Below are 84,344 nucleotides of genomic sequence, written 5' to 3'. Positions count from 1 at the left end.
AGCCGACTTCTCTACCGGCAACTACACCCCCTACGACGAGGAGAAGTGCCAACCCCCCGTGGTGTGCACCGACGGAGTTGGTGAGTGGCAGAACGCAGTGTGGCACACCTGGACTGGTGGACCTATCACTTCAGACGACGGACCGTCCCCTGACGCCGATGGTTGGAACGCCACCAGCGGTGACCCGCAGTCCGCAAACCACGCACTTATCTACCACATGCCCGGCGTGCCCTACTTCGTGAGCAAAGGTAACTCTGGCAACGGTGACTGGTTCCTCTGGACCGCTGATCAGCCGTCCGACGAATGCCCTCCGCCTCCGGTCGACCTCTGCGCCAACATCGACGGCGTCCAGACCGTAATTCCTGAGGGCCGGATCCAGGATGGGGTCGACTGCAAGATTCCTCAAGAGCCGAAGCTTGGCGGGTCGTTCCTCCAGCCAGTGTGCGACGGCGATGCCCCATGGGTGAACTACAAGATCGTGCTGACTGACCCCGACGGCCAAGCCACACAGCATGAGGTTGCGCATGTCACGTTCATCGATCCTGAGGACGAGACTCGGACCACCGAACCCATCGAGATCGCGCTCAACACCGTGTTCGACGATGCGACCGGCACCTACACCTCCGAGGGACGCTTCCTGTGGCCCGGCGCGTCTGTTGCAGCGGACGGCATCACTCCCACGGGTTGGCCTGGCTGGGGTCAGGATGCGGCCGGCAACTGGGAATCGTTAGGCGACGGTAACTTCGGATGGACGCGTGGAGGAGTCACGATCCTGATGAAGGTCAATCCGGAACTCACCCAAGAGGGCGTTAACTACCCTCCCGCGACTCCGGACTGCGCTACCGCGCCTCCCGTGGATGTCTGCCAGTGGGACCCAGAAACGGGAACCGCGAACATGGTGACCATCACGAACCGCGAGAACCTCAAGGACTCGGACATTCTCTGGGTCGATGGTTCCGAGTGCACCCCTCCGCAGTACGAAGTCTGCCAAAGCGACGAATCCGGCACAGTGTGGTCATCGCTGATGGTTTACGAATACCAGTTGACGGAGGATTCCAAGTTCTGGGACTCCGATCCGGAGGTGGAGAACGGAGGCTGCGCAGAGCCGGCAACCCTCGGCGGAACGCTCATTTCCCCGGTGTGCGACGGGGATGTCCCGTGGCTCAACTACAAGGTGGTGTTCACTGACCCGGACAATCAGTCCACTAACACCACCGGAATGGCCACTATTACATTCCACAGTCCCTACGCGAGTACCCCAGACGCGAATGGCGTGATCTGGGACGACGAAGTCGTCGAGGTACCCATCGGAGAAGGTCGGATTCTCTGGCCCGGAGCTTCGACCGACGCTGACGGCAATCCCACTGGATGGCCCGGCTGGGGGCTCGACGCCAACGGTGAGTGGATCGCCATCGGCAATGAGAACTTCGGATGGACGCGTCAGCCGAAGGGAATCAAGGTAACCATCAAGGTGAACCCTGAAGCCAACGCGACCGTGAGTTACCCGCCAGCGACCCCATCGTGCGCAACCACGCCACCGACCGAGGTCGACCAGGTACTCGGAGCAGCACCGCTTCCGGAGGCCACCTCCGCTGTCGCGGTCGTCGCCGAGGTCACGTTCGCCGGATAGCCCTCCCGCACTAGCGAACATCGCAAACGCCCGTCTCGAACGAGACGGGCGTTTGTGTGTGTGTTGCCGTGCCGCGCGCAGGCACGGCAAAACTGAGTGCTCTCTCGAGTTGACCGTTGAGAGGAGTCTTAATCGTTGATGAAGACCGGAGTGCCTAGCGGCAGGCCAATTTTTGTCGCGATCTCCGTGACCGAGTCATTGGGCATACGTATACACCCATGCGAGACCATGGTGCCAATGGACGACGGATCGTCAGTCCCGTGAATACCAATCACGGCGTCGCCGCCATTGAACGAGTCCAGGACTGGGGAGTAGCCCGAAAGCCCATAGGCGTACGGCCCGTAGACCCCATCGGGGTTGGGCGGCTGCAGGAGCTCTCGTAGATAATAGGTGCCCCCGGGGGTGGGTAGTTCATCCTGCCCCACGCCGATGGGCGTCTGGAACACCATGTCCTCGTCGTCGTAAACCTTCAGATTGAATTCTTTGAGGTCAACGTCAATCCAGAACCGAGTGTCCGCGAGGGACACATCGTCGGTCTCAATCCAACCGGTTGACCCGTTAGGACGGGTAGGCAACCACACTTCGAGCCAACCGTCGGTGACGGTCTTAACTAGAAATACGAACGGAGTCTGATCGGGCGCAGTGAGGACGTCGCCTGCTTGCAGGGTCGTGAAATCAGATTTATTTGGGTTGGCGTAGACATCAATCGTGTTGCTCTTGGACGTCGCAATCTGCGAGAGCGTGTCACGAGTAGGCACCGCCACAGTCGTAGGGGCACTTGTGCTACCGCCGCTGGTAATTGCAGGAACGGAGGTCGCCGACGTTGCCGAGGGAGTAGCCACGGGATCGCTCGACGAGCACCCGCTCACCGCCAGCGCGAGGACGGTCAACGGCACGGCAACTCGCACAACGATTCTCAAGAGCACCCCCTCAGCGACTTGGACGTTTACGCCCACACTACGCCTCAAAATGGTTCCGCGAAAGGGTTCACGGACGGCCCCGGATCACCCTCAAGAACCTGGCGCGCATCCCCACCTTCGCAGGACTACGATTAGCGCATCGTCCCGGGTAGAGGAGTGTCACGCATGAATGAGACAAAGGTCGACACACCCGCCAAGAAGAGCTTCGTGACCAACATCGAGTACGCGGCGCAGGCAGTAGGAAACCCGGCATCAATGCGCGGCCTCTTCGCCGTCATCGGCGGACTGTTGGTTCTCCTCCTGCCCCAAGTGTCCAGCGCACTTCTGCAGCTCATCCTGATCGTCGGCCTTACCCTGTCCGCGGGGTCGGACGTCGTATACGCCATCATTGGCCGTCGTCGCTTTGGCAAGCGAGGCAACCGCTTCCTGGCATTCCTGCGTGCGCTCGCCACCGTCGTCTTCCTACTCCTACTGCTAGCCGCCCCGTACATCTCCAACGAGGGCGGAGAGATACGCCTTTCAATGGTCGTCGCGATAGTGGGCCTCTACGTCATGGTGCGCGGACTCATCATCGTGATTCATGCGCTGGGCCACAAGGAGGCCACTCACCGCGGCATCCGTATCACGGGCGGAATCGCAGCGATCTGCATTGGTGGTCTTGCAAATGCCGCCCCTGAGCCCACCACGAACACGCTCATTGCGGGTGGTGCAGCATGCGCCATCGTGGGCGGACTCGTCCTGGTGGCATGGGGCTTCAGGCTGGTCGAGACGGGCAACACCAAAATCGACCCCCGTACCGCCTCGCTTCCCGAGGTTCTCTGGGACTGGATCCGCGGCTCCAACGTGGGCAACAAACGACGCGAAGAACTCGCGGACACGCTCTACTTCGAGAACCCCGGCAAATTCGACAAGATGTCCTCGTGGTGGATCATGCTTGTACTTTCCGTCGCGATTGCCACCTTCGCAGTACTGGCCGACTCGACCGCCGTGGTCATTGGCGCCATGCTTGTCGCGCCGCTCATGGTGCCCATCCTTGGTCTAGCTGGGGCACTAGTCAACGGCTGGTCGCGCCGCGCCTTGCAGTCGGCACTGTTCGTGGCTTCCGGCGTAGTTGTATCAATCCTGCTGTCTTACGCGTTCGCAGCGTGGGTACCTGTGGCTACAGCGCTCGACACCAACTCTCAGATCACGTCCCGCGTCACCCCAACATTGCTCGACATGCTGATCGCGGTGGCTGCCGGTGCCGCGGGCGCCTTCGCCACCGTGAACAGTCGTGTCTCCGCGAGCATCGCGGGAGTCGCCATCGCCGTCGCGCTGGTGCCGCCGCTTGCTGTCGTCGGCGTCACACTGCGGGCGGGCAACACGGACGATGCCGCGGGTGCGTTCCTGCTCTTCCTCACCAACTTCGTAGCGATCGTGATCGTTGCAGCAGTGGTGTTCGTCCTTTCTGGTTTCGCGAGACCACGCGCGCTCCGAGAGAACCCGACCAAGATGATCATCACCGTGGTGCCGTTCATCGCCCTCGCCGCCGTCATTCTGCTCCCGCTTATGCTCACATCCGAGGGAATCGTCTCGTCGGCGACCAAACAGCGCGACGCACAAGCAGTCGTCACGGACTGGGTAGGCGACACCGAGGATCTGCTCGTTCAGGATGTGACCATCAGCGATGAAGAGGTCACGGTGTCGCTGATCGGCTCGGGCGACACACCTGCAGTCGACCAACTTCAGCAGGCTCTTTTTGAAAAGCTCGGCAATGAGGTCTCCGTCACGGTAATTCTGACTCCCGTCACGACGACGCACTTGCCGATCCCCACGGGGTGACACCTCCGCCAATGCAGAAAGGCCCGGTCACATGACCGGGCCTTTCTTGCTGGAGCCGCCTGTGGGAATCGAACCCACGACCTTTTCATTACGAGTGAAACGCTCTGCCGACTGAGCTAAGGCGGCGAGCCCGAATATTCCCGGGCCGAGCAGATAGTCTAGCGGGTCAACACTGCTTTCCCGAACTCGGCATCGTACCGTCGACCATGTATCCGTCCACGGCGTCGATCACACACTGGTTGGAACGTCCGTAGGCAGTGTGCCCCTCGCCGTCCCACTCGAGCAGAGACGCATTGCCAAGACGGTCAGTGAGGGATCGTGCCCACTTGATAGGAGTGGCTGGATCGTTCGTGGTGCCCACCACCAGGATCGGCCCCGTCGCGCTCGTCGCGTCAAGGTTTTCGATGTACTCGTTGGCCTCCCACTGCCAGCCGTCGCACCCGGTTCCCGCCGCGTACGCAAAGCCGAGCGTGGGCGCTGCGGCGATCACGGAATCGGCGAAGTCGTTGTACTCCTCGATCGTGTACGGGTCTTCGAGGGGGGCATCCATGCAGCCGATCGCCGTGAACGCCTCAGTTGAGTTTGAACTGTAATTGCCGCTGGACGGGTCGCGGTCCAGGTAGAAATTCGCCAACTGGAAGATGACTGACGCCGTCCTGTCCCTGAGCACCTCATTGAGGCCGTTCATGAGATATGGCCATGAGGTCTGGTCGTACAGCGTCACCGCAATGCCATAAAACATAAGAGTGCCGTTGACATCCATGTCATTCCCCGAGGGATACCCGACGTCCTGGGCGGTGACGGTCATATCGTGGATCTGCTGCTTTGCGGTGGCGGTGTCGCTGTCCAGGAGGCACTCCTCCTGCGTGTGGCACCACTCAATGAAGTTGCTGAGCGCGAGTTCAAACCCGCTGGCCTGGTCAACTGAGAGCTGGGTGTCGTCCAAGAGGAAGTCCACTGCGCCGTCGAGCGTCATCCGGCCCACGTTTGTCGGGTAGAGCTCGGCGTACGTCGCCCCTAGCTCCGTGCCATACGAATACCCGAGGAAGTTCAGCTGCTCATCCCCGAGCACAGAGCGAATCACGTCCATGTCTCGTGCGGCGCTGACGGTATCCACGTTCTCCCACACGGGCCCAGTGAGTTCGCGGCAGTTGTTCGTAAAGTCAATGAAGTTCTCACGGGCGGCATCAACGTCGGCCTGGGTGTTGAGCACCACGTCCGGCAAGTAGTACGCGTCGAGCGCGGCCCCGTCGCCACAGTTCACACCCGAGGACTGGCCCACGCCGCGCGGATCAAAGCCGATGACGTCATAGGCATCCAGGAGGTCGTCCCCCGCGATCGACACGAAGTACTCCGCGAAGCTCAGTCCCTCGCCGCCGGGTCCGCCGGGGTTGATCAGCATCGATCCAAGTCGCTCGTCAGAGTCGAGCGCGACGTGACGGTTGATCGCAACGCCAAAGGTGGGACCGTCCGGATTTGACCAGTCAACCGGCACCTGCACGGTCGAGCACTCGAGCTCATCGCACGGCGACCAGGCAAGTTGCTGGTCGTAGACGCGGGAGTCGCCGGGATTGGCAGGGCTTGCTGTCCCACCTGGGGTAACGGCCGATGCACTGGGATCGGTCGTAGAGGCAGTGCTGGGGGTATCGCTGGGTGAGACCTGGTCCCGCTCGGGCACGCACCCCGTCAGGACTAGGCCGAGTGCCGCAATGGCTGCCACTGTTCCGAGAAGGGTGCGCTTGTTCATGCTCTCAAGTTTATGGGGTCGCATTGAAACACCCCTACGTGGCCGGTCGCAGTGCGAGTGCCATAGCCTCGAGCGCGAGCAGCGGAGACACGTTTCCCGCGAGTCGCTTGCGAGCTGTCGACAATGCATCCAGGCACCGCATCGTGTCAGCGAGCGTGGTCCGTGCCGCCAGTTGCTCGATGTGGCTGCGATGCGCCTCGTTGATCAGTTCCACCTGGGCGCCCAGTTGGGTGGCGGCAACGTCGCGGTACAGCGACTGCAAGTCGGTGATGGCGCGATCAAGGACGTCGCGCTTGAGACGAGTGGCCCGCCGCTTCTGGTTGTCCTCTAGCTGCTTGACCTGAGCACGTAGCGCGGGCGGGAGTCGGCCGCCATCATCTGCTCCCAGCGTCCGCAGTAGCGCGTTACGCTCATCCGCATCACGCTCCTCGGAGGAGGCCTTGGCGTCCTGCTCGGAAACAGCCACCAGATCTGCGGCGGCCAGCACTGCGTCACCAACCCCGCGAATCTCGGTGGCGAGGGCCACGATCTGGTCGCGCCGTGCCCGCGCTCCCGGGTCGCGCGCCAGCCTTCTGGCGACCCCGATGTGGCTCTGTGCTGCAAGCGCCACCTCGCGCGCCAGCACGGGATCCACCCCATCACGGGTTATCAGTAGCTGCGCCACTGCATCCGGATCCGGCATGCGCAGGCTCACCACCCTGGAGCGGGAACGAATGGTCACGGCCACGTCTTGTGCAGCGGGCGCGCAGAGCAGCCACACAGTCCGGGGCGGCGGCTCCTCGATGGACTTCAGCAGCACGTTTGAGGTTCGCTCGGTCATGCGGTCCGCATCCTCGACCACAATGACGCGCCACTTTCCCTGACTTGGAGCGCTCTGCGCGACGGAGATCAGATCTCGCACCTCGTCGATGCTGATCGTCACCTTCTCGGTGGCGAGTAGGGTCACGTCGGCATGCGCGCCGGACAGTGCGGTCTGACACTCGCGACACGTACCGCACCCGCCGCTGTCGCACTGTAGTGCTGCGGCGAAGGCGCGGGCTGCATGCGAGCGCCCCGAGCCGGGCGGCCCAGTGATCAGCCATGCGTGTGTCATCGAGTTCGTCGAGCCAACCGCAGCGCGCAACGGCGCGATCTGCTCCTCCTGGCCGACGACGTCGTCCCAGACGCTCACCGGTCATCCCCCTCGGCTACGCGCGCCATGGCGCTGGCCACCACCGCCGCCACGTCAGCAAACACCTCGTCGATGCTATGCGCCGCGTCGATCACCGCGTAGCGCTCCGGCGCACGCGCCGCCAGCTTGAGGAAGCCCTGCCGCATCTGCGAGGCATGAGAGGCGGTCTCGCGCTCCACTCGGTCAAGCTCGCGCTCAAGTCGCCCGGACGCAGGCTCCATGTCCAACACCACGGTGAGGTCCGGCAACAGCCCCTTGGTCGCCCACAGGGAAATTCGCTCCACCTCGTCGCCTAGGCCGCGGGCACCGCCCTGATACACAATCGACGAGTCGAAGTACCGGTCCTGCACCACCACCGCCCCTGCCTCGAGCGCGGGGAGCACCAAGGACTCCACGTGGTGGGCGCGGTCAGCGGCGTACAGCAACGCCTCCGCGCGTGGCGCGACGTGTCCGCCATGCATGATGACCTGGCGCAGTTCGCGACCTAGGTCCGTGCCACCAGGCTCGCGCGTGGTCACCACATCGTGGGATCCGCCCGCCTCCGAGCGCAGCCACTCAGTGAGGCGCTCGATCTGCGTGGTCTTACCCACGCCATCGCCGCCCTCGAACACCACAAAGAATCCGCGCGAGGCCATGTGGCTACGCTACCGGGCGCCACCCACACGGGACGACCGCTGGAGGCAACCCTGGGCGCCCAAGCCACCGTCGCATCGGCGGTAGATACCAAACCGGGCCTAGGGCCGGTGCGAATACCTTGCAGAGGGCGCACCGTGCACCCTGGGGAGACATAGGAAGAGGCACATGATGACCACCCGTTGGGCTCTTGCCACCGCGGCCGCAGTGACGCTCGTAGCCGCCGCCTGCGCTGGGCCCGTCGCTCAGGAGACCCCGTCCACCCCGCCATCGGCCGATGCACCAGTCGCCTTGTTCCTTGGCGACTCCTACGCGCAGGGAACGGGGCTCTCCGAGTCGGAGTTGCCGACCCGGTGGACCACCGTTCTCTCTGGCCGGGCCGGGTGGTCCGAGATCAACGCCGGCTGCAATGGCTCCGGATACACACGCCGCGGCGGCGTATGCGCCACCAACTACGTGGAACGGGTACCTGCACTGGCCAATGCTGACCCAGACATCGTCATCGTATCTGGAGGGGTCAACGACCTCAGTGCCTCGCGCGAGCTCATAGACATGCGAGTGCCCGAGACTTTCACAGCACTGCGCGAGGCCTTTCCTGAGGCTCAGATCTACGCCGTCAACGGCATTTACTACACGGGTCTGGTTACCCCAGCGCTGCTCGCCTACCTCAATGAGGCAGTCGAGCACGCTGTCACCGAGGTGGGTGGGTCCTATGTAGACATTGGCGAGCCACTGCTCGGGCACCCCGAACTTATGGGGCCGGATACGCTGCACCCCAATAGCGCCGGGCACGCGCTCATCACTGACCTGACTCTGCAAGAACTGAGTCGAGTTGGAGGACCGGTTCCGTCACCAAGCGACACCTAGTCAGTCAAACTGCTACTCGCCAGGGTAAATAACACCTACCTGTGCACGTATCTCGTCAAGAATGCGCATGAGCTCAAGCGACTGATCGAGCGTGTGGATCTCGCTCTCGGTGTCGCCGGCTGCCACGCGGCGAGCACACTCCGCCGCCTCGTACTGGAAGCCGTTCTCCACCGTTCCGTCGAAAGTCCAGGGCGTGCCGTCGAGCGGCGTCACCGTCATGACGGTAGGCGCGTAGAACATATCCGCGAGTTCGATGCGGCCCTTAGCTCCGGCCACGTGGGCGACGACAGGCGTGCGCGCCTCCATGGTGGTGGTGAGAGAGGCCTGCGCGTTCTTGCCCGGGTATTCGAAGACCATGGAGACCTGGCCGTCGACGCCGGTCTCCCGGAGGCGACCCTTGGCAGTGATGTGCTCGGGGACACCAAGGATGTCGTGTGCGAAGGCGACCGGATAAATACCGAGGTCCAGGAGGGCACCGCCGGCGAGTTCTGGACGCACCATTCGCTCAACGTGGGTGAGCATCTGGCCGTGATCCGCCGCCACGGAAACGACTTCACCGATATCCCCGCGAGCGATCACCTCGCGGACCGCGTACATGTGCGGCAGGTGACGGGCCCACATGGCCTCCATGACGAACACGCCCTTGTCTCGCGCGGCATCGACAATCAGCTGGGCCTGCGCGGAGTTCTGCGTGAACGACTTTTCGACGAGCACGTGCTTGCCTGCGTTGATGGCGAGCAGTGCGGGCTCGTGGTGGTTGTTGTGCGTGGTCGCGACATAGACGATGTCAACGTCGGGGTCCGCGACGAGCTCCTCGTAGGTGCCGTAGGCGGTGGGGACGTCCATCTCGTCGGCAAAGGCCTGTGCACGCTCCTGGCTCGAGGCCGCGGCTACAGCCACGACCGATGACGCGGTGTGGTTGGTGACGGCATCGGCGAGCTTGCGGGCGATCCCGCCCGCTCCAAGAATGCCCCAGCGGTACGCGGGTGCGTCCATGGGGTCAGGGGCGGGTGCGGTGAACGGGACAGGAGTGGCTTCGCTGGCAGTCATAACGTCACCTTAGCAATGAGTGTGGGCTGCGGCACCCCCCAAGGCCGCGATTCGTTGTTTCCTAGCGCAAATCTCATCGACGTGCCCCTGCGGTTTCGCTCAGGGCACTCAGCGGAGTCTCGTCAGTGGCGCCATCGTGCGCACAAACGAAGTCGCCGCTGACAACAGGAAAGTGAGCTAACAGTCCGGTACTCTAACATGAGCCTTGAACCCACACACCGTCGCAACAAAGCGCGCGGGGAGGTAGGAGTCGTAAGTGATGTCGAGAAACTACAACCTTCCATTCTCACGCTTGGTAGCCGGAGTCGGCCTGACGACTATCGCCTTGTTCGCGCTGGCCGGCACGACCGCAAGCGCGGCCGACTCGTATGAGGAGGAGGGGCTCTCGGTAAGTCTCGAGTACCGCTCGTACACGGACTCCAACGGGAACGGCGTGCAGGATTCTCAAGACGATTTCATCTACGCAATCTCCACCGCAGTCTCGGGAAGCACTACCCGGGCCGAAATTTTCTCTTACACCACGAACAGCATCGAGAACAGGTTCGGAGTCATAGCCGACGGCACCGTAGCCGTCCCAGGCCTCACGGGCGAGCAATTGATCCGCGCATCACTTTCACCGAGCTCCGACCCAAGCGCGTTCGTGCTCTATTTCCTTAGCCTCGGCTACGACATCACACGCGACGGCGAGACGATCGTCGTCGAAACGTCAAGACTGTCCTCCCCGCCGATCGACGTTCGGGGTGCAGCACTAACAGCGACCATCAACGCTTCCCTCGCAGAGACACACGGTGACATCACCGACGGGCTCGCAGACGTGGGCGACGTGGTCACTTACAACGCCACGATCACCAACACTGGAGACGGCGCTTTTGACACCATCTCCGCTCTGGGGAAGTCGGTGACTGGACCCGCTGAGCGAGGCGCCAGTATCGACTTCCCTGCCACGGCAACCCATTCGGTCACCATCGAGGACGTGTTTGCGGGGGCGGTGCCGTCACGGAACGTCGTGTTCACCGGGGACTCCGCGCTCTCGGGTATCGCCGACGTCGTCGAGGATGCCTCCACCCCCGCCGTCCCTACCATTGACGCCAACCTGGGGCTCAGCGTCCAGCTCGATACCGCGTTTCGGGATGCCGCCACTGGCGAACCTGTCACGTGGCCCGAGGTGGGGGATGAGTTGTCGGTGACCGGCGCTCATGTCACCAATACGTCGAACGTAGCGATCGACGGCTACGACCTGATGTCGAGCACTTGTGCATCGACCACTACACCCATCGCACCAGGGGGCACCGACCTCTCGACGTGCCTTCCCTCAAGTCTGATGCTTGACCAGGGTCACCTCGAAGCCGGGGCGGCCTCCATCGCCGTCACCCCCACTAGGGTTTTGGTGGGTGGAACGTGGTACATCGTTGACGTCGGCGATCAATCAATACCGCTCGATGACGGGCTACCCGAATTCACATTCGCCGCCGCGGGGGTACTTGACGATGTCAACGGCGACGGGCTTGCCAACGAGGGCGAGACCATTGATTTCACTCTGACGACCACAAACACCGGACCCTACTCGCTGGACGACCTTCTCTTGCGTCTGACCGACGAGGGAGATCTTTCCCTTGCAGAGGCGTTCACCGCCGGCACGGCCCTCGCACCACGCGACACGGAAACGTTCACGCACAACTACACCGTGACGAAGGCCGATGAAAACCGCGGTTCAATCACTTATACCCCCACGATGTCCCCCTCCCTCAATTCCATCGCGCTCACGCCGATCGCCGCAGGCTCGGTGACCATCGAGGCAGCGGATGGCGCCTACGCTGACGCGTCGGGCCTCGCCGAGGACAACAGGGGGACGGTCACAGTTCCAAGTCCACTCACCCCAGGTGCGACCTTCTCTGCCCTTGTGGGAGGTGCGACTCCTGGAACTGTCGTCGACGTTTACGCCTTCTCGACTGCAGTGCCACTGGGACAACATGCCATCGGGATCGATGGTGGCATCACCCTCACTCTCCCTGAGGAAATCACTGACGGGGACCACCGCATCGGCGTCTACCTGACTACCGGTGACGTGATCGGTTGGGCACCTTTCACCGTAGAGTCACCTGCCGCCGATGCCTCGCCAGCCATGGTGACGCCAACCACATCGGTGAAGGCCGTCGTGCAGAGCGCTGGCGATGCACCGCCAGAGCCGCCGGCGCTGGCGAGTACCGGCCCTGAGAGCGCCGCGGGGATGACTCAATTGGCTCTCGTGCTTGCAGGGATTGGGGTCGTTCTGTTGGCGGCGGCCCGCCACTCTCATGCGGGGATACCGCGCGCCTAACTTAGGCTGGGCATCTTAGCCACTCGTCGGGCGAGTCTCCCCGGTTCTCGCCGAACTGAGATTCACGACCCAACCAGTACGATCTGGCGTGCGAACCAGTCACATGCAAGCCACTAACAGCCACCGTCGCGCGCCCCTAAGCACCAGCACCCTTGGCGCCATCGCGATCACGGGCGCCGCCGTGTGGATCGCAACCGTCGCGGCGTTCCACCTCATCCGCCCCGACCTGTCGCCCGGCAACGCGTACATCTCAAACTACGCACGCGGCGACTGGGCCTGGGTCATGCGTCTGGCGTTCCTGATCAACGCCGCAGGGTGGGCCGCAGCGGGCTTTGGCCTGCGTCGATCGCTCACCGGGATCCGTGGCGCCACAGTGCTCGCCACCCTCGCGGGCATTGCTGCACTCGGGATGCTTACCGCGGGCCTCTTCCGCGCGGATCCGCTCGGTACCGAGTCGCACAGCATCGAGGGCATCGTCCACTCGCGGGCTGCTGGGGCTGCGTTCATCGCGTTGATTCTGCTCGGTTTTGTGGGGTGGGCCGCCTTCCGTACGGCCGATGCGTGGGCCGGTTGGGCGATCCCATCTCTCGTCTTTGGTTCGTTGGCGATGGCGCTGTTCGCGACCTTCACCGCGTGGCCAATGCTGGTGGGCGACGGGTTTGGCTGGTGGCAACGCACACTTGCGGCGGTGCTAATCCCCGGGTGGCTCTGGGCGCTTGGAACACGACTCCGCCGGCCAGCCGGGAGCCACGCACCTATGCGGCGTGTCCAGGCTGGCGAGCTAGCGCCTACTCCTTCTTTGGCGCAGCCTTCTTCGCGGGAGCCTTCTTCGCAGCGGGCTTCTTAGCCGCAGCCTTCTTGGCCGGCGCCTTCTTCTTGGCAGGTGCACGCTTCTTCTTCGCGGGACCCTTGGCACGCTTGTCCGCGAGCAACTCAACAGCGCGCTCGTGGTTCATCTCATCCACGGTCTCGCCGCGCGGGATGGTCACGTTGGTCTCGCCGTCGGTGATGTACTCGCCAAAGCGGCCGGCCTTGATGACGATCGCCTTCTCACTCACGGGGTCGGTGCCCAGCTCCTTGAGGGGCGGCGCCGCGGTACGGCCACGTCCACGCTTAGGCTGCGCATAGATTGCTAGCGCCTCGTCGAGCGTGATGTCGAGCAACTGATCCTCGGAGTCAATGGTGCGCGAGTCCGTGCCCTTCTTCAGGTACGGGCCGTAGCGGCCATTCTGCGCTGTGATCTCCGCGTTGTCCTCGGGGTCGATGCCCACCACGCGCGGCAGGCTCATGAGCACCACCGCGTCGTCCAGACCAATAGTCTCGAGCTGCATCGACTTGAACAGCGACGCCGTCTTGGGACGTTCCTTGGAGTCCTCCGGCAGTACCTCGGTTACGTACGGGCCAAAGCGGCCGGCCTTCGCGACGATGGTGCGGCCGGTTTCCGGGTGAGTGCCCAACTCGCGCTCGTCGCCGCCCTGGGTCTCGAACAGCTCCTCGGCCTTGGCGACCGTAAGCTCGTCGGGGGCCAAATCCTCGGGGATCGAGGCGCGCTGCTGCTCACCGTCGACTTCCCGCTCCACGTACGGGCCATAGCGGCCGTTGCGGGCCGCGATGCCGTCGCCGATCATGAACGTGTTGATGGCGCGGGCGTCAATCTCGCCCATGTTCTCGAGGAGCTCGCGCAATCCTTGCTGCTCGACGTTGGGGCTGCCGAAGTAGAACTCCTGCAGCCAGTCCTTCATGGCGCGGTCGCCGGCCGCGATGCGGTCCAGCCCAGCCTCCATATCGGCAGTGAAGCCGTAGTCAACCAGCGACGGGAAGTGCTCCTCAAGCAGACCGACGATGGAGAACGCGAGCCACGTGGGGACCAAGTTGCGGCGCACAATACTTACGTAACCACGCGAGATGATCGTGTCGACCGTGGACGCGTACGTCGACGGGCGACCCAGCTTGCGGTCCTCGAGTTCCTTGATCATCGCACCCTGCGTGAAGCGGGGCGGCGGGTTGGTGGCGTGGGTAAGCGGCTCGAGGTCGCTGGCGTCGACGCCGTCACCCTCGGCCACCTGCGGCAGACGCGAGTCGCCGTCGGACGGCTGCTTGCCGTCCTCGTCCTCGTAACGCTTGGCCTCAGTGGTCTCGATGTAGAGCGCGCGGAAGCCGGGCGAGGTGAGGATGGTGCCGGACTTAGTGAACTCGACCGCGTGACCGGCGGAGGACTTCGCCCCAATCGTGATGGTCGAGGTAGTTCCCACGGCATCGGCCATCTGGGAGGCGAGCGTGCGCTTCCAGATCATCTCGTACATGCGGAACTCGTCGCCGCGAAGCTGCGTGCGCAGCGACTCGGGCGTGCGGAACTTGTCACCCGACGGGCGGATGGCCTCGTGCGCCTCCTGAGCATTCGAGTCCGCAGAGGCGTAAATGCGCGGCGAGGTCGGCACCGCATCCGAGCCAAACAACTCGATGGCCTGTGACCGAGCAGCCTTGATGGCCTCGCTCGATAGCGTGGGCGAGTCCGAACGCATATAGGTGATGTAACCCTGCTGGTATAGGGCCTGCGCGACGCCCATCGCCTGACGGGCACCGAGGCTCAGTTTGCGGCTTGCCTCCTGGATCAGCGACGACGTGATGAACGGCGCGACCGGACGCTTCTTGTACGGCTTCGAGGCCACATTGATCACAGAGAAGTCGGCGTTGGCCAAGCCGGCCGCCAGCGCACCGGCGGCGCCGGCGGTCAGGTGGTGAGCCTTGTCTGACGTCAGCACACCGCGGTCGTCAAAGTCCTTACCGCTCGCAACGCGAGCGCCATCCACCTTGGCGAGCTTAGACACAAACTTCGTCCCGGCATCGGGCCCTTCCTTCGCGGCGAACGTCGCGGTGAGGTCCCAGTACTCGGCGCTCTGGAACGCCATGCGCTCCTTCTCGCGGTCCACCACGAGTCGCAGCGCGACGGACTGCACGCGGCCGGCGCTCGAGCCCTGGCCCACCTTGCGGCGCATCACGTCGGACATGTCCCAGCCGTACAGGCGGTCCAGGATGCGGCGCGTCTCTTGCGCCTCCACCATCTCCATGTCAATGTCACGCGGCGCCGCCATGGCGCGCTCGATTCCCTCGCGGGTAATCTCATGGAAGGCCAGACGCTTCACGGGCACCTTGGGCTTGAGCACCTCGAGCAGGTGCCAAGCGATGGCCTCTCCCTCGCGGTCCTCATCAGTTGCGAGATAGAGCTCGTCGGCGTCCTTGAGGCGGCGCTTGATGTCCGCCACGGTCTTCTTGGCGCGCACCGACACTTGGTAATAGGGCTCGAAGCCGTTCTCGACGTCGACGCCGTACTTACCGAACGGGCCCTTCTTCACCTCCGCAGGCATCTCCCGGGGCTCCGGGATGTCGCGAATGTGACCCACGCTCGACACGACGTCGTAGTCGTCGCCAAGGTAACCGCCAATGGTTCCGGCCTTGGTGGGAGACTCGACAATCACGAGTTTGCGGGTCATGGGACCTACTTTCTAGTCAGATGGCGTGAGCCCACAATATAAGGGGCGCGTCGGTCACAGAATACATACCGAAACCGATGCCGCCACCCGGGGGCCTTTTGAGGTGTTTACCAATCCGTTGCTTTGGGGTGTCACCATGGGCCTATGGACATCACTCACGTAGCCCTGGCAATGACCGATGCAGCCGATGCCGAAATTCGCCCCCGCTTCCGCGCCCTGGCCGAGGGCGACATCGCTCTCAAGGGCCCCAATGACTACGTCACGGAGGCGGACAAGAACGCCGAGATCTTCCTCACCAAGCGCCTGCGCGAGATTGTTGATGTCCCCGTCGTGGGCGAGGAGGCGACCGCCGAGAACCCGGCGCTCCCCGACCTTCTAGCCGATGCATCGGCCGCCTGGGTTGTCGACCCGGTCGACGGCACGTATCACTTTGTGCACGGTTCCGAGACTTACGCGGTCATGGTGGCGTACATGGAAGCGGGGGTCGCGACCGCGGGTTGGATCCTGCACCCCGAGACTGGTGACCTATATATAGGAGTACGCGGCAAGGGCGCGACCCTCAACGGCAAGCCGATTCCCGTCCGGGTCGTCGGGGACGAGGCGTCCAGCGGGCGGACGCTCGGCACCCTGCGCGGCGTGGCATCGGCCCGCTACATTGACCCAGACGCCAGGTACGCGCTCCTGGAGGCCCAGGCGAGCATCGGCGAGATTGCCGAGCCGCGCATGTGTGCCGGCTGGGACTACGCGGACCTGCTGCAGGGCACCACCGACTACGTGTTGTTCTCGCGCACTCACGCCTGGGATCACGCCCCCGCAGCAGCGATTGTCCGCGAAGCGGGCTTCACCATTCGGCGACTCGACGGCAGCGACTACCTTCCTGGAGTCCAGGGCGCGCCCCTGTTGACGGCGCCCAACGAAATCTGGCCGGACGTGGCGGACGCGCTCGCGAGCAGGGTGAGCGTTACTCCCCGGGCATAATGCGCGTGGAGGCGCCCTTGATTTTGTCGAGCATTCCGTCGCCTTGGTCGACCTTAGGGGCGACCACATCTGACTGGCGCCGCACGACCAATACGGTGGCGAGCGTCCCCAATAGCACTGCAGCGCCCAGTGCGACCACCACGAACATCGTCTGAGTGTCGGCGAAGGGCGACTCAGTCTGGTGTGGCACCAGTGCGGCAGTGGGTGCGTCCACAGTGAGACCGCTCTGCCCGGTGAAGGGGTTGGCCGGGCCGCGCTCGCCGCTGCCTGGCACCATCACGAGGGCGTCATAGGGCTGAAGGTTGCCCCAACCCACCACATCGCTCCGGACGTCGGGGTTACCGCGAGTGGCGCTCGCCATCAGGCGATACTGCCACTGGGCGGGAGTCTCGTCTCTGTGCAAACCCGCAACTAAAGCCGCCGCTCCACTCGCGTAGGCGGTGGCGTAGCTAGACGACGGCTTGTCGTTCGCGTACATGCAGTCGCCACCGGTAGACATTGAGGTGAGGACGTCCTGCCCCGGTGCTGCGAGTTCGACGTGTGGGCCGTGGATCGAATCGGGCGTCCCGTTGCCCGCCGCGTCCACCGCCGTCACCGCGAGGGCAGCGGGGTATGCGGCCGGATAGCGCGGGCCGTCGAGTTCGCTGGTCGCGGTTTGGCGGTTACCAGCGCTGGCGACCACGAGGGCGCCGCGCGCGTCGGCGAAGGTTACGGCCTCGCGCACCCCGGTGTCGTCTCCGGTGTCGCTGAGGGATACGTTGATGATGTCAGCACCCTGGTCGACGGCCCAGCGAATGCCCTCCGCCATCCGCGCGGGCGTGGCGTCGTACCCCGCCGCGATGGAGTCGTCGTCGGTGCCGCGGAACACGCGGACGGAGAGTAACTTCACGTCGGGAGCCACCCCCACGACTCCGGATCCCGCCACTGAATTCGCGGCGATGATCCCCGCCACCTGAGTGCCATGACCAAACACGTCGGTCATGCCGCGCGCGTCCTCGCCGTCGCCCACCAGATTGATACCACCAACCACCACGCCGCGAAGGTGCTTGTTGTCGGCGTCGATTCCGGAATCGACCACGGCAACGGTGACACCTTCGCCGGTGGCGAGGGTATTCGCCTCGGTGGCCTGCAACATGCTCAGCGCCGGCGGACGTTCAGTGACGAACTGCTCGACTCCGTCTTCGCAAGCCTGCACCGTTGAATCGGCGACAAACGAGTGACCCCTCGCCAGGGAGGGCAGTACGGCGGCCGATGCCGTGGTCGCAGACGCGGCCGCGTCCGCTTCCCCTGCGGACGGTTGGGTAGACGAGTCGGGAGACGGTTGATCCGTCACGGCCGGCACGCCTTGAGGCGTCCGGCGCGCGGCCTCGATCGTGAGATCGGGCCCGGCGGCGAAGAATTGCATCCAGGCCGAGGTGGCCTGCCCTGCATCGTCTTTCGTGTATCCGAGGCGCAATAGCACGTCGTCAATGCCCGGCGCGTCCTCGCCTGCGGGCGACGGAATTGCGTAGGCAGTGCCGAGTTCGTCGACGAGTACGTAGCCACTCACCGAATCGATGCCTTCACCTCCCGCCAACACCAGCGCACCCCCGCGCGCGGGAACCGAGACCGCGGCGGCATCGGGCAACGTTGAGACCGAGGCGAGAGCCGAACCCGACTCTCCGCCTCCCTGTGCGTCGAGCAACGCGCACGGGAACTCATCAGTTGGCAACTCCGTGAGAACCTCGGCGGGCCAGTCAGCACCGTATTCGGATTCAGGATCGGTTTCGACTCCGATGGTGTCGGACGAGGAGACCTCGACAGACTCGCCAAGCGACGCGCCAGTCCCAATCAGGTAGAGCCGGTACGCAAGGGGAGACAGCGGGGCGAGCGTGCCCTCCGGGGTGACCAAATAGCGAGCCTCTGTCGCGTCCTGACTGATGACTTGACCGACTAACAGGTCAGTCCCCGGCGCTGCATTACCCGCGCCCGCGATAGTCAATGGCTCGAGGTCGCCGCCCGCCGTGAACAGATTGAGCCAGCGGCTGTCGACCTCCAGTGGCACCTGGTCCGCAAGGCCTACCGCGCGCAGCACGGAGGAGACGTTGTCCGGCGCGTCGGGCGACACGGCATAGCGGTGAGAGCCAGCGATGACGTACGTCACGTCGTCGCTGGTCACTACCGTGCCAGCGCCCTCGGGTGCGGCGTCGGCGTTGCCTGCGAGGTCCACCGCGGTGCCGTTGCCCACGGGACACGCCACCCAGCCGCTGTTGATGAGGTTCTCCGCGCCGGGAACATCGTCAGGCGCACCCACAATGCCGACCGTCGGGCCGATGGGGATCCCGTCGAGCGACCCACTGTCCGTGCCCAAGACGTTGAGTTCGCCCCCGGGCGCCAACAGGCGCGCGCTCGTAGAGTTGATGACCGGATACAACGTGCCGTTACTGGAAAAGTAACGCGCGCCGGAGTCGCTCACCAGAATCAGCGCGTTGGTCTCCCAACTCGGCGGCAAGCCTGGCTTGAGCAGCCCGTAAAAGACGCCTGCCACCAGCACCAGCGCGGCGAGTGAAATGCCCGCAACGACGGCCCGCATCGGCTTAGCTGGCTCGAGTTCCTTGCCTCCCGGTGCGCCGGCGGTGAAGGCGGTGAGCAGGCGGCGACGACTGAAGCTTTGGGCATCAATCAGGTCCTTCTTCGATGCCATCGACTATGCCCAGCCAGCCGCGAGAATGCCTAGCGGAAGCATCGCCACCAGGAGAAGCACTTCGACCGTGTCCGCCGCGCGTGCCAGCTTCAACCTCGCGCCAGGACTGAGCAGAGTCAGCCCAATGAGCACCGCCGTGGCCACCAGCAACACCACGAGCAGAGGCGTGCGTAGGTGGGGCTGCTCGAAGAGCACGGTGAGGGCGGTGGCGGCGAGGCCAAGCGCACCTAAGGTCATCACGATGAGCACCGAAGCCCTCGCGTAGACCTGGCGGGATTGGAACATCATTCCCACAAACACGAAGGCAGTGAGCAACGCACCAGCGGCATTGGCTCCGGCCACCAGCGGGGTCGCGACCAGCACCGCGAGGCCCACCGCAATGCGTAGCGAATTGAGGACCCGCGCACCCGCCGCGGCGCGAGCCTTCACCGCATTGGCATCGATCTCACCGGGCACCGCGAAGATCTCCTGGTCACTTTGGGGAGAGATCACCCGAATGCGCGTAGAGCTGAGAGCGAGCCACGGCAACAGGTTGCCCAGGGCGCCCGCGAGCGCGACCATCACGGCATATGCGGGGAGGACGGCATCGGGAACGAGGCCCGTGATGAGCGCCGGAATCCCGACGATCAGCCCCCACGCAATAGGAATGAACTGCGTTTCGGGTCTGCGCGGGGTGAACGCGAAGGCGATCCCTCCGGCGAGCATGACCGCGCCCGATGCTGCAGCCAGCGGCCACCCCCACACCGTGCTATCGGTGACGGCGAGGAAACCTGCGATGCCCGCGTAGACGGCGGCGGCCAGTCCGAAGGCCTGCCCCGACTCTGTCTGGCCGAGGCGTCCCAACACAGCCGATGCTGCAAGGAGGACGACGGCGCCACCACCGGCGATGAGGGGGCCGAGGGGCAGTGAGGCGCCCGCGCTTAGCAGCAGAACGGCGCAGAGCAACAGAAAGGTAAGACTCACGGCGAGCGCGGTGCGCGAGTTGTCCCGGGGAGTCCACTCCCCGTGGTGTTCGGTCGCCGCGTCGATCACGGCCTCGGTCACGTCGTCGTAGACCCGGGGCTCCTTGAAGGCGGTACCGCGAAGCAGCGTCAGGAGGTCTCCGTCGTGAATTCCCTGTGCGGTGGCGCTGAGGCTGGCATCGAGGGTCGTGCCGTCGGCTCGCTGCAGTGCGTAGCCTCCGTGAACAAGGGCAGGGTCAAGCACACCGAGGCTACGAGCGAAACCTGGCATGACCTCGATTAGCGGGACGCTGGCGGCTATACCAACATCCAGTTGGCGCTCGTCAATCAACACGGACACCCTCACGAGCGCACTCGGAGCACCTACGGATTGCGACACGTGGACTTCCTCCCTGGGACGGCATCGATGACCTCGGGCCAAGCATGAAAACTGACTCGACACAGTCTATTGCCGTATCCGCGCTCGACAATGGCCCGTGGGGGTCACTACGCATACCTGTGTGACGAATTCTACAAAGATTAATTGGGTCTCATGTTGCCCTTGTGTCCGCTTCGTCGGTATTCTGCGGGTGGTCGTGTCGTGCGGCTAGTGTCCAACACACGCGTGTTTCACAACAAGTTAGGGGAGGTGCGAGATGGCTGATGTCATTTCCGCAGAAGAGGGCGCACTCCGCAAGGGTGCGGAAGCGGTCGGTACAACGAAGGCGAATATTGAGAAGCAGATCAAGACCGTCCGTGGCGAGATTGAGCAGTTGCGCTCGTTCTGGACCGGTGGTGCTGCCAACTCGTTCACTCAGCTAATGAACCGTTGGGACGAAGAGTCAAGGAAGCTCAACGACGTGTTGATCACCCTCGAAGACGCCCTGCGTGGCACGGAGAAGGACCAGGCTGCCTCGGAGCAGTCCCACCAGCAGGCAATCTCGGGCCTCGGCTCGATGATGAACTAAGGACAGGGGTTATCTAATGATGGAATCAATGAGTGTTCGCCCCGAGCAGGTCACCGCACTGTCGGAGCAAATCCGTGGCGGCGCGACCGGCATCCGCAACGAACTGAACGAACTCGAAAACAAGGTGTCCACCCTGCGCGGCCAGTGGGGTGGTGAGGCACAGACCTCCTACGACGCAGCCCAGCGCAAGTGGGACGCCTCGATTGGTGAACTCCAGCAGCTCCTCGAGCAGATCGCACGCTCGACCCAGGAGATCTCCTCTGGCTACACCAACACCGACAACAAAGCAGCTCAGCGCTTCAGCATCTAGTTCGCGCTCACCCGTAGGTGAACCCCGGGGCACGTCGTCGCGGGGTTCACCACGTGCTCGTCTCTTTTCCACGCAAAGGACAATCCCGTGATTACTTCAGGCCTTGGCATTTCAATTGACAGCGCCTTTGTTCTTGAACAGATCAAGAAGGCTCAGGAACAGGTCTACCCGGACGAGTCCAGCGTGGCCAAGCGCCGAGGGCCACAGGTATGGACCGCCACCAATGTCTTTGACGACGAGCTCGATAGGGAGGCCAAGAAGATTGGCCAGCGCGCCCAAGTCCTGCGTGAACAACTCGTCGACTTCGCCGATGACATAAAAGCCGCTCTTACTCAGTTGTCCGAGGTCGACGCTGACGCAAGCATCGAGACGGACAAACTCCACGACCAGGCCGAGCAAACGGAAGGTCTGCTGACCACCATCGTCAACGATGACCCAGCGCCCACACCCACGCCCACTCCTACTCCCTCATCCACTACAAAGCGAGCTGAGTAGGTCCGTGCCACACCGTTTTTCGCCTCGTGTTGCGCTGGTCTCCGTTCTCACATTCGCCGTCACTGTGGGGGTTGGACTCCCCGCGTCCGCATCCATCGTGGACGCTGGTGAGTATTACATCGATCTCTACAAGATTGACGACTACCACGACCAGGGCATCGATGGCACCGGGGTGACCGTTGCTATCATCGACGCCGGGATCAATACGGCGGTGCCCGCTCTTCAGGGCGCAGACCTCACCGTTATGCCGGATTCACTATGCCGGGACGAATCTGGTGACCTGCAGAAAGTCAATACTGACGACCTCCATGTCGCTTCACACGGAACCAACATCGCGCTAAAAATATTGGGCGACGGCAAAGGGTATCCCGGGCAAGACGGCCTCACCGGTGTTGCCCCGGGCGCCTCCGTCTTATTTTATGGCTTTGGTGTCGACATCGAGGACCCATGCTACGACTCGGACGGCGCCAACAACTATTACATCGCCGATGCTGTGGCCGCCGGCATTGTGGACGCGGTCGACAATGGTGCACGGATCATCTCAATGTCGTTCGCCATCGGGGGTTCACAGGCTCTTACCGATGCCCTGACGTACGCGATAAGTCGCGGCGTCGTCGTGGCAGTCTCCACCTCCAACGACACGGACGATCTTGGTATCAACGAGACTTTCAACTTCTTCAACGGAGTGCTTGGCGTGGGGGCCTTTGGCCCGGGCGGCAAGCCAGCCCTCGATAGCGACGGGCAACCCAATATGACCCAGTTTATTGACGTGGTCGCCCCCGGCGTGGATGTGGCATTGCAGGGCGATGACGGCGCCTGGGATCGCCAGCGCATTGGCAGCGGAACGTCCTACGCCACTCCAATTACGGTGGGCAATCTCGCGCTTGCGATGCAAAAAACCCCTGCCGCCACCAACAATCAGATCCTTCAGCTACTGATCCACAACACCGACGTCGAATCACCGCATGAACCGTATTACGACCCAACCTTTGTGAACGGCTATGGGAGCGTCGACACGATCAGCCTCCTGTCGGACGACCCTCTTCAGTACCCAGACACCAACCCCTTCATTACCGAGGATGGCGAACCTACGCCGGCGCAACTGGAGCTCACGCCTGCATCGACGCCCAGTCCCAGTGCGAGCGCGTCGGCGGTGTCCACCCCAGATCCGACCCCGAGTGCTTCTCCAAGCGCCACACCCACCCCGACGGACGACGCCACTTCCACGGCGTGGCCATGGCCCTTGGTGATCGCCATCGTCGCACTCGTCGTCATCGCAGGAATTGTCGTGACAGTAGTCGTCGTCAGACGCTCACAGAAAGAGTCTTCATGATGGATCACGAGAAGGTACTCAACAGCATTCTTGGGGCAGGACATTGGGAGACCACTGGCCTCACCAGTGCGCGCGAGGCGTTCGACGCGCTCGCCAGCACCCTGAATGCGCTGGCGAGCCTCGAGGGCATCGAAGGCGCCACTGGCGACGCAATCCGCGAAAAGTATGCTCAATTGTCAAAGGATTTCCGCGAACTTGAAGACGAGGTCGTCGCCAAGAAGCCTGCCGTAGACAGCGCCAATGCCGCGCTCGACCGAGCACGCGACCGCGTGGCGCAATTGCCCGAAGCCACCGTCCCTCAGTGGGTCCGGCATGCCGCCGCCAGCACGCCACCTGACGGCACTATCTATTTCTCAGACATGGGGCGTTCCCTGAGTCCTGCTTACGCGGAGAGCGTCTACGGGAACTTCCTGGAGGAGCAGCGGAAGAAGAAGGCCGAAGAGGCATACAACCAACTTCAGGAGGAACTCCAGACGAGTTCCGCTGAACTAAAGTCCGAGAAGATTCAAGAAGACGATCGTGATCAGGCCCCGGCAAACAACGGGAACTCATCCAAGGGATACACCTTTGGCGGCGGACCTAGTGGATCTGGTGGGGGCTACGGCGGCTCAACCGGCAGCTACGGCGGCTCAACCGGCAGCTACGGCGGCTCAACCGGCAGCTACGGCGGCTCAACCGGCAGCGGAGCCGGGAGTAGCGCGGGTGCAGGTCTAGCTGGTGCGGGCTCGAACGCCTCTGGCTCCGGCACTGGTGCCGGGCTGGGCGGCTCGGGTGGTTGGGCGCCGTCGGGCGGTGAGGGTTCGTCCGGGGATCCCGATTACGGCTCTGTTCCTGACTCCTCCTTCGCGGTAGACAGCAACAGTCAGGGGGTCATTCCCGGCGGCTCCGGTGGCGGCTCCGGAAGCAGTTTTGGGCCCGGGGCGAATGGCAGTTTTGGTGTGGGTGGCAACGGCCCTAGCCAGGGTCTGGCCGCGGGGGCCCTCGGCGGCGGCGCGGCTGCAGGTGCCGCAGCTCTACGGTATGGAACCGGCATGGGTCCTGGCGGTATGCCCGGTGGCGCAGGCGGGGCTGGGATGCCCGGTGGCCTTGGTGGTTCCGGGGGTATAGGCGGTGGCGGCTTGGGCGGCGCTGGCGGCGCAGCGGGCTCGGGTGCCGGTGCACGCGGTGCCGGCGGCCTCCTCGGTAGTGGTGGCCAGACCGGGGCCGGAGCGGGCGGCGCAAGCGGCGGCTCGGGTGCAGGTGGCGGTGCGGGCGCTGGAGGTGCGCGCAGTGGCGGCATGATGGGAATGGGTGGACAAGGTGGCGCCGGCGGCCAACAGAAGGACAAGCGTCCCGGCCTCGGCGGACCCATGGCACCCAAACTCGAGGACGACGAGGACTTTGTGCCTCGGTCCAAGGCCGCAGGGGCAGGTGGGCGCGACTCGCTGGCAGACACCCGCGACACCGACGCGACGCCATGACTGAGCAGCCGTGGGCGGATTCAGATGCGGCGATCGCGCACGTCGAGGAGCAGATTCGTCAGGCGCAGGCCCAGGCCGACAAGGCCCGCGCGTTGGAAGCGGACATGAAGACCATCTTGGGTCGGGCAACCTCGCCGCACCGCGAAGTCACCGCCGCAGTGTCGGCAAACGGTCTGCTGACAGAGCTGAAGCTCACGTCGGAGGCTGGCGCCCTGCACGAGGATGACCTGGCTGTCTTAATCAAGAAGGTCGTGAACGACGCACACCGAGCCGTGGGCGAGCAGGCCGTTCAACTCACTGCCGAAGCCTTTGGTGAGGACTCGGGCGTGACGGCACGCCTACGCGAGGAGGCCGCCGCTCGCGAGGTCCCGCCCGCCGAACCCGGCATCACGTACTAGGCCGGGACTGGGTGCACTGATGACGGACAGGATTGCCATTGACGCAGAGGTCATGGCGCGTCACATTTCCAAAGTGAACCAGGTCGTGACCAGCGTGGGACTGGCGACGTCGGCTGCCCGTTCCATGAACCTGGGCGGCGGTGCGTTTGGGCTGATGTGCTCTTTTCTCGTCGCACCAGCAGTAGCGGTCACCAGTGTGGCGGTGTCCTCCATTGAGTCGGTAGAAGAAGCAATCGAGCGCAGCGCCAAGGAACTCAAAGGGGCCGTCGCGGACTTCGACCGCTACGAATCCGACGTGGAAGACCACGTGGCCAGCATCGGCCGCCGCCTCGACGCTGGCGGAAGATAGGTCTGAAGTGACTGCCGTGAATTCACTAGTGGTAGGCCGCGTAGAGATGTCCACTCCTCTCGCGGGCACGTTCCTGCTCGAGGACTGCGACATGATCTCCTCAGGCATCAAGAATGGTGACTGGGTTGAAGGCGGTATGGGGGCCTTTGCTGCTGCCGCCGATGGTGTGGCGATGGTGGTGGACCCGCTGGGCAGTGTGATCGGCATGGGCATCGGCTGGCTGATTGAACACATGGAACCCATCAAAGGGTGGTTTAACGACCTCACCGGTGACGCGGGCGAGGTCATGGGCTTCGCGGGCACGTGGGAGAACATTGCCGCGCAGATGCAAGCCGCCTCCGATGAACTCACCCGAGTGCTGGGCGACCTCGATAGCCAGCACGGGCTCATGGTCGACACGTACCGCAAGTTCCAAACCGAGTGCGCCGCCCACGCCGCTGCGGCCGGGCGACTGTCCGGCGCCATGGGCACCGGCATGCAGATCGCCTCCACCATCGTGCAAGCAGTCCACGACATCACCCGCGACGCGCTCTCCCAAGCCATAGGCACCGCCATCTCCGCAGCTGCCACGGCCGCCATCACCCTAGGTTTTGGTGCACCAGCCGCCATCGCACAAGTCACCTCTAGAGTCGCGTCCCTCACCGCCAAGGTCGGCAAGTTCGTCACCAAACTTCTCAAAGCGATCGGCGAACTGATGCCGCTACTCGACGACGCGGCCCGACTCTTCCGCTCCCTCAAAAGCGCCTTCGACGAACTCCTCACCGGCGCAACAGACACCGTCCGTTCGCTCACTCATGGCGCCAAAGATGCACCTCGAACCTTTCCTGAACCATCCCCTGCGGTGAGGCCACCGAATGCCCCTGCGCTTTCCATTGACGACAACCTTGCCAACCTCGTGGCGCATGACAGAGCTCACGTTCCTGGTTCGATCCCATCGTATCGAGGCGACGTTGACACTGTCGTTGCCTTCTTCGACGAGAAGATCATGACGATGTTTCGCGACTCAGACGTCCCCCAATTTGGCCGGGAAGGGACCGCTACCTTTGTGATGCCCGTGGACGACGCCAATCTCATCCATTCAGTTGAGGACGCGGTAGTTGCCACCGGAGGCGCCCCTAGCGTCGAGGGTGCGTGGCGCAACGGACAGCAGATCTTTGGGCTTGAGGTACCTGCGGACGGCATTGACCTCAGGGTGCCGACGCGCGTCGATTCCGGCGACTTTGAACACTTTGTCGAAGGCGGATATACGGCGATTGCCGAGGACGAGCTCTTCAAGGTCAACCGCATTCGCGAACTGGTGGCACACGGGAAAATCCCCATGCCACACGGCACCGTCCTCTTCGAACTCATGCCAGACGGATCGCGTTTGCCGTTGGGAATGTTCTGATGGGCACGGACCAGGAATGGCAGCCACGAGCCTGCTCTCATTGCATAAAGCAGAGGCCCTTTTGGAGCCGGCGGGAATGGCGATTCGTGGACCTACTCGGCGCCGTGTCTCCCTACCTAGAAATCGGTCGATGCCCCCAATGTGGTGTGTATTACATTTTTGGTGACGAACTGATGGGGCGACCTTCGTTCGTAAAGCCCCATGACGTGGACAAACTATTGAAGGAGATGCGCGATTTTGAATCTTCCCGACGAAACACTTGAGCTCGAGTCGCTCATCAAGGCGAACAGCGACAAGGGGTTGGTGGTCGACCAGCTCCTGAGGTCCGTGGTGGTGGTTCCTGTCGATGTGAACGTCGGCGATGACTCCGGGAATGTGACACCGGTAACCGTGGATCGTGACGGTCACTCAAATGTGCTGGCGTTTACTACCGCCGAAGGTTTTGAGCAGATGCGCTCCCGCACGCCGAACGCGATCACCATCCCCGCTACGTCATTGATTCTTAATACCCCTGACGGATTCGGGCTCCTCCTGTTCTCTAGCGTTGGCAATGTGGCTTTGGACCCCTCAGTGCTGCATCGCATTCGCACTGACTTGAGGGCGCTGGGAGAACCGACCGAGCCAAACGGTTAGCCCCTCGTGAGTCCCCAGCAAAGCAAGGCGGTTCCGAGCGCGACAAACCGCTCGTCGTCTCCAGGGCCTCGCCCACCCACGCTCCACGGGCGCATTCAGCAGCCGACGCAGTTCCGGACCCCATTGATTCTGGCAAGTGGCAAGACGGGTCTGCTCAAGGAGACGTTACTGTGGTGCTCGGCGACTCGATGCGACCCGGCAACATTTGGGAGTCCATTGAGTTTCCCAGATTGCAAACAAATCCTCGCATCACATTTATCTCTGCAGTTGACGCGGTGACTGGGACGGTGAAACGTTTATGGCCATAGATCTTTCTCACTATGGATTTCCGTTTTCGATTGAAGAGCTTCCGGATCTTGATCGCGCCGTACTCGCCGTTGTCGTCAACGACAACGATTCGCAACTAGCGGCGATTGCTGGTCCACGGTCGGCTGACTTCGCTGAGCAAGCGAACGCTGTGGCCACCTTTATCAAGAGGCTGCACATTGCGGAGCCGAACGAGGGATTTTCGAGCACCGTGGAACGAGCGGGATTCCTCGCTCACACGGCACGCGATGACGTGGGTCGCGCCTTCCCTGAACTGAATGCAGAAGTCGTTCGACGAGCCGGCAACCGCTACGCGTTCCTCAATCGATAATTTGATGAGCGCCACTACGACTGAATTGAGACGCCTCGCCGTTCTTGGCGACGGCGCACGGTTGGATCTCAGCGCGCCCGTGACCCACTCGGTGGGTCAGGCGCTTGAAATCGCAGGGCTCGCCCTCACCTCAGGCCGCGACGTGCTGCTGGACCGCTCCGGTCGCGAGATCGCTGCGAGCACCCCGCTCGTGGACCTCGACGACGGCATGCTGCTGACCATGGTCGATTTGAGTGCAACGTCAAGTGAGCAGTCCACCAGACGGGACCACCCTCAGGTCAAGCGCGTCGACTTTCGCTCGACCTGGTGGCTGCTCGCGGCAAGCTCCTTGCTGCTCGCCGCAGGTGCATTGGCTGCACTCGCCGCAGGAGGACCTTTACTTGAAGGCTCCGCGCGCGGTTGGGTCTCACTTGGCTTCGCGCTGGGCGCGATCGCCACCGCCAGCGCCTGGATCGCTCGGGCGCCGTCGCATGGCACCGGAGCTGTGTCGCTGATCTCTACTCTGTCCCTCGCGTTTGCCGCGGGCGCCCTCGCAGTGCCCGATGCGGTGGCATCGGTTCACCTCGCCGTCACCGTGGGTTTGCTCAGCGCGGCGACACTTGGCGCCGCCATGGCCGTCGCCGCGCGCGAGCGCACTCTACGCGGGGTCGCCACCATGTTGTCGGTCATGATGGCGGTATACGGATCCATCTGGGGCGCCACGTTGCTGCTGGAATGGCCAAGCGCATCCGCCGCCGCCATCACCCTTGGGCTCGCGGCTCCTGGCATGCGCTTTCTTCCCACGACTTTGCTGCCGCTACCCGACGGTTACTCGATCAACTACAAGCACTTCATGTCCAGCCGGTGGACCGTACGGGGCGCGGTACCGGGCGAACCCGGTGCGGTCACCATGGCCGCGATCGCCCCCACCGTTGCCGTCGCCGCCGCGCGGCTGCGCACCGGCATAGTGACGCTTGCCTTGTCCGCACCGCTCGTTGCCCCATTTGTCATTCCCGGAATGCACAGCGAGTTGCTCATGGTGCGCATTGGCAGCATCGGTCTGATCGTCACCACCGTTGCCGCCCTTGCCCTGATCCCACGGCACGGCACGGACCCCACCGCCGCGTGGGCCTCTCGATTAGCCGCCGCAGCGGTAGTGGTGGAAGTTGCCTTCGCAGGGGTGAGCCACTCGAGCGACGCGCTCGTCACTGTCCTTGCTGTGTCGCTATTGGTGGCGGGCGTACTGGCCGCCGCGATGATCGTTCCCGTTGCCAAGGGCTCTCGATCGCTGGCGTGGTCGCGCGTGGGTGACGTCTTTGAATCACTGTCTGTTGCGCTCGCGCTTCCCTTCGCCTTGCTTGCCGCTGATGTGGTTGAGCTGGTTCGTGGAATGATGTCCGGATGAGCACGCCGGCGCAGACACCCACCGTGGCGTGCTGGAGTTGCCAGCAACCCGTTCACTCCTCCGCCGCACAATGCCTGTGGTGTGGTGCCGCACGCCCGGGAGCGGCACCAGCCGACAGCCCGATTGCGTCGGCACTTCCACCAGGAATGTCGCCCGCCGCTGGTGCTCCTGCACCCCCCGCGCCCGCGAGCGTCGCCACACCCGCACGGCCACGGGAGCAGGTGAATGGGGGGACGGCATCATCTAGCCAAGCGAGCGCGCCTACCAACAGCACAGTGCCGCCGCTCGACGCACGGTTCCGGGGCAGCCACACGGGAACCGGCGCGCGGCTGGCCGCATTCACCATCGACGTTGTGGTGGTGCTCGTCATCGCCACCTTGGTACTGGTCGCTACGGGCAGTGCAATTTTCGGAGGAATCGCCCTCCTCGAGTGCGTTGTCTTCCTGTGGATACTTGAGGCGCGCACGGGTCTGACCTTTGGCAACCGCCTATTACGCATCCGCTCGTCACGCGCCGATGCCCCCTTCTCCCCCGGCGTAGGACGTTCCGCAGCTCGGTTCGCAATGATTGGCGCTGGTTTTGTAGTGGGGATTGTGGGTGCGTGGGTGGTGGTCGCCTCCAGCGCGTGGGACGGACAACGCCGCCGTAGCGGCTGGGCCGACGTCGCAACCCGGACCATGACCGTGTCGTTGCCCACGGCAGCCCGCAAGGGACGGCTTCCCGGCATGGCCGCTCCAGCCGTATATCAGTCGCCTCAGGTCGAGCATGTGCCCCGCGCCACGGAGCCGGAGCCACTGCCCGGGGCCATCGCGATGCCAGCGCAGGTGGCATTTGGGAGTAGCGAGTCGGCGGACCATCGAGACTCGTCCGACCTAGAATCAGCCGGTTCCAACTCTCACAGCGTTGAATCCCACAGCGCCTCTTTCACTGTCCCACCCTCGGATGGTCAGTTCCCAGTATCGGCACCCAGCATCGCCGCAGTTCTGCCGCCGGACGCTCCGTTATCTTCCCCGCCAGCTCCGTCCTCCCGGGATCAGGCGAGCCCGTCCGCACAGGTCCAGCCCGCATCGGCGCCGGGATCGGGCCACGCCGCCGCCTCGCCGGAGCCAGATAGCCGCGGTGACCTCCTGCTAGTTTTCGACACTGGCCAACGTGAGCAAGTCCCGCTGACCTCGGGCCTCGTTCTGGGCCGTAACCCCTCACCCATCGAGCCAACCGATCACGCGATTGTGGTCGAAGACCCGGAGAAGACAGTGTCACGAACTCATCTGCGGATCGAGCACACGCGCGGGCGCACGTGGGTCATGGACAACGGCTCTGCGAATGGGACTCACCTCATTGACGACACGGGGCACACCACCGCACTAGCCGCCCACGAGCGCACTGTGCTCGAGGACGGCACGCGCGTGCGCATTGGCCAGCGCGCGTTCTCCATCAACGTGCTCACCGACGGCACCAACGGAGGTGGCGGAGCATGAGTGGACGCCGACTCGCCCCACCGCGACAGCCATCGGGAACCATCCAAGTTCAGGCGCCGCCAGAGCTCGCCACTGCCGACGGCGGTTCGAGCATGCTGACGTCGCTGATGCCAATGCTGGGGTCCGTGGGCGCCATCGTCATGGTGGTACTGAACAGCAACGGCAACCCAGCCGCGTACCTAACAGCCGGACTATTCCTGGTGTCCTCGCTGGGATTCGTCGGGGTTAACGGCTGGCGCCAACGCTCACAGCGGACGGCACAGGTCTTGGGTGCTCGCCGCGAGTACTTGGCGTACCTGACCGAACTGCGCCAGACCGTGCGCGTCGCCGCAACCCAGCAACGCCGCGCCACCAACTGGGCAAGCCCCTCTCCCGGCACCCTGGCTTTTGTCGCGGAGGAGCGCACTCGGGTATGGGAGCGGTCCACAGACGACTCTGACTTTCTGCTGACACGCATGGGCGTGAGCGACCAGCCGCTGTGCCTGACGCTCGAGGCGCCAGAGTTGCCGCCCTTGACGCAGCTCGACCCCGTGGCAGCATCGGCCGCCCATCGCTTTATGCTGACCCACGAGACCCAGAAGAACCTGCCGTTCGGCGTGGATATCGCGGACTGGGCGCGCATCGAGATGACTGGCGACGAGGCAGAAGTTCGCGCGATGGTGCGCGCCATGCTGCTCAACATCGCCACTTTTCAGACCCCCGACGAAGTGCAGATCGTGATTGCCGCGGATCCCGCCGCACTGGAGCACTGGGAGTGGGCCAAATGGTTGCCTCACGCACAGTCCGCCACGGCGAGCGACAGCCTCGGACCAGCGCGCATGATCGGCACCGATCTAAGCGCCCTCGAGGAGATGCTCCCCTCAGATTTGCACGAGCGACCGCGGTTTGCGCCCGGAGGCAACTCAAGCGCTCCCCACATCATCGTGGTGACCGACGACGTCAGCGTACGTTCGGACGACCCCATCGTGACTCACGACGGACTGCAAGGCATCACCCGCATCGATCTTCCGTCCCGCTGGGGCGAACTGGAGGCGGCGGATACCATGCGCGTGTCGTTCGGCGTGGGCGACAAGGCGGGCACCGCCGAGCTGGTAACCCTGTCGCACGCCACTCAGACCATCGTCGCCGACTCGATGTCGATTCCCGAGGCGGAGGCTACCGCTCGCCGGCTGCTACCGCTCTACACGAGCTCGGGGCAAACTGAGACGGGCGCGGCGACCACCACCGAGCAGCTCGAGCTCGTGGACCTGTTGGGGCTGCCCGACGTGCGCGACATCGATTTCAATCACGTGTGGCAAGGACGCCCCGAGCGCGACCGGCTGCGCGTGCCGATTGGCCAGACCACCACCGGCGCGCCCATCGTGCTCGACCTCAAGGAATCTGCGCAGCAGGGCATGGGTCCGCACGGTGTGATGATTGGCGCCACCGGTTCGGGTAAGTCGGAGGTGCTGCGCACGCTGGTGCTCGCTCTGGCACTGACCCACTCCCCCGAGCAGCTCAACTTTGTGCTGGTGGACTTCAAGGGTGGTGCGACGTTCGCTGGCATGGCCGGCATGCCGCACGTGTCCTCCATCATCACCAACCTCGGTGACGAGATCGCGTTGGTGGATCGCTTCCAGGACGCCCTTCAGGGAGAGGTGACGCGTCGCCAGGAGCTATTGCGTGCATCGGGCAATTTCGCCAACGTCTATGACTACGAGAAGGCACGCCGCGGCGGCCGCACCGACCTCGACCCGCTTCCCGCGCTGCTGATTGTGGCCGACGAGTTCTCCGAACTGCTGGCCGCCAAGCCCGAGTTCATCGAGAGCTTTGTGAACATCGGTCGAGTGGGTCGCTCCTTGCAGGTGCACCTACTGCTCGCTTCGCAGCGCCTGGAGGAGGGCAAACTACGCGGGCTTGACACGTACCTGTCGTACCGGGTGGGTCTGCGGACCTTCTCCGCGGCGGAGTCGCGCTCCATCCTTGGCGTTCCCGACGCGTACACGCTGCCGCAGCAGCCCGGTGTGGGATTCCTAAAGTCCGACACCGAGACCATGACACAGTTCCGAGCCGCCTACGTGTCCGCGCCGCCCAAGGGTCGCCGCCGTGCCGCAGGCGGTTCGGGGACCTCGGGCTCCGAGGAAATAGGCGCCAAGGTTGAGTTCTTTACCGCGGCTCCGTCCTCCGTTGACGTGCCTCGCGAAGTGCCGGCCGATGCCGATGCCGGGGTTGAGGTTGTCGCCGACGCGGGCGAGAAGCGCAGCACGTTTGAGTTGGCTGTCGCGCAGATGCAGGGCAAGGGCACGCCGGCGCACCAGGTATGGCTGCCGCCGCTCGAGACCCCAGCGTCGTTGGACCAGCTCTTTGGCGACCTGACCGAGACACCCGAACTGGGGATCCACTCGCCGTCGTGGCGCGGACGCGGCCTGGAGGTGCCGATCGGCATGGTCGATGTTCCGCTGGAGCAGCGTCGCGAGGCGCTCACCGTGGACCTGGGCGGGGCCGCTGGTCACATGGCGATTGTGGGCGGGCCGCTGTCGGGAAAGTCCACGCTCGCGCGCACCACGATGGTGTCGCTCGCGCTGACGCTCACACCACGAGAGGTGCAGTTCTACGTGCTGGACTTTGGCGGCGGAAGTTTTGCCGGTCTGACCGGCTTCCCGCACCTTGCCGGGGTCGCCACCCGATCCGAGCCCGACGTGGTACGCCGCATGGTGTCCGAGGTCGCCGGGATTGTGGACGCCCGCGAGCAGTACTTCCGCGACAACGGCATCGACTCGATCGACACGTACCGCCAGCGCCGCGCCGAGGGTCGCTACGACGACGGCTACGGCGACGTGTTCCTCATTGTTGACGGCTGGGGCACCGTGCGCGCGGACTTCGAGGTGGCCGAGGCTCAGATCCAGGCGATTGCGGCTCGTGGACTCACATTCGGTGTGCACGTGGTGCTCACCGCGGCTCGCTGGCTTGAGGTACGCGCCAACCTGAAGGACTTGATCGGCACCCGCATGGAGTTGCGCCTGGGAGATCCCACGGACTCCGAGGTGGACCGCAAGGCGGCAGCGAATGTCACCGCCGGCGCACCGGGACGCGGGCTCAGCCCCCGCAAGCTGCAGATGCTGACGGCGCTGCCGCGCATCGACGGCTCGGGCGACGCAACTTCACTAGCCAACGGCATCGAGGGCCTAGTGGGTCACCTCAACCGTGCGTACCAGGGGCCCGCGGGGCCCAAGCTCCGCCTGCTACCGTCATCGATTGGCCTCGAGCAGGTGCGCGCACTGGCCCCCGCCGACACACGACAGATGCTGCTCGGAGTGGACGAGGCGAACCTCGCACCGTTCGGCATCGACATCATGGAGGAGCCGCACCTTTACCTGTACGGAGACGCGGACTCCGGAAAGACCTCGTTCCTGCGTGCGTACGCGGGCGAGGTGGCTCGCCTCTACCCCCCGGATAAGGCCAAGATCTTTGTGGTGGACTACCGGCGATCGTTGCTGGGCGACCTGCCCGAGGAGTACGTGGGCGCGACGCTGTCCACACACGACGAGGCGACACAGGGCATTCAGGAGCTGGTGCAGTTCTTCCAGACTCGGGTCCCGGGCAAGGACGTCACGCCCGAGCAGCTGCGGTCGCGTTCATGGTGGAGTGGTGCCGAGGGCTTCATCCTGGTGGACGACTACGACCTGGTGTCGACCTCGCAGGGCAATCCCCTCGCGGCGCTCGCCCCGCTCTTGCCTCAGGCCGCGGACCTCGGCCTGCACGTGGTTGTCACGCGCCGCACCGGTGGCGCCAGCCGCGCCGCCTACGACCCCATCATCCAACGCTTCACTGACCTTGGTGCCACCGGCATCCTGCTGAGCGGAGACCCAGGCGAGGGTCAGTTGATCGGCAAGGTCAAGGCGACGCCCGCTCCTCCGGGCCGCGCCCAGATTGTGTCGCGCGACCGTGGCAACGTGGCCGCACAGTTGGCCTTTGTCCCCTCCCGCTTCGAGGGCAAGCAGTAGCGGACGGCCAGCACCAGCACCAGCACCAGCACCAGCACCAGCACCAGCACCGTAGCGGTCCCTCAGCGTACGTTCTGAGCAGGTAAAAGATCGTGGCGGTCCGCCAGTTCTCGGACAAGCAAAAGGAGGGCCCTTGCGGGCCCTCCTTCGCGTGAAGCGAATCAGACTAGACAGTCGCTGGCTCGTCGATCGATTCGATCGCGGGTGCTTCCTTGAGCTCGTTCTTCTTGTCGCCGGCTGCGACCCAGATTAGGGCGAGTCCGGTTCCGACGAAGATGAGGCCAAGGCCTTCGATCAGAGCCACGATGCCGAGGCCCAGCTGAAGGGTGGAAGCGGTGACCGAGCCAACGCCCAGCTCACCGACCAGGCCGTGAGCCGTACCGGTCCAGGCCATTTCACGAGCCGGGCCCTCAAGCGGGTGAGAGCGGTCGAAGTCGGTCCAGTACTTCCCATCGGTCGCTACCTCGTAGGTACCGGCGGGGAAGGTTTCACCGTTGTACTCCGTGTCCTCGGTAAGGACAACCGTGTTGGTGCCGGTCAGTGTGTGGTGCGCAATAAGTGCCATCTGGTACATGTACTCCGTACCGGTGTTCACCAGCGGGTCGTTGGGGTTGAGGTCGCTAGCGACAACTGCGTAGCCCCAGTCATTCTCGAGCAAGTCGAGAATTGCCTCCGCGCCGGCTACCTCGCCGCGGTCGACCAGCTGGCCGTCCTCGTTGTAGGTGAGGGTCACGTTCTGGGCTTCGCTAAATGACTGCAGCGCGTGCTGGCCGTCGGCGACCATGGTGTAGGCGAAGACGCCACCACCCATGAATAGCAGGCCAATAACAGACAGTGCCAGGCCGAGTACCTTGATGCGAGACTTCATGATTATTCTTCCTTCTTCCGGGGATTTGGTGTTTCTGATATCTCAACCATGCCCCCGGAAAAGGGCGGCTTTACGGGACTAACGGCCCGCTTTCGCACGTTTTTTGAACATATGTCGGCCAAAACTGGTAAGAGTTAGCGAACAAGGAACCCGTCGCGCACGAGGTCGCGCACGGCGGGGACCATCCCGGCGAGCATCGTCCCCGAGGGTACGTCGAGCAGTGCCGCGAGCGCGTGGGAGATTTGCCCCACGGTCAACTCGCCGTCGCACGCCCCCACGAGCCCAGCCAGCGCGGTGTCTGCTCGTACCGACCGCCCCAGCCCACCACCCTGGCGGATCAGGATGTGCTCCGGCTCGTGGAGCAATGGCCGACCGTAGGTCTCCTTAGTGACGTCCGAGGCGACGGTGAGTGCGGTGGCGAGCAGCGCATCGTCCGATGTCTGCGCCAGCCAGTCGTGGGCCGCCAGCACGTCCACGATATGGGCCCCGAGCGGCGAAGGCAGCTGCCCCTCGTGCTCCTCGAGGCGGCGCATCGGCGCGCGATCCGCGGGTGCCCTGCGCAGAGTCACGATGCCGAATCCCACGGTCTCCACGTCGCGCGAAGCGAAGTCGGCGAGGTACGCACGGTAGGCGTCCTCGTACTCCTCCCGGCCGCGCTCGGGCGTGACGCCGCCGTCGCGTAGCCAGGTCTCGGCATACTCCGCGCCGTCGAGGGCATCGCGCTGGATCACCCACGCGTCCATCGGGAATCCCGCGGCCGCCGATGCGTCGAGCCAGTCTCCCAGCCGCTCGCGCCAGTCCGTACCACGGCGGATTTCCCAATTACCGAGCATCTGAGCCACACCCCCGGGCGCGAGCACGGAGCCGACATTCGAGATCAGTGACTCCACGATCGCGTCGCCCGGCAGCCCGCCGTGGCGGTACTCGAAGCTGGGCGCGCCCTGTGGGGTAATCACGAAGGGCGGGTTGGACACCACGAGGTCGAACAGGCTCCCTTGCGCCACGTCGCGGGCGACGGGCTCGAGCATCGACCCTTCGCGCAGCGACCATGCAGCAGGAGGAGCGTTGAGCTCCCGGTTGAACTCCGCGAAGGCGAGCGCGCGCCGCGAGATGTCCGTCGCCACCACCGTGTCCGCGTGCAGCGAGGCGTGCATTGCCTGAATCCCGCAGCCGGTGCCGAGGTCAAGTACCCGGCTGCGGGGCACCCGCATGGTGGCGGACGCGAGCATCGCCGACGCACCGCCCATCCCCAGCACGTGGTCGGGCGCCAGTCGTGACCCGGTGACGGCCTCGGCCTGGTCGGATGCCATCCACCAGGTGAGCTCGCCGTCGGCCCCCACCGAGGAGGTGGGCCGCAAATCTACCAACGCCCGCACCTCATCGTCGAGGCCACGGCCAGCGGCCTCGATCAGCCCAGTAGCGACGGCGCCGTCCACCCCAAGCGAGGGGAGCGCGGACTGCGCCTCTGCGCGGGTCACGGTGTCACCCAGCATCGCGAGGCGCGTCAACACCGCGAGGCGGTCGTCCGATGCACGGGCGGCCAGCACTGCCGGAACCACCTGCTCGCGGTCCAGGGCGCGCAGGGCGACGTCTCCCATAATCTCGCCGATTGCGTCGACGGTCCACCCCTCCAGATCCCTGCGTAAGTCCGATGCCTGGGCGGAGTCAGCGCGGACCGGGCTGGCTGGGTTCTGTTGCTGGGAGGCTGCGGTGCTCATGCGAAAAGGCTAACCGAGCCCACCACTTTGACCGCTAGTGCGACGTGAGAGCCGCTGAAGCACCGCTTGGCGGCCCTCACGTTGCTCCACGGGACTGTTGGGGCGGCGGGATGGTTGGAGAAGCGAAGTTGTTGGGGCCGTGATCAGCGCGTGGCGGGGCCCAAGGCTGGGCCAGTGAGCAAAGCGCGATAAAACTGCACACCCGCACCCAGAGCTGAGACCTCCACATTCTCGTTGGGCCCGTGGATCGCCGCCCGCTGCTCGGCGTCCATGCGCAGCGGCGAGAACCGGTAGACGGCCGGGCTGATGCGCGCCAGGTGGCGTCCATCGCTCGCCGCCATCATCACGTAGGGCACGGTGATGGCGTCGGGATATGACTGGGCTACGGCCGCGCCGATCGCGACGAACCGCTCGTCGTCCCCCGTGGGCGACACCGGCGACGGCTCGTCCGATTCAACGACCTCGAGCTGCACGCGCTTGTCGCCGATGGTCTTGCGCAGCTGCTCGACCGCCGCGTCGGCGGTGGTCCCCACCGCAACGCGCATGTTCACCGTCGCGGAGGCGGACGTCGCCAGGACATTGCGGGCCGGGCTGCCGCTGAGCTGAGTGATCGCGGTGGTGGTCCGGACCATCGCCGCCATCTCCGAACCGAGCCGTGGCAGCATCTGTGCGAGCACCCCGCGCATCGAGCTGGCCCGGCGGAGAACGGTCCTGAGAGGGCCGCGCAAGTGCGGCGCCACCCCCTCGAACATCTCCAGGCTGACATCATTCAATTCTGCGGGGAACGGGTTCTTCTCGATCGCGACTAGGGCCCTCGCCAGGATGCCCGGCGCCGAACGTCGGGGCGGTGTGGAAGCATGTCCGCCCCCACTGTCTACGGTCAGGACAACCGTGACGAGTCCCTTCTCCGTCGCGCCCACCACGGCCATCTCCTTGGCCAGCCCGGGGAACGCCCCGGTGGCCACCGCGCCTCCCTCGTCGAGCACCAGCCACGGCACGATCCCGCGCGACTCGAGCAGGGCCGTCGCGGCGATAGCGCTGTCGCCATAGGACTCCTCGTCAGCACCGAACAGAAGGTACAGGTCGCGTGCGGGGGCCCAACCGTCTGCCAGCAACGACTCGACCGCGTCAAGCACGCACACCAGCGCACCCTTGTCGTCGAGCGTTCCCCGCCCGTGCACGCGTCCCTGAGCGATGACCCCCGCGAAGGGCGGATGCTCCCAGCCCTCGCCAGCCCAATCCTCGGGCACGGGCACCACGTCCTGATGGGCCATCAGCACCACGGGCCGCTTCGCGCTCGCCCCCGCGAGCCGCAACAGTAGCCCGGCTCGCCCCACATTGTCGCGAGCCGCCGCGGCGAAAGTGCGCGGGTAGAGATCGTGGAGTGCCGCGTGCAAGTCCTCGAAGCTCTGATGCTCTGCCTCCGTGAACTCTTCGCGCGCCGCAGGGGTCACCGTCGCAATGCGGACAAGCCTCGAGAGGTGAGCCGCCGCGGTGTCCGCTCGGGCGACGACCTCAGCGCCGGCATCGTCCGTCTTGCTGCCTTTCCTTCCCATACTCAACCCTCTCGCGGGTGCGCGTCCGGCGCCACCGCGCCGCCAGCATCGGCCGCGGGTAAGCCGTCGACGTCTCCGATGGGCGGCGACATGAACGCGACCTTGGGGACGGCGAACAGGAAGATCGTGGCGACCACCGCGGTCCCGCCGCAGATCGCCCACACCGCAATGTAGCCAGACAGCGAGCCCGCGGTCGACTCCGCCCCTGACGTCGTCACCACCGCACCTCCCGCGAGGGCCAGCGCGAAGGCCGAGGAGGCGAAGGACCCGCCAATCACCTTGGTGGTGTTGGTCAGCCCCGTGGCGACACCGGTCTGATGAGGAGGGGCGGCAGCGGCGGCGGCGGCCGGCAGCGCCGCCACCAGCGCTCCCGAGCCCACGCCCGCGACAATCATGCAGCCGAGCACCTGGCCAAAGCTGTCATGGAACGGGATCAGGGCGAAGTAGCCGGTCGCCACCAGCGCCGATGCTCCGATCAAGACCTTGCGAGGGGTCAAGGAGCGCGACACTTGCGCAAACAACCCGGCACCCACCAGCAGCGACATCACGTAGCCGCCAATGAGGTACGAGGCCGTGGCAGAGTTGGCACCCAGCCCGTAGCCCACCTCGCCGGGATCGGTGCGAGCGAAAGTCGACAGTGGGCCCTGCGCACCAAGCACGCTGACCCCAAAGAGGGCCGAGGTGAGGAACACGGGCCACAACTCGGGGCGCTTGAACATCGCGATGTCGATGAGCGGGTCCGCGCTGCGCTGCTCGACTCTTACGAATACCCACAGCAGGAAGATACCGAGCAACACCATCCCGAACACCCATGCGGTCACGCCGTGCAGCCGGACTAGCGACAGGCCGCCGGTGATCGCGAGCAAGGCGAGGGAGAGCACCACCGTGCCGCGCGAGTCGACCTTGCCGCCGGCGCGCACTCCCGGGTCCGGCACCTTGAAGATGACGACCAGCAACGCCACCGCGACCAGCACAGCCGGCACGCTCAGCGTGAGCCACAGCCTGCCCTCGAAGATGGTGCCTAGCTGTCCTCCGGCAAGCGCACCGATGATGGCGCCCGCCTGGAGGGCCACCACGATTAGACCGGCGCCCTTGCGGGTCAGCGCCGCACTATTGGGCCGGTCGCGGGCCCGCAGGAAGATGATCGAAATGTTCATAGGCAGCCACACGACGTAGAAGCCCTGCAGCGCCCAAGCCGCGATGAAGATGGGGAACGTGGGCGCGAACGCGACGCCGATGCTCGCGACCAGCGTGACCACCAGCGAGAAGATCAGGATCTTGCGGTGGCCGAACATGTCGCCCAGGCGAGCCATGAACGGCACCACAATGGCACTCAACAGCAGCTGCGCAGCCTCGAACCAGTTGATGTCCGCATCCTGGATTCCCAGGTGGCGTGCCACGTCCGTGAATAGCGGTGTGTAGTACCCCTGCAACACCCCGGAGGTGAACTCCACCACCACCAGGGCCCCAACGACGCCGCCTACGAGCGTCGCGCGCGATGTCCTCATTGCCGCGGAGCCGAATCAGCCTCCTGGTCGAACGGCACCTCGTCGACCTCAGGCGCCGCGGCATCGACAGCAGAGCCTGGCGAGGGCGACTCGCGCCCCTCGGAGTGAGCGGCACGGTCGGCCTCTCCCCGAGCATCGGCTGCGTGAGAGCGGCGTGACGCGCGGGCCACCGCCGTGATGGCGATGAAGGCGGCGATGGCGGCAATGATGCCGCGCAGCCACGGGTTGGCGTCCGCGCCGTAGGACGTCACGACCACCGCGGGGGCGATCAGTAGAGCCACCAGGTTCATCACCTTGATGAGTGGGTTGATCGCCGGACCGGCGGTGTCCTTGAACGGGTCGCCGATGGTGTCACCAATGACCGTGGCCTCGTGCGCCGGCGAGTACTTGCCACCGTGATGGCCGTCCTCCACGATCTTCTTGGCGTTGTCCCAGGCACCGCCCGAGTTTGCGAGGAACACGGCCATGAGCACACCGGTACCGATGGCTCCGGCTAGGAAGCCCGCCAGCGCACCTATGCCTAGCGAGAATCCCACGAACACAGGCGCCGTGGCGGCCAGGAGGCCTGGGGTCGCGAGCTCGCGCAGCGAGTCGCGGGTGCAGATGTCCACCACACGGCCGTACTCGGGTCGCTGCGTGCCATCCATGATGCCCGGCATCTCGCGGAACTGGCGGCGAACCTCGAACACGATCGCGCTTGCGGCACGGGTGACGGCGTCAATGGCCAGTCCAGAGAACAAGAAGACGGTTGCGCCACCGATGATCACGCCCACCAGAGTGAGCGGGTGAATGATGTCGTAACTGAAGTCCGCTGCGGCGGCGCCCGCCTCAGCGAGAGCCGTCGCGACCGTCTCCGAGTAGGAGCCGAACAGCGCGGTCGCGGCCAGCACCGCCGTCGCGATCGCTATGCCCTTGGTGATGGCCTTGGTGGTGTTGCCCACGGCGTCGAGGTCGGTCAGTGTCTGGGCCGCCTCCTCGTCCACCTCGCCGGACATCTCCGCGATGCCCTGTGCGTTGTCGCTGACTGGCCCAAAGGTGTCCATGGCCACGATTACTCCTACCGTGGTCAGCAGTCCGCAACCCGCGAGCGCCACGAGGAAGAGCGCAAGCGGCACCGAGGCGCCGGCCACGAAGAACAGGATGACGACCGATCCGGCGATCACAGTCGCGGTATACACCGCGGACTCGAGGCCGAGCCCGATGCCGGACAGCACCACGGTCGCGGCGCCGGTGAGCGACGTCTCCGCCACTCGCTTGGTGGGCTTCTGGGCCACGTCGGTGAAGTAGCCGGTGAGCCACAGGATCAGTCCCGCGAGGCCGATGCCGACAAAGACGGCGACGGTGGCCATGATGCGGGGGTCTCCCGGCAGGTCGCCGAGGGACGAACCTTCAAAGGACGAGAAGTCCGACGGCAGGTAGGCGAACGATGCGACTGCCGCGAGCACTGCGCCCACGACTGCGGAGATGTAGAAGCCGCGGTAGATGGCCTTAAGTCCACTCTCGTCCTTGCGAATCTTGGTGACGAACACGCCAAGGGCGGCAGTGAACGCACCGATCGCGGTGACGATCAGCGGGAAGACCAGGCCCTGCTCGCCGAAGGCGGCCTTGCCCAGGATGAGTGCGGCCACGAGCATCACGGCGTAGCTCTCGAAGAGGTCCGCAGCCATGCCGGCGCAGTCACCCACGTTGTCGCCTACGTTGTCGGCGATGGTCGCCGCATTGCGGGGGTCATCCTCGGGGATGTGTTGCTCGACCTTCCCCACCAAGTCAGCCCCCACATCGGCCGCCTTAGTGAAGATTCCGCCACCCACGCGCATGAACATCGCGAGTAGCGCGGCTCCGAAGCCGAAGCCCTCGAGCACAGCCGCGGCATCGCCGCGATAGATCAAAACCACGCTCGCGGCACCCACCAGGCCGAGGCCCACCACGGACATACCCACGGCGCCACCGGTTCGGAACGCGATACGCGCACCCTCTTTGCGGCCGCCGGGGAACGTCGCCGCCGATGCGACGCGCACGTTCGCACGGACTGCCAGCCACATGCCCATGTAGCCGATGGCGGCAGAGAAGCCCGCGCCGAGGAGGAAGAACACCGAGCGGCCGATGCGCACCCCGCCGTCACCTGGCAGGAGGAACAGCAGCGCAAAGACGATGGCCGCGAAGACCACCAGCGTGCGCATCTGCCTGCGCAGATACGCGGACGCCCCCTCCTGGATCGCGTCGGCGATCTCGTTCATCTTGGGAGTTCCGTCCTTGGCGGCAAGCACCTGGCGACGAAGCATGTACGAGAAGATGAGCGAAACCACGGCGATGGCCGCGATGACCGCGACGATGGTCATGGAAGAAGATCCCACTTCCACGGTCGCTCCAACGGATGTAGACATTCGTCCTCCTTGACGAGTTGCCTGCGTGAGACCACGTTGTCTCACCCATGATGGGTATGCGGGAAGTCTAGCGACGTTCGCGCCCGGCGCGCGGTGAGCCCCAACGTTTTGGGCGTGCCGTGCGTTGACACTGCATGACAACCACTGACTTTGAGGCAGAGGAGGGACGATGACTGACTGGCGCGACACCATGAACGAGTTGGTGCGAAATCGCGAGCGCGCGCTGCTCGGATACGCGTACGTGGTCTGCGGCGACCCCACTCAGGCGCAGGACCTGGTCCAGGACGCGCTGGTGCGGACCTTTTCCAAGCCCCGTCCTGGACTCACCGCAGCGAAGGCGGAGGGCTATGTGCGCCGGGCCATCACATCGGTGTACATCGACGGCTATCGCCGCTCGCAGCGCTGGCAGCGGGTGCAGCACCTCTTCAAGCCCGCGGAGACGACGCGCGACGAGTTCGGACAGGTCGAAGCTGGGTCAGATGTCGCCGAGGCGCTGGCCACCCTGCCGCCACGCGTTAGGGCCTGCGTGGTCCTGCGGTATTTCGACGACCTCACCGTTCCCGCCATCGCCAGCACGCTTGGCATCGCGGCCGGCACGGTCAAGCGCTACCTCTCCGATGGCCTCTCCCAGCTTGAGCTCGCGCTCGGCACCTTCGAGGACGCGAGCTTGCGAAACGCTGCCCCCTCCCCCGCCGCAGATGCCGCAGCCCCCCGATCTTCAGAAGGACAGTAACCATGGTCAAGCTTTCAGATGCACTGCGTGGCGCGGCCGACCGCGCACCGTTGGACGGCGTCTCCGTCTCCACTCATGCCGCCGCGCGGCGCGTGTCCGTCAACCGCGGAATGCGCGGTGCCGCTACCGGGATCGTGGGCGTGACCGCCATCGGCGTCATCGCCTTCGGCATCATCGGCCCCAATGGGTTCAGCTCCTCGAGTGACGCCGAGTTCGCGACGGACGCGGCAGCAGAGGTTGCGCCTTCGCAGCCCGACCTGCCGGCCGTCGCCGGGGATGCTGGCGCTGGCGCCGCCGGCTCGCAGCTTGCGTGGGGCGTCTGCGGCCAGGCCACTGATCCGGACGCCGCCCGGGGCGAGACGGGGGTAGCCATCCACGTGGGTTCCCTTCCCGCGGCCGAACCTGGAGCACTGCTTCCCGTCTCCGTCACGGGGACAGCCCTCACCACGGAAAACCTCTACACGACTGACCCCGGTGCCCTGATTCTGTGGAACGGGATTGTGGTCGGCTCCCTGCCCCAGGAGGCTATCCTCACCTTTGGCCCGGCGGACGAGCAGATCGTCAACCCCGACGTCGAGCCCATAAAGGAGAGCCTGACTGAGGGCGACACCTTCGGGTACGACCTCGACGTGCCTCTGCAAAATTGTTGGGACAGCAAGGATCTTCCCGCGGGCAACTACGAGCTGCTCGTCACACAGGAGTACTTCGAATTTGCCGACAGCGGCACTGCGAACGGCGAGGAACCCACGCTAGACGATGGTGCATCGGCCGTTCCTGGACAGACCCCAAACATCGTGGGTGGCTTCCGGGCTGCCGCCGATGCCGCCGCATTCACCATCAGTGGAACGCCCATCGACGATCCCTTTGGCGAGTACCTGCTGGTGCCCGCGCAGCCCATTGAGCCGCCCATCGACTCCACCCCATAGGCCGCCAATGACCACAGACCGCTTGCGGGGTCAGTGGCGGCACGTGCAGGTAGGCATCACCACGATGTTTTCTGCACTCGAGACCGGCGCGATTGCGGTCCGCATTGGAGTGGAGTCGGGTCCATAAAGGTTGACTTTCTGGTCAGTTTCGACGTTCGGGGCGAAATGTCCCTTTCACGCTCCCGTTGCGCTTGTGTAATTCATCACAGGAGGAGCCGTTTTGGACATAAACCCGCTAGAAACTGGGTTACGTTTTACACACGAGCCGCAAGGTTCGTAGCAGATGGACGCAAGTCACTCTGCGCTTCTTGACCGCGGAGCGCACCCCTCAGCCGCGCTACGGTCAAGTCGTAGAAGCCCGGTGGTGGCTCGGATCCCTCAGCCCGAGTCATCACCGGGCTTTCCGCATTTCTGGAACCTTCTCAGCCCGCACCTCGGGGCCCAGCCCGCGACGATCCTCGCGCATCCCCCCACCTCGTGGCCACGGAGATCTCAACCCTGACCGCACCCCTGGCGTCGACCACGCAGAGCCTGGTTCTCGATCCGTTTTCTCGCGCAACCCTTGCGGCAACCTGGCACGCGTCGACATTTCCCGAGGCAAGGTCGCGCGTCGCGAGCGCGTCACGCGCCGCCCTCGCGGCCGCGAGCGCGGCGAGGTCCGCGACGCCCTGTGCCCGCACCTGCGCAACTGACGCACCCGCCAACCCGCCGGCAAATACCGCCACCAGACCCACCACCGCGAGTACAGCGATGGCAAGCAGGGTTCCCGCACCCGAGTCATCACGAAGTCTCACGGCGTGCCTTTGTGCCGCCGGTATCCGACTACGCCTTGACATGCTCACGGCTGAACCGGAACTCGGGCGGTGGCCTCACCGTCGGGGACTGGCCCCTGGCCCTCGACAATCACCGACACCACTACCCAAGCGCCATCGCGCGATACCGATGCCACCCCTCCCGAGATGCGAATAGCGGCGTCCACAGCGGCAGCGTCACCGTCGGTGAGAGCGATCCGCGCGGCGACTGCGGCGGCCTGGGTCGCGGACACCTCGGCACGCACCCAGGACGCCCCCGTCAGTACAAAACCCAGCACCAGAACCACGGACGGCAAAGCGAGTGCGAGCTCTACACTGACGGAGCCCCGTTCGCGGCGATTTCCGCAAACGGGACCGCCGCCATAACGCTGACGCTTTGCACTGCTCATGCCGTCGCTCCAGCGCATCGTCGTCACCTTCTAGCCGGCCAGTGCGCCCTGAATGATGCCCATCAGCAACTCACGCACCTCGGACGACTTCAGCAACACGATGAGCAGCCCCGCGAACCCGGCCGCGGCGACCGTCACCAGCGCGTACTCGGCAGTGGCCATGCCGCGATCGTCCCCCGTGGGACTCCTCCTGGTGCCGTTGCGCAAATCGTCACCACGCGCCCCACGACCCGCCGTTCGCTGCCCTTCGGAGCTGCCGCTTCCCGCCGATCCCTCGGTGAGTCGCGCCACGTTCCAATGCTCCTGGTCGTTCATGATCTTCCCCTTCGGTTGATGGATTCCCAGCATCGCGCGGCGCCTTCAGCCCCCGCTGTGGGGTGCCCGGATTTGCGAAGTGCGACTGCGCGGGGCGTGCCTGTGGACATCAGCCAAGCGAGACACCGGCGCCCATAGCGACGGCGATCACCATGGGCAGGATTCCAACAAGGGTGAACGCGGGTAGCAAGCAGAGCGTGAGAGGCAGCGCCAGGGCGACGCCCAGCTCAGCCATCGCCTTCTCTCCCTCACGCCGGGCCGTGCCTGCGAGCGCACGCGACGTCGCCTCGAGCGATGCGCCAGGCGCGGCCCCTGCCACCCAGCACGGGCGCAACGCCCCCTCGAGCGGCGCCCAACGAGCCCCGGCAGCGGACCACGCGCCTTCCCACGGAACCCCGGCCGCAACATCGCGCGCCACGGCTCCCAACTCACGGCCGCTGGGGCCACCCATCGCCTCACCTACTGCCGACAGTGCACCCAGAACGTCGAGTCCGGCGGCGATCGCGGCCGCCACCAATGTCAGCGCAGTCGACACAGGCACGGCCTCACCGACGCCAGGCACTAGCGCCTTGCCCTTCCGCGACCGCATCACAACTCGCGAGAGGCCTCCTCAGCCTCCCGCATCATGCGCCTCATCCACGCGCGCCCCACCATAGTCAGAGCGCCCGCGCCCGCTATCAGTGTCCACCCCATGGGGGTCTCCACCACCACCCGAATGACGGTCGAATCGACGACCGCCCCTAGCCCCAATCCGACCGCCGGCAGGAACGTCAGGACGCGCGCACTTAGTCGCGGCCCCGCGGCCGCCGCTTCGCGCCGCGCGTCAGCCTCCAGTGTGCTCTCTACGTGTGCGCTGACGGCAGCAAGGACGGTCGCAAGAGGGGCACCAGTGCGGTGCGAGAGCCGGCACGCCGCCCGCACCGCCACCCCGCAGTCGCCCTGCCAAGGAAGATCGGGCGTGCCGTCCTCGCCTACGTCAGTGACCCCCACTGTTTCCCAAGCTGCCTGCGCACTCATGCCCGAGCGCAGCAACCCCACCACAGCCGCGAGAACGATGGGTGGGTCGACGTCCCGCAGGTCACGCCCAGATGGGGCGTGGTCGCCGCGCGACGGCGCGAGCTCCCGATGCGCTCGACCGCTACGCCGTCGCATCGTTGACCACCGCGCCACCTAGTGCGCCTTGGCCCACCTCGGCTTTTGCCAGATCGCCGGCAATCTCGCGCCACGTGAGTCCAGCCAGCTCGGCGAGTCGCGTCCATGCCGGGCCACGTTCAAGCTTGTCTCCGTCCCGCACTGTGACTCCCGCCACCACCTCAAGGCCGGGGTCCGCGTCGAGGACGCCAAGTTGCACCACGCGCCGGCCGGCTACTCCACGCTCCACGTGCACCACGCAGTCGAAGGCCGCGCTCGCATGTAAGGAAACCGATTCGGCACCCATACCCGCCAGTGATCCCAATGCCGTCAGCCGCGCGGGCACGTCGAGCGCTGAGTTGGCATGGATGGTGGACATTCCGCCACGATGCCCGGTGTTGAGCGCCGTCAGCACGTCGCGCACCTCCGCGCCTCGGCACTCCCCCAGCACAATCCGGTCTGGGCGCATGCGCAACGCCTCTCGCACCAGCCGCGCGAGCCCAATCTCGCCCGCGCCATCCACGTTGGCGCGCCGCTCCACCAGCCGCACCACGTGTGGGTGCGTGGGGCTCACCTCCCCTCCCTCCTCAATCACAACTATCCGCTCGGAGTCGTGTACCAGCGAGAGCAGGGAAGCGAGCAGAGTAGTCTTACCCGCCCCCGTCGACCCGGAGATGAGCACCGACGCACGTTCTCTCACCAACCCCTCAAGAAGCGGCGCCAGGCCGACGTGCACCATGCCCGCCGTCACGAGGTCGGCAATCGAGAACGGAGTCCGCCTCACGGTGCGCAGCGAGATCAGGGCGCACTCGTCCGCTATGGGCGGCAGCGCGGCGTGTAGCCGAGTGCCATCGGGCAGGCGCGCATCGACGAGCGGGCTGGCGTCGTCGAGCCGCCTGCCGCCGGCCGATGCCAGCCGTACCGCCAATTCCCGCACCGCCGCGGCATCGGCGAAGGCCATATTGACGCGTTCCAGACCGAGTCCCCGATCACACCAGACCGCCCCCGGCGCATTCACCACCACGTCAGTCACGCCGGGCTGCCGCACTACGGCGGCCAACGGCCCGAGCGGATCAACCGGTGGGGGCAGCCGCGCCAGGTGCGGTGAGCGGTCAGCATCGGGGGGGACAGTCATGAGGCCAGCGTGACCCGCGGCAAGGGATGCCCGGGAGGAGGGACCCAAAACAGTGGAGGTAGCGCTTCTCATCTGAGTCTGTGCACAACCGTGCACCGCGAGACACTCGCCATTCGTCACACTGTCTGGTTACTCTTAACGCATGGCAACGACGACTGAACAGACGAGCACCGATCCGCTGGCACCACGCCCCACCGCAGCGTTCTTTGACCTCGACAAGACCATCATCGCGACGAGCTCGTCGATGGCGTTCTCCCGGTCGTTCTACGAGGGCGGACTCGTCACCCGCACGGATGCGATTCGCACCGCATATTCACAGTTCCTGTTCCTCGTCGGCGGCGCGGACGAGCGTCAGACCAGCCGTCTGCGCGACTCCCTCAGCGGACTCATCAAGGGCTGGGAAGTCAAGAAGGTCCGCGCAATCGTTAAGGAAACCATCCACGAGCACATCGACCCCGTGGTCTACGACGAAGCTCTCGACCTCATTCGTCGTCACCACGAGAACGGCCGCGACGTCATCATCGTCAGCGCCTCCGGCTCGGAACTGGTCAAGCCCATCGCTAAGATGCTGGGCGCAGACGGCCACATCGCCACCAAGATGGAGTCCAAGAAGGGCAAGTACACGGGCGAGATCACGTTCTACGCGTACGGCCAGTCCAAGGCCGATGCCATCGAGGAGATGGCTGAGAAGCGCGGTTACAACTTGGCGCGTTCGTTCGGCTACTCGGACTCCATCACCGACGCGCCCATGCTCAACATCGTGGGCCACGGATTTGCCGTCAACCCTGATCGAAACATGCGCCGCGCTTGCGAGGAGAACGGCTGGGGCGTACTTCGATTCAAGCGCCCCGTGGGGTTGCGGAACACCTCGGCCGCGCGCCCGGCCATCGCGACATTGGTGACGATCGCGGTCGCCGTCGTCGCAGGCATCCTGATTTATCGATCAACGACACGAGAGCGATAACAACCTCTACACACCAGCGGAGCACCATGCATAGACGGCGAAACAGGGGGCTCGACACAGTCACGCATGATCGCTACCCTGCGCTATTAAGCTACGCGGCAATGCTCTCTCCCCACCGTGATGAGATTCGCGAGCTCACGGACGCCGCGATCGTCGCCATCATGGGCTCCCTACGGGCGCCACGTACCGAGGGGGCGCGCGAGGCCGCCATCCGCGAAGCAATCTCCCGTGCCTACGCGGACAAACATCGGGCCGATGCCAAGGCCAGTCCCGCGCCCGGCGTCACCACGGGAGCACGCGCCACCGCACCGGCCGACGCTGTGTACGCGCCTCCCGTCCACTCGTCTGCCTTCACCCCGCCGGAGCAAAGCAACGACCATGTGGACGACAAGGACCGGAGGCTGACAGAAAGCACGCAGGCCTCCACCGCCTCACCAAGAAGTACCGACGCAGACGAACGTGCCGGCGTAGGCGACCGTGGCATCGGCGTGGGCTCAACCTCATCGCCGCTGGGGCCAGTACTCGCATACCTGAGCCCCTGGGAACGCGTGGCGGCGATCTCATGGTGGATCGATGGTTGCTCTGCCGATGACGTCGCTGATCGGCTTGGCACCACCCCCAACTCGGCGGTCGACATGCTGCACCGGGCAGGTGTCGCCCTGGCAGGGGCCACCGGGGACACACCGCCAAACCGGGATCATTTTGTGGGCGGCGGAGACGTCATCACAGTCGAGGTGTCCGGGGGAAGCGGTCGCTAATGACGGACAACATCGCCCGCGGACTAGACGACCTCCTGCACGAGGCCGAGATTTCCTTGGCGGCCGACGCGACCCAAGCTTCCGCGGACGTGACGGCCGCTGCCCGATCGCGGCATCGTAGATCGGGTTCGATTCTTGGTATCGCCGCGGTCGTAAGTTGCCTCGGGTTGGGCATGGCAGGGGTCGGCTTCGTCACGGGTTCCCCCGAAGGCTCACTCGCCCTCACCCCATCGCCGTCGCCTTCAGGCACTGAGGACCTCACGGTGCCCCTCGCCAATGCGACGATTCCAATCCACGGTGGCGCGCCGTATAAGCAACTCACGACCGCGGTCGATTGCGGCGCCCCAGCGCCGCAGCCCACCGGCATCGTGGACAACTTTGGGGTCACCATCGCCGAGTCTCCCCCGCTTTCGATCGCACCGGACGCGCTGTTGACCGGCCAGGGAGCAGTTGTGGACACATGGACGACCTACGGTGCGGAAGAGCCGCTGCCCGTTGAGCAGGATCCAGTGACGTTGCTTCTGATCAAGGACGGCAAGATCGCCGGCCGGTTCCTCTCGCAAGTGAGTCAGCCCTACTGGACGTACAACAACTTCGAGACGTTCTACGGTGGCGCTTCGCTGATGCCGGTGGGCCCTTTTTGTCCAGAGGTAAGCAAGGACGCCCCCCAAGGCGATGATTGGCGCTACCTCAACCCGGGGGAGTACCAGGTGATGCCGGTGGCGCATATGTGGGCCAGCGATGAGGCCGCTGCCCTCAAATACCTGTACAAAAAGGGGATCTACGTCGGTGAAGTTCCGGAGGTGGATTCCACCGCCCTCTACCGTCCAGGGTCGTGGGACTGCGAGCAGGCCGTCGACAACAATTACGTTCCCCGCGCATGTCTGGGAGACGTCATCGGAACCGCCATTGTCGACGAACAGGCCGGCACCGTCACCCTCCCCTACGAGCCCTCCGAACTCACCGCGACCCTCGACGTCACAGTGATCGGCGACCCCGTCACGCTGATCGTCACCGAGCCATTCATCGAGCCTGAGTTCGCGGGCTACTCCTCCAAGGCCCTTGATGCGTCGGACACCATCGAATGCGGCGTCACGTTCGACTACACCACGCCCAAGTCTCAGGTGGTAGCGAGCGGAGATGTTCCCTCCTCGTTGGGATTGGGCAAAGGGGCGTTCAACGCGTTCAACATCAAGATGCTCGCGGCAACCCCGGGCTCAGGCGAGATTGACCTTGAGTACGGGGCCAAGGCTTGGTTGGTGGCGGGAGTGACCGAGAACTACAACTATTTCCAGGAGCACCCGGGCAACCAGCGGATCGTAGGCGTGGCCGAGGCATCCATCGCGGGCGGCAACACAGTGCCCTACGACCGCTACGACGGGCCGGAAGTTGTTGACCTGGTGCTGACCAATGTCGAGTTGTGCGAGGGATTCGACCTCGACACGGCGCATATTGATTCCGCCATTTTGGACGGCAGGATCTCATTGACCGCCACCGGCGCGCCTCCGGCCGCCCACACCCATCAATTGCTCACCATCCAACACCACCTCCCCAACTGACCTTCCCCATGTACCTTTTGCTGATGCAGTCACGCCCCGCACCCGGCCGGCCTCACGGGTTCGCCAGCGGTCCGTCAGAACTGAGCGGGACAGGCGGTGGTCGCCGATGAGGGACAACATCGCCCGCGGCCTGGGCTCGCTCATGCGCGAGGCGGAGGTGGCATTGGAGGCCGATGCTGCCACGGCCCCCACACAGGTGACCCGAGCGACACGGTCACGACGCCGCCGCTCGCGTGCTGCGTTCGGCGCCGTCGCAGCGGTCGCCTGTGTGGGACTCGGGATCGCGGGCTTCGGCTTTGTGAAGGGCTCCCCCGAGCCATCGCTGGTATTCACCCCGTCGCCCTCGGCGTCCGCCACCGAGGACTTGACCATCCCATTGGCGACCGCGGTCATTCCCATCGACGGCGGCCCCGAATACGACGGATTCGGAGCCATGCTCGATTGCGGCGCGGCCGCACCCCCACCCTCGGGGACCCTGGCTCACTTCGGCATCAGCATCGATGCCGCGCCAAAGATGATTGACCTCGACTCACCCGACACCGGCCGCGGTAAACCAGTCCCGGCGCAGATCACGTACGACTCCTCGAACGCGCTGCCCGTCGAGCAGACACCGGTCACGCTGATGCTCGTGAAAGACGGCAAGGTCGCAGGCTTCTTTGTTTCCGATGATGGGTCGCCGCAGTTTTGGACCTACTCCGACTTTGAAGCAAACGAGAGCACTCCACGAGTCGGCCGCGATGGCATGTTTTGCCCCGACGTGAGCACCTCAGGAACCGACGAGATCGGCTACGGAGAGCTGAAGCCAGGCGAGTACCAGGTGATACCGGTGGCGCGCGTTTGGGCCAGCGAGGAGGCGGCCGCGCTCCGACATCTCAACGACAGTGGCATCAGGGTCAACGAGTTTCCTAGCGACCAACGGCCTGCTGGCTTCCCTCCCGGGTCTTGGGACTGCAAGCAGGCGGTCGCGCAATATATGTCGCCTCGTTCGTGCCTGGGCGACGCGACGGGAAGCGCGATTGTCGACGTGGACGCGGGAACCGTGTCACTGCCGTATGACCCTGAGGACTTCACCGAACCCCTCAACATCACCCTGGTGGGCGACCCCATCGCGCTGACCGTCACCGGCGATCCGGATTCCTCAGTGCGCGACCTCATGGAGGCGAACCCACTTGACGTATCGGACCCGATCGAATGTGGCACCACCTTCGACTTCACCACCCCCGCCGCACCCATCACGTTGAGCGGGCGCATTCCGTACACGATAGGCATGGACAAGAATGCGTTCACCTCGACAAACGTGAGTGTTCTCCCCACCACGCAGGGCGCCGGAGAGTTAACACTCGACCACGATGCCAAGGCCTGGCTGGTGACCTACACCCCCGTGAACCGCGAGGGCTCCGACTCCTACCTCACTTCAGTCATTACCGGCGCCGCAGACGTCACCATCGCGGGAAGCAACACGGTGCCGTACGACCGGTTCACTGGCCCGACTACTGTCGACCTAGTGTTCTCGAATGTCAGTGCTTGCGACGACATAGTTGACGTGGGCGTGGGCATCATTGGCGTGGTCATAGATGGCAGCGTGACGATGACCCTCAAGGGCGACACGCCTGGGGAAAGCGTCGCCTCGCTGCTGTACCTCGATCAACTTTCTGCCCCATAACGACCGATTACTAGGCGTAAGTCCTGACCGCGCCGTGCGCCGTAAAAAACCCGCAACAAAAGTGGGTTAACCTCGCCTTCAACGCAGTACGGGTGCGGGCCCGTCGCGACCATCAGCACGACGCCTAAGGAGTAACCATGCCCAAGCCACTGATCATCGTGGCCGCGGTTCTGGTGGCGTGCGTTTCCGCAGCGGCGGGATGGTTCGGTGTCAAGGCCTGGCGGGACTCTCAGACCGTCGCCGCGCCAGTCACGACGCCGTCTCCCCCGCCATCAGCAACTCCCGGTGACGACACCGTCAGCCTTACGTTCGACGTGGGAGCGATCAACTTCTCCGTCGCCGATCTTCACTCAGTACCCCAGTGCGGAGAGACCTACGCACCAGAGAAACATATCGCCAACGAGATCGAGGCGCGGGTGGACGGCGCCGTCATGCTCGATGACGGGTTAGAGACGCTCGAGGCGAACCCTGGCTTCCGTGTCACTGGCGACGAGGCGCGCGCGTTCCTCGCAGGCGAAGGCACCGTGGTCGTGACGCGCGACGACGTGGTTGTCTCCCCCGACTGGGGTGCCGAGTTCGTGCCCGAGTACTACGTCGCGGAGCCCAACAACACCACGTACACCGAGGGCAAGGTCAGCATGAACGGGGCCGAACTGTGTGACGTAGCCGACGACCTGAGCGCCATCTGGGACGACATCGACTGGGCAACAGCCACCGAGGCCGAGATCGCCGTTGCGCAGGAGAAGGCTACGGCCTTCAAGGAAGAGCACAAGGACCTCCCGGCAGGTGAATACAAGATCTACATGCTCTCTCCCGTGATCCTGGGCGAGCCCGCCGCCATCGCGCGCGTCCTCACTGAGGAGGGAATCTCCGGCCTCGCCACTCTTCAGTACACGATCGCGTACTCGTCGTTGGCCGAGGACCCCGAGGTCAAGCAGTATTGCGACACGCTCACAGACGCCGACGGCAACCCCACCGAGGTTCAGTGCGACGTGCCCGTGAACGCCTTGCTCGAACTACTGCGCCGCGATGTGCCCGTTTCCTACATCGTGGAGGGCGATCCGGAAGAGGCAATCTCCGACGCCTACAGCCTCACCGTCGACTAGCCACGCGGCTTCTCGGGCTTGGTGGCCCACTTGGATCTGAGGATGGGCTTCTCCAGCAAGAACCAGCTCGCGCTGGCAACCGCGTAGGACATCAGCACCACGGCGACAGCCAACCACGTGTGCTTGACCGGATTCAGGATTCCGCCGTACACGAATTGGCCGTCTGTCAGATACGACACCAGGTGAAGAATCAGGTAGTGCCAGATGTAGATGCCGAAGCTGACCATCGCGGTAAAGCGCGCGAAGCGGTTGTCCACGATCCGGTGAAGGTACCTCGACTGCGCGAGGCCGATAAGCGCAATACCGATGAGCACGGCGAACCACGGCCATAGATACGGCTGGCCCTGGAAGTTGGTGGTGTGATCAGGCTCCGGGGGCTCGCGGTGCACCCACACCAGCCAGAAAGCGCCGGCCAGTCCCGCGAGCGCTACGAGGTCCCACCACCACGTGCGCAGCATTCCATAGCGTTGACGCCATATGACGATCAGTGCGGCCACCATGATGCCGATCAGGAAGTGCGCGAACAGTGCCATGGGGTTGTAGTCGGGCCACCACTCTGCTGCTCCGCCGATGTTTCCCTTGTCCCAGCCTTTGTACTCATCGGGAGTGGTCAGGTGAGTGACGAGCCACTGATTCACGGCAATGACAACTCCCAGGATGAGTAGCCAATACCCGATGCCGATGCGCTTGCCTCGCCATCCTTTGCGGCGGCCTAGGACAAACATTCCCACCATCGCGAGCGGCATGAGGACGTAGCTGACGACTTCGAATCCAACAGACCACAGCGGCCCATTCACCTCGACGGGGAAGAAGGTAATCCACGACAGTCCAGAGGCGAAGGTAAAGCCCGAGATCAGACGCCAGATGGCATACGGAGTATCCGGCACCAGGTACAGACCCACCACAAAGCTCACGGCGAGGCTGGCGTAGAAGCCCGGGGCGATGCGGGCAAACCGGCGCCGGGCGTAATGCCCTAGCCTCGGCATCGGCTTTCCGTGCAAGTACGCGTTCCAGAATGGGAAACTCAAGAGCATCCCAGACAGCACAAAGAAGATCGAAACGCCAAATGCGCCCTTCATCATCACGAGCTTGAAGTCGAGCAACCAGTCTGGCAAGTTCGCGATGGTCAGGCGTTGATAAACGTGACTGAGGACCACCCAAAGCGCTGCGAGGGCACGCAGCCCGTCCGCACCGGAGATGCGGTGGCTGGATCTGGCGTCGCCCTCGGGCGTCGCGTCTGGAACTGTAGAGACCGTCGTTGCACTCACGTGAGGCAACTTACCCGCTCGAAAGCCGCCCCGGCGCTTTTAGAGGCGAACGGCGTCGAATCGTTACGAAACCCCTCGAAAGCTACGGTCGGCCGATGCGCCGGCCGGCTTGCGCTAGATCGACTTGCGGCGGAACTCCGTCACGGTGTGCGCAGATCCGTTACCAGACATCGACGAGCCGGGAGCCTGAGGGCCGCCGCCGGGGCGCGAGTTCTGACCGTCATTGCCTACGGCGTCAGCCATCGCCTGCTGCGCGTCGCCGTCCTCGACCGCCTTCAGGAACGCCTTGGCCTCATCATCGCGCATGAGCTTGGACATCTTGCCGTGGTGGAAGATGGCGACCTCGCCGTTAGAGCGGGTCCGGTAGTCAAAACCTTCTGCATTAGCCATGCCCTCATCGTGACACGTGTGGGCCATTCCTGCAGACCACATGACAATCTCGCAACATTGGTAAACGGAAGGAGTCCTAACAAACTATGCTGGCGAGATGGTCAACGAAGCCCACACCTTAGAGAACCTGCACACCGAGACCCGGTCCTTCCCGCCGTCTCCCGAATTTGCCGCGCAGGCAAACGCGACTACCGAGTCGTACGAGCGTGCCTCCGCGAACCTCCCCGAGTTCTGGGCCGAGCAGGCTCGCGAGCTCCACTGGGACAAGCCCTTCACTGAGACCCTGGACTGGTCGGACGCACCTGTGGCGCGCTGGTTTGCGGACGGCACCCTGAACGCCTGCGACAACGCCGTAGACCGCCACGTGCGCGAGGGTCGCGGTGATCGTGTCGCCTTCCACTTCGAGGGTGAGCCCGGCGACACCCAGACCTTCACTTACTCAGACATGCAACGCGAGGTCTCCAAAGCCGCGAACGGGCTGCTTTCCCTGGGAGTAGTTAAGGGCGACCGAATCGCCATCTATCTGCCTCAGATCCCCGAGGCCGTCATCTCCATGCTGGCCTGTGCGCGCATCGGCGCAATTCATTCTGTTGTCTTTGGCGGGTTCAGTGCGGAGAGCCTGCGCCAGCGCATCGATGATGCCGAGTGCTCGCTGGTCATCACGGCCGACGGCGGCTTTCGCCGAGGCAGCGCCTTTGGCCTCAAGCCCTTGGTCGACGAGGCCCTCGCACCCAGCGATCACCACCCCGAGGCCTGCGCCTCCGTTAAGCACGTCCTCACGGTGCAGCGCACCAAGCAGGAGACCGCGTGGAACGATGAGATCGACCTGTGGTGGCACGACGTGGTTGGTCCGGCATCAGAGACCCACGAACCCGTCATGGTTGAGGCCGAGCACCCACTGTTCATCATGTACACCTCCGGCACCACCGGCAAGCCCAAGGGTCTTTTCCACACCACCGGCGGCTACCTGACCGGCGCGGCGTACACACACAAGGCTGTGTTCGACATCAAGCCTGAGACGGACGTGTACTGGTGCACTGCTGACGTGGGCTGGATCACCGGCCACTCGTATGTGGTCTACGGCCCCATGATCAACGGCGCCACCCAAGTGCTCTACGAGGGAGTCCCGAACGCCCCACACGAGGGCCGCTGGTGGGAGATTGTTCAGAAGTACGGTGTCACCATCCTGTACACGGCACCCACCGCGATCCGCACCTTCATGAAGTGGGGCGAGGCCATCCCCAACAAGTTCGACCTGCGCTCACTACGCCTACTCGGCTCCGTGGGTGAGCCCATCAACCCCGAGGCCTGGATGTGGTACCGCCGGGTCATCGGCGGAGACCGCTGCCCCGTGGTCGACACGTGGTGGCAGTCGGAGACCGGCGCCATCATGATCTCCCCACTGCCCGGCGTCACCGCGGCCAAGCCAGGCTCCGCGCAATGCGCAGTCCCCGGTATAGCCGTTGACGTCGTGGACGACGCCGGCGAGTCAGTTGGAGCAGGCAAGGGCGGCTACCTTGTAGTCCGCGAGCCTTGGCCGTCCATGCTGCGCGGCATCTGGAACGACCGTGCCCGCTACGAGGACACCTACTGGTCACGCTTCCCAGGTATGTACTTTGCGGGCGACGGCGCCAAGAACGACGCTGATGGTGACATCTGGCTCATGGGCCGCGTGGACGACGTCATGAACGTGTCCGGGCACCGCCTATCGACCACCGAGATCGAACACGCGCTTGTGTCGCACCCGTGGGTCGCGGAGGCCGCGGTCGTTGGCGCCGCGGACGAAACCACCGGCCAGGCCGTCGTGGCCTTCGTAGTAGTGCGTTCCGATGCTGCGGGGGCCGATGCCTCGGGCCATGACGTGGGCGTCGAACTGCGTAAGCAGGTCACCAAGGAGATCGGCGCGCTGGCTAAGCCGCGCTCCATCCTCGTGGTGAGCGAGGTGCCCAAGACTCGTTCCGGCAAGATCATGCGGCGCCTGCTGCGCGACGTGGCCGAGCACCGACCCGTCGGTGACGTGACGACGCTCGCTGACTCCTCTGTGATGGATGCGATATCGGAGGGTCTCGACTCCGGCAAGGCCGACGAGGACTAGCCTCACACTGTTAACGTCCGACGGCTCCCCTGCGAAAGCTCGGGGGCCGTCTGCGTTCAGTCGCCTATCCGCTCCCAGGCGCCGCAACCATCGTTGTTGAAGACTGTACCTATTGGAGCTTCTACCGTGAGGGTGGTCTCGCCTAAGGGCGACTCGCCGCGACCATTTCCTTGGTCCACCCGTTCGCCACCATCAACCTGCTCAGCAGGGGAGGTAGTCGGCGCCGGCGTCACGGCAGACACTGGTGTCTTGAGGGGCTCGGCGGGCAGGCTCAACCGATTCTCTAATTGGGCGGCACGTATCCCGCTTGGGCACGCACGCTAGCAAAGCTCATGCACGGCAAACGCAAAGAGCGGGCCGCGGCTCAATGCCCCGGCCCGCTCTACGCGTGATCAATTTACGGAAGGTCAAACGGCGTTGCGTTCACGTAAAGTGCTTCGTCCGAGGACGCGTCACCGATGACGACGAGTCCCGGCGCATCCGTGATGGTCGCCGGCACAAACACCGTGTCGTAGAACTTGTATTCAACACCGAGTCCGACCTCGACATCGGTCATACTGCCATAGCCGGCAGCCTCGATGTCTTCCTCATCGCACGAGCCGTAACCGTCCTGAACCGTGCCGGCCGCGATGAGCGCGAGTTGCGGCGCATCGATCCACGACGTGAAGTTCTCGCCTTCAGCGAGGCTGGTCGGAGTGAGCGAACCAAGCGTCGCGTAGCACTTACCTTCCTCATCCGAGTACTTGCTCAGCGGGATCTCGATCACGCCGTCAATGACGCCGTCCCAGACAGTGGCATCCTCGCCAAACCACGACGCGTCGTAGACCCAGACCGTGCCGGCGTCGACGGGGCTTTCGTAGGTGCCAGCATCGCCGGTAGCGTCCTCCGCGTCGCCTTCAGCGGCAACCTCGTCCGTTGCCGCCTGGGTCTCCTCGGTAGCGACATCGGCGTCGTCAGTCGTCTCTTCCTTGACCGTCGCACCGCCGCTCGTGTCGTCAAACGCATCATCGACGGCGCTCGCAAGCGACACGATGAAGACGATGATCGAGATCAGGAAGGCGACCGAGCTCACAATGATTGCTGCGATGGCAAGGCCGCGCTTGTCAGCCTTCCGCACTGTCGCGATGATTCCAAGAATGAATGCAGGGAGCGCGAAGAACCACGCGAAAAATGCGATGGGGCCAAGGAATGAAAGCACGAGGGCGACACCAGCGAGCGAAATCGCGACGATGCTCATGGTGCCGGACGGCTTGTTGGCCGGGGGCTGAGTTGCGTATTGCGGGGGCATGGGGGCTCCGGGCATCGCGGGCGCGGAAGCCGGCGGAACGGGGGGTGCAGCAGCGAATTCGCCGCTACCGGTCGGGTTGACCTCAGACATTAAATTCTCCTCAGACATGGGCGCTTTGCCCTTGTGTCTTTGGGAAGCGTATCGGAGGACTCCGACAACCAAGGTTGCGAGACTTTTACCAAATCTGCACTTATCCGGACATTGGTGATGAATCAACACGACACTTCGGCCCACTTCCACCGCAAACTGAACGCTTGTTCAGTACAGTAGTACCGTGACCGATTCCGCCACCACCCCACCGAGCCCAGCTGAGCCGCCGGCGTCCGCGCGCGACCACATCCTCGAATGTGCCCTGAAACTGTTCGCAGCATCGGGACCCGACGCGGTCACCGTGCGCGACATTGCCGCCTGTGCCCACGTCTCCCCCGCGCTGATCCTGCATCACTACGGCTCCAAGCAGGGACTGCGCGACGCCACGGATGAGCACGTGGCCGGCATTTTCGACGCGGTTCTCGACATGCCGATCGACGCCGTCACGCAGGATACAACCGTGAGCATGATTGGCGTGCTCCTCGCGGCCACGCCTGCGGACTCCCCCATCCCCACCTACCTCCGCCGCCTAATCCTGAGCGGCGATCCCGCGGGGCGAAAGCTGATCCGTCAGTGGTTCGAACTCACCAGGCGCTACGTCGACGACGCCACAGTCGCGGGGGCCATGGAACCCAGCACCGACCCCGACGTGCGCGCGGCCTTCCTCATGGCCAACGACCTGTCGATGATCCTGCTTCAAGACCACCTCGCCGACGTGCTCGGCGACGACCCCCTCTCCCCCAAAGGCCTAGAACGCTGGGTCGCCGATGCCATGGACGCGTACACGTCCGGCGTCTTCAGAAAGGAAACCCCATGACCCCCACCGTCACTGCAGTCGCGACCAACCGCGGAGTCAGTCTCAAAGGAGTGACGCGCGTCTTCGGCACCGGCGACGCCGCCGTGCACGCACTCAAGGGCATCGACCTCGAGATCGGTTCGGGAGAACTCGTCGTGGTGATCGGCCCCTCGGGCTCCGGCAAGACCACGTTGTGCAACATCATCGGCGGTATTGACGCCGCGACCGACGGCACCGTTCAGGTGGCGGGCGAGGACATCGAGGGCCGCAACCCGGGAACGCTGGACACGTTCCGCCGCGACCACGTGGGCTTCATCTTCCAGTTCTTCAACCTCATCCCCACGCTCACCGCGCGCGAGAACGTCGAGGTCATCGTCGAGATGACCGGCAAAGGCGACAAGGCCCACGTGCCCGACCTCCTGAAGTCCGTGGACCTGGGCGACAAGATGGACAACTTCCCGGCCCAGCTCAGTGGCGGCCAGCAGCAACGTGTGGCCGTCGCCCGCGCCCTCGCGACCGACCCCGACATCCTGCTCGCGGACGAGCCCACCGGCGCCCTGGACCTACCGACCGGGCGTCAGATCCTCGGCCTGCTCCAGGACCTGCATCGCGAGGGACGCACCGTCATCATCGTCACCCACAACGTCTCCGTCGCCCAAATCGCGGACCGGGTCATCACGGTGGTGGACGGCAAGATCGAGTCATCCACCGTCAACGACAACCCGGCCGATGCCGCCGACGTGACCTGGTAGCAGCAGATGCGCGCCACCACACACAAGTCGATCCGCGACCTCAAGCGCCAATGGCGTCAGGTCGCGGCCGTCGCGGTCACCATCATGCTGGGCGTGATGGTCTACGTCGCCACTGCGGGGGCGTATCAGAACCTCAGCGCCTCCTACCAGGAGACCTACGATCGCCTCGCGTTCGCTGACTACGTCGCCACCGGCGGCGTCCCCACGGACGTCGCAACGGCCGCCACAGATGCGGGTGCATCGGACGCCATCACGCGGCTACAGGTAGACCCTCCGATGCTGATCGAGGACACTAAACTCCTAGGTCGCGTGGTGGGAATGCCCACCGACGCGCACCCCACCATCGACGACGTGGACGTCATTGACGGCGACTACTTTGACGACGGGGCCACCGACCAGGTGCTGCTCGAGACGCATGCGGCGGAAACGTTTGGCATCGGCCCGGGCGACACCCTCCAGATCTTTGGCCTCGACGGCTGGGTCACCGTAACCGTCCAGGGAGTCGTGGACACCCCCGAGTACCTCTGGCCCGCACGCAGCCGCCAGGACATCATGAGCGACCCGCACTCCTTCGCGGTGGCCTACGCGCCGGAGGATATGGCGGAGCAGTGGTTCGGAGAGGGCCCCAACCAGGCCCTGGCGCTCATGCCAGCCGATGCATCGGCCGCCGACGGCGACGCCGTTCAGAAGGCGATGCGAGATGCTGGCGCCACGGCTATCACGCCCTGGGAAGATCAGGCGTCCAATGCGACGTTGAGCGAGGACCTGGACGGGTTCGACGAGATGTCTAAAGCCTTCCCCGCGATGTTCCTGATCGCCGCAGGGGTGGCGTCGTGGGTCTTGCTCGCGCGCCGCATCATCCAGGAGCGGCCAATTATTGGCACGCTCATGGCGTCCGGAGCCCGCCGCGGTCGCGTGCTGCGCCACTACCTGGGCCAGGGAATCGTCATCGGTGCCATCGGCTCGGTGCTGGGCGTCGCGCTCGGCATGCTAGCCAACCGCGCCGTCACCACCGCGTACACCGGCTTTGTTGGCGTTCCCGACACGGTGATCCACAACTACCCCTGGATGATCGCGATCGGGCTTGCGTTCGGAATCGTGGTGGGCATCCTGGGTGCGCTCGGGCCTGCCGTTACCGCGTCGCGCACCGCCCCGGCCGCCGCCATGCGCACAGCCGGCTCCTCCAAGCCCCCCGGAGCGTGGAGCCGCATGGTCGCCCGACTGGACTGGCTGCCGGTCTCAGCCCGCATGGCGCTGCGAGACATTGTCCGCAGCCGCAAGCGCACTTTCGCAACCATGCTCGGCACCGTGCTGGCGCTGGTACTGGTGCTTACTTCCTCGGGCATGATGACCTCGATCGTCCAGGCGGTGAACCTCCAGTACACGGAGATCAACCTGGAGGATGCGACTGTGGCCGCCCAGCAGGGTGCGGGAGTGGGCGATGCCCTCGCCGACGTCGACGGCGTCTCCGCCGTGGAGCCGACTACGCTCGGCCAGGTCACCATCGTGGCGGACGCTGACAGTTACGCCACGCTGCTGCACGGGTACGAGCCGGACACCACGATGCATGGCTTCCGTTCACAGGACGGCTCGTTCATCGACCTGCCGACCGATGGCGTGCTGATCGGCCAAGCCGTCATCGACCTGCTCGACGTGGGTGTGGGCGACTCGATCACCCTGTCTACCGATGCTGGCGACACCGACGTGACCATCGCGGGCTTCCTCGACGAGCCCATCGGCACCTCGGTCTACACGACCAACGACGCGGCGGCCACGATCCTGCCGGAGACCAGTGCGGAGGCGTTCGCACTCTCGTTCGACGACGGCGTAGACCGCGACCAGATGCGCCAGACCATCACACAGCTTGATGGGGTGGTGGCCTATCAGGACACGCGCGCCATCATCTCCACCATCGACGACTACCTGGGCCTGTTCTGGGCCTTCATCGGCATCATGATCCTGCTGGGCGCGATCCTCGCGTTCGCCGTGATGTACGTGACGATGGCCGTCAACGTGGTCGAGCGCACGGGCGAGCTCGCCACGCTGCGTGCCGCGGGTGCGCCCGTGCGCAAGGTGGCCGGCGCGATCGCGGTGGAGAGCCTGCTGGCAACCATCCTCGCCATCCCACTCGGCCTGTGGATGGGTGCGGTCGCGGCTCAGCAGTTCCTGAACACGTTCAACAACGACCTGTTCCAGCTCGACCTCATGTGGTCGTGGTGGGTGCTACCGGCTGCCGCCCTGGGTGTCCTTGCGGCCGCCTTGATCTCGCAGATTCCCGCGGCGCGGGCCGTCAAGAAGGTGGACATCGCCACGGTGGTCCGCGAGCGCGCGGCCTAGGTCACTGCGTCTTCGGTGCCCTCGAGCGCCGGGTCGTCCTCGTCGGGGCGGCCCGGGTCTCGGCCGGCACGCAGGTCAAGCAGCCTCGAGGCCGTGACCACCAGCCCCAGAGTCACGAGCCCCAGGCAGGCGCCTGCCAGCACATCGCTCAGGAAGTGGTACCCCAAGTACAGTCGGCTCGCGCCTACGAGTCCGATGATGAACACCGACACGACCATCCATACGGCGAGCATCTTCTTACTTCGCCGCTCACGCCACAGCAGGTAGCCGGCGACGAGCACCAAGGTCGATGCTCCCGTGGTGTGCCCCGAGGGGAACGAGAAGGACGTCTCGAATCCCGGCACCACCTGCAGGTCCTCCTCGGGACGCGGCCGCTGCACGATGATCTTGATGAGCGTCGACAGCACGGTGGACATCACCATGGCGCTGGCGAGAAGGATGGGGTCGCGCCATTTGCGCGTCACGAGTCCCCAGATTGCACACGCGATGGCAATGATGATGGGCAGGATGACGGGTCCGAACATGTTGGTGACGAACGTCATCACATCAGTGAGCCACGGGGTGCGGATCGACACCATCCAGTCAAGAATCGGCTGGTCCCAAGACTCGAGGTCGTTGCCTTCGAGCACTGAATCGAGGATCGCGGCGAAGGCCGCGCCTCCCACCAGCACCAGGAGCACGCCGGGAAGGACTGCTTGCCACGCATTAGGCAATTTGTAGAAGCGATCGGTGAGACTCATCCCGCTATTCTGCCTCGCCGATGCCGCGGCCGGGTCAGGCGCGGCCGTCGCCTAGGTGCGCGGAACCACTCAGACGGTTGCCCGCTCGCGCGCGACCATCGCCTCGTCGAGCGTCGCCTGCATCGGGACCAGGTCCGCCGTGACGCCGGCCTCAATCAAGGCCGCGCGCACCTCATCTTCCGTGGCGTCCACCGCCCGCACGTGGGTGCCCGCGAGCGCGACCAGGATGTTCGCATCGTTCAGTGCGGTGAAGGCCTGCTGCCAGTGTGGGGTGCGTACCTCTGTGGCGGTGGTGTCTCCCACAATGTCCGCTACGGTTCCCTGTGCAACGGCCACCCCGCGCGACATCAGCATCAGCCGATCGCAGCGTTCCGCCTCTTGCATGTAGTGCGTGGTGACCAGCGCGCCCACCCCCGCGTCCGCTTGGTCACGCACGGTGTCCCACAAGCGGGCCCGCGCAAGCGGGTCCACGCCCGAGGTGGGCTCATCGAGGACCAGCAGCTCCGGCTTGTGACCCAGTGCCGCGGCGAAGGCCAGCTGGCGCTGCCCGCCCAGGCCGATGCCGACCACCAGTGAGTCGCCCGCGTCACGCAGGGAGTCGGGCACCGGGGTGGCTGCTGAGCCGAACGCGCCGTCCACGAAGGCGAGGTTCTCGGTAACCGTGAGGTCGTCCCACAGTCCAAGTCCCTGTGAGACGTAGCCGAGTCGCGCCCGGGTCTCGCGCGACGGCGCCTCGCCAAACAGCGACAAGTCGCCCTCGGTGGGGATCAGCAGCCCCAAGATCATGCGAATCAGCGTGGTCTTGCCCGCGCCGTTGGCACCGAGAAGCCCCACGATCTCCCCGGGGGCGACCTCGAGCGAGACGTCGTCGACGGCCGTGAAGTCACCAAACCTGCGGGTCACACCGCGCGCGGAGATGAGGGGCTCAGGCATTGCTCGTCTCCTTCGCCAGCGTGGCCGCAATCACGGCATCCTCGAGATCGTCCGCGCGGGCCGCTCCATCGGTCGGCTCGTCGGGCGACCACGTCTTGAACTGGCTGCCGCGTCGCCAGGACCGCGCGCGGTCCGGGGTTCCCACAGCATCGGCGACGTGACCGGGAACGTTGGCCATGACATCGGCCGGCGTTCCGGCCAGCAGAACCTCGCCGCCATCCAGCACCAGCACGCGCGATGCCCGCTCCGCCTCGTCCAGGTACGTCGTGGCCATGATGATGGCCGCGCCATCCACGGCCGCCTGCGAGATCATGCGCCACAGGTCGACGCGGCTGACGGGGTCGACGCCGGTGGACGGCTCGTCCAGAATCAGCATCGGGGGGCGATGGATCATGGCGAGCGCGAAGGCCAACTTCTGCCGCATGCCGCCGGAAAGCTGCCCGGCGAGGCGTTTGGTCGCGCCCTCGAGTCCGGTGTCCGCAAGCAGCTGCTCGCGGCGCTCGGCGAGCGTCGCGCCCGTCACTCCCTGCGCCGAGGCTACAAAGTCGATGTTCTGGTCCACTGACAGGTCGCGCCAGACACCTGCGGCCGTCGGCATGAAACCGATGCTGGACAGGCTTGGCGCGTCGACGGCGCCGGCGGATGCGGGCACCGCCCCGGCGAGCGCGCGCAACAGGGTGGTCTTGCCCGCCCCATCGCCGCCCACGACTGCGAGCACCTCGCCCTCGCGCACGTCCACGCTCACGCTACTCAGCGCCACCGTGTCGCCGTACGTGACGGTGAGCTCGCGGGCTCCCCAGGCGGACACTACTTGCCCGCCTTGCTTGACTTCTGAGACTTGCGGCGTGAGCTGGGCGCGAGGTCGCGGCGGAAACGCAGCACTGCTGCGGTGAAGATGACCACCGCCATGACGGCGAGCACCGCGAAGGACGGCCACAGGGAGGCGAGATCGGCGCCCCGTAGCAGAATTCCCTGCGAGATGTTGACCCAGTAGGTCAACGGCAGGATGTAGCCAATCCAGGAGATGGCCGCCGGCATGGCGGACAGCGGGAAGATGAAGCCCGACAGCAGGATCTGCGGTAGCAGGATCATCATGGCCACTTGGATGGCCTGCGCCTGAGTCTGCGAGGCGGTCGAGATCAGCACGCCAAGGCCCAGCACCACGAACAGGAAGATCGCGCCGCCAACGCCAAACAGCGCGACGTTGCCGTTGAACGGGACATCAAAGATCCACACGCCCAACAGCGTCACGATGATCATGTCCAGCGCAGCCAGGATGAAGTACGGCGCGATCTTACCGACGATCACGTCTGATGGCTTGAGGGGCATTACCGCGAGCTGCTCAAGCGTGCCGTTCTGGCGCTCACGCACCAGGCCGATGCTCGTGATGATGGTGCCGATGAAGGTCAGGATCAGCCCGATCAGCGCCGGAACCATGACCCAGGCGGTGGTCAGGTCCGGGTTGTAGAGGACGTCGATAGTAACGGCACCGTCAGGCATCTGCGCGAGGGCACCCTTGGCCGTCTGCGCGGAGAACAGGCTCGAGCCGTCGAGGTAGGCCGTGGGTGGCGTGGTGGTGGTGTCGATGACGACGTCGGCCTTGTTGTCGCGCACGAGGTCTAGCGCCGTCTGGGTGTCTCCGTCGGCATCGTCATCTGCGGCCGCTGCATCCGCGTCCACCTCAAAGAGGTCTGGCAGTTGGGCGGTCACCTGCTCAGATCCGGGACCCACCACCCTGGTGCTGATGTCATCGATCGTGAAGTTGGCGGCATAGCCAAAGATCACCAGCAGCAGGATCGGCAGCGCGATGAGCATCGCCATCGTTCTCTTGTCCCTGCGAAGCTCGCGGAACTCCTTCTGAATCATTGCCTTCATGCGCTGGCTCCGTTGCTCGCTTAGTGACAGAGTTTGTCATTAACTTATCGGCAACGGGAGCCAGAACGAAAGCAGGGCCGGGGTGCGATTGCACCCCAGCCCCGCTGTCTGACTAATAAAGTGCGGCTAGCGCGAGCCCACCTCGATCTTGTCGTCCTCTGTGGGCTCGGCGTCGATGACCTTGCGGTCCTCGGGGTCGCCCTCGAGGTGAATCTCCGGCACGATCTTCTGGAGCCACTTGGGCATCCACCACGCGGCCTTGCCCATCAGGGCCATGGCCGCGGGAACCAGCGTCATGCGGACCACGAACGCGTCGAATAGCACGGCGAACGCGAGCGCGAAGCCGATCGACTTGATGATCACGTCGTCGTCGAGCATGAACCCAAAGAAGACGGATCCCATGATGAGCGCGGCAGCCACCACTACGCGAGCGGTGTGCGAGTAACCCACCACGATCGATTCCTTGGGACCGCGGCCACTCAAGTGCTCCTCGCGCATGCGGCTGACTAGGAATACCTCGTAGTCCATGGACAGTCCGAACGTGATGCCGATGCCGATAATGGGCAGGAAGGCGACGATGGGACCGGTGTACTCGACACCAAAGAGGCTGGACAGCCATCCCCACTGGAACACCGCAACGAGCATTCCGGTGGTCGCGGCGAGTGTGAGCAGGAAGCCCAGCAGCGCCTTGATGGGGATCAGGATGGATCGGAACACGATCAGCAGCAGGATCAGCGCCAGGCCGATGACCACAAGGAGGTAGCCGGGCAGGGCCGCGGAGATACCCTCCGAGACGTCAATCTGGATCGCGGTCTCGCCGGTCACACCAAACGTGACGTCACCCGCCGCTTCGACCTCACGAATGTCGTGGACAACCCGCTCGGTCTCCGCGCTGTCCGGTGCGGTGGTCGGAATGACCTGGAAGAGGTATGCACTGCCGTCCGCGTTGGGGACCGGAGGCGAGACAAACGCCACGTTGTCGATCGCTGCAAAGTCTTCGCCAATGGCGGCGACGTTTGCGGGACCGTCCGCGGCATCATCCGTCTCAGCGAGAACAAGGATCGGACCATTGAAGCCGGGACCGAAGCCCTCGGCAAGCAGCTCGTACGCCTTGTATCCCGTGCTCTCCTCCGGCTGCGAGGCAGCCGACGGGAGTCCCAGGCGCAGGTCGGCGGCGGGAATGGCAATGATTCCCAGACCCACAATTCCTGCGACCAAAACAGTCGCGGGACGGCTGGTGACAAACCGGGCCCAGCGGTTGGTGCTGGGCTCAGCCACGATGGGCTCTGCAGTGCCGTTCTGGCTCGCCTCGACCTGAGCGCGCATCTTCTTGGGAAGGATGCGGTGACCCGCGAGGCTCATCACTGCGGGAAGAAGAGTCAGCGCCGCGATCACGGCGAGTGCCACGGTGGCGGCGGCGGCGTTACCCATGGCTGTGAGGAACGGGATGTTCGCCATGAACAGGGCAACGAGAGCCACGATGACGGTCGCTCCGGCGAAGACCACGGCGGCACCCGAGGTGCCGATGGCCTTAGCGATTGACTCCTTGGTCTCCATACCCTCGAGGAGTTGGGACCGGTGTCGCGCAAGAATGAAGAGCGAGTAGTCGATGCCGACCGCGAGGCCGAGCATGAGGGCCAGCACCGTCGCGGTAGACGGCAAGCTAACGAACCCGGTCAGGGCGGTGACGGAGCCCACGCCCACACCAACGGCTGCGATGCCGGTGACGAACGGTAGAGCCGCCGCCACGACGGCGCGCAGGGTGATGTAGAGCACCACGATCGCGACGAGCATTCCGATGACCTCACCGGCGCCGCCCGCAGGAGCCTGTGGCGTAAAGGCTGTACCCGCGTATTCGACCTGGAGGCCGGCGTCGACCATCGGCTGAGCTGCCTCGGTGGCGTTGTCGAGCGCACCCTCGGGCAGCTGTCCCGCGTCCTCGGCGTAGCTGACTGAGATGTACGCGACGCTGCCGTCAGGAGCGACGGCCATCGACTGGAAGGGGTCCGTCGCGCCCGTCACGTCATCCGTGGTGTTGAGGGCGGCGACTGACTCGCCAATGGCGGCCGTCGCATCGGGGTCCACAAGGGTCTCACCCTCGGGTGCGGCCACCACAATCTGAGCGGTTGCTCCGCCTGCTCCGGGGAACTCCTCGCCGTACTTCTCGTACGTCTCGATGGACTGAGTACCAGGGATGCTGAAGGTGTCATCGGTCGGCTCCTGGAACGCGACGGCGGCTGCGCCGACGCCCACGAGCAGGATGAGCCAAGCCACGATGACGGCCCAGGCCCGGCGCGCGCTAAACGCGCCGATGGCATGCAAAACTTTACCCATTCGGGTGACTCCTTGAGGAAGATTGGTCGCGCTGACGTTGCGCGGTGTAAATACGTTACCCCGCGCAATACGAATCTGCAACCACTGCATATTTACAGTTAGTGAAGTTTTCCGTAGGATGGTGACATGACAGTCACTGACATCGACGGAGGACTGCGCGAGCGCAAGAAGGCGCAGCGGCGACTCGCCCTGCACGAGGCCGCGGTCGAGCTGTTCGAGAAGAACGGCTACGACGCGACCACCGTCGCGCAGATCGCCGCCTCCGCTGGAGTGTCACCCCGCACCTACTTCAGTTACTTCCCCACCAAAGAGGCCGCACTCTTCGCGCCGCTCGACGATGCGATCAGCTCCCTCGAAGAGGCACTCGCCACACCCCCCGCCGAGGGAGACGTACTGAGCTTCCTGCGCGAGCAGGTCATGGAGATGTCGGCGCACGGCGGCCCACTCGGCCCGCACGCCTCGCGCGTGCTTGACGCCCTCGCCGCCGAACACGACCACATCGTCGGCCATGCGCTGCGCTACCTGGACCGCATTGGCCAGGCGCTGTCGCGCGCTCTACGCACGGAACTGGGCAGTGCCGATGACGACGCCCTGCCGGACATTGCGTCCGCAGCCGCAATCGCCGCCCTTGCCGCCTCGATGCCCGTGGGCCACGACTTCCCGCACAAGGGCACTCGCCCTTCGCGCCCGTCTGCGACCTCGGTCGAGGAAATTCAGCGCGACCTGGACCGCGCCATCGAGTTCACCCGGGCCGGCCTAGCCGCCATGCAGTAACTGGCCACCTCAACCCCCACCCGTATTGGTCCGATTTGGCACGGTCCTGGCCTCCTCTGCGCCCTAATGGTCCTTTCTGGCACATGCCCGAATCGGACCTGTGCCAGAAAGGACCACCACGGTGCGCCGAGGCCGAGATTCGTGCCAAATCGGACCAATACGGTGATGGGGGTTGGGGGTGGCGGGTTTAGCCCCTGAGGTCTCGGCGGTTGTAGGCCAGCACTCCAATGAGAGTCAGCACCGCAGCAATTGCCACCAGCACTCCCATGTGACCCCAATTCATGCCCTCCTCGAGCGGGTTCTCCCCCGAGTAGTAATAGAAGGGCGAGATCTTGGCCCAGTTCGCAAGGTCCGGGTTAATGGGAAGGAACGAGTTCATGCCCCATCCCAGGACCGCCAGCCCCACACCGGACCCTAGGGCCACCGAGGTCTTACCCGTCAAGGCTCCGCCCAGGAACGCCGCAGCGCCCAGCACCATGCCAAGACCGGCAAGGAGCAGTCCAGCCGCGGCAATGTTCCAGTAGCTCATGTCGAGTGAGGCCGCGAGGTTTCCCAATGCGATGCCGGCAAACGTCGCGAAGCCAACGACAACCGAACCAAGGATCACCGCAAGCACCTTGCCGCGCGTCACCTTATTGCGGGACGTGGGCGTGCCGAGCAGGACTCCAATGGTGCGATTCTTTTCCTCGCCAGCCAGCGCAACGCCGGCACTGATCGCCACCACGGACACGGCGAGGGGCGCGAGGATCGTCAACATCTCTCCGAAGTACCACCCCGTGGCCGTAGAGAAGTCTGCGAAGCCCACCATCGCCAGGACGGACTCGGGCATGCTGTCGACGAGCCCGCCTACGGAATCCGATATTGACGGGAACATCACACCCACCACGAAGCCCATGAACAGGACACCGAATCCGGCAATGACCATCAAGGCGCGCAGGTCGGTGAATGCGCGTGAAGCGATGCTGCGCACGCTGCCACTTCCGGAGAGCAGTGCGAAAGCCTTGGCTAGGTGTGGATTGGAGCGCAAACGCTCGAGCATCGGCGCCCTCGCCCCACCCGACTGCAAGTCACGGCGGTTGAATCCCCACCAAGCGAGCACGAACAGGATGATTGCAATCCCCAGCAGGCCCGCGACCTGGGTCCAGTCAACGCCATTGTTCAGCGGCTGCGACCCAGAGATGTAATACCAGGGGAATATCTTCGCCCAGTCGGCCCAACCATCAATCAACGGCAGTAGGCCGGCACCCAAGAAGCTCACCACAATGAAGGCCACGGCCACGCCCGATGCCAGGGCCTGGTTTCCCGTCCAGGCTCCGATCGCGAGCGCGACCGCCCCGTAAAGGATCGCCACAGCACCCACCTGGACGGTGGCGGCAAAGAGGTTGAGCGAGCCCGTGTCAGAACCCGTGATCGCGATCGCCGCGAGGTAGGACAGCCACGAGATCAGAGTGATTCCTACCACGATCGTGAGCACGCCAGCAGTCTTGGATCGCAGAATGCGCGACCGGCTCCGCGGCACCGTGGCGAGCAGGTTCATGGTGCCTTCCCGCTCCTCGCCGGCGATCGCGGCAGCCCCCATCGAGACAGCGATCCCCGCAATGACGAAGGGGCCGATGAAGTTGAACAACATGCTCATGGCCAGGCCCGCGGAGCCCGAATCGGCGGGGATCCCAATCAGCGACAGGTAGGCGGGTGGAAGCGATTCGAACACGTCGATGGCTTCGGAGTCCAACCCCCCGTACACGGCGAGGACCATCCACGCAATCAGGAAGAGCGAGCCGACGCCGATGAGTGCGCTCACCCAGCGGTCGCGAACCGTCTTGAGGTAGAGACTGCGCAGCATTATGCGGCCGCGCCTTCTCCGTGGTCACCCGCTGCGGCATCGGCCGCCTGTACCTCGTCTCGGTAGAACTCGAGGAAGATCTCGTCGAGGTCGACCGACGCCGAACTGACGGAGACCACCTCACGCTCGGTCGCAACCTTGAGCAGCGGCGCCATCGAGCCCTCGTACTGGGCCGTCACCGTTGGCCCCTCGGTCGTCACCTCGTGGACGCCCTCAATTCCCTCGAACGCTGACGCTGGCACCGGCTCGGCGAACTCGAGTGTGATGCGCCCGAGCGCCTTGTCGTGAAGCTCGCTCATAGTCTCGACGGCGATCAGGTGACCGCGACGGATGAAGCCCACGCGGTCCGCGACGCGCTCGACCTCTGAGATCGTGTGCGAGGACAGGAACACGGTGTTGCCCTGGGAGACGTGCTCGCGCATTAACGTGTGAAACTCGAGCTGCACCAGTGGGTCTAGGCCCGTAATGGGCTCGTCCAGGATGAGGACCTCAGGCTTGTGCATGAAGGCCTGGATCAGGCCGACCTTTTGCCGGTTGCCAGACGAGTATTCGCTGATCTTCTTACTCAGATCAGCGTCGAACCTTTCGGCGAGTTGGTCAATCCACTTCCAGTCGACTCCGCCACGCAGGTGACCCAGGTAGGCGAGCGTCTGCTTGCCGGTCAGACTCGGGTAGAGAGCGAGGTCCGCAGGCAGGAAGCCCAAGTGGCGCCGGATCTCGACCGCGTCCCTGCGGGAATCCAGTCCCAGCACCCGACACTCGCCCGAGGTGGGGCGAATCAGATCGAGGATCGACTTAATAGTGGTCGACTTGCCCGCGCCGTTGGGGCCAAGGAAGCCAAAGATCTCGCCGCGCTGAATCTGCAGCGAGACGTCATCGACCGCTGTGAAGCTACCAAATTTCTTAGTCAGGCCGATGGTCTCAATTGCTAGGGAGTCGTTCATGACTCTTCCTTTCGTAGAAATTCTTCGAGCCGCTCCTCTAGCTGCGGCCATTCGTGTTCAAAGAAGCGCACCATCTGGTCGAGCGAGACGATGCGGTCGGGCCGGGTTTGAGGCAGCACCTTGAGTCCCTTATCAGCCAGGCCGCGCAGACCGCCGATGCGGGAGGTTTCGCTGGCGAGCACACGCGTCCACATGTTCTTGGGCACTTGGTAGAAGGACGTGCGCACGCCGCGGCGGCGCACGCGCTCCACCATCTCCACGGCGAGCAGGATCTTCAGCTGCGTGGACACTGTGCCGGCGGAGAGCCCCAGCGTCTCCGCCAGTTCCGCCTGAGTCTGCTCCGCGGGTTCGCAGACCATGAGGTGGCCCAGGATCTGACCGGCGGCGTGGGAGAAACCACCGCTTTCCCAGTATTCGGCCACATCCGTTACGTAACTAGCCGTCGCATCGTCCGTTTCTCCGCTTGTCATGTTTTCAGTTATACCTGAAACTACTGAAACAGGCCATCGTCCCAACGGACGATTCTGCGAGGCTTGCATGACATCCACGTAAATACTTCGCCAAACGCTAGTCAACACTCCCGCGGGCGTGCCACGATGGGGGCATGTCCGACAGCCTCGACTCCGCGCAGTCCGTACCCGCCCCCGGCCCTAAGACCGATGCGGTTCCCGAAGTGGTCTCCGAGGAGACATTCGCCATACCGGCGGTGATTCCAGTGGATGATGACGACGACGCACTCGACTCGGCGCTGCCGGAGGACCGCTTTTTGGACCGCGAACTATCGTGGCTCGCGTTCAACGAGCGCGTGCTTGAGCTCGCCGAGGACCCTGAGACGCCACTGCTGGAACGCGCGCGCTTCCTCGCCATCTTCGCATCCAACCTCGACGAGTTCTTCATGGTGCGAGTCGCTGGCCTCAAGCGCCGCATCGCCGCGGGCTTCGCCGTGCCGTCAGCGACGGGGATGAGCCCCAGCCGCCTGGTGGAGGCGCTCACCGAGCACGCCCACATCCTCATGGACCGCCACGCCGACGTCTTCGAGGAGCAGATTGTTCCGGCACTGTTCGAAGAGGGCATCCACCTGGTGCGCTACGACGAGCTCGAGGACTCAGAGCAGGAGCGCCTGCGCAAACTATTCCGCTCGGACATCTTCCCCGTGCTGACGCCGCTGGCAGTGGACCCCGCACACCCGTTCCCGTACATCTCAGGCCTGTCCCTCAACCTTGCCGTAGAGTTGCGCGACCCCGAGTCAGACAAGCACCACTTCGCTCGTGTGAAGGTGCCGGAGACGCTACCCCGCTTCATCTCCGTAGACGCCCGCGGCCGGGCCTCACAGGTAATCGATGCCTCGTCGCTGTCGGATGAGCCACGCAGCTTTGTGCCGCTCGAGGACGTCATCGCCGCGCACCTCGACTACCTATTTCCCGGCATGGAGTTGCTCGACCACTACACCTTCCGCGTCACCCGCAACGAGGACGTCGAGGTCGAGGAGGACGACGCCGAAAACCTCCTCAAGGCCATGGAGAAGGAGTTGCTACGTCGCCGCTTTGGACCAGCCGTGCGCCTCGAGGTAGCGGAGGACCTGCCGCCGCGCATCCGTGAGCTGTTGGTGCGCGAACTGGGCATCACCGAGACCGATGTCTTCCACTTGCCCGCGCCGCTCGACCTGACGGGCCTGCACGTGATCGCGGACCTCGACCGCCCGCGCCTGCAGTTCCCGGCGTTCCGCCCCACCACGCACCACCAGCTCGCGCCGGTGGAAACCGCGGACGAGCAGAATATCTTCGACTCCATCACCCGCGGCGACGTGCTGCTGCACCACCCATACGACTCGTTCTCCACCTCGGTTCAGGCCTTCCTCGCACAGGCGGCGGCGGACCCCAAGGTGCTGGCCATCAAGCAGACGCTGTACCGCACGTCGGGTGACTCCCCCATTGTTGATGCCCTGATCGACGCTGCACGCAACGGCAAGCAGGTGCTGGCGCTGGTGGAGATCAAGGCGCGCTTTGACGAGCAGCGCAACATCTCCTGGGCGCGCAAGCTCGAGCAGGCGGGTGTCCATGTCGTCTACGGGCTGGTGGGCCTCAAGACGCACTGCAAGCTGTCGCTGGTGGTTCGCCAGGAGGACGATGGCCTGGCCAGGTATTGCCACATCGGCACCGGAAACTACCACCCTAAGACTGCGCGGCTGTACGAGGACTACGGCCTCCTCACCCGCGATGCCGAGGTAGGTGCTGACCTGACCAAGCTCTTCAACCAGCTCTCCGGCTACGCCCCCAAGGCGAAGTTCCGGCGCTTGATCGTGGCGCCGGTGGGTGTGCGAGTGGGCCTCGTGGAACGCATCGATGCGGAGGCCAAGCGCGCGGCTAAGGGCGAGCCAGCATGGGTCAAGATCAAGATCAACTCAATCGTCGACGAACGCACCATCGACGCACTTTATCGCGCCTCGCAGGCCGGCGTGCAGGTGGACCTGGTGGTGCGCGGCATCTGCGCACTGCGGCCTGGAGTGCCCGGACTCAGCGAAAACATCCGCGTGCGGTCCATCCTGGGCAGGTTCCTCGAGCACTCTCGGATCTACGCATTCGCGGGGGGCGGGGATCCCGAGGTTTTCATCGGCTCGGCAGACCTGATGCACCGCAACCTCGACCGACGCATAGAGGCGCTTATCTCGATCGTCGACGACCAACAGCGATCCAACATCGTCGAGAACATCGACATGGTGATGAGCGACAAGTTCACCGCATGGGAACTTCGCGAGGATGGCTCGTGGGAGCGGATTATCGAGGACGCCGAGGGTAATCGCCTCAAGGATCTACAGTCCACGTACATCAAGCGTCAGCCCAAGCGACGGGCAAAGCGCAAGTGACCGAATACCCGCCCGGGATTGTCATCTCGGCGGGCGCGCTGGTGTGGCGTGTTCGTGACGGTGAACTTCAGGTCCTCGCGGTGCATCGCCCGCGTTACGACGACTGGTCCTGGCCGAAGGGCAAGCTCGACAAGGGTGAGACGCTGCCACAGTGTGCGATCCGGGAAGTGGCCGAGGAGACGGGCAAGCAAGTGACGCTTGGTCAGCCGTTGCCGTCGTTGCGCTACCCCATGGCATCCGGCAAACAGAAAGTGGTCCGCTACTGGGCCGCCCAGTTGTCCTACCCCCGGTCACGCGCGGTCGTAGCCCGCCCCCCCGTCAAGCCTGCGTCCAAGAACGAGATTGACAAAATGCGTTGGCTCTCGGTTCCGGAGGCCCGCAAGAGAATCACGTTCTCCGATGACCTGCGCCCACTCGAGGCACTCGTGGCGTCCTACCAGCACGACCGGCTCGACACCCGGGCGTTCGTGCTAGTGCGTCACGCACGCGCCAAGCGCCGCAAGGCCTGGGAAGGTGCCGACGAGGACCGCCCCATCACCAAGGCCGGGCAGAAGCGCGCCGAACAGTTAGTGCCGCTGATCGCGGCGTTTGGAGTCAAACACGTGGGGTCGTCTCCCGCGGAGCGGTGCGTGGCTACAGTGCGCCCGTACGCCGAGGCCGCTGGAATTCCCATCAAGACCTATGACGAGCTGACGGAGCCGGGCCACGCCAGCAAGCCCCTCAAGACCGCGTCCACGCTGACCAATCTGCTGGGCAAGCAGGTCAGCCGCGTGGTGGCGGTCCACCGGCCCACGCTGCCAACCGTCGTGGAGATGGTGCGCGCCGCCACCCGCAAGTACACGCGGGGCGCGCTGCCTCGTAAGAACCCCTACTTGCCAGCCGGCGGCGTGCTCATCGCACACGTGCTGGACACCGAGTCGGGGCCGCGGGTCACTGCTGTGGAGACGCACCTGCTGCACGTCCACCCTTAACGGCCGATGCTGGGGCTGGGCAATGCGCCCGCCTCGCGAAGGCGACGGGTTCGCTTGGGTTGAGGCGACGTCGGACCGGGAGCGCCAGTCGGCGCAAAGGCCGCTCGAAGCGGCTGGTATTGGAGCCCGGGGCTGCCGCGGTCCGACGTCACTGACAACCCTACGCCTGTCGTGCAATGTCCGCAGCCGGATCACTCAGCCGTCAGCGAAGTCGAAGCTCGACCCACCATTCGAGCGGTTCGCCCGGCTCGACATAGGTCACGCGATCGCGTTGAATCGCGAGCGCGAGCGAATCTCGGAAGCCATTGCTGGGCTCGATCGCTATCACCGGTTCACGCGAGAACGCGCAATTGTCGAACCATACGCCGACGTACGGGCAGTTGCTGGACCACTCCATGTCGAGCACACCACCGTCGGCTCGGATGAGCGACGCCACAGTAACCGGCTCATGTGGGTCTGCGTACCATTTCCGGAACTTCCCTGGATCCACTGTGTCGATTTGTAACTGAGAGTCATTGATCGGAGTCATCGGCTCCTCGGGGTCAATAACATCGACGATCCGTTGTGCGGCAACGAGGACACGAGTGCCAGCAGGAGCACTGAACTGGGGGTGAGCCGCCCAGAGAAAGGGGATCCGCTCCCGCAGGGCGGTTACTCGGTAGTGAAGCCGTATGCCCTCACGCACCTCGGTGATCGAGCGCTCGAACGTGAACCCTAGTTCCGCACGCGTGATGGCGGAATGGGCGGCGTCTCCCGTGAATGCCTGGTCCCATAGGTCGCCGTGATCCGGCATCGAGACCCCGTCGACAACACTGGCGTCAATCGTGGGGGCGCACTCGTCCCAGCCGGCCATCTCGGCGTCTGTGAACGCGGCACCCGCTCGCCGACTGGCCCCCGGCGCGGCTTGTGCGAGCCATTCGCGACCGGTGTGGTCGAGCAACGAAGTAATTTTTGCTCCACGTTCAAGATCCACGACCACCGTGAATCGTTCCGTCGCGAGTTCAGTCACCGTGGGCAGCCTCAGTCCAGGCGGCCTTCGCGGAACATCGCAGCGCACCGCTCGAGGTCCTCGCCGGTACGCAGCAGCTGAGCTGCACGCATCGTGGTCTGGTGGGCACGCGCGTCGGCGTGACCGTCATCGGACTCTGCCTCAAACGCCGCCCCTGTCGCTACCACGCGACAGAAGGCCCCCGCGCGGTCGAGCGCTACGGCCAGGTCGCCGGAGAACACCCCGGACAGCACCGAGTCGGCCAGGGTCTTGACCTCCTTGGGTCCGGGTGGATCCTCGACCCCAGCGATCGCGTGACGTACGTTGGCCGCCTGAACGCCGTGGTGGTACGAGCGAGCGACGGAGACAGCGTCATGCTGCACCCATTCGCGCAGCATGTAGATGCGCCACAGCGCACCCGGGAGCGTGTGAGCCCCCGCCTTCGACCACATCATCGCGACCGTGTCGATGCCCTCTTCGTCCACCAGCTTGATCAGCCGTTCCACCAGCGCAGGATCCCCCGCCGCGCGAGCTTGCGCCACCACCGCGCCGGCGGTCTCGTGCGCAATCAGCCCCACATCAGCGGGGTCGATGTCACCCTCAATCTGCTCGGCCTCCTCCATATCGAGCATGGCGGGGCGGCGGTAGCGATGTTCAGCCAAAACGGGCCCTACTGTTCGCCGGTGTAGTGGTTGGGCTTGGGATCTGCGAACCCGTCCCCGCCGTTGTAAGGAAGCGCGCCGTCCGCCTTGGCCGCGTACTCGCTCTCGGTCTCGAACGTTAGGCACACGGAGTTGATGCAGTAGCGGTCGCCGGTGGGCGTCTGCGGCGCATCGGGGAACACATGCCCCAAGTGTGAGTCGCACGTGGCGCAACGCACCTCGGTACGCACCATGCCTAGCGAAGCGTCCTCAAGCAACACCACGGCATCGTTCTCAGCGTTAAAGAAACTGGGCCAGCCACAGTGAGAGTCAAACTTGGTGTCGGAGCGGAACAGTTCGGCTCCGCACGCGCGACAGGAGTAGACGCCGTCGCGCTTGTTGTCGAGCAGTTCCCCGGTACCAGGGCGCTCCGTGCCCGCCTGGCGGAGCACCGCGTACTCCTCATCAGACAGCTCCTCGCGCCACTGCGCGTCGGTCTTCTCAATCTTGGGGGTCATGGTGGCTCCTTTCAGGGTCAGCCTACGCTTCATGCCGGGCTCTCTTGCCCGGCGAGAGGCGTACTCATTAGACAACATGGAGCGCCAATTTGTTCCGCGCTCAGGGCCTATGCGGTGCTAGCGTCGAGCGTATGACCAGCCCCGACTCCACCACCCGCGTTGGGGCCGATGGCCCACCAGCGGCCCACTCCTCTATCACGGACAAGACCGCGCGCGCCCTGCTCAAGCAGCAGCACGCCGAGTTCGCGGGCCTGGAGTTGGGCACCCGCTTTGACGGTTGGGACATGGTGACCTACCGACTTGGCGATCACTTCGCGATGCGCCTACCACGCGTCGAGGCCGCAGTCGCCTCGCTCGAGACGGAGATCCGTTGGCTTCCTGAACTCTCTCCCGACTGGGGCTTTCCTAGCCCCACGGTGGAACGCGTCGGCAAGCCCGGCAAGGGTTACCCGTGGCCCTGGGCAATCGTGTCGTGGCTGCCCGGCACCACCGCGGACATCGCCCCACTCGACACCGCGGCGGGCCCGGGCTTGGGCCTCGCCTTTGCCCAGGTTCACACCCGGGCGGCGGCCGATGCGCCGTTCAACAAGGAGCAGTCGATAGGCATGGCCACGCGCGCCGATGACGTGGCATGGGCCCTCACTCAGCTCGCCGGTGCCCGTGGTCCACGTGGCGAATCGGTTGACGTCCCCGCGGCCCAGGCCCTGTGGGCAGACGCGATGGCCGCAAACGAGCCTACCGAGCGCATCTGGGGTCACGCCGATGCTCATGGCTCGAATATCCTCGCGGACGAGGGCGCCTTTGTCGGCATCATTGACTGGGGCAAGATGGCCGTCTGCGACCGCGCCGTCGACCTTGGGTTCCTCTACACCGCCATCGAGGCGGGGGGCGCCGAGCTCGCCATCGCGGCGTACCGCACCTCCACCCTTGTAGACGACCCTGGCCTCGAAGCACGCGCGCGGGGAATCGCACTCAACAAGTGCCTCATGTGGGCAACGCTCGACCGCCCGACCAACGTCACCATGGCCTGGCGCGGTCTCCACTCTCTGGGCGCTACAGCCTAACCGCACAGCACCGATGGCCTCACTCAGGGTCTCTTTTGTGCTGCCATTTTGCTTTTTAGCAACTCTCTAGTACCGTAATTCGCGCCGGCCCAGTTAGGTATGCCTTACCTTACCCCTGGGGTGCACGCACCCCCATTTACTAGGAGATTCCCTTGCCTGTTGCCAATCACCTTCGTGGAGCCGCTTTTGTGGCCGTCGCCGCAATGGCGCTTGCCGCCTGCTCGAGCACCGAAGAAGACGCGACCGCCCTCGACATCGCAGCAGCCACGTCTGCAGACGCCAGCCCAGAAACCTCGGAGACTGCCGTCGCCGAGGCAACCGAAGCTACTGAAGTGACCGTCCAGACCTACCAGGGCGAGGCCACCGTGCCCGCGAACCCCCAGACCGTCGTGGTCTTCGAGCACGGCATCCTCGACTCCATCGACGCGCTGGGCGCGGGCGACGCCGTGGCGGGGATCCCCCACCACGCTGTGCCGTCCTATCTCGCGGACTACACGACGTCCACCGAGAACATGGGCACCCTGTTCGAACCGGACTATGAGGCCGTGAACGCGCTTCAGCCCGACCTCATCATCGTTGGTGGGCGCTCGGCAGCAACGCTGCCCGAGATGGAGAAGATCGCCCCCACGATCGACCTCAGCTTTGACTGGGAGACCGACGCCTTCGAGAGTTCGCTGCAGACCAACACCACCACATTGGGCACCATCTTCAGCAAGGACGCGGAGGCCACCGCAGCGCTGGAGAGCCTCTCCACCCAGGCCGCCGACATCAACACGGCTGCAGCCGAGGCCGGCAAGGGCCTAGTCGTGATGACCTCGGCTGGCGAGGTGTCCGCCTACGGTCCCGGTTCGCGCTTTGACTTCGTCTACAACCTCCTCGGCATCGACCCGGCAGCGGAGCAGGTCGCGATCGACGACCACGGTGACGCAATCTCGTTCGAGTTCATTGCGGAGACCAACCCCGACGTCCTGCTGGTGCTCGACCGCGACGCTGCCATCGGCGAGGAGGCCGACAGCGCGCAGACGGTGCTCGACAACGACCTGGTCAACGGCACCAACGCTGTCACCAACGACAAGGTCGTTTACGTCGACACCGAGAAGTGGTACCTGAGCTTTGGTGGCCTGACCGCCCTGCAGGGCATTCTCGATGACGTGAACACCGTCGTCAGCTAGTCATCACAGCCCTCATCCCGATGAAGAGCAGTAGCAACATCGCGGCCGTCGCCCCCTGGGTGGCGGCCGCGCTCGTGCTCGTCCTTGGAGTCGGCTCACTCTTCCTCGGCGTTGCCGACGTCTCACTTCACGACGTACTGACGGACCCGGAAGCACGGTCCGTGTTCCTGATCAGCCGCGTGCCGAGGACAGTGGCGCTCTTTCTTGCGGGGGCGGCCATGGCCGTGGCCGGCCTCATCATGCAGCACCTCGCGCGCAACCGCTTCGTGTCCCCCACCACCGCGGGCACCATCGATGCCGCCGCGCTCGGGCTGTTGACCGCTACCCTGCTGTTTGCCGGCGCCTCCGTCATGAGCAAGATCCTGATCGCGATGCTGTTCGCGCTCGCCGGTTCGCTGCTGTTCATTGTGTTGATCCAGCGCATCCAGTTCAAGGACCTCATCTTGGTCCCGCTGGTGGGGCTACTGCTAGGAGGGGTGTTTCGCGCCATCGCGGAGTTCTTCGCCTACCGCAACAACCTCACCCAGACCCTCGACGTGTGGCTCAACGGGGACTTCTCCGGAGTCATTCAGGGGCGCTACGAGACCCTGTACTTTGCCGGGGTGGTCGCCCTCGTGGCCTACGTCTTTGCGAATTGGTTCACCGTCGCCGGCATGGGCCGCGACTTTGCCACCAACGTGGGAGTCAACTACAAGGTCGTGATGGGCGCGGGTCTCACCATTGCCGCCCTTGCCACCGCGGTAGTAGTAGTGACCGTGGGCGCCATCCCCTTCTTGGGACTCATCGTCCCCAACATCGTGACGCTCATGCTCGGCGACAACATGCGCCGCGTCCTTCCGACCACCGCACTCGCCGGCGCCGCACTCGTGATCGCGTGCGACATGCTGGGCCGCTGGATTATCTTTCCCTACGAGATCGCCGTAGGCACCATCGTCGGCGTGATCGGCTCAGCGATCTTCCTTGTATTGGTACTGAGGAGGAATCGCTATGCGCAGGCCTAGCGTCCTCATCGGCGCCCTTTCCCTCCTCGCCATCGGCGCGGCCGCACTGTTCCTTACCTGGGGTGTGGACGGCCACTGGGACTTCGCACTCCCTCGCCGCGCACAGCAGGTCGCCGCACTTGTGGTCGTCGGCACCGCCATCGCAGTCAGCACCGTGATCTTCCAAACCATCACGCGCAACCGCATCTTGACCCCGTCGATCATGGGCTTTGACGCGCTGTACGTGCTGCTCGCCACGTCGGTGGTGTTCTTCCTTGGCTCCGCGACCGCAGCGGCAATTCCCCCGCTCACCATGTTCCTCATCCGCGCGGCCCTGCTCATGGTCGCAGCCACACTGTTGTTTCGCGCGGTCCTGGGCAATGGGAAGCGGGGTCTGTACACGCTGGTCCTGGTGGGCGTCATCGCGGGGACATTCTTTAGCTCCCTCACCTCCTTCATGTTCCGAGTCATGGATCCGAATGAGTACGACGCCCTACTGTCAGACCTGTTCGCCAGTTTCAACGCGATCGACACCACCCTGCTCGGCATCGCCACCGTGCTACTGGCAGTCGGCATCGGCGCTGCGTATTGGCTGGGCCCACAGTTAGACGTCCTCACCTTGGGACGGGACCGCGCGGTCGCGCTCGGCATCAACTACCAGCGCACGCTCACCAAGCTTCTACTCGTGATCGCGCTACTAGTGTCCGTCTCCACCGCACTGGTGGGGCCGATCAGCTTCCTGGGGCTGCTGGTCGCCAACCTCGCGTACCAACTCACCCGTACATATAGGCACGCCGTGAACCTCACGGTGGCCGCCCTGCTCGCCGTGCTCGCGCTGATCGCCGGCCAGGCACTGCTGCAACACGTCCTGCACTTCAACGGGACGCTGAGCGCCATCATCAACCTCGTGGGTGGCGTCTACTTCATCCTCTTGCTCGTCAAGGAGTCTAAGAAATGATCACCACCTCTGACCTCACCAAGACCTACGACAAGACGGTGGTTGTTGACAACGTCTCCGTCTCGTTGCCCGATGCCGGGGTCACCTCCGTCATTGGCGCCAACGGCGCCGGCAAATCCACACTGCTGTCCATGATCAGCAGAATTCTGGACGCTGACGCCGGATCCGTGGCGGTCGACGGACTCGACGTGTTCAACGCGCCGTCCCGGGAGATCGCCAAACGGCTGTCCATCCTGCGCCAAGAGACACACATGACGGCGCGCATCACGGTGCGCGAGGTGGTCGAGTTTGGCCGCTATCCCCATTCGCGTGGACGGCTTACCGAGGAATGCGTGCAAAAGGTAGACGAGGCCATCGCGTACTGCGACCTGGGCGAGTTCGAGCAACGAGGCATCCACGAGCTCTCCGGCGGCCAGCGCCAGCGCGCATTTATCGCGATGGTCCTCGCTCAGGACACCAGGTACGTATTGCTGGACGAGCCCCTAAACAACCTCGACATGCCCCACGCGACCGGTGTGATGAAGCTGCTGCGCAGGCTTGCAGATGACCACGGCAAGTCCATCGTGTTGGTTCTCCACGACATCAACTACGCGAGTGTCTACTCGGATCGCATTGTCGCGATGAAGGACGGCGTCATCACGGCCGACGGAGCACCGGAGTCCGTCATGAACGCTGACACGCTCGAGCGCATCTACGACATGCGTTTTTCCGTCATCGACCTCGACGGCGACAAGATCGCCGCGTACTTCCGCTAGTCCCTGTGCCGCAATCGCGGCGACCGTCACCCCAAGGAGCACCATGACCATCGCCATCACCGGACGCGCAACCACCGAGCGCGCTCCCCGCTACCTCAAGCAACTATGCAGCCACCTCGGCGGAAAGCTAGACGTCGACTTCGACACGACCGGCGGCACGGTGCGTTACGAGGATGTGACCGCCCAGCTCACCCCCACGGACACCACGCTCGAGATCGCAATCAGCGGCGTCGAGCAGCTCAACTTCTACCGCGCCATGGGGATCGTCGCCGGGCATTTAGAGAAGTTCGGCGCCAAGGACGGCTTGCTGGTGGTCTGGGACGACGCACACCTGGCCGCCGCATACGCAGCCAAGAAGGAAGAAGCGAGCAACTAGGCCACACGGT

71 protein-coding genes, 1 tRNA gene and 1 pseudogene are annotated in these 84,344 nt (G+C 64.6%); 39 read left to right on the top strand and 34 right to left on the bottom strand.

From position 1 onward, the window contains the following. On the top strand, positions 1-1,630 hold a 1,630-nt coding region (locus AOP77_RS12375; protein WP_062211165.1), incomplete at its 5' end, for a hypothetical protein. 128 nt (positions 1,631-1,758) lie between these two features. On the opposite strand, the gene AOP77_RS07005 is transcribed toward AOP77_RS12375, so the two are convergent. Then, entirely contained in the window at positions 1,759-2,550 is a 792-nt protein-coding gene (locus AOP77_RS07005) for a L,D-transpeptidase family protein (protein WP_160300060.1), read from the bottom strand. A 165-nt stretch (positions 2,551-2,715) separates the two neighbouring features. Here AOP77_RS07005 and AOP77_RS07000 point away from each other — a divergent pair, with 165 nt between their 5' ends. Beyond that, positions 2,716-4,371, top strand: coding sequence for a DUF389 domain-containing protein (locus tag AOP77_RS07000; protein WP_062211159.1), 1,656 nt, complete (start codon positions 2,716-2,718; stop codon positions 4,369-4,371). A 50-nt stretch (positions 4,372-4,421) separates the two neighbouring features. Here AOP77_RS07000 and AOP77_RS06995 read toward each other — a convergent pair. From AOP77_RS06995 to tmk, 4 genes are all read right to left on the bottom strand, one after another. Further along, positions 4,422-4,497, bottom strand: a tRNA-Thr gene (locus AOP77_RS06995). Between the two features lie 40 nt (positions 4,498-4,537). Next, positions 4,538-6,118, bottom strand: a complete 1,581-nt coding sequence (locus AOP77_RS06990) for an alpha/beta hydrolase (RefSeq protein WP_062211156.1) — start codon at positions 6,116-6,118, stop codon at positions 4,538-4,540. A gap of 34 nt (positions 6,119-6,152) precedes the next feature. Next, positions 6,153-7,289: a DNA polymerase III subunit delta' gene (locus AOP77_RS06985; RefSeq protein ID WP_062211153.1), complete on the bottom strand. Its 1,137-nt coding sequence runs from the start codon at positions 7,287-7,289 to the stop codon at positions 6,153-6,155. Beyond that, a complete protein-coding gene (gene tmk, locus AOP77_RS06980; RefSeq protein WP_062211150.1) occupies positions 7,286-7,924 on the bottom strand; it encodes a dTMP kinase in 639 nt (212 codons plus the stop codon). Before tmk ends, AOP77_RS06985 begins: the two co-directional genes overlap by 4 nt. Before the next feature lie 166 nt (positions 7,925-8,090). Here tmk and AOP77_RS06975 point away from each other — a divergent pair, with 166 nt between their 5' ends. Next, positions 8,091-8,789 carry an SGNH/GDSL hydrolase family protein gene (locus AOP77_RS06975; protein ID WP_062211147.1) on the top strand — a complete coding sequence of 233 codons (699 nt, stop codon included), beginning with the start codon at positions 8,091-8,093 and terminating at the stop codon, positions 8,787-8,789. A 12-nt stretch (positions 8,790-8,801) separates the two neighbouring features. Here AOP77_RS06975 and AOP77_RS06970 read toward each other — a convergent pair whose 3' ends face one another. After that, positions 8,802-9,839 (bottom strand): Gfo/Idh/MocA family protein, encoded by a 1,038-nt coding sequence (locus tag AOP77_RS06970; protein WP_062211144.1) that lies wholly within the window; start codon positions 9,837-9,839, stop codon positions 8,802-8,804. 259 nt (positions 9,840-10,098) lie between these two features. On the opposite strand from AOP77_RS06970, the gene AOP77_RS06965 reads away from it, so the two are divergent. Both AOP77_RS06965 and AOP77_RS06960 read left to right on the top strand, forming a co-directional pair. After that, positions 10,099-12,156, top strand: coding sequence for a CLIPPER-2 domain-containing protein (locus AOP77_RS06965; protein WP_062211141.1), 2,058 nt, complete (start codon positions 10,099-10,101; stop codon positions 12,154-12,156). Between the two features lie 103 nt (positions 12,157-12,259). Further along, complete coding sequence (locus tag AOP77_RS06960) at positions 12,260-13,003, top strand: DUF998 domain-containing protein (RefSeq protein ID WP_062211137.1); 744 nt, start codon at positions 12,260-12,262, stop codon at positions 13,001-13,003. Here AOP77_RS06960 and topA read toward each other — a convergent pair. Beyond that, positions 12,945-15,647 carry a type I DNA topoisomerase gene (gene topA / locus AOP77_RS06955; protein ID WP_062211134.1) on the bottom strand — a complete coding sequence of 901 codons (2,703 nt, stop codon included), beginning with the start codon at positions 15,645-15,647 and terminating at the stop codon, positions 12,945-12,947. The two genes, AOP77_RS06960 and topA, sit on opposite strands and share 59 nt — an antisense overlap. 144 nt (positions 15,648-15,791) lie before the next feature. On the opposite strand from topA, the gene AOP77_RS06950 reads away from it, so the two are divergent. Then, positions 15,792-16,625 carry an inositol monophosphatase family protein gene (locus tag AOP77_RS06950; protein ID WP_062211131.1) on the top strand — a complete coding sequence of 278 codons (834 nt, stop codon included), beginning with the start codon at positions 15,792-15,794 and terminating at the stop codon, positions 16,623-16,625. On the opposite strand, the gene eccB is transcribed toward AOP77_RS06950, so the two are convergent. Beyond that, positions 16,609-19,308 carry a type VII secretion protein EccB gene (gene eccB / locus AOP77_RS06945; RefSeq protein WP_062211128.1) on the bottom strand — a complete coding sequence of 900 codons (2,700 nt, stop codon included), beginning with the start codon at positions 19,306-19,308 and terminating at the stop codon, positions 16,609-16,611. The two genes, AOP77_RS06950 and eccB, sit on opposite strands and share 17 nt — an antisense overlap. Before the next feature lie 3 nt (positions 19,309-19,311). Then, entirely contained in the window at positions 19,312-20,649 is a 1,338-nt protein-coding gene (gene eccD, locus AOP77_RS06940) for a type VII secretion integral membrane protein EccD (RefSeq protein ID WP_062211125.1), read from the bottom strand. Between the two features lie 256 nt (positions 20,650-20,905). On the opposite strand from eccD, the gene AOP77_RS06935 reads away from it, so the two are divergent. The 13 genes from AOP77_RS06935 (at position 20,906) to eccCa (ending at position 35,064) form a co-directional block, all read left to right on the top strand. Beyond that, on the top strand, positions 20,906-21,217 hold the full coding sequence (locus tag AOP77_RS06935; RefSeq protein WP_062211123.1) for a WXG100 family type VII secretion target: 312 nt from the start codon (positions 20,906-20,908) through the stop codon (positions 21,215-21,217). A gap of 16 nt (positions 21,218-21,233) precedes the next feature. Further along, positions 21,234-21,527: a WXG100 family type VII secretion target gene (locus tag AOP77_RS06930; protein WP_236683480.1), complete on the top strand. Its 294-nt coding sequence runs from the start codon at positions 21,234-21,236 to the stop codon at positions 21,525-21,527. A gap of 87 nt (positions 21,528-21,614) precedes the next feature. Continuing rightward, positions 21,615-22,022 carry a hypothetical protein gene (locus tag AOP77_RS06925; RefSeq protein ID WP_062211119.1) on the top strand — a complete coding sequence of 136 codons (408 nt, stop codon included), beginning with the start codon at positions 21,615-21,617 and terminating at the stop codon, positions 22,020-22,022. 4 nt (positions 22,023-22,026) lie between these two features. Continuing rightward, complete coding sequence (locus AOP77_RS06920; protein WP_062211115.1) at positions 22,027-23,355, top strand: S8 family peptidase; 1,329 nt, start codon at positions 22,027-22,029, stop codon at positions 23,353-23,355. After that, complete coding sequence (locus AOP77_RS12570; protein WP_269078418.1) at positions 23,355-24,815, top strand: hypothetical protein; 1,461 nt, start codon at positions 23,355-23,357, stop codon at positions 24,813-24,815. Before AOP77_RS06920 ends, AOP77_RS12570 begins: the two co-directional genes overlap by 1 nt. Then, on the top strand, positions 24,812-25,213 hold the full coding sequence (locus AOP77_RS06910) for a YbaB/EbfC family nucleoid-associated protein (protein WP_062211111.1): 402 nt from the start codon (positions 24,812-24,814) through the stop codon (positions 25,211-25,213). The genes AOP77_RS12570 and AOP77_RS06910 overlap by 4 nt, the downstream gene beginning before the upstream one ends. 19 nt (positions 25,214-25,232) lie before the next feature. Then, entirely contained in the window at positions 25,233-25,562 is a 330-nt protein-coding gene (locus tag AOP77_RS06905; RefSeq protein ID WP_062211108.1) for a hypothetical protein, read from the top strand. Positions 25,563-25,578: 16 nt separating this feature from the next. After that, complete coding sequence (locus tag AOP77_RS06900) at positions 25,579-26,949, top strand: hypothetical protein (RefSeq protein ID WP_152649795.1); 1,371 nt, start codon at positions 25,579-25,581, stop codon at positions 26,947-26,949. A gap of 237 nt (positions 26,950-27,186) precedes the next feature. After that, positions 27,187-27,582 (top strand): SseB family protein, encoded by a 396-nt coding sequence (locus AOP77_RS06895; RefSeq protein WP_061962975.1) that lies wholly within the window; start codon positions 27,187-27,189, stop codon positions 27,580-27,582. A 298-nt stretch (positions 27,583-27,880) separates the two neighbouring features. Then, positions 27,881-28,219, top strand: a complete 339-nt coding sequence (locus tag AOP77_RS06890; protein WP_062211102.1) for a hypothetical protein — start codon at positions 27,881-27,883, stop codon at positions 28,217-28,219. Between the two features lie 4 nt (positions 28,220-28,223). Continuing rightward, positions 28,224-29,603, top strand: coding sequence for a hypothetical protein (locus AOP77_RS06885; RefSeq protein WP_062211099.1), 1,380 nt, complete (start codon positions 28,224-28,226; stop codon positions 29,601-29,603). A 275-nt stretch (positions 29,604-29,878) separates the two neighbouring features. Then, a complete protein-coding gene (locus AOP77_RS06880; protein ID WP_062211095.1) occupies positions 29,879-31,081 on the top strand; it encodes an FHA domain-containing protein in 1,203 nt (400 codons plus the stop codon). After that, positions 31,078-35,064: a type VII secretion protein EccCa gene (gene eccCa / locus AOP77_RS06875; protein WP_062211092.1), complete on the top strand. Its 3,987-nt coding sequence runs from the start codon at positions 31,078-31,080 to the stop codon at positions 35,062-35,064. Before AOP77_RS06880 ends, eccCa begins: the two co-directional genes overlap by 4 nt. 166 nt (positions 35,065-35,230) lie before the next feature. Here eccCa and AOP77_RS06870 read toward each other — a convergent pair whose 3' ends face one another. The 5 genes from AOP77_RS06870 to AOP77_RS06850 form a co-directional block, all read right to left on the bottom strand. After that, positions 35,231-35,932, bottom strand: coding sequence for a hypothetical protein (locus AOP77_RS06870; RefSeq protein ID WP_062211089.1), 702 nt, complete (start codon positions 35,930-35,932; stop codon positions 35,231-35,233). Positions 35,933-36,066: 134 nt separating this feature from the next. Continuing rightward, positions 36,067-37,650 (bottom strand): DUF7059 domain-containing protein, encoded by a 1,584-nt coding sequence (locus AOP77_RS06865; RefSeq protein WP_062211086.1) that lies wholly within the window; start codon positions 37,648-37,650, stop codon positions 36,067-36,069. A 143-nt stretch (positions 37,651-37,793) separates the two neighbouring features. Further along, positions 37,794-39,206, bottom strand: a complete 1,413-nt coding sequence (locus tag AOP77_RS06860; RefSeq protein WP_062211082.1) for a M20/M25/M40 family metallo-hydrolase — start codon at positions 39,204-39,206, stop codon at positions 37,794-37,796. A gap of 2 nt (positions 39,207-39,208) precedes the next feature. After that, on the bottom strand, positions 39,209-40,714 hold the full coding sequence (locus AOP77_RS06855; RefSeq protein ID WP_084622380.1) for an MFS transporter: 1,506 nt from the start codon (positions 40,712-40,714) through the stop codon (positions 39,209-39,211). Beyond that, entirely contained in the window at positions 40,711-43,098 is a 2,388-nt protein-coding gene (locus tag AOP77_RS06850) for a sodium-translocating pyrophosphatase (RefSeq protein ID WP_062211079.1), read from the bottom strand. Before AOP77_RS06850 ends, AOP77_RS06855 begins: the two co-directional genes overlap by 4 nt. A gap of 169 nt (positions 43,099-43,267) precedes the next feature. Between AOP77_RS06850 and AOP77_RS06845 the strand changes: the two genes are divergently transcribed. Both AOP77_RS06845 and AOP77_RS06840 read left to right on the top strand, forming a co-directional pair. Beyond that, positions 43,268-43,831: a sigma-70 family RNA polymerase sigma factor gene (locus tag AOP77_RS06845; RefSeq protein ID WP_084622379.1), complete on the top strand. Its 564-nt coding sequence runs from the start codon at positions 43,268-43,270 to the stop codon at positions 43,829-43,831. A gap of 2 nt (positions 43,832-43,833) precedes the next feature. Then, the gene (locus AOP77_RS06840; protein WP_062211077.1) at positions 43,834-44,757 is read left to right on the top strand and encodes a hypothetical protein; all 924 of its coding nucleotides are present in this window, start codon (positions 43,834-43,836) and stop codon (positions 44,755-44,757) included. Between the two features lie 422 nt (positions 44,758-45,179). Here AOP77_RS06840 and AOP77_RS06835 read toward each other — a convergent pair whose 3' ends face one another. The 6 genes from AOP77_RS06835 to AOP77_RS06810 form a co-directional block, all read right to left on the bottom strand. After that, positions 45,180-45,551 (bottom strand): pilus assembly protein TadG-related protein, encoded by a 372-nt coding sequence (locus AOP77_RS06835; protein ID WP_062211074.1) that lies wholly within the window; start codon positions 45,549-45,551, stop codon positions 45,180-45,182. 44 nt (positions 45,552-45,595) lie between these two features. Continuing rightward, the gene (locus tag AOP77_RS06830; protein WP_160300059.1) at positions 45,596-45,958 is read right to left on the bottom strand and encodes a TadE/TadG family type IV pilus assembly protein; all 363 of its coding nucleotides are present in this window, start codon (positions 45,956-45,958) and stop codon (positions 45,596-45,598) included. 30 nt (positions 45,959-45,988) lie between these two features. After that, entirely contained in the window at positions 45,989-46,273 is a 285-nt protein-coding gene (locus AOP77_RS06825) for a DUF4244 domain-containing protein (protein ID WP_084622436.1), read from the bottom strand. 109 nt (positions 46,274-46,382) lie between these two features. Then, entirely contained in the window at positions 46,383-46,835 is a 453-nt protein-coding gene (locus tag AOP77_RS06820; RefSeq protein WP_160300058.1) for a type II secretion system F family protein, read from the bottom strand. Positions 46,836-46,861: 26 nt separating this feature from the next. Next, a complete protein-coding gene (locus AOP77_RS06815) occupies positions 46,862-47,425 on the bottom strand; it encodes a type II secretion system F family protein (RefSeq protein ID WP_062211062.1) in 564 nt (187 codons plus the stop codon). Next, complete coding sequence (locus AOP77_RS06810; protein ID WP_169746470.1) at positions 47,412-48,539, bottom strand: TadA family conjugal transfer-associated ATPase; 1,128 nt, start codon at positions 48,537-48,539, stop codon at positions 47,412-47,414. The genes AOP77_RS06815 and AOP77_RS06810 overlap by 14 nt, the downstream gene beginning before the upstream one ends. Before the next feature lie 142 nt (positions 48,540-48,681). On the opposite strand from AOP77_RS06810, the gene AOP77_RS06805 reads away from it, so the two are divergent. From AOP77_RS06805 to AOP77_RS06785, 5 genes are all read left to right on the top strand, one after another. Beyond that, the gene (locus tag AOP77_RS06805) at positions 48,682-49,503 is read left to right on the top strand and encodes an HAD family hydrolase (RefSeq protein ID WP_062211057.1); all 822 of its coding nucleotides are present in this window, start codon (positions 48,682-48,684) and stop codon (positions 49,501-49,503) included. Positions 49,504-49,604: 101 nt separating this feature from the next. After that, positions 49,605-50,261 (top strand): hypothetical protein, encoded by a 657-nt coding sequence (locus AOP77_RS06800; protein WP_062211054.1) that lies wholly within the window; start codon positions 49,605-49,607, stop codon positions 50,259-50,261. Further along, on the top strand, positions 50,261-51,820 hold the full coding sequence (locus tag AOP77_RS06795; RefSeq protein WP_062211051.1) for a hypothetical protein: 1,560 nt from the start codon (positions 50,261-50,263) through the stop codon (positions 51,818-51,820). The genes AOP77_RS06800 and AOP77_RS06795 overlap by 1 nt, the downstream gene beginning before the upstream one ends. Before the next feature lie 106 nt (positions 51,821-51,926). Next, entirely contained in the window at positions 51,927-53,483 is a 1,557-nt protein-coding gene (locus AOP77_RS06790) for a hypothetical protein (RefSeq protein WP_062211048.1), read from the top strand. Positions 53,484-53,620: 137 nt separating this feature from the next. Then, positions 53,621-54,589 (top strand): hypothetical protein, encoded by a 969-nt coding sequence (locus AOP77_RS06785; protein ID WP_062211045.1) that lies wholly within the window; start codon positions 53,621-53,623, stop codon positions 54,587-54,589. Here the strand turns inward: AOP77_RS06785 and AOP77_RS06780 are convergent. After that, on the bottom strand, positions 54,586-55,857 hold the full coding sequence (locus AOP77_RS06780) for an acyltransferase family protein (RefSeq protein WP_160300057.1): 1,272 nt from the start codon (positions 55,855-55,857) through the stop codon (positions 54,586-54,588). The two genes, AOP77_RS06785 and AOP77_RS06780, sit on opposite strands and share 4 nt — an antisense overlap. A gap of 114 nt (positions 55,858-55,971) precedes the next feature. After that, a complete protein-coding gene (locus AOP77_RS06775) occupies positions 55,972-56,247 on the bottom strand; it encodes a hypothetical protein (RefSeq protein WP_062211042.1) in 276 nt (91 codons plus the stop codon). Positions 56,248-56,344: 97 nt separating this feature from the next. Between AOP77_RS06775 and acs the strand changes: the two genes are divergently transcribed. Beyond that, the gene (gene acs / locus AOP77_RS06770) at positions 56,345-58,342 is read left to right on the top strand and encodes an acetate--CoA ligase (protein WP_062211040.1); all 1,998 of its coding nucleotides are present in this window, start codon (positions 56,345-56,347) and stop codon (positions 58,340-58,342) included. 397 nt (positions 58,343-58,739) lie between these two features. On the opposite strand, the gene AOP77_RS06765 is transcribed toward acs, so the two are convergent. After that, positions 58,740-59,720, bottom strand: coding sequence for a DUF4190 domain-containing protein (locus AOP77_RS06765; protein WP_062211037.1), 981 nt, complete (start codon positions 59,718-59,720; stop codon positions 58,740-58,742). A gap of 184 nt (positions 59,721-59,904) precedes the next feature. On the opposite strand from AOP77_RS06765, the gene AOP77_RS06760 reads away from it, so the two are divergent. The 3 genes from AOP77_RS06760 to AOP77_RS06750 are packed head-to-tail and all read left to right on the top strand — an operon-like array spanning position 59,905 to position 63,605. Then, on the top strand, positions 59,905-60,537 hold the full coding sequence (locus AOP77_RS06760) for a TetR/AcrR family transcriptional regulator (protein ID WP_062211034.1): 633 nt from the start codon (positions 59,905-59,907) through the stop codon (positions 60,535-60,537). Beyond that, entirely contained in the window at positions 60,534-61,268 is a 735-nt protein-coding gene (locus AOP77_RS06755; protein WP_062211031.1) for an ABC transporter ATP-binding protein, read from the top strand. Before AOP77_RS06760 ends, AOP77_RS06755 begins: the two co-directional genes overlap by 4 nt. Positions 61,269-61,274: 6 nt before the next feature. Continuing rightward, entirely contained in the window at positions 61,275-63,605 is a 2,331-nt protein-coding gene (locus tag AOP77_RS06750; protein WP_062211028.1) for an ABC transporter permease, read from the top strand. On the opposite strand, the gene AOP77_RS06745 is transcribed toward AOP77_RS06750, so the two are convergent. From AOP77_RS06745 to AOP77_RS06725, 5 genes are all read right to left on the bottom strand, one after another. Then, positions 63,602-64,345: a phosphatase PAP2 family protein gene (locus AOP77_RS06745; RefSeq protein ID WP_062211025.1), complete on the bottom strand. Its 744-nt coding sequence runs from the start codon at positions 64,343-64,345 to the stop codon at positions 63,602-63,604. The genes AOP77_RS06750 and AOP77_RS06745 overlap by 4 nt on opposite strands. 69 nt (positions 64,346-64,414) lie before the next feature. Then, positions 64,415-65,278 (bottom strand): ABC transporter ATP-binding protein, encoded by an 864-nt coding sequence (locus AOP77_RS06740; protein WP_062211022.1) that lies wholly within the window; start codon positions 65,276-65,278, stop codon positions 64,415-64,417. Beyond that, positions 65,271-66,086 carry an ABC transporter ATP-binding protein gene (locus AOP77_RS06735; RefSeq protein WP_062211019.1) on the bottom strand — a complete coding sequence of 272 codons (816 nt, stop codon included), beginning with the start codon at positions 66,084-66,086 and terminating at the stop codon, positions 65,271-65,273. The genes AOP77_RS06740 and AOP77_RS06735 overlap by 8 nt, the downstream gene beginning before the upstream one ends. Further along, on the bottom strand, positions 66,086-67,153 hold the full coding sequence (locus AOP77_RS06730; protein WP_062211016.1) for an ABC transporter permease: 1,068 nt from the start codon (positions 67,151-67,153) through the stop codon (positions 66,086-66,088). The genes AOP77_RS06735 and AOP77_RS06730 overlap by 1 nt, the downstream gene beginning before the upstream one ends. 126 nt (positions 67,154-67,279) lie before the next feature. Continuing rightward, the gene (locus tag AOP77_RS06725; RefSeq protein ID WP_062211013.1) at positions 67,280-69,487 is read right to left on the bottom strand and encodes an MMPL family transporter; all 2,208 of its coding nucleotides are present in this window, start codon (positions 69,485-69,487) and stop codon (positions 67,280-67,282) included. Between the two features lie 126 nt (positions 69,488-69,613). On the opposite strand from AOP77_RS06725, the gene AOP77_RS06720 reads away from it, so the two are divergent. Then, the gene (locus AOP77_RS06720; protein WP_062211010.1) at positions 69,614-70,261 is read left to right on the top strand and encodes a TetR/AcrR family transcriptional regulator; all 648 of its coding nucleotides are present in this window, start codon (positions 69,614-69,616) and stop codon (positions 70,259-70,261) included. Between the two features lie 187 nt (positions 70,262-70,448). Here AOP77_RS06720 and AOP77_RS06715 read toward each other — a convergent pair whose 3' ends face one another. The 3 genes from AOP77_RS06715 to AOP77_RS06705 are packed head-to-tail and all read right to left on the bottom strand — an operon-like array spanning position 70,449 to position 73,518. Continuing rightward, on the bottom strand, positions 70,449-72,104 hold the full coding sequence (locus AOP77_RS06715; protein ID WP_062211007.1) for a DUF2705 family protein: 1,656 nt from the start codon (positions 72,102-72,104) through the stop codon (positions 70,449-70,451). After that, the gene (locus AOP77_RS06710; RefSeq protein WP_062211004.1) at positions 72,104-73,048 is read right to left on the bottom strand and encodes an ABC transporter ATP-binding protein; all 945 of its coding nucleotides are present in this window, start codon (positions 73,046-73,048) and stop codon (positions 72,104-72,106) included. The genes AOP77_RS06715 and AOP77_RS06710 overlap by 1 nt, the downstream gene beginning before the upstream one ends. Then, positions 73,045-73,518 (bottom strand): GbsR/MarR family transcriptional regulator, encoded by a 474-nt coding sequence (locus AOP77_RS06705; RefSeq protein ID WP_062211001.1) that lies wholly within the window; start codon positions 73,516-73,518, stop codon positions 73,045-73,047. Before AOP77_RS06705 ends, AOP77_RS06710 begins: the two co-directional genes overlap by 4 nt. A gap of 134 nt (positions 73,519-73,652) precedes the next feature. Between AOP77_RS06705 and AOP77_RS06700 the strand changes: the two genes are divergently transcribed. Together AOP77_RS06700 and AOP77_RS06695 are read left to right on the top strand one after the other, a co-directional pair. Next, positions 73,653-75,911, top strand: a complete 2,259-nt coding sequence (locus AOP77_RS06700) for an RNA degradosome polyphosphate kinase (RefSeq protein WP_062210996.1) — start codon at positions 73,653-73,655, stop codon at positions 75,909-75,911. After that, positions 75,908-76,882, top strand: coding sequence for an NUDIX hydrolase (locus AOP77_RS06695; RefSeq protein ID WP_062210993.1), 975 nt, complete (start codon positions 75,908-75,910; stop codon positions 76,880-76,882). Before AOP77_RS06700 ends, AOP77_RS06695 begins: the two co-directional genes overlap by 4 nt. A gap of 202 nt (positions 76,883-77,084) precedes the next feature. On the opposite strand, the gene AOP77_RS06690 is transcribed toward AOP77_RS06695, so the two are convergent. The 3 genes and pseudogenes from AOP77_RS06690 to msrB all read right to left on the bottom strand — a co-directional run. Beyond that, positions 77,085-77,891 (bottom strand): aldose epimerase family protein, encoded by an 807-nt coding sequence (locus AOP77_RS06690; protein WP_062210989.1) that lies wholly within the window; start codon positions 77,889-77,891, stop codon positions 77,085-77,087. Between the two features lie 11 nt (positions 77,892-77,902). Further along, complete coding sequence (locus AOP77_RS06685; protein WP_236685763.1) at positions 77,903-78,532, bottom strand: hypothetical protein; 630 nt, start codon at positions 78,530-78,532, stop codon at positions 77,903-77,905. 107 nt (positions 78,533-78,639) lie between these two features. Next, positions 78,640-79,029 (bottom strand): annotated as a pseudogene (gene msrB, locus AOP77_RS06680) (peptide-methionine (R)-S-oxide reductase MsrB); the annotation flags it as partial. A gap of 131 nt (positions 79,030-79,160) precedes the next feature. Here msrB and AOP77_RS06675 point away from each other — a divergent pair. The 6 genes from AOP77_RS06675 (at position 79,161) to AOP77_RS06650 (ending at position 84,334) form a co-directional block, all read left to right on the top strand. Beyond that, positions 79,161-80,093 (top strand): phosphotransferase, encoded by a 933-nt coding sequence (locus AOP77_RS06675; protein WP_062210983.1) that lies wholly within the window; start codon positions 79,161-79,163, stop codon positions 80,091-80,093. A 152-nt stretch (positions 80,094-80,245) separates the two neighbouring features. Beyond that, positions 80,246-81,265, top strand: a complete 1,020-nt coding sequence (locus tag AOP77_RS06670; RefSeq protein WP_201774095.1) for a siderophore ABC transporter substrate-binding protein — start codon at positions 80,246-80,248, stop codon at positions 81,263-81,265. 20 nt (positions 81,266-81,285) lie between these two features. Continuing rightward, entirely contained in the window at positions 81,286-82,266 is a 981-nt protein-coding gene (locus AOP77_RS06665) for an ABC transporter permease (protein WP_062210980.1), read from the top strand. After that, on the top strand, positions 82,253-83,203 hold the full coding sequence (locus AOP77_RS06660) for an iron chelate uptake ABC transporter family permease subunit (protein ID WP_062210977.1): 951 nt from the start codon (positions 82,253-82,255) through the stop codon (positions 83,201-83,203). Before AOP77_RS06665 ends, AOP77_RS06660 begins: the two co-directional genes overlap by 14 nt. Beyond that, a complete protein-coding gene (locus AOP77_RS06655; RefSeq protein WP_062210974.1) occupies positions 83,200-83,958 on the top strand; it encodes an iron ABC transporter ATP-binding protein in 759 nt (252 codons plus the stop codon). The genes AOP77_RS06660 and AOP77_RS06655 overlap by 4 nt, the downstream gene beginning before the upstream one ends. A gap of 43 nt (positions 83,959-84,001) precedes the next feature. Continuing rightward, positions 84,002-84,334: a DUF2218 domain-containing protein gene (locus AOP77_RS06650; RefSeq protein WP_062210970.1), complete on the top strand. Its 333-nt coding sequence runs from the start codon at positions 84,002-84,004 to the stop codon at positions 84,332-84,334. The last annotated feature ends 10 nt before the right edge of the window (positions 84,335-84,344 follow it).

This window comes from Demequina oxidasica, from assembly GCF_000975115.1.
GTDB classification, from domain to species: domain Bacteria; phylum Actinomycetota; class Actinomycetes; order Actinomycetales; family Demequinaceae; genus Demequina; species Demequina oxidasica.
The sequence above is the reverse complement of the archived record's forward strand: the minus strand, read 5'-3'. Positions and strand labels throughout refer to the sequence as shown.

Bases quoted from the DNA above. Each gene is read 5' to 3' on its own strand.
- AOP77_RS06825 (WP_084622436.1), bottom strand. From the start codon at position 46,273: ATGAACGACCAGGAGCATTGGAACGTGGCGCGACTCACCGAGGGATCG.
- AOP77_RS06805 (WP_062211057.1), top strand. From the start codon at position 48,682: ATGGCAACGACGACTGAACAGACGAGCACCGATCCGCTGGCACCACGC.
- AOP77_RS06650 (WP_062210970.1), top strand. From the start codon at position 84,002: ATGACCATCGCCATCACCGGACGCGCAACCACCGAGCGCGCTCCCCGC.
- AOP77_RS06795 (WP_062211051.1), top strand. From the start codon at position 50,261: ATGACGGACAACATCGCCCGCGGACTAGACGACCTCCTGCACGAGGCC.
- AOP77_RS06755 (WP_062211031.1), top strand. From the start codon at position 60,534: ATGACCCCCACCGTCACTGCAGTCGCGACCAACCGCGGAGTCAGTCTC.
- AOP77_RS12570 (WP_269078418.1), top strand. From the start codon at position 23,355: ATGGATCACGAGAAGGTACTCAACAGCATTCTTGGGGCAGGACATTGG.
- AOP77_RS06830 (WP_160300059.1), bottom strand. From the start codon at position 45,958: ATGAGCAGTGCAAAGCGTCAGCGTTATGGCGGCGGTCCCGTTTGCGGA.
- AOP77_RS06950 (WP_062211131.1), top strand. From the start codon at position 15,792: ATGGACATCACTCACGTAGCCCTGGCAATGACCGATGCAGCCGATGCC.
- AOP77_RS06975 (WP_062211147.1), top strand. From the start codon at position 8,091: ATGATGACCACCCGTTGGGCTCTTGCCACCGCGGCCGCAGTGACGCTC.
- AOP77_RS06960 (WP_062211137.1), top strand. From the start codon at position 12,260: ATGCAAGCCACTAACAGCCACCGTCGCGCGCCCCTAAGCACCAGCACC.
- AOP77_RS06990 (WP_062211156.1), bottom strand. From the start codon at position 6,118: ATGAACAAGCGCACCCTTCTCGGAACAGTGGCAGCCATTGCGGCACTC.
- AOP77_RS06965 (WP_062211141.1), top strand. From the start codon at position 10,099: ATGTCGAGAAACTACAACCTTCCATTCTCACGCTTGGTAGCCGGAGTC.
- AOP77_RS06710 (WP_062211004.1), bottom strand. From the start codon at position 73,048: ATGAACGACTCCCTAGCAATTGAGACCATCGGCCTGACTAAGAAATTT.
- AOP77_RS06665 (WP_062210980.1), top strand. From the start codon at position 81,286: ATGAAGAGCAGTAGCAACATCGCGGCCGTCGCCCCCTGGGTGGCGGCC.
- AOP77_RS06725 (WP_062211013.1), bottom strand. From the start codon at position 69,487: ATGGGTAAAGTTTTGCATGCCATCGGCGCGTTTAGCGCGCGCCGGGCC.
- AOP77_RS06800 (WP_062211054.1), top strand. From the start codon at position 49,605: ATGCTCTCTCCCCACCGTGATGAGATTCGCGAGCTCACGGACGCCGCG.
- AOP77_RS06740 (WP_062211022.1), bottom strand. From the start codon at position 65,278: ATGCCTGAGCCCCTCATCTCCGCGCGCGGTGTGACCCGCAGGTTTGGT.
- AOP77_RS06905 (WP_062211108.1), top strand. From the start codon at position 25,233: ATGACGGACAGGATTGCCATTGACGCAGAGGTCATGGCGCGTCACATT.
- AOP77_RS06935 (WP_062211123.1), top strand. From the start codon at position 20,906: ATGGCTGATGTCATTTCCGCAGAAGAGGGCGCACTCCGCAAGGGTGCG.
- AOP77_RS06720 (WP_062211010.1), top strand. From the start codon at position 69,614: ATGACAGTCACTGACATCGACGGAGGACTGCGCGAGCGCAAGAAGGCG.
- AOP77_RS06855 (WP_084622380.1), bottom strand. From the start codon at position 40,714: ATGAGGACATCGCGCGCGACGCTCGTAGGCGGCGTCGTTGGGGCCCTG.
- tmk (WP_062211150.1), bottom strand. From the start codon at position 7,924: ATGGCCTCGCGCGGATTCTTTGTGGTGTTCGAGGGCGGCGATGGCGTG.
- AOP77_RS06705 (WP_062211001.1), bottom strand. From the start codon at position 73,518: ATGACAAGCGGAGAAACGGACGATGCGACGGCTAGTTACGTAACGGAT.
- AOP77_RS06870 (WP_062211089.1), bottom strand. From the start codon at position 35,932: ATGAAGTCTCGCATCAAGGTACTCGGCCTGGCACTGTCTGTTATTGGC.
- AOP77_RS06745 (WP_062211025.1), bottom strand. From the start codon at position 64,345: ATGAGTCTCACCGATCGCTTCTACAAATTGCCTAATGCGTGGCAAGCA.
- AOP77_RS06750 (WP_062211028.1), top strand. From the start codon at position 61,275: ATGCGCGCCACCACACACAAGTCGATCCGCGACCTCAAGCGCCAATGG.
- acs (WP_062211040.1), top strand. From the start codon at position 56,345: ATGGTCAACGAAGCCCACACCTTAGAGAACCTGCACACCGAGACCCGG.
- AOP77_RS06930 (WP_236683480.1), top strand. From the start codon at position 21,234: ATGATGGAATCAATGAGTGTTCGCCCCGAGCAGGTCACCGCACTGTCG.
- AOP77_RS06700 (WP_062210996.1), top strand. From the start codon at position 73,653: ATGTCCGACAGCCTCGACTCCGCGCAGTCCGTACCCGCCCCCGGCCCT.
- AOP77_RS06840 (WP_062211077.1), top strand. From the start codon at position 43,834: ATGGTCAAGCTTTCAGATGCACTGCGTGGCGCGGCCGACCGCGCACCG.
- AOP77_RS06785 (WP_062211045.1), top strand. From the start codon at position 53,621: ATGCCCAAGCCACTGATCATCGTGGCCGCGGTTCTGGTGGCGTGCGTT.
- AOP77_RS06850 (WP_062211079.1), bottom strand. From the start codon at position 43,098: ATGTCTACATCCGTTGGAGCGACCGTGGAAGTGGGATCTTCTTCCATG.
- AOP77_RS06890 (WP_062211102.1), top strand. From the start codon at position 27,881: ATGGCCATAGATCTTTCTCACTATGGATTTCCGTTTTCGATTGAAGAG.
- AOP77_RS06730 (WP_062211016.1), bottom strand. From the start codon at position 67,153: ATGAAGGCAATGATTCAGAAGGAGTTCCGCGAGCTTCGCAGGGACAAG.
- AOP77_RS06790 (WP_062211048.1), top strand. From the start codon at position 51,927: ATGAGGGACAACATCGCCCGCGGCCTGGGCTCGCTCATGCGCGAGGCG.
- AOP77_RS06815 (WP_062211062.1), bottom strand. From the start codon at position 47,425: ATGCGACGGCGTAGCGGTCGAGCGCATCGGGAGCTCGCGCCGTCGCGC.
- AOP77_RS06715 (WP_062211007.1), bottom strand. From the start codon at position 72,104: ATGCTGCGCAGTCTCTACCTCAAGACGGTTCGCGACCGCTGGGTGAGC.
- AOP77_RS06765 (WP_062211037.1), bottom strand. From the start codon at position 59,720: ATGTCTGAGGTCAACCCGACCGGTAGCGGCGAATTCGCTGCTGCACCC.
- topA (WP_062211134.1), bottom strand. From the start codon at position 15,647: ATGACCCGCAAACTCGTGATTGTCGAGTCTCCCACCAAGGCCGGAACC.
- AOP77_RS06775 (WP_062211042.1), bottom strand. From the start codon at position 56,247: ATGGCTAATGCAGAAGGTTTTGACTACCGGACCCGCTCTAACGGCGAG.
- AOP77_RS06655 (WP_062210974.1), top strand. From the start codon at position 83,200: ATGATCACCACCTCTGACCTCACCAAGACCTACGACAAGACGGTGGTT.
- AOP77_RS06810 (WP_169746470.1), bottom strand. From the start codon at position 48,539: ATGACTGTCCCCCCCGATGCTGACCGCTCACCGCACCTGGCGCGGCTG.
- AOP77_RS06910 (WP_062211111.1), top strand. From the start codon at position 24,812: ATGACTGAGCAGCCGTGGGCGGATTCAGATGCGGCGATCGCGCACGTC.
- AOP77_RS06860 (WP_062211082.1), bottom strand. From the start codon at position 39,206: ATGGGAAGGAAAGGCAGCAAGACGGACGATGCCGGCGCTGAGGTCGTC.
- AOP77_RS06675 (WP_062210983.1), top strand. From the start codon at position 79,161: ATGACCAGCCCCGACTCCACCACCCGCGTTGGGGCCGATGGCCCACCA.
- AOP77_RS06970 (WP_062211144.1), bottom strand. From the start codon at position 9,839: ATGACTGCCAGCGAAGCCACTCCTGTCCCGTTCACCGCACCCGCCCCT.
- AOP77_RS06885 (WP_062211099.1), top strand. From the start codon at position 28,224: ATGAGCGCCACTACGACTGAATTGAGACGCCTCGCCGTTCTTGGCGAC.
- AOP77_RS06865 (WP_062211086.1), bottom strand. From the start codon at position 37,650: ATGAGCACCGCAGCCTCCCAGCAACAGAACCCAGCCAGCCCGGTCCGC.
- eccB (WP_062211128.1), bottom strand. From the start codon at position 19,308: ATGGCATCGAAGAAGGACCTGATTGATGCCCAAAGCTTCAGTCGTCGC.
- eccCa (WP_062211092.1), top strand. From the start codon at position 31,078: ATGAGTGGACGCCGACTCGCCCCACCGCGACAGCCATCGGGAACCATC.
- AOP77_RS06660 (WP_062210977.1), top strand. From the start codon at position 82,253: ATGCGCAGGCCTAGCGTCCTCATCGGCGCCCTTTCCCTCCTCGCCATC.
- AOP77_RS07000 (WP_062211159.1), top strand. From the start codon at position 2,716: ATGAATGAGACAAAGGTCGACACACCCGCCAAGAAGAGCTTCGTGACC.
- AOP77_RS06845 (WP_084622379.1), top strand. From the start codon at position 43,268: ATGACTGACTGGCGCGACACCATGAACGAGTTGGTGCGAAATCGCGAG.